Source organism: Butyrivibrio sp. AC2005 (assembly GCF_000424145.1).
In the GTDB taxonomy this organism is placed as follows: Bacteria; Bacillota; Clostridia; order Lachnospirales; family Lachnospiraceae; genus Butyrivibrio.
In genome coordinates this window covers 1-115,343 of sequence record NZ_AUJI01000010.1, presented here as the reverse complement: position 1 = coordinate 115,343, position 115,343 = coordinate 1, and the positions used below count along the sequence as shown (strand labels likewise).

The following is a 115,343-nucleotide window of genomic DNA, read 5'->3' as shown; positions in this document are numbered from 1 at the left end:
ACAATTGATTATCCATGTAAAAATACTTCCTTTTTTTCTAAAACTAAAAAATTGTGCAGAGGCTATCTTACAACATAGATGTTTGTGTTTCAATAGGAATTAATAACCAATTTTGTAATACCATTTTACTAAAGAAATCATGCAATCTTTTACAAAGATATCCAATTATTTTTTAATTTATAGTATAATCTATTAGAATTATTCATTGAAAAGAGGTAAGAAATGAAATTAGATGATAAAACCATACTTGTAACAGGAGGAACTGGTTCATTCGGACATTGCTTCACAGAGTATCTTCTTGAGAATTACAATCCCAAGAAGATTATCGTGTATTCTCGTGATGAGTATAAGCAGTACACTATGGCTAATGAGAAGGTGTACAGAGAGCATGCTGATCAGATGAGATTTTTCATCGGCGATGTCAGAGATGGTGCCCGTATGGAGCGAGCAATGGAGGGCGTTGATTACGTTATTCATGCTGCAGCGCTTAAGCAGGTCCCTGCATGTGAGTACAACCCGGATGAAGCGATAAAGACCAATGTTAATGGTGCGCAGAATGTTATCAATGCTGCACTTAACACCGGGGTAAAGCGCGTGGTTGCACTTAGTACCGATAAGGCTGTTAACCCCGTTAACCTTTACGGTGCTACTAAGATGGTTTCAGATAAACTTTTCATAGCAGCTAATGCATATGCAGGTAACAAGGACATCAATTTCTCAATTGTCAGATATGGTAATGTTGCCGGAAGCCGCGGATCAATCATTCCGCTGTTTAAGCATCTGATTGAGAAGGGTGAGAAGGAGCTTCCAATCACAGATTACAGAATGACACGTTTCTGGATTAGTCTTCCCGAAGGAGTTGAGCTTGTTCTCAAGGCTCTTAATGAGGCAAAGGGCGGTGAGACTTTCATTAGCAAAATCCCTTCCTTCAAGGTTACAGATCTTGCAGAGGCTATGTGTCCCGGTATTTCAACAAGCGAAATCGGAATTCGTCCCGGTGAAAAGCTTGATGAAATTATGGTAACAGTTGAGGATGCACCATTTACCTATGAATTTGACAAGCACTTTATTGTATATCCTCAGGTTACGTTTAATGACAGACAGACACCGGATCCTACAGGTAAGAAGGTTCCGGATGGCTTCTCATACAGCTCAGGCAACAATACAGAGTGGATGAGCGTAGAGGATATCAGAGCAAGACTTCACGAAGCTGTAGATCATTGATATTAGAGGGCTATAAATGAATAATGATAAAAACGGAATCCCTGCAATTTGCGGGGGTTCGCCCGTTAGGGACAAAAAATTATACTATTCACACCAGGATATAAATGAGAAGGACATTGCAGCGGTTGTAGATGTTTTAAAAAGTGACTATCTTACAACAGGACCCGCAATAACCGAGATGGAGAGAAGACTCTGCGAGATAACCGGAGCTAAGTATGCTGTTGCGATAAGCAACGATACCGCAGCGCTTCATATTGCATGCATGGCAGCAGGTGTTGGTGAGGGCGATGAAGTAATAACCACACCGATAACTTTTGCAGCAAGTGCAAATTGCGCCTTTTACTGTGGCGGAAGACCGGTCTTTGCAGACATTGATCCGGAAACCTATCAGATAGATCCTGCGGATATTGAAAAGAAGATAACAGACAAGACCAAGGTGGTTATTCCTGTTGATTACACAGGACAGACAGGCGCTCTTGATGAGATAAGAGCTATCTGTGATAAGCACGGTCTCACAATGATAGAGGATGCAGCTCATTCTATCGGAACAAAGTATAAAGGTGAGCATGTTGGAACAATTGCAGACATGACAACCTTCAGTTTTCATGCCGTTAAGACGATTACAGGCGGTGAAGGCGGAGCTATCGTTACCAATGATGAGGAGTTTTACAAAAAGCTTGTTCTTCTCCGCACTCATGGAATTACAAGAGAGACATCTCTTATGGAGCATGAGAGTGAAGGCCCCTGGTATTATGAACAGCTTTGCCTTGCACCAAACTACAGACTTACAGACATGCAGGCAGCGCTTATTTGCAGTCAGCTTGACAGACTGCCTGATTTTATAGCCAGAAGAAAAGCTATAAGAGCTAAGTATGATGAGGCATTTTCACAGATGCCCGAGATTTTTGTTCAGAAAGAGGACAAGAATTCCGACTCCTGCAGGCATCTGTATATATTGAGAATCGTTCCTGAGAAGCTTAAGATCGGACGTAGGGAATTCTTTGATGCACTTGGCGCTGAGAACATCATCTGCAATGTACATTATATTCCTACATATTATTTCCCTTATTATGAAAAGCAGGGCTATAAGAAGGGGATTTGTCCAAATGCAGAGAAGCTTTATGATGAGATGATCACAATTCCGCTTTATTCAGGCATGACGGATGAAGATGCCGCGGATGTGATATGCGCAGTAAGAAAGATTGTGGAGTACTATAAAAAATGAGCGCAATTGCAATAATAACTGCACGCGGTGGAAGTAAAAGGATACCGCGCAAAAATATAAAAATATTTAACGGAAAACCGATTATAAATTATTCGATCGAAGCGGCTCTGAAATCAGGAATCTTTGAAGAAGTTATGGTTTCAACTGATGATGAGGAGATTGCAGAGATTTCCAGGGCAGCAGGAGCCTGTGTACCTTTTTTCAGATCTGCTGAGACCTCTACAGATACAGCCACTACAGCGGATGTCCTTTTGGAGGTTCTGGACAGGTATGCGGAGATGGGCAGGTCATTTGAATACGGATGCTGTATCTATCCAACGGCTCCTTTTGTTACTGCAAGAAAACTGCAGGAAGCAATGGATGAACTGGTGAAGTCCGGTGCAGAGTCCATAGTTCCCATGCAGGAGTTTTCGTATCCTCCTCAGAGAGGCCTTTTTATAGACGATAAGGGGCTTGTTAAGATGCTCCATCCTGAATATGCAACAACTCGTAGCCAGGATCTCCAGAAACAGTACCATGAGTGCGGTCAGTTTTATATTTTCAGAAATGATGCATTCAGAATACAAAAGGATACCACGATGGAGAAGTCTATCCCCTATATAATCGATCCTGTTGAATCTCAGGATATAGATAATGAGAGTGACTGGCTTCTTGCGGAACTGAAGTACAAATTCCTTACAGAGCAGGGAATTCTGAGATAGATAAACAAAGCTTCTTTAAGTAGAGGCAGAAATACTAAAGCCTTCCCCCTTTGGGGGCGCACATCGTCCAGTGGACGATGGTTTTGCGCGGACCGAAGCGGAGCGAAGACAGGTGGCGCGTAGCGCCGGATGAGGTCTTAATGAAATTAAAAGAATGTCTACAAAACAACAGAGCATACATGATCGCCGAGATGAGTGCAAACCATGGCGGCTCTCTTGAGAATGCTCTAAAAATAGTTGAAGCAGCTGCAAAGGCAGGCGCAGACTGTCTAAAGACCCAGACCTATACAGCTGATACCATTACCATCGATTGCGATGCCGAGGCCTTTAAGATTCATGGAGGCCTTTGGGATGGCTATAATCTTCATGATCTTTATAAGGAGGCATATACTCCCTGGGAGTGGATGGCACCGATTAAGGAAAAGTGTGAGGAGTGCGGAATAGACTTTCTGTCTACTCCTTTTGATACTACTTCTGTTGATTACCTTGAGAACATAGGTGAGGAATTCTATAAGATCGCATCCTTTGAACTTGTGGACATTCCCCTTATAAAATATATTGCAAAGACGGGAAAGCCGATTATTATGTCTACCGGAATGGGCTCTGAGGAGGAAATCCGGGAGGCTATAGAAGCCATAAGGTCCGAAGGAAATAACGATATTATAATTCTGAAGTGCTGTAGCGTATATCCTACAGTTTCTTCCGATCTCAATCTGAGGACAATCCCTGACATGCAGAAAAAGTTCGGAGTTCCCGTAGGGCTTTCTGATCATTCAATGGGAGGTACGGCAGCTATTGCAGCAGCTACACTTGGTGCTGTTGTTATTGAAAAGCATTTTTGCCTTAGCAGGGATATTCCTTCTGCTGATTCTGCCTTTTCTATGGAACCAGGAGAATTTGCGGACATGGTTAAGGGAGTTCATGATGCTGAGCTTGCTCTTGGAAAGGTGTTTTATGGACCTACAGAGGCGGAGGCAGGAGAATATACCAATCGCAGATCCCTTTTTGTAGTCGAGGACATGGCAGAGGGTGAAGCTTTTACTGAGAAAAATGTTCGAAGCATCCGTTCATACAACATTCAGGGAATGAAGCCCAAGCATTATGAAGAGGTGCTTGGAAGAAAAGCAAAACAGAAGCTGACACGTGGAACACCGCTGGATTGGAGTAATATTGAATAAAATTGCAATTCGTGTGGATGCAAATGAAATAGTGGCGACGGGACATATTATGCGCTGCAGGACCATAGCAGGTAGCCTGCAGCAAATGGGATGTTCTGTCGTTTTTGTGTCTGCAGACAATAATATAGAGCCATATATTCAGGATGAGTTTGAGAACTATGTACTTGAAACAAACTGGCGGAAAATGGATGAGGAAATAATTGCTCTTCTGGATTTTTTACATGAAGAAGGGATAACAAGAATCCTTGTGGACAGCTATTACGCTACGCCAGAGTATATACGAATGCTTGAAACCAACGGAATACGGACTATGTATGTGGATGATATGCAAAAGGAAGTGTTTCCTGCAAGTGCAATACTTAATTACAGTCCGGGGGCTCCGGGACTTGATTATGAGGACTTTTACGGCGAGCTGTCTCCTATGTTTCTGCTTGGTACTAAATATATACCCATAAGGGAACAGTTTGTTCAAAAGAGCAGACAGACAGAGGGCACGGGCTTTATCATTTCTGCGGAGAGATTTGGCACGGATGGAGAGCTTATAAAAAATATAGATATAGTGGCTAATGAAAATGCTGAAGCGTTTGAAGGTGTGCACAGGACCTTTGGATACAAAACAAATGAGCTTAATAATATTTTCCTTACCACAGGTGGCGCGGATAGCATGGGACTTTCCGAAATTATTTCAGCTGCCATAATAAGAGATCCGGAACTGCATTTTAAAGAGGATAAGAATAAAAAGATTCATTTGCTTGCAGGCAGATTTTACAGAGTTACAGAAAAAATGCAGCAATTCATTGAGGATGGATATGTTATTCTTCATCAGAATGTATCTAATGTAGCAGATATTATGAGTAGCTGCGACGTAGCGATTACACCTGCGGGGACTACACTTTACGAATTATGTTCCGTAGGTGTGCTGTCTATAAGCTTTGTGTTTGCGGAAAACCAGGAACCTGATGCATTATACTTTGCCAGGGAAGGATATGTCCCCTATGCAGGAGATTTCAGGGATGATGTAAATGAAGCCATGACAGCAATACTCGCATATGTGGAAGAAGTTATGACAATGGATACGACCGAGAGACTGGAAATATCCGGTAAATTAAAAAAGCTGATTGACGGTCAGGGAGCTGACAGAATAGCGGAAGCTTTAACGGAGATGTAAAGACTGATGAAAAAGATTTTCATACTTGGTGCCAGTGCACTTCAGGTGCCTGCAATAAAAAAAGCAAAAGAAAAAGGGCTCTATGTGTATGCTCTTGATTATGATCCGGAAGCAGTCGGAATAAAGGATGCTGATGAGTTTTTGTGCATAAGTACCATTGATAAAGAGGCAGTACTTGAGGCTGCAAAAAAATATCAGCCTGACTATATCATTACTTCAACAAGTGATATGCCTGTAAGATGCGTGGCATGGGTTAATGAGCAGCTTGGAAGAAGAAATGATATATCATATGAAAATGCCATATGCGCTACGGACAAGGCAGCCATGCGAAGAAGAATGAAGGTATGCGGGGTACCTATTCCTGAATTCCATGTGGTATCAAGTGAAGATGAGTTTCTTAGTGCCATGAAAGCCCTTGGAAGAAGATTTGTGTGCAAGCCTGCGGATAATGCAGCCAGCAGAGGTGTTGTTCTTGTGGATACTGATGAGCTTGAAAAAGGTCATGACAGTAGCGAAAAAGAGATAACCAAGGAGCTGTTGGGCATCTATTCATACACAAAGGGCTATTCAAGAAGCGGAGAGGTTCTTCTGGAAGAGTTTATGGAAGGGCCGGAAGTCAGTGTTGAGTCATTTACGACTCAGGGGGAAACTCACATTATTACCATAACCGATAAGATGGTTACTGAGATTCCGTTTTTTGTTGAGACAGGGCATACAGAACCTTCAAGGCTCTCTGCGGAGGTACAGGAGGATATAAGAAGAGTTGCTGAGGCTGCCATTAAAGCGGTAGGAATAGAAAACGGGCCTTCGCATACTGAGATTAAGGTTACCGGGGATGGGGCTAAACTGGTTGAGATAGCTGCACGTCTTGGAGGGGATTTCATAACTTCAAAGCTTGTTCCTCTTTCGACAGGAGTTGATATGATTGACTGCTGCATTTCTTCCACCCTTGGAGAGAAAGTAAGGTGGCAAAGTACCAAAAATGAAGGCTCGGCAATAAGATTTTTATATTCCGCTGAGGCAGATGGAGAGTTTAAGTCGAAGGGGATAATAGAAGCGGTTGCAGGAGTGGAAGATGCTCTGAAAATGCCCGGAGTTACTGAAGTATGCCTGTATAAGGCTGCCGGAGATGAAGTAGGAAGCCTTAAAAACAGTGGTGACAGGTGGGGACATGTCATTGCAACGGGTGAAAATGCGGAAGAAGCGGCAAAAAATGCCGAAAATGCCGCAGTTAATATCAGATTTATGATAAAATAATATAATTAAAGTAGTATGAAAAAAGTTTCGATGGGGGTAACTAAATATGGCTGAACAAGGTAAAGTTACTAACGGTCCTGTTCAGGAAGAAGAAGGAAATGCAATGATAAAGGTTGCTACCTTTATTGTTGACAGAAGAAACCTCTTTTTCCTGTTGTTTGGCATTGCAATGATTTTCTGTGTGATAGCAATGGGGATGGTAAATGTTGAGAACTCGCTGCCTGCCTATTTGCCTGATTCTTTTGAGACCAGTCTCGGTCTTGATCTCATGAAAAAAGAATATACGACATATGGATCTGCCAAAATCATGGTCTCAAATATCGTATATGAGGATGCGAAAGATCTTTCAGACAAAATCGCAGAGCGCGATGATGTCTCAATGGTTACTTTTGATGAGACACCAGATCATTACAATAATTTTTCAGCTCTCTATGATGTCACCTTCAAGTATGAAGATACTGACCAGAGATCACTGGACGGTCTTGCTGATATTGAGGAGTCACTTTCTGATTATGACATATTTGTAAGTACTTCCATGGGTAATGCAGCAGCAGATACTATTGAAAAGGAGATGCAGGTAGTAAGTGCACTGGTTGTTGTCATAGTTCTTGCAGTACTGTTTTTTACATCCCAAACCTATGCGGAGATACCTGTATTGCTGCTTACATTTGGTGCAGCAGCATTGATGTCCGGCGGTACCAATTTCATTCTTGGAACAATATCCTTCGTATCTGATTCGGTTACAATAGTTTTGCAGCTGGCTCTTTCAATAGACTATGCTGTTATTTTCTGTAACCGTTATAAGGAAGAGCATGAAAAGCTTCCTATCAGAGAAGCTGACATTATTTCTCTTAGTAAAGCAATTCCTGAAATTTCTTCAAGCTCCCTTACTACAATAGGTGGCCTGGTTGCCATGATGTTCATGCAGTTTGGAATAGGTGTAGACATGGCTATATGTCTGATTAAGGCTATTTTACTCAGCCTGGTTGCCGTATTCTTCTTAATGCCGGGGCTTCTTATGATATTTGGTCCCTGGATGGATAAAACAAAGCATAAGAGCTTTGTTCCGAAGATACCATTTGTCGGAAAGCTGGATTATCATACACGATTCCTGGTTCCGCCCATCTTTATTGTGGTAATTATCATAGCATTCCTTATACAGAATAAATGCCCCTTCGTATATGGATATAGTGAAATAGAAACTCCCATAAAAAATGATACTCAGATAGCAAATGAAATGATAAGCGAAACCTTCGGAGATTCCAATTTTGTTGCAGTAAATATTCCTGCAGGGAATTACGAGAAGGAAAAGAAACTGATACAGGATTACCTTGCATGCCCGGAAGTTAAATCAGCACAGGGACTTGCGAACATTGAGGCGATGGATGATTACTGCCTTGCTGATAAGCTGACAGCGAGAGAGATTTCAGAGCTGTTAGAACTGGACTACGAGAAGGCAGAGCTTCTGTACATGGCCTATGCGGTTAATGACAAGAACTATGCGAAGCTTGTAAATGGTATTTCAACCTACAGAGTACCTCTTATAGATATGATCATGTTTGCTCATGATGAAGTTGAGGAAGGTTATGTGACTCTTGAGGATAGCATGAAGGAAAAACTCGACGATGCCTATGAGCAGATGAACATAGCAAAAAAACAGCTGCAGGGAGAAAATTACAGCAGAATCCTTGTTTATTTAAATCTCCCTGAGGAGGGTGAAGAAACCTTTAATTTCCTGGATCAGATGCACACCATGGCAAATAAGTACTATGAGGGACAGATTTTTGTTATTGGTGAAGCTACATCCCAGTATGACCTTCAGAAGACCTTCTCAAGAGATAATACAGTTGTTACCATAATTTCGATTCTGGCGGTATTGGTAGTTCTGCTGTTTACCTTTAAATCAGCAGGTATGCCGGTGCTCCTTATCCTGGTAATTGAGGGTGCTATCTGGATTAACTTTGCATTTCCGACCATACAGAATGACAATATCTTTTTCATGACATATCTGATAGTAAGTTCTATTCAGATGGGTGCAAATATCGACTATGCCATAGTTATATCCGGAAGATTCATGGAGCTTAAGGATAAGATGTCTCATAAGGACGCTATTATAGAGACTATGAACTTTGCGTTTCCTACAATTATCACTTCCGGATCAATGCTTGCGATGGCAGGTATATCCATCGGTATGCTGACTTCTGACGGAGCGATTTGCGGTATCGGACAGTGCCTGGGACGAGGAACAATAATTTCCATTTTCCTTGTTATGTTTGTTCTTCCTCAGATTCTTCTGATCGGAGCTAAGATAATAGATAAGACTTCATTTGAGGTTTCGGTTCCGCTTGTCATAGAGCGTGATATGGGACTTATGAGAATAGACGGAACTATTCAGGGACAGATTAACGGAACAATTATCGGTGAAGTACATGCTGTTGTAAGAGGTGACGTAAGAGCCTTTATCCAGAGCGGAAATATCGAAAGACTTGATGCGACACGAATATCGGGAGATGATTTGGATAAGCTTTTAGGTTTAAAAAAGAATGAGGAGGTGGAGTCATGAAAATGAAGACACTTAATATCATTCTGAAAAAAGTGACAGTATCTTTAATGGCAGCTTCACTTATGGCCGGCAGCTTTAGTTTAAATGCCCTTGCTGTTAATGAACTTGAGAATGAACTTATAGAAAACGTAGAAAATAAGATAAAGACAGACACCATTACGGAAATGACAGAAAAGAGCGAGCGGGAGAGCAGTGAAAGGCTCGCGGAAGCCAGCGATGGCGAGAATGAAGAAAATAAAGAAGTCACCTCGGGTGATGCCGGGGAAGCGGAAGTTGAAGAAGTAGTTGAGATAGTATATGAAAATCTGGATATTAATTCCGTTGAGGATTTTATCGAGTTCTCAAAAGAATGCAAGAAAGATGCCTGGTCTACAAATAAGATAGTAACGCTTAAAACAGATCTGGATCTCTCTAATACAGGTTTTGATATGATCCCCTATTTTGATGGTATTTTCAAGGGAGAGAACCATGAGATAAAGGGATACGGAAATTCGGAAGACAGTTATATTACAGGATTGTTCCGCTATATAGGTACAAATGGAATAGTTCAGGACCTCAGGGTAACCGGTGAGATTCGTATGACGGATGAACTGAAGTATACCGGCGGACTTTGCGGAATGAACCTTGGAATCATCAAGAACTGTACCTACTCAGGAGTTATCGAAGGTAATAATACTGTTGGTGCAATAGCAGCCATAAATGAGAATACAGGCCTCATAAATGGTTGTATTAATAATGCGCACGTTTCCGGATATTTCTTCACCGGAGGCATAGTCGGAAAAAACTATGGCGTAGTATCCGGAGCCACAAATAATGGCAGTATAAACGATAATGCGGAATGGGTTGTCAAGGAAGATGAAAAAGGTGAAAGCATTATTCAGACAATAGCATCAACTGTAGAAGGTGATGACCAGACAATCCGTTCAGGTACTGATACCGGTGGAATAGCGGGATATTCCAAGGGAAGTATTGTCCGCTGCACAAATAAGGGTAACATCGGTTACGAGCACGTTGGATATAATGTCGGAGGCATTGCCGGAAGACAGATGGGAATAATATCTTACAGCACGAATTCCGGTATGATCAATGGTCGTAAGGATATAGGCGGAATCGTTGGACAGATGGAACCCTATCTTGAACCTGAAGATTTGCAGACACTGCCTGAAGCAGCAGATAAGCTTCATGATCTGGTTGAAAAGACTCTTACGGATATGGATGGAAGTGTTGATACGATTTCATCGGATGTGACGAGTCTTACCGGATATGCCAATGGGGTAGTGGATGATGGAAGGGCACTGACAGGAGAGCTGACCACATCCATAAATGAAAATATCAGAGTGGCAAATGCTGCGCTGGAACGTTTTGAATATGTTATGCAAAATATTCCGGGCGTCATAGATCACCTTGAAGGCGCATCAGATAAGATGTACTATTTCAACAATTCACTGGCAAGAGCAATAGAAGCCATAAATGTTGATGATGATCTGTCCATAGAAGACAGGGACAAGATAGAGAGCAGTGAGAGTCAGATCTATGATAAGCTTGCTGACGCGAATGAAAAGACTCAGAGAATACAAAATATTACAGCTGCCATAAACGATCTCATGTATGAAAAGGATGAGAACGGTGACTACAAATTCGATGAGAACGGAAACAGAATTCTCAGAGTTCTGACTGATGATGAACAGGCGCTGCTCAATTCATATCTTGCAGAACTCCAGCAGATGGCTGCTGAGTCCGGTGGCAATGTATATACCATGTTCGGTGATGCGTCAACAATCCTTGAGACATACAAACCATATGCGGAATCCGGGGCAGATGAAACTATAGGTGAGACAGAGAATGCCATTGCAGCACTTCAGGGTGCCGAAGGGGAACTTAAGGAAGCTGCACAGGGGACCAGAAGTATTCTTGATTATCTGAACTCACAGGAAAAATTAAGACTTACAGGTCTTGGAAGTGATTGGGATGCAAGTCTTGATTCGCTGCATGCAAATCTGAAGGGAATATCAGGCTCAATTGAAAGCATTAATCAGGATGGAAAGAGCAGTTCGCATACATTGAATTCCAACCTTGCTGCTGTGAATGATCAGGTAAACGAAATATATCATATTATTTCCGACAGACTTGACATTATATATAACGATGATTCAGCTGTTTTTACAGATGTTTCGGATGAAGATATAGAGAATGCAAGAACGGGAAGAGTAGACAGTTCCAAAAATGTCGGAACAGTAAAGGGTGATATTAATATTGGCGGAATAGCTGGTTCAATGGCTATAGACGAGGAAGACCCTGAAGAGAATGCTGCAGGTAATCTGAACATAGGAAGAGGCAGTAAATATACTCTTAAGAACATAGTATGCGAATGCAGAAATGAGTCGACCGTCGAGTCAAAGAAAGACGGAGCAGGATTGATTGTCGGATATATGGCTCAGGGAATAGTAACGTCAAGTGAAGGCTATGGTCTTGCAAAGAGTACGGAAGGAAATTATACAGGAGGAATAGCCGGACAGTCCCTTTCAATTATCAGAGATTGTGATACGCTTTGCCTTCTTAACGGTAACAAATATGTCGGAGGAATAGCAGGTTACGGAACGACGATAACCGGCTGTAATGCGATGGTTACCTGGGATAACGATCCTAAAGAGAGATTTGGCTCAATTGCGGGAATAGTCAATACCGATGCTGAGACTAAAAGGGCAAAGATAGATAATATAAAAAATAATTATTTCGTCGAGAGTAAAATCGGTGGAATCGACGATATAAGTTTTTCAGAAAGAGCAGAACCCATAACCTATCAGCTGTTACTCTCTCATGGGGATGTTCCGAACGATTTCAGGCACCTCAAGGTTGTGTTTGAGGTAGAGGATGAAAAGCTTGGAGAGCAGGAGCTTGCATATGGTGAAAGCCTTCAGAAGCTGAACTTCCCTGAGGGAGAAGAAAGGGAAGGATATTACATTAAGTGGCCTGATGTTAAGGATATGGTAATGGAAGGAAGCTATATTCTCATAGGTGAATATGTAGCCACCAATAAGGCGATTGAGAGCGAGGCGGTGTATGGGGACACAGGAAAACATATTGCCATTCTCGGAGGAAGCTACGGTGGTGATGCATATATAGAGGCAGAGATTGTGGATGAGCCTTCCTATGTGATTCAGAGCCCGACAGTCGAAAAGGGATCAGTGGTTTATAAGATTAAAGTGGACGAAGGATCCTATTCCCAGAATGCAGACCGAAAGATAAGACTTTATTGTCCCTATGAGGAAGCCACTGTAAAAATCTACAGGGATGAAAAATGGGAAGATATTCCGTTTAAGACTGTAGGCAGTTACATGGAAATTGAGCTTGAGGGTGAGGAAGCGATATTTGCAATTGTAGAAACAAGACCGCTTGTAAGAAGAATTCTCTATCTTGTTGGCGTTATATTGCTTATAGGTGTGCTGATACTGATCATAAATGCAGCAATAAAGAAGCATGCCCAGAGGAAAGGCGGCAACGGGGAACCTGTAAAAGAGGAATCTGCAAAAGAGGAATCCGTAAAAGAGGAATCTGCAAAAGAGGAATCCGTAAAAGAGGAACCGGAAAAAGAGGAACCGGAAAAAGAGGAGCAGGAACCAGACGAAGAAAAAGCTCCGGAAAAAGATAGTTCTGAGGAAGCTCCAAAGGCTGATGAGAAGCCAACAAAGAGTTCCGGAAGGGGCAAAAAGAAACGCCACAGAAGGCATTAAGACGACAGATTATAGGGAGAAAAGATGAGAAAGAATAGAATAGTAAGAATAATATGCGCTTTGGCAGCCATCTTTTTTGTGATAATACTTATTCCTTCAGGTGAAGTGTCTGCAGCTGCGTCTGTAATTACTCAGACAAAGTATGCAACTGACAGTGTCACGGTTAACTGGACCAAGGTCAGGGGAGCCACAGAGTATTATCTTGGAATAGGAGAGAGTAAGGAAGCTTCGGAAAAGGATGCAGAGGCACATACACTGACATTTGATTCTGATACAATCCATTACACCTATACAGGACTTAAGGCCGGAATGAATTATTATGTTACCCTGAGGTACAGATATGTGGAAACTGATGGTGTAAAGGAAGCAAAAGCAAATACTTCCATTGTTAAAACCATACCGGATAAAGTAAAAGGGGTCACTCAGGCAAGATGGTATATTCATACCAAAAAGGTTTATATAACCTGGGAAGCCCAGACAGCGGGCTTTTACAGATATGTTTTCATGAATAAGTCCGGTAAAAGGATTAGAGCCGGTGATGCATTCACAAATTCCTTAAAGAAAAATGTGGATAATGAGAAATGCTATTCCTTCAAGGTAAAATCTGTTGCAGTTATTAATGGAAAAACCTATGAAAGTGCCTGGTCAGACCGTATTTATCTTTTTGCCCAGCCCATGATAAGGTCATATAATTATGGGAATGATTTCGACTTACATATTGAGGGAGGAAAGCTGAAGCTTAGCTGGGACAAAACAAAATATGCAAACGGCGGATATAATATTTACGTGTCCAAGAGTCGTGATAAGGGTTATGTTAAGGTTGCCAGAGCTGGAAAAAACAAAGATACCGCAACTGTAAGTAAATTTAAGGGAAGTTCATATAAAAAGAACGGAACCTACTATGTATATGTAGAAGGTGTAAGGAAATCCGGCGGCAGAAGAGGGGGCACAGGTATAGGTTATGTGTGGCAATATAAAAAAGGAAATGTGAGACAGACCTATTATCACGGGCAGTATTCATAATGGGCTCTGATTGGCACACATTGCATATGCCCATAAAAAGTTATAAAATCATGTTTCGGTATGATAAAGGCAAAAGTTTTTTTATAAAGAGGTTGGCAGGATTATGTACGAAATCGGAAGCGAATTTAATTTTCTAAAAACATCTAAAAGGCAGAATCTGGTAGCTTCGTTATCAGAAATAGCCCAGAATAATGACAGATATGCGGAGTTTTTAAGATGCGGCAGAGATGCCATAGGATTTATAGCAGATGATATTATAGCGAAAAACGATGATGAGATTCGTGTTCTGATGCCGGCTCTTGCCTGTGATTCCATGGTGAGACCTTTTGAAGTAAGAGGGCTTGGTATTAGCTATTATGCCCTTGGGGAAAATCTATCTGTAGATGAAAACGACCTTATAGGAAAAATAAGTGAAATTACAGGGGATGATAATGAAGAAAAAGTAACTCCCATAATACTGCTTATGAACTTTTTTGGTTGTACAAGGATATCAGAGGTAACTAAAAAAATAAAGGATACTTGCAGAAAGGCGATTATTATCGAAGATGTCACACATATTCTGATGGATCCCGATAAATACCTTGTTCAGGATATACTTGCTGATTATCATGTCGGAAGTATTCGCAAATGGCTTGGAGTGCCGGATGGAGCTGTTGCTATAAGCAGCACGGAATTTGTGATGGGAGCGCTCACTGGAGAGACAGACTTCACAGCGCTTAGAACAGAGGCACTTATTGAAAAGACGGAATACCTCGATAATGGCGATCAGGAACTTAAGGCTCATTTCAGAAAACTGTTGTCTGATGCGGAGGATTCCCTTAGCGACGGTCTTGATCCTTATCATATGTCAGATGTAAGCGCGGAGTACTTAAGTGATCTGGATACAGGTTATATCAGGACAAGAAGAAGTGCTAATTACAGGAATCTGTATAAAATGCTTAAGGAAGCTCCTCTTTGCGATAAGGCATACAGGCTTCTTCCGGAGATTCCTGAAAGCGATAACGGATATGAAAGTACACCTTTTATGCTCCCGATAGTGCTTGATGTTGATTTCTTGCGAAGAAGTGCAATTACTGATGATGGAAAGGCCATCACCCGTGATGATTTTGAAAAACGCCTTGCACAGAGGGGCGTTTATGCCCCTGTTTTATGGCCTATATCTGATGAAGCGGGAAAAGTCAGTGAAAACGCCAGACATTTTTCGGAAAATATGCTGGCTTTCTGGATAGACCAGAGATATAACCGTTTTGATATGGAGCAGGTTGCTGAAATTTTAAATGATGAGCTCAGCAGATTATAAAGATTTTTATATAAACAAGAAAGTTAGGTAAATGCGACTTAGTGTAATTGTGCCTGTCTACAATATGGCAGCAGACGATAAATTGAAGCATTGTCTGGACTCACTGGTAAGCCAGACTCTTCCCGATGGGGAGATTGAGATTATTGCTGTTGACGATTGCTCAACGGATAACTCATTTGAGATAATGCAGAACTATGAGAAGAACTATCCCGGAAGATTTGTTGCGGTTCATAGTCCGGTTAATCATCATCAGGGCGGAGCAAAGAACCTTGGCCTTGGAAGAGCGAAGGGTGAATGGCTTGGGTTTATTGATGCAGATGACTGGATTGTCCCGGACTATTATGAGAGGCTGCTTAAAAAGGCAGATGAAACCGGAGCAGATATGGTTGGCTGTGACTATAGCCTGGTTGATCATTATACCTTTGAACCCGGTCAGGTAGTACACAATAATACTCCGGAGCAGACAGGAGTTATGAACGAGGAAAAATACAGAAAGTTGCTTTTGGATACCGGGAGCCTTGTTGTTAAGATTTATAAAAGATATATTGTGCTTGGTGAAAAGGAACAGAGCTTTGATATTTTTCCTGAAGATATTTTTTACGAGGATAATGCGGTAAGCAATACCTGGATGCTTCGGGTAAAGCATTTTGAATATATTGAAGAACCGCTGTATTTCTATTACCAGCATGATGCTTCCACTGTTCATACAGTGTCAAAAAAGAATCTTGAGGACAGAATGGTAGCAGGAAGGCAGATCCTTGCAGAAGCTTTGGAAAACGGCTATCTTGACACATATAAACCTGAAATAGAGTTTATGTATACGGTTCTGTTTTACGTAAATACGCTGTTTTCAGCTATGCCTAAGGAACAGCACATCGAGGATTGCTATAGCTTTACAAGAAAAATGGGACAGGAGATGAAGAAAGCATTTCCTGATTTTCAGAGTAATCCCTATTATATAGACAGAATTCATCCTGAAGAAAAGAAGCTGATAGGAATGCAGATGAAATCTCATCTGCTGTTTTATATTTACTACAGATTGCTTTGGTTTTACAGAGGATTAAGGAGATAATTTGCACGAAAGAATATATGTATGCCACACTTTTTACCATGTTTATGTGGCATGCCTTAAGGAATTTCATATATTGCATCAGACGAATGTGGGAGCACAGTCGGCAGGTAAAGGAAGTGACAAAGCCGGAAGAGCCACACTGGTGTTGTCCAAAATGAGTAATAAGTTTGGGACCATGGTGGACAGAGCCAGGGAATGTGGATTGTTTGAAGAGGTTATCGAATATGATGAAAAGGTTGATACTTTCTTCCCTGAGCTTAAGCCATTAAGAACAAACACCGGAAGCCTTCCTAAGAACATGCTGAACAGGATAAAGTTCTGCAAAAGGTTTGCACAGCTTCAGGAGCAGTATGTTCCGGTTGATTTTACAAAATATAAGGACATATATGTTTTCTGTGATTCCGACCCGATTGGTTATTACCTGAATTATAAAAAGATAAGATACCATGCCCTTGAGGATGGCCTTAACTGTATAAAATACGGTGATCAGGCGCGCTATGATAATAATGGCCATTTCAGATTCAAAGCGTGGCTTGCGTCAACAAGCCTTATTTTTATTCAGAACGGCTGGGGCAGATATTGCATAGATATGGAGGTTAATGATATCTCTATTTTGGACTATCCATGCCCTAAATATATAGAGGTTCCCCGTGCACCTCTCGTGGAGGAGCTTACCCAGTCAGATAAAGATCTTATGCTTAAGCTTTTTGTCGAGAACATGGACGAATTAAAGCAGCAGCTTGAAGAGGGGAAGGATAAACCAAGAGTCCTTATTTTGTCAGAGCCCCTCTGCGATCTTGAGACCAGAGAACGTCTCTTCAGAGATCTGGTTACGGAATATGGAAAAGTGGATGGCAAGGATGCTATTGTCATGATAAAACAGCATCCACGCGACTATCTTGACTATAATACGCTGTTTCCGGATGTTATTTTATTAGCAGGCACTTTCCCGATGGAAATGCTAAACTTTATTGATGGACTGAAATTTGATAAACTTGTATCTGTTTATACAGTAGTGGATTCAATAAAATTCGTCGACGAAAAAATCTTCCTCGGCGATGACTTCATGGACAAATACGAAGCCCCCGAAATCCATAGATTAAACGAACAAATCATTGATGACTAAATTGGGAGAAACATGAAAAAGATTTATCAGAAAATGATGGTGCTGCTGGATGGGCGCCAAAAGAAGCAGATGGTGCTTATTGTTTTTATGATGCTGCTGGGAGGTATGCTTGAAACTCTCGGAATAGCTATGCTTTTACCCGCGATGACAACAGTCATCGATCCGGATGCAGTATCGAAAAGCGAAAAACTTTCTGCAGTATATAATTTATTAGGTTGTAATACCAATACGCAGTTCGCGATAATAATTTTCGTGGCTCTTATAGCGGTTTTTATAATTAAGAATATCGTTCTGTTTTTTATAAATGTAGTGCAGCTAAGATTTGTTTATACCAATCAGTTCGCTACTTCCAGACGTATGATGATCAATTTCATGCAAAGACCCTATGAGTATTATCTCAATGCGGACACCTCAGTTATTCAGAGAAATATCACTTCTGATGTAAACAATATGTACGGACTTATTTTAAGCTGCCTGCAGCTGATTTCAGAGATGATAGTTTTTGCATGTCTTGTTGTGATGCTTTTGTTTATAGATGCTAAGATGACTATCTCTATAGCGGTTCTGCTCGGTTCAGTACTTCTTATAATAAAGTTTATTATCAAGCCTATAATGGTTAAAGCAGGACAGGATAATCAGGATTACTACAGCGGACTTTTCAAATGGATTGAAGAGTCGGTTATGGGTATAAAAGAGATCAAGATAGCTAATAAGGAAAACTATTTTATTAACGGCTATGCCGATTGCGGCGCAGGTTATGTTCACGCAGTGCAAAAATATAATTTATATAACTCAACACCAAGGCTCCTTATTGAGACTATAAGTGTAGCAGGAATGGTTGGTTATATGCTGGTTGTACTTATGCAGGGACAGGCAGTAAAGGATATGGTGGCTTTGGTCGGAGTCATGGGAGCAGCGGCTACAAGACTTATTCCAAGCGCAAACAGAATAAATAACTACCTTACTTCAATAGCATATTTTGAGCCGTTTTTCATGAATGTAAGCGATAATCTTCAGCAGGAGATTAACGATGGTTCGGTTTCCTACAAGGCAGAGGATTACAGGTATGTGAAGGAAGTGGAAAAGCTTCCTGTTCACAAAACAATAGAATTAAAGGATATAACATATCGCTATCCCAATTCTGAAGCATATGTATTAAAAAATGCAGACATGACAATTCCTGTTGGAAAATCCATAGGTATTGTTGGAACTTCAGGGGCAGGAAAAACAACAATAGTAGATATCATGCTGGGACTTCTGAAAATTGAGACCGGAAGCATTCTGGCAGATGGTGTGGAAATAAGAGAGCACTATCCGGAATGGCTTAAGAATATAGGATACATTCCGCAGACAATTTTCATGCTTGACTCTACTATCAGAAAGAATGTCGCATTCGGTGTTCCGGATGAAAATATTGATGACAAAAAGGTATGGGCAGCTCTTAAGGAAGCCCAACTTGATGAATACGTAAAATCTCTTCCTGACGGGCTTGATACCACAATAGGAGAAAGAGGTATCAGATTATCAGGTGGTCAGAGACAGCGTATCGGCATAGCGAGAGCTCTTTTTGAGGATCCTGAAGTACTTGTACTGGACGAAGCTACAAGTGCTCTTGATAATGATACAGAAGCAGCAATCATGGATTCTATTAACAGACTTCATGGAAAGAAAACACTTATAATAATTGCACATAGACTTCAGACTATAGAGAAATGCGACATGGTATACAGAGTTAATGGACAGAAGGTAACTCTGCAGAGGTGATTCCAGAGAAGATATTACCCAAAAGCATTACAATGTCAATAAGTAGAATAAGAAATTACAATGTTGATAAGCAGAGTGAGAGAATACAATAAAACCGCCTTCCCTTTGGTGGCGCACATCGTCCAGTGGACGATGGCTTTGCGCGGACCGGAGCGGAGACAGGTGTCAGCGAAGCTGACGGATGAGGGGAGTAGGCATGATAACACTTTGGACCATCAGGGATAAAGTTTTCAGACTGAAAAAATATCAGGAGCCAATGGAAAAATGGCTCTTTCCGATAATTTTGCTTTTTTATCCTCTTATAGGAGTAACACAGGGAGTAGACATAACAGATACCACCTATAGTCTTGGGAATTACCAGTACGGTGATGTCCTTGATCCAATGTGGATGATAGCAACGTACATTCCCAACATTCTTGGAAGGCTCTTTATGGCTCTTCCCGGTGGAAATACCATGCTGGGAATGAATATTTATTGTTCCTTTGTAATAAGTGCGACAGCACTTGTTGCATATTATCTTCTTCAGAGATGGATGCCCGGATGGATGACCTTCATTGGCGAGCTTATAGCCATAAATCTGTGCTGGTGTCCCAGAGTAATTCTTTATAACTATCTTACATATTTCTGTTTCACTACAGGAACCCTTCTTTTGATGCATGCTATGACAGACTATGTGATCACCAGGTGGAAGTTTATTCTGGCCGGTGTCTGCCTTGGTTTGTCAGTGATGGTAAGATTTCCCAATATTATGGAAGCTTCGATGATACTGATATTGTGGTATTACGAAATGATCCATAAGCGTGAAATGAAAGAAATCCTCAGAAAAACAGGACTGTGTGTGCTTGGATATGCAATAGGTTTCAGTATTCCGTTTATTGCAATATGTGTAAAGTACGGGATAACAGCGTATCACGATATGATTACATCCTTGTCTGAGATGTCCAAGGGGGCATCGGACTATTCCGCCTTTGGTATGGTGGGAGCGATATTACGGGCATGGTATACAAGCTTTGCACACATGGTAATCATGGTGCCCTGCATGATAGTTGGTGTTATCATGATGCTCCTAAAGCCCGGAAAATTCTACTGGGCTAAGAGAATTTTGTATATAGCCGGAATTTTAGTACTTTTATATTACTATTATACTGATGAAGTGTTCACAAGAAGCTATCACTATTATGATTCGGTGTTTGAACCGGCAATGATGTTCCTTATATGGGGCGTGTGCTTTTTTGCCTTTGGAATTACCAGGAAAATACACGGCCAGGCATCTGAGAGGAGCCTGTGTCTGGCATCGTTTATTATCATAATTATTACGCCACTTGGAAGTAATAATTATACCTATCCGCTTATAAACAATCTGTTTATTGTGGCACCGTTTATTATGTGGATGTTCAGAAGGATGAGGCAGGCAGCAGGACCAAGTGAGCTTAATTTTGGCTGGAAGGCTGCTTATATGGCAATTTTGTTGCTTGTTCTTATTCAGGGATCACTTTTCCATTTGAAGTACAGCTTTGTTGATGGAACAGATGGAACGAAGAGATCTTCTCTGGTGGGAACCAAGGATCTTCCGAAGGCTGCCGGTATGCATACCACTGAATACAATGCTGAGAGTCTTTCTGAACTGCATGAAGCTATTGTGGAAAATGACCTTTCTGATAAAAAGCTTCTCCAGTTTGGGAAAGCTCCCGGGCTTTCATATTTACTCGATATGGAACCTGCTATTTTTACAACCTGGCCTGACCTTGATTCTAATACAACAGAGAAATTTACAGGTGCCCTTGCGGCATTTAAAGATGGTAAAACAGAGGATTTACCGGTTGTAATCATCAACCCCGATTTTGAGGGAGAGGTGCTTGCAGAGGATAAATATGACCTTTTATTGGACTTCCTCGAGACTTGGAAGTATAATAATGTCTTTGATAACGGTCGCTTTGAAGTGTATATGGCCGAATGACAGTTTTTATAGGAAGAGGAAGTTATGAATAATTTAATGCAACAGATAATGAAGTTTGGACTTGTAGGAGTATTCTGCTTTTTTGTAGATTACTTTATCTACCTTGGAGCGAATGTTCTTTTTGAAAATGTCGGCATCGCAGCCGCTTTTCCCAAGTACTATCTCATATCTGCGCTGATAGGTTTCACGGTTTCGGTAGTAGTTAACTATATTTTGAGCTTTAAGTTTGTATTTGTCCGTCGTGACGATATGAGCAGAAAAAAGGAATTTGTTATCTTCCTTATTCTCAGTATCATAGGAATGGGAGTTAACGAGCTTTGCCTCTTTGTAGGAATCGATCTTATCTACATGCATTGGGCATGGCTTAAGGGCATTATGAGCGAAGGCTTTGCTAAGAATATATTCTTTAAATTCGGTGCTACCGGTGTAGTTATGGTATACAATTTTATTACTCGTAAAATTTTCTTGGAGCAGAAGGACTAAATCATATGAGAATAAATTTTAATGTGCCTCCCTATACGGGAAAGGAAATGGAATACATCAGGGAATGTGTGGAAAACCAGAAGATCTGTGGTGACGGTGAGTATACCAAGAAGGATAACGAATGGTTCGAGGAAAAGACAGGGGTAAGTAAGTGCCTTCTTACAACATCCTGTACACACGCCACAGAGATGTCTGCAATACTTGCCGGGATTAAGGAAGGCGATGAGGTTATAATGCCTTCTTATACCTTCGTGTCCACTGCCAACGCCTTCGTGCTTCGTGGTGCTAAGGTGGTGTTTGTAGACATCCGTCCGGATACCATGAATATTGATGAAAAGCTTATAGAGGATGCTATAACATCAAAGACAAGAGCCATTGTTCCTGTTCATTACGCCGGAGTTGGCTGTGAGATGGACACAATTATGGATATTGCCAGGCGTCATAATCTTTTTGTAATAGAGGATGCTGCACAGGGTGTGATGAGTACCTACAAGGGAAAGGCTCTAGGAGCGATCGGAGATTTTGGTAATTACAGCTTCCATGAGACCAAGAACTACAGCATGGGAGAGGGCGGAGCTCTTCTTTTAAGGGATGAGACCTTCGTAAACGATGCAATAATTATTCGTGAGAAGGGAACAAACAGAACCCTGTATCAGCTTGGAAAGGTTGATAAGTATACCTGGCTTCAGCCCGGTTCTTCCTATCTTCCCAGTGATATGAATGCTGCTTATCTTTATGCGCAGCTTCAGATGGCTGATGAGATTAATGATGCAAGGATGAATCATTATAACAGGTATATGGATGCATTTAAGGACATGGAGGAAGCAGGAATAATAGAACTTCCCTATGTTCCGGAGGAATGCGTGCATAATGCTCATATGTTTTATATTAAGTGTAAGGACTTTGAGGAGAGAGAGGGACTTATCAGGCATCTTAAGGCTAATGATATTCTTCCTGCTTCTCACTATGTACCGCTTCACACTTCAACAGCAGGACTTAAGTACAGCAGATTCCATGGTGAGGATAAATATACGACAAAGGAAAGCCTAAGACTCTTAAGACTTCCTATGTACTATAGCCTTACGGATGAGGATCTTGATGAAGTTGTTATGCGGGTTAAGGAGTACTATAAAGCGGTATAAAAGTATTTGAAACATAGAATAGAAAAGTTGTCTGACATGGAAAATAAAAGAAAATCCCTATCATACAATTCTATAATTACAGGTCTCATGACTGCTGCATATGCGGCAATCATGGGACTTTTATACACTTATTACTATGATCTTAATGATGATGTGCTTATGAAGGATATTCTGGCAGGGGTGTTTACGGGAAGTCCTGAGGCACATAACATTCAGATGCTTTATCCTATAAGCTTCCTGATAAGCCGGGTATACAGCATATTTAGAAATGTGGATTGCTACGGAGTTTATTTACTCCTTTGTCAGTATATCAGTCTTTTTGTCATAGTGAGATTTACAGCCGGAACTATTGCGGATACAGTTTTGGCAAGGCTTAAGGATAAGCCCTTTGTGGGAAAGGAAGTTCTTGTAAGTGTTGTTGCAGCGCTATTTGTTTTTGTAGTATTTACTGCTTTTTTGCCGGGACATCTTCTGATAGTACAGTACACCTTTGCGGTAGGTATGATGTGCTCTGCGGCAGCAGTACTTCTCTTTGAAAAGAAAGATATGGCTGCAGCGTTATTGATTATTGTTGCATTTCTTACCCGATCAGAGATGACACTTTTGATGCTGCCGTTTATATTTTTGGTGCTTTTCTACAGACTAATGGATGAGAGGAACATAAAGAAGGATTTATCGATAGCCGTGGTTATTCTTGCAGGACTTCTTATCTCAGAGGGGATTAATTCTGCAGGGTATTCATCTCCTGAGTGGAAAGAATTCACATCTTTTTTTGACAGCAGAACAGATATTTATGATTTTTATCAGATTCCGGATTATGAGGATAATAAGGATTTTTACGATAGTATAGATCTTAAAAGAAGTGAATATGAGCTTCTTGTAAATTATAATTTTGGTATAGATGAGGCGATAGATGCAGAAAAAATGGCAAAAATCGCAGCGTATTCAAAAAGTATATGGGAAGGGGAAGGTCTGATAAAGGGTATAACAAAGACTTTTCCGCTGTATTTATACAGGCTGAGGCAGGCAGGATCACCTCAAAGCTTTGAATATCCTATGACAGATGCACCCTGGAATTTTTTTGTGATGCTGATGTATTTGATAACTCTGGTCATCATGCTTTTAAGCTATCGTAGTGAGGAAAATATCGGACGACGCATATGGCTTTCAGTATGGAAGCTTCTTATTCTTTTTGCCGGAAGAACACTTTTGTGGATGTATATAATGGTGCGTGGACGAGACCCGATAAGAATTACGCATTCTCTTTACTTTATAGAAATAACGGTTCTGGTGCTTTTGGCAGGAGAGAGACTGCTTTTTCTTATTAAGGAGGCAAAGAGTGAGCAAGAAGACGATTACATCCAGATGCCGGTCCATATGTTTGCAGGATTTTGCCTGATATTGGTTTTTACCATATGTGCGATCTATGTTCCGGCTCAGCTTAAGCTTCTAAGGACTGAATGTGATGGAAGAGCGCAGTACAATAAGGCATACGAAGAACTGGATAAATATTTAAAGGAAAATAGTGATAAGCTGTTTTTGATCGATGTATATACTTCGGTTTCATATGAAGACAATGGCTATACATATTCACAGAAAATGCTGACAGGAGTGGATAACAGTCTGTCAAACCTCGTCATGATGGGGGGATGGGCTTCCAAGAGTCCTGCTGAAAGGGATAAGCTTAACAATCTCGGCTATCCGGAAGGAATGGAAGAGACAGTACTTTCTGATACGGCTTATATTGTGGCCGACAAGGACACCGATATGGAGTGGCTGAAAAATTACTATAAAGAAAAAGATATGGATGTTGAGATAAGGCATGCAGATGATGTGGCAGGAGAGTTTATTATCTGGAAGGTTACAGAATCTGCATCATAACCGGAAGAGGCATACATGAAAGAAATAACAGGGAAAAAGGTGATTCTAAGGGATATCACTTATGACGACACACCGCTTGTGGTTAAGTGGCGGAACAACCCAAGAGTAAGGAATAATTTTATATATCGTGAGATTTTCACAGAGGAAATTCATAACGGCTGGATGAAGAATAAGGTTGAGACCGGGGAAGTCTGTCAGCTGATCATTATGGAAAAAATATCATCCGATGAAGCTCCCGGCAAAAGGGATAATTACGGAAGGCCGGTTGGCAGCGTATATCTTCGTGATATAGATATGCAGAAAAAAACAGCCGAGTATGGTATTTTTATAGGTGAAGATGATGCCATAGGACACGGCTACGGAAATGAAGCTGCCGAGCTCATGTGTGACTTTGCAAAAAAAGAGCTGGGACTTAAAAAGCTTATTCTTCGCGTATTTACTGCGAATGAAGCGGCAAGAAAAAGCTATGAGCATGCCGGATTTGTAAAAACAGAGGAGCTGCCGGAAGTTGAATGCTCAGACGGGAATAAGGGCGACATGATCCTTATGGAGAAGATACTACAATAAATGTGGAGATTTATGTTATTATAACCCTATGCGAAATAAATTAGTTAGTTTTGTGATTCCGTGCTATCGCTCGGAAAAGACAATTGAAAATGTAATAAACGAGATTGAAGGCGCTATGGACATGCTTGTCCTTTATAGCTATGAGATTATCCTTGTCAATGATTCATCACCGGACAATACCTGGGACAAGATCTGTCAGCTTGTAAAGGAGCATGACGAGATACGAGGGTACAATCTTGCTAAGAATTTTGGGCAGCACGCAGCAATAATGGCGGGGCTTAATGCGTCAAAGGGAGATATAGTGGTATGTCTTGACGATGATGGACAGACTCCCGCAGATGAAGTTGGTAAACTTCTCTATCAGATAGAGAAGGGAGCAGATGTTGTCTATGCAAGATATGCTCAGAAAAAGCACAACCTTTTCAGGAATTTCGGAACAGCCATGAATGAATGGATGGCACATGTGATGCTTGGTAAGCCAAAGGAGCTACACGTGTCCAGTTATTTTGCTGTGAGAAGATTTGTAGTGGATGAGATGATAAAGTACAAGAGCTCATATCCTTATGTTATAGGGCTTGTTCTCAGGACTACTAAAAATATAGTCAATGTTGATGTTACACACAGAGCAAGGGAAATCGGTACAAGCGGTTATACCTTCTCAAAGCTTATGGCGCTTTGGATAAACGGATTTACTGCCTTCAGCATTAAGCCGCTTCGTATCGGAACTCTGGCAGGCGGTATTTTTGCTTGTATCGGATTTTTATACGGGATTTATACTGTGATAAAAAAGATGATGTATCCCGATCTTCCGACAGTTGGTTTTTCTGCGCTTATGTCGGCCATAACCTTTATGGACGGAATGCTTATGCTTATGGTAGGCATGGCGGGAGAGTACATCGGAAGAATCTATATTTCACAGAATAATAATCCGCAGTATGTTATCCGTGATGAGGTTAAACATGAGGAATCAGAAGAGTAAGGATAAGACCTGGCTGATGCCGGTCTTATTTGGTGTATGCATGTCCCTCTCCCTTGTATGGGGCTATCAGCTGGAAAGCTCGGATCATATCGATATAGGAGATATGAAGATGCTGGTAGTATTTATTGCTCTTTCTGCTTTGATTGCCGCATTGGTTCGATACAGCTGGGTGAAGCTCTTAAGGGGGAGCAAAAAAGAAAGCCGGAGGATAACGGCAATCTCTGTAAATAGAGAAAAGACTCTTAAAAAGGGTTACACCGGAAATGAGTTTTTTAAAGTATGGATGCTTATAGCTGCTCTTAATTTTGTGGTTTTACTGGGAGTGTATCCGGGGTTCTTTGTATATGATGCGCAGACGGAGGTTATTGAGGTTCTGACGAGGAGCTTTAACACTCATCATCCGCTGCTGCATGTACTTTTGCTCGGAGGAAGCGTTGCATTCTTTCATAAGTTTACGGGAAGCTATAATGCAGGAATATTTTTTTATATATTCATGCAGATGCTGGTGATGACCTGGATATTTACATATCTTATAAGCTTCCTGAAAAAACATGGGGCAGGAAAAAAGTTTAGGGGTTTTTCAGCATTATTTTTCGGAATATTCCCTACTATTGTTATGTATACGTTATGTTCCTGCAAGGACGGATTTTTCTCGGCCTTTCTTGTTCTGTCGGTTATTCTCATGATGGAGTGGGAGGAAAGCGAAGGCAGAGGTCAAAAAAGAAGAAAAGCATGTCAGATAATAATAAGCGCAGTTCTCATGATGCTTTTTAGGCATAACGGGTTTTATGCATACATCGTTTTTGCAGTAATAGTCCTTATTGCTGAGAGGGCACTTAAGGATAAGGATAAGTATCACAGAGCCACTTTTCTTGTTGCGCCGATTGTTATTTATTTTTGTATTAATCTTGTAATAGGACATGTACTTTCTGCCGAGACCGGTGAACATCAGGAAATGCTCACGGTGCCTATCCAGCAGCTTGCAAGAGTGTATTACTATGATAAGGACAGTTTTACGGAAGAAGAAAAGGAAGTACTGCACAGCTACTTAAGTGAAGAGGCGCTGTCGCATTACACTCCGAGAATATCGGATATACTTAAGATGTATTTCGACAATGCGGCTTATGAAAAGGATAAAAAATCGTTTTGGACACTTTGGCTTCATAAGGGAGTACAAAATCCCATGAGCTATCTCAATGGATGGTTTTTGACTTCCTACGGATACTGGTATCCCGGTGCGGTTATTAATGTTTATCAGGGTAATACGGTATTTACCTTTACGTATACTGACAGCTCATATTTTGGTTATGAGGTGGAGCTTCCGGGAGAGAGAAAAAGCCTTATTCCTTTTATAGATGCTTTTTACAGAAAGCTGTCTATAGAGAAGTTTCAGCAGAATATACCGGTGCTATCACTATTGTTTTCACCGGCGGCATATTTCTGGATGTTTATTTATCTGATAATTACAGCAGGTGTTATTAGAAGAGAACGTGGGATGTATCCCTGGTTATTACTGATGTTGGTGTGGCTTACGGTTTTACTTGGACCGACATACCTTGTCAGATATACGATATATTTGTGGTATAGTATTCCGGTTTTGGTGTATACTGTTTTACTGCATAACTCTTGTGCAGTGGAGGATTTATGAGAAGAAAAGTTGTTTACAGAAGTGTGGCCATAAGAGCAGTGATTCTTATTTTTGCAGCTCTTTTTATACTCTCTGTTTTTCCCTTTAGAATCTGGCAGAGAACAATTACTGAAAAGGGAGGCGGAGAAATTGTCCAGACCTCTGAGAGGGTGAATGACTATCATGATGTGGTTCAGAAATTCATCGCCCAGTATGACAGACTTGAATCTGTGGATATATATGTCGAGGAGATAGAACTCGGCAATTATATGAGCATGGTTTTTTATAATGAAAATATGGAAGAAGTCTATCAGAGAGTTGTTTACCTGAGAGATTCCAAGCTCCCTGGCTATGTTCATGTAAGAGTAGGTCTTAACCTTAATGTTGGTGAGACCTACACAATGATCTTAAACGGTGCTTTTTCTACTTTTTATATGGCATATGAGCATGCGGGAGAGGACACATCCCCCTACTTTGTATCATTTGCTTATCACGATACAACAATTGAGGGAGTTCAGCTTGCTGCAAACTATAATTACAGACAGCCGCTGACAAAGTCGGTGTCTCTTCTTATTATTGCGGGGATCATTGCAATAGCGGCAATTCTTATTGTTCTTGAGAAATTTTTATTCAGAAATAAGAAGGATGAGCTTGTTACGGTTCATCGTGTTGTCAGAGTTGTGTGCAATCCGATAGCAGCGGTTTCCATGGTTGTGCTTATGGTACTGATCTATCCGATAAAATATTTTGACAGCAGACCGATAGAAAATGCTTTTCTTGAGCTTGGCGTTCTTATAACATACATTCTTGTTTTCTATGCTATCAATCATGAGAATGACGCCACCCTGGATGAGAAGCTCTGGCATAATGTGAAAAGCTTTGCTCAGATGGGAGTTATTGCGGCTGCCATCTGGTTTTGCTGTGAATATATGAATGCGCTTTTTACAATATATCAGACTCTTGCAGAGCGAAAGGAAATGATATGTCTTCTGCTCTTTTTATGCCTGGCACTTCCGTTTGAAAGAGTAAGAAAACTTTGGAATGCAATTTATGCAGTAATTTCTATAGTCGCAGGATTATGGTACAGAAATGCTCACCTTATGCCTGATACTGAGAAGGAATACGATCTGCATAATGCCGCTATGACGTATGGTGTTATAATAGTTGTTCTTGCGGGCTTTTTAATTTTGAACCTTAGTGCTGAAATATATGGAAGAATAAAAGAAGAGGGACTTCGAAAGCTTTCTGAAAAGGCAGAACTGAAAATCAGCTTCTTTGGTATTCTTTTCATGGTATTTTTTGTAGTACTTGTTGTTTTCAGAAATACCAGGTGGTGGGGAGTTGCCATAGCAGCTTTTGTATTGGGACTTATGCTTTGCTACAGGCTTTATGGTTTTAAGGCGTATCCGGAGCTTATAATAGGTGGACTTCTCCTGAACTTTGTTGTGTCAATGGTCTACTGCTGGATGTACAGAAGCTTTGCGGCATTTAATACCGGAAGATACGCTTTTGTATTTCATACAGTAACCATAACGGCTGAATATATGACGGTGATGGAGTGCGCAGCTGCGGTGCTTCTATTGTATAAGATATATACTACAAGAGAGCTTACATCCTTTAAGGCGCGTTTTAAATATCTCTGGAAAGAGTTTATTCTGTTTGGTTTTGTGTCAGCATATATGATATTCACCATATCAAGAACGTCATACTTTGCGTGTGTTGTTATGATCGTTTGTATGCTTGCGCTTATGTCTACGGATTGTGAAAAAGGTAAGCTCAGATATCTGGGGATACAGATTGGAACGATGGTTCTTTCCGTATTGCTGTGCTTCCCTTCAGCCTTTGCACTTCAGAGAATGTTCCCTGCTATAGTGGCACATCCTAAGAAGTTTTTGGTAGAGACCGGGAATTTCGGACTTTACGGTGGTGGTCAGCCGGACAATCATCTGTATATGAATATAGAGAGATTTGTAGATCTTTTTGCTGAGAAAATCCTGAATATCGACATCATGGATTATAATTATCCCGAGGATGATAAGAACTTCAACAGTGAAGGCTATTCCATGGTCGGAGAAAACGGTGTTGCCCTTACTGAGGATCAGTCCAGATGGATGGTTTACTCACTTCCTGAAATTGTGGCTTCAAAGCAGACATCTCCTGAAACCAGGGAATATCTGATGGAGACAGGGGGAGAAGAACTGTTTGCCAGAATGAGAGCTGAGGAGGAGGCTGCAGCAGCTATACAGGCTGAGGAAGCTGCTAACGAAGGCACAGAGGAAAATGCGGACAGCCAGGATGAAGAAGCTGCCGGTGAGCAGGATGAGACTGCCGGTGAGCAGGATGAAACAGCCGAAGATCAGAATAATCAGGCTTCTGAGGATGGAATAGAGGAATTTTCCAATGGAAGAATAACCATATTTAAATCATATCTTCAGCAGATGAATCTGTTTGGACATGATGAGATGGGTGCGGTTCTTCCTTCCGGAGAGATTGCGGTACATGCGCACAATACATATCTGCAGGTTATGTACGACAATGGAATTCTAAGCGGAATAGTATTTCTGCTTGTTATGGCATGCGCGTTTTTTGCAGGGGCAGTATATTATATCAGACACAGAAATGACGTCCCCGGAGCAATATTGCCCTTTGCCATGACGGTAGGATTTGGCGTGGCTGCGCTGTCTGAGTGGGTATTCCAGTTTAGCAATCCTATGGCCATTGCACTTATGTTTTCTCTTATACCCATAACATTTAAAGAAAAAGCTAATTTATGATAAAATAAGAAGATATGAAATCAGAGAAGAAACCTTTTAATTTTGCAAAATTTTATAGAAGAGCCGGACTTATCGTCTATGATGTGCTAAGTATCATAATTGCCAGTTATTTGGCACTTTTAATGAGATATGAGTTCAACATTGATCTTGTACCGTATGAATTTATGGATCCGGTAACGGATTTTTTGGTATTCAATGTAATTATCTCACTGGCATATTTTTATCTTTTCAGGCTCTATAACAGTTTGTGGGCATATGCAGGTGAGACGGAGCTTCAGAATCTTGTTATTGCCTGTGTTGCATCAGGTGTCACCAATGCATTTGGCCTTCAGTTTTTTAAGGTTGGCAGGCAGCCTGTTCCGCAGAGTTATTACTTTTTATATACCTTTATACTTATCACTCTGATTTTTGTAAGCAGATTCAGCTACAGATTTATAAGGAGCGTTAAGCATAAGACTGAGAACCGTAAGAATACTACTTCCGTAATGGTGATCGGTGCAGGAGAATCCGGTAACATTATTATTAAGGAAATTGTTAACAGTAATTTTTCCACTATGGTTATCAGATGTATCATTGATGATGACAGAAGCAAGTGGGGACATTACATTCAGGGAATCAGAGTAGTAGGCGGACGCGATAAGATCTTAGAGTGCGCTGATCTTTATGATATCGATGAGATTATCGTAGCAATTCCATCTCTTTCCAGAAGAGAGATGAAAAAACTCCTTGATCTTTGTAAGGAGACTAACTGTAAGCTCCGTTCACTACCCGGAGTTTATCAGCTTGTTAATGGCGAAGTTAATGTCAGTAAGCTACGTGAGGTTGAGGTTGAAGACCTTCTTGGAAGAGACCCTATTGCAGTAGATCTCAATCAGATTGCAGATTATGTGAGCGGGAAAACTGTTCTTGTAACAGGCGGTGGCGGATCCATTGGTTCCGAGCTTTCAAGACAGATTGCAAATCACAAGCCAAAGAAGCTCATAATAGTGGACATTTATGAGAATAATGCATATGACATCCAGCAGGAGCTTAAGAGAAATCATCCTGAACTGGATTTAGAGGTACTTATAGCATCAGTAAGAAATACTAACAGAATAAACAGAATCTTTGAGACATACAGACCGGAGATTGTTTATCATGCAGCTGCACATAAGCACGTACCGCTTATGGAGGATAGTCCGAATGAAGCTATTAAAAACAATGTATTCGGAACCTTTAAGACAGCAATGGCAGCAGCTATGAATGGTTGCCAGAAGTTTGTTATGATTTCTACGGATAAGGCAGTTAATCCCACAAATATTATGGGAGCAAGTAAGCGTATCTGTGAGATGATCGTCCAGACCTTTAATAAGCATTACGATACAGAGTTTGTTGCTGTCAGATTCGGTAATGTACTTGGTTCAAACGGATCGGTTATTCCGCTTTTTAAAAAGCAGATTGCAGCCGGTGGACCTGTAACAGTTACAGACCCTAATATTATCAGATACTTCATGACAATACCCGAGGCGGTCAGCCTTGTCATGCAGGCAGGCGCATATGCGAAGGGCGGAGAGATTTTTGTTCTTGATATGGGTGAGCCTGTGAGAATCCTTGATCTTGCCGAGAACCTGATTAAGCTTTCAGGTTATAAGGTTGGAGAGGATATCAAGATTGAATTTACAGGTCTTCGTCCCGGTGAGAAGCTCTATGAAGAGATGCTCATGGATGAGGAAGGTCTGCAGGATACAGCTAACAGAATGATTCATATCGGTAAGCCTATTGATATGGATGATATGAAGTTTTTCTCACAGCTGGAGGAGCTCAATGGTGCTTCCAAGGCTGAGCATGCTGATGAGATCAGAGAGATAGTTCAGAAGATAGTTACAACCTATCACCCTGAGGATAATGCGGATTCGCATTCACTTGAGCATCAGAAAGCTCTTGAGCGTGCGGCAGAACTCATAAATGAGACGGAGTAAGGTATTTATTTGTAAAGCGAAAGAATAGATAAAGTTTTTATTGTTTGTAAAGCGAAAGAATAGATAAAGTTTTTATTGTTTGTAAGGCGAAAGAAAACTATATTAAAGCCTTCTCCCTTTGGGAGAAGGTGGCGCGAAGCGCCGGATGAGGGTTCTATGGACGAAAGATTTAACGGTATAAAAAAATTCGACAAAAGAGTATGGCTTTCATCTCCCACAATGCACGGAGACGAACTCAAATGGGTCACAGATGCCATTGAAACCAACTGGGTTTCTACTGTTGGCGAAAATATAAATGAATCTGAAAAGCTTGTTCAGGAAAAAATCGGAAGAAAGTATGCGGTGGGGCTTAGCTCAGGAACAGCAGCTCTCCATCTTGCTATACGACTTGCAGGTGAAAAGCTTTATGGTCCGCAGGATGTAAATGTCGGAACACTTACAGGGAAAAAAGTATTCTGTTCAGACATGACTTTCGATGCCACGGTGAATCCTGTTGCATACGAGGGCGGTGAAGCTGTATTTATCGATACGGAGACTGACAGCTGGAACATGAGCCCGGAGGCTTTGGAGAAGGCCTTTGAATTATATCCTGAAGTAAGACTTATAGTTGTGGCTTATCTTTACGGTACACCCGGAAAGATTGATGAAATCAGAAAGATAGCTGATAAGCACGGTGCACTTATAGTTGAAGATGCTGCGGAATCCTTTGGAGCATCGTATAAAGGAATACAGACAGGAAAATTTGGCGATTACAGTGTAATTTCTTTTAATGGAAATAAGATAGTAACAGGAAGTTCAGGCGGAATGTTCCTTACAGATTCCGAGGAGGACTGCCACAAGGTTAGAAAGCTGAGTACACAGGCAAGAGAGAATGCAGCCTGGTATCAGCACGAGGAACTCGGCTATAACTACCGCATGTCAAATATAGTTGCCGGTGTTGTACGAGGTCAGCTCCCTTACCTTGAGGAACATATTGCAAGCAAGAAGAGGATTTATCAAAGGTATAAGGATGGCTTAAAGGATCTTCCTGTTTCCATGAATCCGATTCCGGATGATACCGAGCCTAATTACTGGCTCAGCTGTATGATTATAGATAAGGATGCTATGTGTCCTCAGGTCAGATCTGAAAAAGAGGTTTTGTATAAGTCAGAGCCAGGAAAGAGCTGTCCTACAGAGATTCTTGAAGCTATTGCAAGTTTTAATGCGGAGGGAAGACCAATATGGAAACCGATGCATATGCAGCCCATGTACAGGAACAATATTTTTGTTACCACTGAAGGAATTCTTCGCGGAAGAAGTAATGCCTATATAGATGAAGGAGTTGCTTTAGATATAGGTTCGGATATTTTTGAGAGGGGACTGTGTCTTCCCTCTGACAACAAGATGACTGAAGAAGAGCAGGATGTAATAATTGATATAATCCACAGATGCTTTAAGTAAGAAGTGAGGGGAATTTTGATATGAGCCTGTCACGCTCACACAAGAGAAAAAGAATATTATTGATAGTTGATGCAGTTTCTCTGTCGCTTGCGTATATTCTTATGATCACTCTCCGTTTTAACTGGCATTTTAAGAAAGAGTGGATGGTTCCTCTCTATTCCATGATTTTTGTTATGGAAATTCTTTTTGCTACACTTGTAAATGTCTACAGAGGAAGAAGACTTGATTATAAGCCGATAGAGGATATGGATCCGATTGAGACCTTCACGGAGGTTTTCAAGAATCAGGTTATGCTTTTTGTTTTCCTTCTGATTGTTCTTATGATCTCGAAGGACACCTACTTTGTTTCCAGACTGGCCATGGCATATCTGGTCATATTTAATTTTGTTTTCGTATTCTCATTCAGGCTGATATACAGAGGCATTCTTAAAAAAAACGGGAACCCTGATATTCACAGAAGAAAGCTTGCAGCGCTGGTATATTCCAAGGATGTGGATCATGTAAGGGCAAATCTGGAAAAAGGTCTTGGCATAGAATTTGAACTTGAAGATGTTTTTACACTTGATGATGCATATTCTATAGAAGATACGAGAAATGCTGATGACTATGAGGCTGTTATTAATAGAGAACAGCTGGTTGAAAAAGTTAAGGATGCAGGGTGCAGTGATGCCTTTGTATGTATTTCCGACAAGCTGGATATAACAAACTACGTAAGAACAGATATAGTAAGAAGACTGGCAAATGAGGGTATTAATACCTATTACGGATTATCTCTTGACGGGCTGTGGGTGACAAATCACCTTATCAGGGATATGGGGTATTTCCAGACCTCATACTTTTCGGCTATGTCAAAGAGGTGCAATGTTCTGGGAGTTAACTTTGCTGTATCCAATGTTGATAATGCGGTTTTATATGTCAGAAGTCATATTAAGGAACTCTTTGGGAAATATATATGCTTTTGTAATGTGCATACGACAGTTGAAGCCAGTGATCATCCCGATTACATGAAAATACAGAACGGCTCGGCGCTTACATTCCCTGATGGTCAGCCTATAGTCAATAGAATTCAGAAGGCAGGTTTTGTTAAGGCAGAGAGAATTGCCGGTCCCGATTTTATGGAGGCTATGTTTTCTTCAACTATGGATTCCAAGCTGTCACACTTTTTCTACGGATCATCTGAGGAGACGATAGCACTTCTAAAGGAAAAACTGCCTAAGAGATTTCCGGGAATGGATATAAGAGGTTTCTATTCACCACCATATAGAGAACTCACACCCGAAGAGGATGAAGAGGTTGTTGAGATGCTTAACGGCTCAGGTGCGGATCTTATCTGGATAGGACTTGGAGCTCCGAAGCAGGAAAAATGGATGGCAGCTCATGAGGGCCAGGTTCATGGACTTATGCTTGGAGTTGGTGCAGGATTTAATTTTTATGCAGGGAATATAAAAAGGGCACCGATGTGGGTAAGAAAAATCGGTATGGAATGGCTGTACAGACTTTTTCAGGATCCCAAGCGTCTTCTCAAGAGATACTTAGTGTCAAATGCGAAGTTTCTTTGGAGAACTTTCGTACTAAGAAAATGATTAAAGTGAAGTGTTTTAGCGTTTCCGCTCACATGCTTTAAATCAACAAAGTGTCCGCGTGTGAAAGACAAAAGTGCGTCTGTGCTTGACTTATTTTAACATTTTGATATAATTTAATCTTGCTGATATGTTTATTAGTCAATAGACCCGACTTGCGAATGAAATATCAGTATAGAAATAAGAATATCAATAATGTATACTTACATTTAGAACAACGGCGTTCCGACTTGCAGAGTGTAAGGTTGGAACGCTTTTTTTCTAAATGTTTTGCCTGCCGGACAGACATTTTGCCTGTTTGGCTTAGAAATAGGATTTTGGGGTAATGAGTATTTTACATAATCCATACAAAGGAGATTATGATCACGCTCCTGAGATGGATAAAAAAGGGAGGTTTCGGGATAGATTCTTCTATAAAGGGGATATCTATGTGCTTCCTTATGATGAAAATGAAAAAAAGAAGACATATCTGCCATGTGTGTTATATGGTATAGGGATGTTTGCTGCTCTCGTAGTTCAGGGCATGGTTAATCAGACATCGTCAAGAACCTTGTGGGTTGTATTACCATATATAATAGAATTTCTTCCGGTGATATTCTTCCTTTTAGGAGTGCTTGAGTACGCTTTATCAACTCCGCGAATGACAAGGCAGCAGTATGATAAGGGTATCGGGCGCATGCATTTTTGCGGAATTGCAGTTATTGTTCTTGCGATAATAAGTATGATCAGCGAGGTGGTTTATCTTATTATAAGGCGTGGGCAGTACGATATTAAGCTCGAGCTGTTTTATCTGCTGTTGCATTTACCGGTAGTGATTGTAGCGTTATTATTTGCAAAATATTACAATAAGAACTTTTCCGGTATATCTGTTGAATCAGGTAAGTAGGTTTATAACTACTATATATAATATTACGAGGGTGACAACCACCAAGGTGGATGCACATATATAAATTGGGGGAAAAACCCAGAATGGAGGGCAATATGAAAAAGTTAGGCAAATTTCTGGCATTAGGACTTGCCGGAACAATGGTTGTCAGTGCAGTTGGCTGCGGCGGCGAAGCAAGCACAACAACCGAATCTGCAGATACAGCTGAGTCTACTGCAGATGCTTCTACTGAGGAGAGCAGTGATAGCGATGCTACAGCTGCTGAATCTACTGAAGAGGGCGAGACAGCTACAGAGAGCATAGGAAGCGGAGCACCGCTCGTAATTGGAGAGTCTGAATTCTCTGAGAAGTTCAGTCCTTTCTTTGCAAATTCAGTATATGACAATAACGTATCTCAGATGACATCACTTCCTCTTCTTACTGTTGATCGTTTAGGAGAGATGATTCTGAATGGTATCGACGGAGAAACAAAGGAATATAATGGTAACAGCTATGAGTACAAGGGACCTGCAAATTGCGTAATTACTGAAAATGAAGATGGAACAGTAGATTATGCATTTGAACTTCGTGATGATATCACCTTCTCAGATGGTGAGCCTCTTACTATTGATGATGTAATTTTCTCTATGTATGTTGTTGCTGATCCTTCTTATGATGGAGCTGCTACATTCAGTGCACTTCCTATTACAGGTATGGAAGACTACAGAAAAGGTTCTGATACACTCTTCAACCTTCTTGTTAAGGCTGGTGAGGACAACACAGACTTCACATACTTCACAGAAGATCAGCAGAAGAAGTTCTGGGAAACAGATTTCCCTGCAGCTAAGGAACAGTTCATCAATGATATCGCAGATTACTGCACAGCAAACGGTGCTGTATCTGATGATGAAGATATTGCCAAGGATCCTATTGCCAATGCAATGGCAAACTGGGGCTATGGTACAGTAGAAGGCGGCGTTCTTACAGCTCCTTCAGGTGCTACATTCGATGTTAAGGGTGGCACAGCTCCTACAGTTGATGATTTCTGGAATGAGATCATGGCTGCTTACGATAACGATGTTATGACAGCTACTGACAAGGAGAAGGCTGGCGACGGAATCCTTGATATGCTTTCAGATGAGTACAAGAATGCAATTGAGACAGGTGATTCTGCTCCTTCTATCACAGGTATCGAGAAGACAGGCGACTATTCAATGGTTGTACATATGGATAAGCTTGACGCAACAGCTATCTATAGCCTTCCTGTAGAAATCTGTCCTCTTCACTACTATGGTGACAAGGCTCTTTATGATTATGACAACAATAGCTTCGGATTCACAAAGGGTGATCTTTCAGCTGTACGTTCAAAGACAACTCAGCCTCTTGGTGCAGGCCCTTATGTATTTAACAAATACGAGAATAAGATTGTTTACTTCACAGCTAACGAGAACTACTATCTTGGCGCTCCCAAGATTAAGGAAGTTCAGATGAAGGTTACTCAGCAGTCTGATGCTGAGCCTGCTATTGTTCAGGGTACACTTGATGTAGCAGAGCCCTCAGCAAATAAGTCAACACTTGAGCAGATCGCTGGTGACAACTCAAACGGCGAGCTTACAGGTGACAAGATTTCTACTTCACTTGTAGATAATAATGGTTATGGATACATCGGAATGAACTCTCAGAATGTTAAGGTTGGTTCAGATGCCGGAAGCGAAGAGTCTAAGGCACTTCGTAAGGCTATTGCAACTGTTCTTGCTGTTCATCGTGATGTTGTGGTTGATTCTTACTATGGCGATGCTGCTAATGTTATCAACTATCCTATTTCTAACACATCTTGGGCAGCTCCTCAGGCTTCAGATCCTGATTATAAGGTAGCTTTCTCAACAGATGTTGATGGAAATCCTATTTATACAGATGGTATGAGCGAGGATGAGAAGTATGAGGCAGCTCTTCAGGCTTCTCTCGGCTTCTTCGAGAAGGCTGGATACACAGTAGCTGATGGCAAGCTTACAGCAGCTCCCGAGGGTGCTAAGCTTTCATATGAGGCTATGATTCCTGCTGATGGTAAGGGTGATCACCCTTCATTCGGTATCCTTACAGCAGCTAAGGAAGACCTTGCAAAGATTGGCTTTGATCTTATCATCAATGACCTTTCAGATTCTTCAGTTCTTTGGTCTGCAACAGAAGGCGGCACAGCTGAGATCTGGTGCGCAGCTTGGGGCGGATCAATGGATCCTGATATGTATCAGATCTATCACTCAGAAGGTGGTTCTGCATACATGTACAAGATTAACCAGCCTGAACTTGACGAACTTGTAGTTGAGGGTCGTTCAACAACAGATCAGACAGTTCGTAAGGCTATTTACAAGGAAGCTCTTGATTATGTAGTAGATTATGCAGTAGAAATCCCGATTTATCAGAGACAGAACTGCTCAATTTACTCATCAGAGCGTGTTGATGTTGAGAATTCAGATATGCTTCATGACGAGACAACATACTACAACTTCTTTGCAACAACAAGTGCTCATAACGGAATTGAGAGACTTATGACTAAGTAATTCGTATTTAACAATATAAGTACGTATGGCTTTGTCCGTGGGGGCTTTTTAGCTTCCACGGACATGTTATGTACTTTTATACTTTTTTACTTTACAGCTTTAAATTGATATAAGGTTGCATTTTGAGCAAAATGCTATAAAATAATAGGGTTCGAAAAAAATATTTCGCAAAGCGAAATTTTATATAGATTACATTGTTCCCCGAGTAATATATAGAATTATTCAGGTAGAAGATATTTTTATTTAGAAGGAGTATAGACAACAATGAAGAAATTCATACTTAAGCGTCTGCTCATATCAGTAGTATTATTGTTTTTCGTATCTATGATCATTTATACGATCATGAGATGTATGCCTACATCATACGTTGAACAACAGGCTATGGCTTTATCAACAAAGCCGGGTGCAAAGAGCTACTCTGAGTGGGTTGAACAGTTAAATGCTCAGTACGGTCTGGACACGGGGGTAATCCAGGGCTACTTTAAATGGGCATCAAAGGCAATAAGACTTGATTTTGGCGATTCATGGTATTGGAATCAGCCTGTTTTACAGAAGTTTGGCAGTGTAATATGGTATTCATTTGCACTTGGCCTTGTTACATTTATTTTGGAAATAATAATCGCTATACCTGCAGGTGTATCTGCAGCAAGAAGACAGTATTCCGCAACAGATTATACTGTAACGGTAATCGCGCTTATCGGTATTTCACTTCCGAGCTTCTTCTTTGCGACAATTTTGAAGTATGTTCTTTCGGTAAAACTGGGTTGGCTTGATCTTTATGGTATTGTAGGAAGATTCCATGAGAGTTATTCATCAACAGGAAAAATCCTTGATATGGCTCGTCACATGATCATGCCTGTTATCACACTTACTGTTGTAAGTGTAGGTTCACTTATGCGTTATACAAGAACCAACATGCTTGAGGTTTTAAATGCAGATTATATCAGAACAGCAAGAGCTAAGGGTCTTTCTGAGGACAGAGTAGTAAACTACCATGCATTTAGAAATACACTTATTCCGATTGTTACACTTCTTGGCGGATCCCTTCCGGGACTTTTCTCCGGTGCTATGATTACGGAGACTTTGTTCCAGATTCCCGGTATCGGATATACATCATATCAGTGTGTAGTACAGGGAGACATTCCTTTTGTAATGTTCTATATGGTATTTATGGCAGTCCTGATTCTTTTGGGTAACCTTATTGCTGATATTCTTTATGCAGTAGTAGACCCCAGAGTCAGAGTAAACTAAGGAAAGGAGGCGGATGTAATGTCAGAAGAAAAGAAAAACGAAGTAAAAAAAGAAGAAATGCATCTTGATGATGCCAACAGAGTCCGTGTCCTCTCTCCGGGAATGATGGTCCTTAAGAGATTCCTTAGAAACAGACTTGCTATTGTTGGTATGGTAATTATTATCGCTATGTTCCTGTTCGCTTTTGTAGGCGGTGCACTTTATCCCTATTCAGAGAGTAAGGTGTTCTATAAGACTGAGCAGGCGCTGAAGGATTTTGCGGGAGCTACTGTAATCGACCAGTTCCAGTTCCAGACAGCTGACGGAGTAACTCTTCCTTCAGATATCAATTCAAAAGCACTTATAGCAGTTTCAAAAAAGAAATATGTTTTCCAGACTCGTGATGGTCAGATGATCGGTATGTCACCTGCAGCTGAGGATTCAGATATATTTCTTATTTACTCTCTTGAACCTGCACAGGTTTTCCTTAAGGGTAATAAGGAGTTCGATGCTGCTGTAGAGGCAGGCAGAGCTGATTTTGAGCAGGACGGAAAGGTTTATATGTTTGACGGCGAGGATTTCAAGGCTGATGTATATGAAGCTACAGAACTCGCAGTTGCAAGTAAGAGATCCTTTACAGGATATAGCAAGGATACAAAATTCTCATATGAGTTTTACAAAAATGCACTTATAGCAGTTGCTACAGGTGTAACATCCTTTGATGCTGATGGCACAAACTACACTGTAAATGAAGAAGGCCTTGTTGAAGCAAATGGAGAGGGCTATGCTGTTGTTTCCAATATGAACTTCAATGCGATTGATCCCGGAACCTTCCTTGATCCCGCATATAAGGCTGCTGCCCTTGAAGCCTTCGAGGCACAGGGCAATTCAGGCTCCTTTGAATATGCAGATGCAGAAGGTAATAGTGTTGAGTACAGATTTGAGAAGAAGACCGGACAGTACACTATAAAGAAGTTCCAGGAAACAAGACTTATTGATATTTATGCAGCTCCTTCAAAGGCTCATCCTGTAGGAACTGATGCAAACGGAATGGACCTTCTTGCACGTCTTATGTACGGTGGTAGAATTTCACTTCTTATCGGATTTGTAGTTGTATTTATCGAAGTATTTATTGGTATGGTAATCGGTGGTGTTGCCGGATTCTTTGGCGGATGGGTAGATAACCTTCTCATGAGACTTGTTGATGTAGTTTACTGTATACCTGCCATGCCTCTTTACCTTATCCTTGGTTCTATCATGGACTACTATCAGGCAAGCCCCAGAGCACGTATCTACCTGCTCTGTGTAGTAATGGCTGTTATCGGATGGGTAGGAATTGCACGTATCGTAAGAGGACAGATACTCTCACTTCGTGAGCAGGAGTTCATGGTAGCTGCTGAGGCTCTTGGTATCAGTACATACCGTAGAATCTTTAAGCACCTTATACCTAATGTAATTCCTCAGCTTATCGTATTTGCAAGTATGGGTCTTGGTGAGGTTATCCTTTCAGAGGCTTCACTTTCATTCCTTGGTCTTGGTATCAAGTACCCTGCTGCTTCATGGGGAAGTATCATCAATGCGGTTAATGACTCATATGTAATGACAAATTACCTCTTTGTATGGCTTCCTGCAGGAACATTTATCCTTCTTACAGTTCTTGCATTTAACTTTATTGGTGACGGTCTTCGTGATGCGTTCGATCCAAAGATGAAGAGGTGATTATAATGGCAAAGAATTCAAATTACATCTCGGCTAAAGAGTCTAGAAGGATTTCACGCGAGAACCGTAAGATTACATCCGAGATTGAGAAAAAGAGAAATAGAAAGCATATTCCCGAGAGCGAATATGTTACACAGATGAAAAATCCTGATAACTGTGTTGAGTTTGACAATGTTCACACATATTTCTTCACTGATATCGGAACTGTTAAGGCTGTTGACGGTGTTTCCTTTGAGGTACCTCAGGGTAAGACAGTAGGTATAGTCGGTGAGTCAGGCTGTGGTAAGTCAGTTACAAGTCTTTCACTTATGCAGCTGGTTCAGAGACCTTCAGGACAGACTGTTGAAGGCGAGATTCGTTTCAATGATGGCGAGAGAACAATTAATGTAGTAAATGCACCTGCATCTGCTATGCAGAAGCTTCGTGGTAACAAGATGTCAATGATCTTCCAGGAGCCCATGACATCCCTTAACCCGGTATTCAGAATCGGTGCGCAGGTTGATGAGGTAATTGCACTTCACAACCCTGATATGACACCTGAGCAGGTTAAGGCAAGAACAATAGAGATGCTCCAGATGGTTGGTATTGCTAATAAAGAGGGTGTTTACCAGATGTATCCTCATGAGCTCTCAGGTGGTATGCGTCAGCGTATCATGATCGCTATGGCGCTTGCCTGCGATCCTAAGCTTATTATTGCGGATGAGCCTACAACAGCACTTGATGTTACAATCCAGGCGCAGATTCTTGATCTTCTCAGAAATCTTAAGGACAAGATAAATTCATCAATCATGCTTATCACTCACGACCTTGGTGTTGTAGCAGAGATGGCAGATTATGTTGTAGTTATGTACGCAGGCCGTGTTATTGAAAAGGGTACAGCAAGAGAGATATTTAAAGATCCCAGACATCCTTACACAATCGGTCTTATGAAGTCTAAGCCCGTTGTTGGTAAGCATGTGGATAAGCTTTACAATATTCCCGGAAACGTACCTAATCCGATTGATATGCCTGATTACTGCTACTTTAAGGATCGTTGTGAGATGTGCGTAGAGAAATGTTCCGGAAAGTATCCCGGAGTTTACAGGATTTCTCCTACTCATGAAGTAAGCTGTTACAGATGCGAGGATTTCGCAAACAATGCAAAGACTGAAGAAGGAGGTGCAAAGTAATGAGCGATAATATACTTGAAGTAAAGCACCTCAAGAAATATTTCCCTATTAAGGGTGGTTTCTTCGGTGGTGTTACAGGAAATGTAAAGGCCGTTGATGATGTATCATTTTCTATCCCTCGTGGAACAACAATGGGTCTTGTTGGTGAGTCAGGTTGTGGTAAGTCCACAACAGGAAGAACAATCTTAAGACTTCTTGAAAAGACAGAGGGTGATATCCTTTTCAATGGTGAAGATATCAGTAAATATGATAAGAAGAAGCTTCGTGAGCTTCGTACGAAGATGCAGATCATTTTCCAGGATCCGTACTCTTCACTTTCTCCTCGTCTTCCTATCGGAGAAATTATCGGAGAGGCTGTTCGTGAACACGGCCTTGTTCCCAAGGAGGAGTTTGACGACTATGTTACAGAAGTAATGAAGGAATGCGGACTTCAGCCTTATCATAAGGATCGTTATCCTCATGAGTTCTCAGGTGGACAGAGACAGCGTATCTGTATTGCAAGAGCACTTGCTGTTAAGCCTGAATTCGTAGTATGTGATGAGCCTGTATCAGCACTTGACGTTTCAATTCAGGCACAGATCATCAACCTGCTTAAGGACCTCCAGGAGAAGAATAACCTTACATATCTGTTTATCTCTCACGACCTTTCAGTTGTTGAGCATATATCCGATGCTGTAGGTGTTATGTACCTTGGAAATCTTGTTGAGACAGGTAAGACAGAGGACATTTTTGCTGAGCCTCTTCATCCTTACACAAAGGCACTCTTTAGTGCTATTCCTATGCCTGATCCGGATATCAAGAAGGAGAGAGTTCTTCTTGAGGGTGATATTCCTTCACCTGCTAATCCGCCTAAGGGATGTAAGTTCCACACAAGATGCCCTCATTGCATGGGAATCTGTAAGGAGCAGGATCCTCAGCCTAAGGATATGGGAAATGGCCATGTAGTAAGGTGCCATCTCTACAATGATAAGTAAAAAACATGCATTTATAGATGAGAATGTAAAATAGATATAAAGAAATTCTGAAAAATCAGGGAGAAGCAATTCTCTCTGATTTTTTTATGTATAATTGTAATGTAAGAGTATGCGTTAGGAGTCAGTATATGATCACTTTATTGAGTCTCGGAATCATCTCAGTCGGTATTCTGGCTATAAGAGCAAGAAGTATAAGCCGTACTGTAGGAACGATTTGGATTGATCTTCAGGTTGATGTGACAATTGCATACATTCTTCTTATCTGGGTGCTGGATTTATATGGCAAATATATCGGGTTTACCAGCGATATTAAATATGTCGCAAGTGAAACTATGTTTGTCATTACTCTTAATACTTATCTTTTGTGTGCGCTGAAAATAACTGTAGGACTGGTAAGGTACAGAGAAAAAAGGCCACTGTTATCACTATTACCATATGGCTTAGAGCTGATATATCTGCTGGTATTAAACCCCATAAATCATATTGCATATTTTGAAGATGTCAGAGGAATAATTACTATTGAGAGAATAGTATTTATCATTATATGCACATTCCTTAGTGGTATATATGTTATAGTATCTATTTATCTGGCATGGAGACATATAAGACGTCTTGGCAAGGTTGCGGCTTCTGTTATTACAGGTATGGTTATCCTTGTGTATGCGATGCTGATAATGAACAACAGTATAACTGACTTTATGTATATGGGAGCAGCATTTGCAGCGTGTGTTACCTTTAACCTGGTAATGCTGTATCTTGTCGATAATCCGACAGATCCCAAGACAGGAATTTATAATCAAAAGGCATTTTTCAGAGCAGTGGAAGAGGACCTTATTTTGAATCCGAAAATGGAATATCAACTATGCCTTTTGGATATAAGAGACTTCCAGGATGTAAATGAGAGATTTGGATTTGAGCGGGGAGATGATATCCTGAGGCGTATAGCGGCAGCTATGAGAAAGCAGTTTTCATGGGAGGTTGAGCTTGCCTACCTTGGAGAGGATAACTTTGTGGGACTATTTCCACAAGGCTCATATTGGATGCTTCAGGGCATTCTTTCTCTGGATGAGATGTATCCTGGTGAGGATATGGATTATAATCTCTCACTGTATTCCGGTGTATACCCCATAACGGATAGAACTATGAATCCACAGCTTATGATAGACAGGGCGAGATTTGCAATGGATAAAATCCGCTATGAATATAATAAGCATGAGCATGTATTTGATGAAAAACAGAATCGTGACTTTGAGATGCAGGCATACATGCAGCATAACTGTGAGAGAGCAATACATGAGCATGATTTTGTACCATATTTCCAGCCTATTTATGATGCTGAGACTAAAAAAGTATGTAGCGCAGAAGCTCTTGTCAGATGGAAGGATAAACAATACGGCCTTATAAGTCCGGGCGATTTTATACCTTTATTTGAGCGTAACGGCTTCATTAACAAGCTTGATACATATATGTGGGAAGAAGTATGCAAACAGATTTCTGAATGGAGAAAAGAGGGCATATTGGTGCCGCCCATATCCGTAAATATATCCAGGAGAGATCTTCAGATAGAAAATCTTTATGAAGTGATTTTGGATATGATAAAGAAGTACCATCTTTCGCCGAATGACATTAAGCTGGAGATTACAGAGAGCGCTTTCGTAGCGGAAAACCAGCGATTCTTTAATACAGTGGATCTTCTTAAAGAGGTTGGATTCAGAATCCTGATGGATGATTTTGGAAGCGGCTATTCAAGCTTTAATACCTTTAAAAATGCGCATGTAGATATACTGAAGGCGGATATGAAGTTTATGGATGGTATAGTTTCTTCTGAAAAAGGAAAGATAGTAATCAATACCATCGTTGAAATGACAAAAAAACTTGATATGCCTATAGTTGTTGAAGGCGTTGAAACTGAAGAACAGTATGAATACCTGCGGTCTATAGGATGCGAGATGATACAGGGATATTATTTCTCAAAACCTGTACCTGCTGAAAAATTTAAGGAACTTATTCTATAATAAAAAGCCTTCCCCATAATGAGGAAGGCTTTACTGATTATATTACTGAATAACGAGCTGATCCCATGTATCTGCGGGAACAAGAGCGATATATGTCTTACCGTTGTTTATCTCGAGCTCATTTGCCTGTGAATCAAAGAACTGAGTCTTTACAAGTTCACCTGTCTTTGTCCATACGATATCTGTTGCCTTACCGTTTGTGCAGTAGTAACCGGGCTGGTTGATATCAATACAGTTGTAGATGAGGTAACCGTGATCATCAAGCTGAGTGAAGGTACATTTCTGAAGAATTACGTTCTTAAAGGAAAGAACAGCACCGTCTTCTCCATCCTTGTGAGGATTACCATAATCATAATACTCGTATTCTTTTGTGGATTCATTATATACAAGCTTTGAGCTGTTGTGCTCGAAAGGAATGATATCGATTGTATTAGCGTCTAAGCACTTAGCGTAGCCCTTGTCCTCAAGATTGATCTCGTTGCCCCAGGGTGTGAAGTTAAAGTGTGACTCCTGAATACCGTCAGGTGCAAATTCGTTATAAGTTGTTGAGAAGCTGCTTCCGGAGAAGTTGTTCTCAAGGTCGCCTGCAAGGATGTACTCTGTGTACTCTCTCTTCTTACCGTTGTCTACACGGGAGAAGGTTCCTGAGAAGTGGTTTGTTCCCCATTCCTTAGCAAGGTAGGGGTCGATGTGAACCTTAGGGCCACCATCGTGACAAAGTACTGCGTTCCACTCAGCTGCAAGAATAATGTTTGTAGGACGTGTACTACGGATGGAACCAAGCTGTTTTAAAGAACCCCAATCCTTCATAAGACACATAAGACGGGTAATTCTTCCGTTCTGAGTACTGTTCATCATCTCATATACAACATCACATTCTGAAATACCGAAGTGAGGAAGAGCGATAGATTCATTATCTACCATTGCGGCGATAGGACGCTGATCCTTGATTGACTCACTGATGGGCTCACCGGTGAGCTCACTTCTGTACATACCTTCAGGAATCTCTGCTGATACAATTTCGGGCTCAGCTTCAGCGGGCTCTTCTGTTGTCTCCTCTGCTACAGGTTCTTCCTCAGCAGTATCTCCTTCGATTGACTCCCAGGAAAGACCCTCAGAAGAATCCTCTGCAGGCTTCTCCTTGCCACAGCCAACAGCAGTAGTAAGCATCATTGTTACAAGCGCAATGCTTACAATACGTTTATTAAATTTCATAATATAATTCCTCCTTAAAATGTGTTTGGGTGACACATCTTTCTTATTTTAACAGAAAAGACATAAAGGAAAAAGCCTGTTTTTAAAATTTATAAAAACAGGCTTAATAACATTTAATAATTATGAAAAATCTCTTCGCTTACGGTCTGCGGCCTCTATTAACATTCGCAGTTCATCCTCGTCTCTCGGAGTGCCGTGAGAATAGCCGCTGGTATAATGAATAGGTTTATTTAGTTCAGGGACACTAAGGGTTGCCATATTTCTTTCCCAAATGGAAAGGCGCTGAAGGGCATCACTTAATTCAATATCCTGAAGAATGATAAGGAAGGAATCCGAACCATATCGGTAGGAATGGCTCTCTGTGAGATGCGTTTTTATGCAGCTTCCAACCTGTCCGAGAATGGCATCGCCGGTACTTTGGCCGTATTCTTCATTTATCTTCTTGAATTCGTCCAGATCAAGCATAACTACGATGATGTGATGATTCTGATAGGAGGTGAAATCATCTCTCAGCGCATATCGGTTTTTCATGTCGGTTATATTGTCATGTACAGGCACATTCTGCAGCATATCGTTCATGGTTTCTATACGGTGGATACGTTCAAGCTCAGTGGCCTGCATCTTATATTTGTTAAAAGAACCTACCAGAGTGAGAAGCGCAAAAATAAAATAATTTAACAGGCTTATCTTCTGTGCACCATCATAGGAATGCAAAACCAAATAAAATATTAAATAAGAACCCCAAATCAGGATTAAACCGGTTACAGGTGGCAACAGAATAAAATTAACAAGACAGAAAATAATAGCAAAGAAAATAAACATCTGTTGACCATGTGAATATTCATAGAATGAAGAAACCATTCCAAAAACCATGAACATCAAAAAGTAGGCAACATAGATATTTTTATAAGTACTAAAGGGATGCTTTAAATCCTTAAGCGCGTAATGGCTTGTTAATAGTGCCAAAGCACTGACAACTATTGAATAGATAGCACTGGGAACTATAAAGGGTTCATAAAGCATTGCCTTGTTAAAAAGGAAATAGTATACAAGAACCAGAAATTCAACGGTTGTAAAAGCCAGCGCTATATCGTGAGTAGATTTGAGATTCTTGCGATATAAGCCCTCTTTAATAGAAGGATGTATATATGGATTCATATAATTTTTGAATCTTGTCCAATTCTCAGAAAAAGTTGCCATTCGTCCTTACCTTCGCTAATATAATGATGCGGGCATATTTTTAAGCCAAAGAAAATTATACCATGAATATGCAGTCTACTGTATAAAAATAAACATGAGACGGGAGATTTTGTAATGCTTTATGAATTATTGATTGGAAGATTTACACAGTTTCAATTATCGGCTATCAGTATGATAGCAGCTTTTATAATCACGTTTTTAACTCTGAATATGAGGTTTTCATTTCTTCCTCAGGATCAGGGCAGGGCATTTGCGATTAATGGAGCACTGTCCAAGGGTAAGCTCAGAGGAGTAGGGCTGGTATTTGTGATAGACTTTATACTACTTTCAGTACTCTTTCTGCCTTTATCTGTGGAATTTCTTATATATTTGGGTCTGACCTTCCTTATAATGCTCAGCGGATACATGGATGATGCTTCGGAAAAGCCATGGAATGAGTATAAAAAAGGTCTGATAGATTTTGTGATATCTGTGGCTACAATGGTCACGTTTTTATCTCAAAATGATACTAAAGTTAATTTTCTGGCCTTTGAGTTTTCTATCCCATACCCGGTATATTTTGTGCTGGGAGTAATTCTTATATGGATTGCTATCAATGTTACAAACTGCTCGGACGGAGTGGATGGCCTTTGTGCCTCACTGGTGATAGTTACGGTTATGTCCTTTAAGATAATGTTTTCCGAGAATCTTGGAAGCATGGGGACAGCAGCACAGATTTTGTGTGCAGTGCTTTTGGCATATCTGTACTTTAACTGCTCGCCCAGCTCCATGCTTATGGGGGATGCGGGATCAAGAGCTTTGGGATTTTTTATAGCTCTTCTTGCAATGAAATCATCACATCCGTTCGCATATCTGATGCTCTCATTGGTTCTGATAATTGACGGAGGTCTGGGACTTCTTAAGATATCGCTTATAAGATTTTTAAAGCTTCATGTTATGTCCAATTTAAGGACGCCTATTCATGATCATATGAGGAAAAACCTGGAATGGTCAGATACTCAGGTGGTTATAAGATTTATAATAATTCAGGTCGTGATATCGGTATTGTTTGCGGCGCTATAATTGTATTGCTGAACAATATTTACCTGTTGCAACTAAAAAAATAACTTGAATGAAAAGCCCCATACACTATATGCCCGATTTAAATCGATTATGCTTTTAGCAACGAGATTGAAATCGGGCATATAGTGTATGGGGCTTTGGATTATAAGTTTATTGATATACTTTATTTTTCAGGCGCTCTTCAAACTCATCAAGCGTAAGAGGCTTGTCATAATAGAATCCCTGAACGATGTCACAACCGACTTTTTGCAGAAATTCAATCTGATCCTCTCTTTCGACACCTTCCGTAATTACCTCAATGTCGAGTTCCTTCGCCATATGGATTATATTTTTCAGAACTATTTCATCACGCTTGGTAAGTGTGTCATTGTCTATAAATGACTTGTCAATTTTGATAGTGGAGACAGGTAAATCTCTTAATATTCCAAGTGATGAATATCCTGTACCAAAATCATCTATTGAACTTGCAATATTCATTCCGTTCAACTTATTAAGAAAGTCGGAGATAAGTCCTTTTTCTTTCTGGGTGGCTGTTTCCGTAACCTCTATCTGAATATATTTAAGATCAATGTCATACTTCTTTGTAATTTCCAGGATTTGATCAGCAAGCTGTTCTTCAGCAAGATCGCTCCTTGAGAAGTTCACGGAAACCGGTACGGGCTCGATGCCTTTATCAATCCAATGGCGGATAGTACGACATACTTCCTCCATAACATAAATATCAAGACCGATGGAATAGCTGTTTTTTTCCAAAACGGGAACAAACTCAGCAGGATAGACATATTCTCCCTTACACAGCCAGCGGGAGAGTGCTTCTGCCCCTACAAGAGTGTGGGTTTTGGTATCAACTTTGGGCTGATAATAAACTTTAAATTCATTATTTAAAAGGCCGTCTTCAAAACGGTCTTCAATTTGCTTTTCACGATAGACCTTGGTGCTCATTTCCTTTGTGACGAACAGGAAGGGCTCGCCTGATAAAGATCTGGCAACGCTGCAGGCTATGGAACTTCGACCTATTATCTGTCCAGGAGCCTTTAAGGAATCATCAATGTCATATACACCAGCTATGGCACTTATGAAAACAGGAAGCTGTTCTCCGTCACGAATACCGTAAACCTCTGTTTTTTCAAGGAGCTTAAGGAAGTCTCCTGTGCGTTCCTTGCGAATGAGAGCAACGAAATTATCGCCTCCAAGGTGGCCTATAAGCTCGTCTTTCCTGCAGAATTCAAGCAGGACTCGGGCATATCTTCGGATAATATTATCGGTTTCTTCACTGCCAAAGCGCCTGTTTATCAGACCGAATCCTTTAAGGTTAAAATAATAGGAATTATAGTTTTTTATCTCGCCGGCAACCATTTTTCTTGTGGCAAATGCTATAAAACCACCGGAATTGGGAAGACCTGTAAGATATTGGGTAAGTGAACTTTTCTGAACAAGCTCTACGAGTCTGTAGCGGCCCATGTGAATCAGAAAAACTCTGACAGCAGACTGAAGGAGTTGTCTTTCTTCTTCGCTCCAGTTCGTTTCGATAGGAGCGTAAACATGAGCGGAAATTGTGCCGTTTTCAAAGGTGCGCTGCGATTCTTCAAGCCATACTATCTCTGTGGCTGAATCGGAATCCATCTCGCCTGAATAAACAGTCATATGCCTGGCTTCGCCGGTGGGCATCTGCTTGGTTTCGGGAATATTCATATCAAATACAACCTGAGAAATGTTTAGAGATGGCCCAATAATAGAAAAGGCTTGCCCTGCAGCTTCAAGGGTGTTTTCTGACTCTGAAATAATCTGAATGAATTTGTCTAAAAGTTTAGATTTACTCATGTATGCTCACTTTTTTGCAGGGTTAAGTGCGACCATTTCTATTGTCCTACAAAACTAAAATTAAAACAAGCAATTATTTTGATGTTTTAAGTAAGCTTTAATTATCCGTCATTTTATACAATTTAGCGAAAAACAATTCAGCAAAAGGTGCTATTATACAAAATTATAAAAAATTGATAAACTATTAATAATCACAGTTTATGAAAATTTAACATTGGTAGTAACCAAAATCTCATGGGGGGAGAGTTATGGGTATAACTATCAGGCAGTACACGTCGGTCGTAGTGACGATCAGTGAGCGAGAATCCGAAGCGGTCAAACTTGCGGTATCGAATCTTATCCGCGATTTCAAAAGAGTGCTTCAAATAAATACAGAAGTTTATGATCCCGATTCCCAGCAGATACTGGTGGGTACAGTTGGTGTGTGTGAAGACTTCGAGGAAGAGGATCTTGTCGGTCTTTTCAGTTCTCATGGCAGAAGGCGAAAGGAAGCCTACGTTATAAGAGACAGAAGAGGCAGGCTTGTTATAGCCGGATCTGACAGGAGAGGAACCGTTTTTGGAATTTATGAGTTTTGCAGAACGGTTTTAGGGGTTTCGCCATGGTATTTTATGGCGGACGTACCTATTCATCCTAAAACAGAAATTTCTTTGCCGGACGATTATCATGTTTCGGATCACCCTAGTATAGAATACAGAGGAATTTTTATAAATGATGAGGAAGAGCTTGATCATTGGGCTCAGCGTTATCTTGGCGAGACGACAATAGGTATCAAGACCTATGAGAAGATTTTTGAGCTCATGCTAAGGCTTAAGATGAATTATATTTGGCCCGCAATGCATGTTAATGCTTTTAATTCCAACCCCGAAAATGCAAGGCTTGCAGACAGGATGGGGATCGTAATAGGAACCTCTCACTGCGATATGCTTATGCGAAGTAATAATAAGGAATGGAGACCCTGGCTTGAGAAAAAGGGATATGGCGGGGTTCCTTATGACTTTACTGCTTCTGAGAAGAGTCGTGATGCGATTATTGAATATTGGCAGGAAGCTGTTGAGCAGAACAAGGATTATGAGGTTACCTATACCCTTGGCATGCGCGGAATTAATGATACTGAACTTGAGCCGGTTGGCCTTGCGGGACTACGCGGTGATGAACTTAGAAATGCAAAGATAGAGCTTTTGGAGGATGTAATACAGGCTCAGGAGCAGATACTTGAAAATACACTCGAGAACGTACCGATGAAGATTTTTGTACCTTATAAGGAAGTGCTCGAGTTATATGACAACGGATTGAATATTCCGGATGATTTTACTCTGATTTGGGTGAATGATAATTACGGACATGTAAGACGTTATCCTAATGAAAATGAGAAGAGACGTAAGGGTGGGAATGGTCTTTACTACCACAATTCATACTGGGCACCTCCGGGAGCTTCGTATCTTTTCCTGTGTTCAATTCCGCTCTCCCAGACCAGAAACGAGCTTAAGAAAGCATACGAAGAGGGTATCCGCAAACTGTGGGTGACTAATTTTGGTGCGATAAAACCGCTGGAACAGCAGATGACATACTACGCTCAGCTTGCCTGGGATATTGGAAAAACAGAGACTATTTGTGCAGACGAAGTCGAGTTTCTTGCTAAATGGATAGATGAGACCTTTAGCGGACATCATGGAAAGAAGCTCGCACCTATGCTCGTGGAATTCGACCAGCTTACAAATGTCAGGAAGGTTGAGCAGATGGATGTGGATACCTTTTCACAGACAGCGTATACCGACGAAGCTGTCAGCAGAATCCATCGCTATGAGTATATGTTTAAGACAGGTAACCGGATTTACCATTCGCTTCCTGACAATGAGAAAGACTCATTTTTCCAGCTTATTCTTATGAAAATACACGCAGCTTACTATACCTATGCAATGTATTACTATGCAGACAGGAGTAATCTGTGTATAAAACAGGGCAAAACACACAGTGCGGCTGACTATACAACAAGGTCGCTTGCATTTGATCATGCAAGAAGAAGTATGCTGTACTATTACAATCATGTGATGGCCGACGGCAAGTGGGACGGCGTTATGACACCTGAGGATTTTCCACCCACAAGAACGGCGATGCACCCTGCGTGTAAACCGCCCATTGATAAATCAGAGGATCATCTGATTGTTACCTGTCAGAATGAGGAAAACGCTCTGACTTTTGTTAAGCCTGTGGAAAAATGGTTTGAGATAGCAAATGCCGGTGAAAATGAGATTGTCGTAACAGTAGATCTGCCCTCCTGGCTTAGAGTTACCGATGACAGTATGGCTCATTTGGAGGGACATGGGGACATCAGGATAAACGGAGAGGAAAGACTTCTCCTTGAGGTTGATTGGAACCAGGTTTCCGACATGATAGAGCAGATGACCAAAAAGGGTGAAGTTAAATCGGACGACAATGTTGTTTCGATAAAGGATTCCATCCATGTCATGGCGCTAATGACCGGTGAAAGTCATGTTATTCCCGTTGAGGCAAAGCTTTTCAGAGGAATAACCCTGCTTGGACAGGGGAATATTGTATTTCCTCCGCATATGGAAGATGACGGAATGCTCAGAATAGAGGCTGATATGGTCAGGGATCTTTCCGGTGCGTGGGTAAGAATTCCTAATCTGGGAAGACAGAGGGGATCCCTTGTTGAAGCAAGAACAGAGGGGGCAACCCTGACATATGAAGTTACGGTTACCAGTGAAGGCGCGTTTCTGTTAGAGCTTCACAGATTCCCTTCATTAAATTCCGTAGGAAGAATCAGGATTGGTGTGTCTGTTGATGAGAACCCTGTGGAGGTTGTGGAATCAGAGGCCAATGATGAATACAAGGGCGAGTGGAAAAATAATGTAAGGAACAATGTAGACAAGCTGTATCTCAGGCTCCCAAATATTAAGCCCGGTTCACACAGAATTATATTCCATGCCATGGATAAGTATTTCTCTTTTTCAAGATTTGTTATTTATACAAGAGAACGTCAGGAAAACAATCTTGGAATCAGAGGTGGAGATTTAAGGCTTCCGCTTCCTTTTGATGCAGCAGGCTTCTGTTGGGACTTTTATGGAAAAGAAGCATACGAGCTTCCGCCAAGACCTGTGTATTATGCGTTTAGGAAACAGAAAGGCAATTGTTTTGAGATTGGTGAGCATATGGAGTTTCTGCCGCATTATGGCTCACCGGTTCCTGCAAGAGAAATAGTTGCAAAGGGTGAACATACTGCGATTGAAAAGGACGGAAGAATTCTTATAGAAGCTGCGTCTGCCCTGAACCAGTCGAAAGCAGCTTTTGCAGAGGGTGAAGGATGGGATTATTGTAATGCACCTTCACATGGTGAGACGGGACTGGCAATGTATATCAGGGATGAAAATGCACTGAGAAATTATAGGGAGACAAGCTGGGGCGGAGCCAGTGCTATCAAGAAAGCGCCATCCCTTCATTACAGCATAGAAACAAGGGGAGGAACCTACAGAATCTGGGGAAAAATTCTCATGTGGGATGCTGACAAAGCCCATTTCACAATTGGGGTAGATGATAAGATATATTCAGAACAGGATTTATACGGTGGCCAGTCTATCTGGAGATTCTCTGCAGAGAATATATGGAGATGGGTGCCGCTTCTGGATGTTAAACTAAGAGGTGGAAGGCATACCCTCAGATACTTCTCATTATCTGCAGGAATAAGGGTTGAGCAGTTCTACCTGACTGCAACTGATGAGCTTCCTCCTGCAATGGTGTGAATTCCTTTTTAGTGAAGCTGACGGATAAGGGGTTACAGAATACTAAGGAACGCAAGCGTGCATCCCTGCCCCCAGGGATAATGACCATATACCTGTCTGTGCACAGCAATATCTTCACAGCTGCTTAATGACTGACCTACAGAGCCGTTTTCGGTGTTTTCGAGGAGAAATTCCCCGGCACCCTGAACGGCTTTTTGTACCTGTTCCGATAAATCGGCAGCATGTGAATGGAACATACCTCTCTTTAACCAATTAGCCATTGAATAGGCAATCATAGCAGTAGCAGAGGTGTCAGCCTCTCCTTCAGTAGCCGGAAGAAGCCATGAAAAGCCGCCGTCAGGTCTTTGGTATTCCAAAGTGACCTTGATAAGGCTGTAGAATTGAGACATCAGTTTATCCATAGTGCTTTTTAGAATTGAATCTTCAATAGGGTTACTTTTGTGATTTTCTTCCCTATAAATGTTTGACAGGATTTCAGAATATCCCATCATAAGCCAGCCGACTGCGCGTCCCCATCCGATGATACCTGCTTTTTTATCCTGGGACAGAGAAAATGCATGGTAAGGAAGCCCTGACTTTTTGTCAAAGCCATCTGCATGAAAGGCTAACAGCTGTTTTGCGGCAAGGGCAATGGCATTTCTTTTATGAAAAACCGTGCCGTACCTGGCAAGGAACATGGCGGATTGTCCTGCGCCGTCTGCGTAGATAAGATCATTGCCCTTGGAAGGATTATAGATAATACTTTCCTCGGAATTTTTGGGCGCCTGAGCAAGAAAATTAGCAATCATGGCAGCTCCGTGATGATAGCGCTTATCGCCTGTGGATTCATATAATTTGATCAAAGCCATTCCGGCAACGGAATCATCGACAAAGCCAGCCTGCTCGCCATTTTTAATCCATTTATCCAGATACTCACAAAGGATATTTTTCATCTCGTCCCTGAACTCCTGTGAAATGAGCTCAGATGCGGTGTCAGAGGGAGACAGAGATGCTTCGGATAAGCCAAGCATCAGCATTCCTGCAGGCCAGAACAGGGGATCCCTGTTAGTAGTTGCTCTTTTTAATGCTTTCCTGGCAACGTCTTTTAATGCATCTTTTGCAGTATAGTTATTTATGGTAAGGAGATCGTTTTCGGTGACCTTTATGATCTGTTCCATGATTTCTTTATTCATGCTCTTCCCAACTTTCTTAATACTATGCCCTTAAGATATGAATACTCTTCTGTGTTGTGGAATATAATCCAGAAGATTCCATTGAAAATAACGGTAACGATTATGATCATAATTCCGAAGGAGATAATTGTAACATCCTTCATGATGAATGTTCCGATAAAATAAAGCAGTCCAATGATTGCGACTTCCGTGATTATGTATTTGAGGCTGTCAATGAAATATGATGCAGCGCTTCGGTCAAAGCAGACTTTATAAATAATAATCGGCTTTGTGATATTTGCTATGAGCCCTGATACAACGGTTCCGATATATATACCTGCCAGGCCGATTTTTTGAACCAGAACTATGGATATAACAAGATTTACAACTCCCTGTATGATGGCCAGGTATTTGTCCTGCTCAAAAACTCCTGCCGCGGTTTTGAAGTTTGAAAGAACAATTCTGTCGCCTTTAAAGTAATAATCCGTCAAAAACAGGTAGACCGCAAAGGTGCTCAGCATCCATTCCGGACCGTATTTTTTTACAATCCACAGATAAATGAGTGGCTGCAACAGAATAAAGAATCCGCAAGCTGAAAAACCGTAAACCCATGATGCAAAAAAACGATAAATCTTAAAGGATTTAAATTGTTTTTCCTTAGACTCTGTAGCTATAAGGTTACCAAAACCGGAGATGACGGAGTTGAAAATAATATTAACAAAATTGGCGATGGTTCCGGTGACCATAGTATAGTTATCAACATGACCGGCAGCTTTAACCTCTATAAACGAGGAAATTATAAGCGTATCAGTCTGAAGTCTTGCAACATCTCCGACCTTGTGCATGACAAGCGCCCGGGTTTTCTTCCAAACCTCATCATGCTCATCCTTTGTAAGGGGAGTTATATTTTTGTCTGTAAGATAAGGATATAACTTGTTCAGATAACTGTTTACAAAAATCTTCTGTATCAGCTGAACAGCCGCATCTGTCAATAAGTACAGATAGAAATTCGGGATAATCAGAAGTATTAATATCTGGAAAAATACAGTTACTATTTTTGTGATTGTATTTATGTTGGTCTGTATATAGTTTTTCTGCTCTGCATTTACAAGACTGTATTTGTAAGAAACGAAATAAGTGCTAACAGTATTAAACAAAAAGATGAGATAATAGAATCTGAGGTCGCTTGGAGCAACATCTCCGGAATTTTTTGCCAGGTATTTAAGGAACGGAACCAGAGACAGGCCTATTACAGCAACGACAATGGCGATAGTATGGTATGCCTTTCGATACATCTGCATATAGGATTTGACTTTTTCCGTATCGCCCTTAGCAACCGGGGCATATAAACTGAAATTAAGAGCAGTACCTATTCCCAGTTCTGCCATTGACAGAAGTGATAGGATATTGCTATAGAGTGCATTGACGCCAAGGAGAGTCTCTGCAAGTCGATGAATAAAGATTGTGCGCAGAATGAAGGACATCAGCGCGGTGCATAGTTGCCCTACGTATCCAAATGTTATATTTTTGGCAGCGAGCTTTGTTCTGCCCATAAATTGACCTCCGGGACTTTTTTAACTATCATGTTATTATATCATTTTAAGGAGAATTTTTAGCAATGAAAGAAAAAAATGTAAAACTTAATGGTAAAACCGTCCTTATTACAGGCGCTGCCGGATTTATCGGTTCGCATCTTGCAGTAAGACTTCTTGATTCATTTGAAGATATAAAGGTAGTCGGATATGACAATGTAAACGATTATTACGATGTAAGACTAAAGGAAGAGAGACTGGAAAATCTTTCTAAATATGAAAACTTTATATTTGTTAAGGGAGATATTGCTGACAAGGCAGCAGTGGATGCTGTTTTTGCACAGTATAAGCCTGCGGTTGTTGTAAATCTTGCGGCTCAGGCAGGTGTCCGTTATTCAATTGAGAATCCCGGCGCCTATATAGAGGCAAATGTAATCGGATTTTACAACATTCTTGAGGCATGCAGACATTCAGATCCCAAGGTAGAGCATCTCGTATATGCATCCAGCTCAAGTGTTTACGGCGGAAACACAAAGCTTCCTTTTTCAACAAAGGATCAGGTAGATCATCCGCTTTCACTTTATGCTGCCACTAAGAAATCAAACGAGCTTTTTGCTTATTCCTACAGTAACCTCTATGGTATGGCTACAACAGGTCTTAGATTCTTCACGGTTTATGGACCTATGGGACGTCCGGACATGGCATTGTTCCTCTTTGCAGATAAGCTTCTTAAGGGTGATACCATTCAGATCTTCAATTATGGTAACTGCAGAAGAGATTTTACTTATGTAGATGATATCGTTACCGGAGTTGTTAATGTTATGCAGAGTACACCCGATGAGGATGAGAAGGGTAACAGATATAAGGTTTATAACATTGGTAATCACAATCCTGAGAACCTCATGGATTTCGTTGATATTCTTCAGAAGGAGCTCGTTGCTCACGGGTGTCTTCCGGAAGATTTCGATTTCGAGGCACATAGGGAACTGCTTCCCATGCAGCCCGGTGATGTAGAGGCAACTTTTGCGGATGTTGATGATCTTATGAATGATTTCGACTTCAAGCCGGATATGCCTCTTAAGGAAGGTATACACCGCTTTGTTGACTGGTATGCAGGATACGTTAAACGGAGAGATAACATTTAAAAGGCTGATATTTTGAAGATTGAGAATACTATAATAAAGCCTTCCCCTAGGGGGAAGGTGTCAGCGAAGCTGACAGATGAGGGGACCATGGATAAAATAATGCAGAGCCGCATGGATCGCGGATTCTTTAAGCATCAGGACGAATACGAAGCAAAGGCGCTCGAGGTGCTCCGCTCAGGCTGGTATATTCTTGGTAAAGAGGTGGAGAGCTTTGAGAAGGAATTTGCTGCTTATGTAGGCACGAATTATAGTGTAGGACTAGCCAGCGGTCTTGATGCCCTCTGGCTTGCTTTCAGGGTTCTTGGAATCGGCAAGGGTGATGAAGTCATAGTTCAGGGAAATACATACATAGCCAGTGTTATGGGAATAACCATCAATGACGCTACACCTGTTTTTGTAGAACCTGATGAATATTATCAGATAGACGTGGATAAGATAGAGGAGAAAATAACAGATAAAACCAAGGCTATATTGGTAGTTCACCTCTACGGACAGTCTGCGAGAATGGACAAGGTTCAGGAACTCTGCAGAAAATATGATCTGAAGCTTGTGGAAGATTGTGCTCAGTCTCATGGAGCCTGCTTTGACGGAAAAATGACAGGAAGCTTTGGAGATATAGGATGCTTCTCTTTTTACCCGTCAAAGAATATGGGGGCGTTTGGAGATGCAGGGGCAATAACAACAGATGACCCCGAGCTTGCGCGTCTTATGAAAATATATCGTAATTATGGTAGTGAGAAGCGCTATCATAATATGGTCGTGGGTGCTAACTCAAGACTTGATGAAATGCAGGCAGGACTTTTAAGAGTCCGCCTGAAATATTTAAATGAGATAAATAACGAAAGATATCAAATTGCCGGGAAATATGCTAAGGGCATAACCAATCCGCTCATTATCAAACCGCAGATTTGCGCCGGTGCTACCAGTGTATGGCATCAGTATGTGGTCAGGATAAAGGAACGCAGGGATGAATTTATGAACTATCTTGCAGAGAAAAACATAACAACCATAATTCATTATCCTATTCCACCGCATCTTTCTGAGGCATATAATTATCTTGGATTTAGTGAGGGGGCATTCCCTATCACGGAGAGTTATGCGAAAGAGGTAATTTCACTACCAATTTATTCAGGAATGACTGATGAAGAGCAATCGTATGTTATTGATTGCATCAATTCATTTAAATAATCTTATTCGGAGCAGAGCATGAAAAGGAATATCAGGCTAAAAGCACTAAGAATAATTCTGTTTCTTGTTAATGTAGCAGCTGTTCTTCCCATACTTATCGTGGCTTTTTATAATGTGCCGTCTGCAGATGATTTCAGTATGGCCTTTGAAGTTCATGAAGCTTACTCTTCGGGAGGCTTTTTGCCAGCACTGATCAAAGCTGTATATATGGGAATTTGGTATTACTTTAACTGGACCGGGGTATATTTTAGCAATACACTTACTGCGCTTGCACCGAGTGTGTTTGACGAACATTTATATTTCCTTGGAACATGGAGTGTCCTGTCCATGTTCGCTCTGGGATTGTGGTACTTTTTAAAGCAGCTTCTGACGGGCATTCTGAGAGTGGAAAAACATCTTGCGGGATGCATAACAAGCATTATGTTTTTTATGCTGGTTCAGTGTATGCCTGTGGGAGCTTCCAGGGTAGAGGGCTTTTTCTGGTATAGTGGGGCAATTAACTATCTTTTCATGTTTGGTTTTGCCCTTTTGTGGCTTGGTATTATACTCAAGCTTGCAGGCGCCGAAATTGTTAAAGGTTACATGGTGCCTGTGTTGTCTGTGATGGGATTTCTTCTGGGTGGAGCAAATTATATGACCTCCCTCAGTCTTGGAATAATATCGGTTTGTATTTTAATAGTATCAATAATATCAGGTGTTTCTGAAAATGCTCCTCTTGAAAAACAGATCGAGTATAGAAAACATGTGATAGTAACAATTGCCGAGAGATTTACCGGGCTTAGAAGAGTGTATATTCCTGCTATATGTCAGCTTGTAGGTCTTTTGCTTTCGGTAATTGCCCCCGGCAATCGTGTAAGATCGGCTTCTTCTGTATTTAATCCGATAAAGGCAGTGCTGATGGCGATTTATTACACTATGGATGCCATGCTTGGCAAATGGCTGACATGGCCTGTAATTATTCTTCTGGTATTTTTAATTCCTTTTTTATGGAAGGCAACAGGACGCATTAAGAGATTTTACGGATTTGAGCATCCGGTGATTTTTACGGCATTCTGTTTTTTGCTGACGGCAGCGTCCATAACACCTCCGATTTATGCCACAGGCAATATTGAAGCAGGAAGAATACAGGCTTTATTTTTTATGCAGGGGATGCTTCTTTTGGTTCTGATCATAGGCTATATGTGTGGGTGGATCAGATATGTGATTAAGCCCGCTAAACTTATTGACGGAGATGCTCTTGCAAAGAGAAAACCGAAGGACCTTTTGGAGGACGCTTTTCTCGGTCAGCACGCAACCAGGGTTGTGTTTGCTGTTTCCGCAGCATTTATAGCCGGGTCGCTTCTTGCGGTTAAGCCTGATCCTGATTTGTATACTGCTACCACTGCTATGGTGGATGTTATTAGCGGAGAAGCATCACGCTACAGAAACGAGTTTGATTCAAGGCTTGAAGTGCTTAAGGATGATGGGGTAGAAGATGTTGTACTGACTCCTTACTCCGTTCAACCTCACCTTCTGTTCTTTTCGGATATTACCAGGGATGAAAAGGATTGGCTGAACCAGGCTATGGCTGAATACTATCACAAGAACAGGGTGGTTATTAAAGACTAATATCTAAAGGTGGAAACTTTCTTGGGAACAGATAAGATGAATAATAAAAAACACTACAGCGATGACGGAGTAACTAAGCTTGACAGGGTAATTATCGATTTTGTTAACTCAAATCTGGATAAGCTTGCTCTGGCCATCATAGTAATTATTGCAGTTCTGGTGCGGATATTCATGATTCCTGAGACTGATCTGTCACCTGACTATAACAGCTATTATCTTCCCTGGACTCTCGCCTATAGGGAATATGGCTTCTTTGGCGGTTTATCAAAGGATATAGGTGACTATTATGTTCCCTATAATGTGATGTATGCCATCTGTTCTCTTTTTCCCTGTGAGCCATACATTCCTATAGCATTATTCTCTATGGTGGCGGAATTTGTAAGTGCGGTATTTATAAAAAAGGTTCTTTTGATAATCCTTAACGAGAGGGGAACCCAGGAAAAAAAGGCAAAGCTCACAGCTTCCTTTGCTGCGGCACTCACTCTTCTTTTGCCCTTTGTCATATGGAATGGCTCTCTCTGGAAGCAGTGTGATGCTATTTACGTTGTTTTTCTTGTGATTTCCTTATATTACCTTCTTAAGGATAATTACAGATTGGCATTTGTTTTTCTTTCGATATCCTTTAGCTTTAAGCTCCAGGCAATATTCTTTGTTCCGCTGTTCCTGGTACTTTATTTTGCCAAAAAGAAATACAGCATCCTGGAGTTCTTCTGGGTACCTGTTATTTTCCTGATAATGGGGCTTCCATGTGTACTGTGTCACAGAGGGTTAAAGGCGACATATCTTGCATATTTTCTTCAGACACAGGAGGTTTCTACCGAAGGATATGGAATGGTATCCTTTTATCCGAATTTTTATAATTTTGGATTGGATAATTATGATGAACTGCTCACAAAACCTGCAGTGCTGATAGCTGCCGCTGTTTTGGGGGTGTTCGCTGTATATGTTCTTTATCACAGGAATTTCCTTGAGAAGAAAGAGAATGTTCTTTACTTTGGGTTGTTTTTGGCATGGACCTGCTGTATGTTCCTTCCGGGAATGCATGAGCGATATGATTATGCCATAGTACTTCTTATGACAGCATTGTGCCTGGCTGTGTGCAGAGATAAGCTGTGGGTTTGTGCGATTATGAATGTTAATTCCATGCTTGTATATATAGCTGTTCTCTTTAAGGAGGCAGTAGTGCCTATTACAGTACTGTCCGCGATTCAGATTGTGACATATTTTATAGTCGCACTGGATCTTGTGAGAAGAATTGGAGGAAAACGTGCATAAAATATACAACGCACTGGTATCTGTCCTTTTCTGGATAATAATTTCATTTTTATTGTTTATATGCATTTACAATACCTGTCTTGTTGATGTATACGAAGTGACACATTTTTATAAAGGCAATGTACTATCCAATGTAGTGTCTATAGCGATTACGGTCTTTGTCTTGTGGCGCATAAGAAAAGTAACGGCAATAAGTCATTTTGTGAAGAGGGTAGATTCGGAAGACAGCTTTAGAAAAAAACTTAAGATAGTCATACTGGTGGCTATAGGCTTGATTGGAGTAATGTTTGCACTTGGGTCTGCTGCTGTAGTTGCTTCGGATCAGGTTATGGTTCAGGATGCAGCCCGCAAAATCAGCACGGGTGATTTTTCTGATCTTAAACCGGGAGGCTATCTCTTTACATATCCTAATCAATTGGGACTGGTGTGGATTTCGGTTTTATTTGGGAAAATCTTCGGCTTTGGAAACTATACTGCATTCAGAGTAATGAATGTGTTATGTCTCTGTCTTTTCTACAAGAGAATTTCAGATATAGTAGGGATTATAAGTCGAAAAAGTAAGCGCAGTGAGATATCTGTGCTGATTCTGGGCATTTTGTTTCTCCCACTTTTTCTTTACTGCTCATTTATATATGGAACTATCCCGGGGCTTGCACTCTCTACAGGTGCTGTCTACCATGCACTTGTATTTATTGATAATAAACATGCAAAAAATGCTGTGCTTGCAGCTGTGCTGATAACCCTTTCAATGCTCTTTAAGAGTAATTATCTGATTGTTTTTATAGCGATATTCATTCATTCGCTGATCAGCATTATATGTCATAAAAATAAAGTATTGATGATGCTCCCTGTGCTGTTGATCCTGGGATATCTTCTGCAATCATTCATTCCGACTGCTCTTACAGGATACTGTACAGGAATGGAAGCACCAAAAGGAGCAAGTTCATTGTCATGGATAGCCATGGGCTTACAGGAGGGTGGACTTGCCGAGGGCTGGTACAACGGTTATAACAAGGAAACACTTGAAGAGAGTGGATATGACTCTGATATTCAGGGTGAACTGGCTAAAGAAAACATTAAAGAACGCATTGCATATTTTAAGGACAATAAATTTGACTGCTTTAAATTTTTCTCCAAAAAACTAGCGTCTGAGTGGGATGATCCCACCTTCGAGGGATATTGGATAAACAGAGAAGCTGCTAACGGTGCAGCTCATTCAGGGTTTGCTGCATATCTTTTAAGTGATGGAGCTTACAGGATTGGACTCGCATTTCTTGATCATTTGCAGGCAATAATACTCTTTGGGTCATACGCCTATGTTATATTAAAAAAAGACAAGGGAAGAGAAATTGTCCTTTTCCTTGCCTTTATCGGGGGATTTGTATTTCATACCTTCTGGGAAGCAAAGCCGCAGTATACACTGACTTATTTTGTTCTGCTTCTTCCGCTGTGTGCCATGGGCTTTGAAGAACTACTGGATTATGCAGATTCTATCCATGCTGCAAATATCAACAGGAGACCGGGGATGACGGAAGCTGTTCGTGTGATTTTACTGTTTGTTCTTCCTCTTGTTATTTTGACTTTGATATATGGAGGCTCAGTAGGGGAAAGTCTCATAGAAGAATCAATTCCCTGCCTTTATAACTATAAAATTACCAAATGACTTTATCACGTATGCTTCGGGATTATATCCCGGAGCATTATTTAGTATATCAAGCTGCGTTTTATGAAGAATAAAGATACTCCCATCATCTAAATACGTAACAGCATTTTCATTCATGTCATCTGGAAGTCCAAACCTAAAATGTGTAAAGGAATCGGCAATGCGGAATTCTGCGTTTGGATCCTTATAATGAACCGTCTGAAGAAAAGCTTTGGGCGATGTTTTGGTGTAGTAGAGCGCTACCATAAATGGTGCTGATACGTGTTCATAAGTAGAGTAAATCGTAGATTGCTCTGAAACACACTTGTCAGCGTAGGCGCAGGCCTGACCATATCCGGGCATGTAGGCCTCTGCGCTCAGATCATTAAAGTCATTAAAATATGATCTGCAAAAAAGGAGTGTAGCAACAATTAACAGCAAGGGTGTTACTGATTTTGCCAATATTGCGGCATAATGCTTTATGGATGATGGAGCTTCCTTTTCAACAGTAACAAATTCACCTACAACAAATATAAAACCCCTTGCCAGATAATAAATGACGGGGATGAAAATAAGCACCATTCTTGTGATGTCTTCCTCCACAAAAAGACCGAATAATAAGGCCGGGAGGAAAAGAGAATGCATAACAAGGTCGATCAGTTCTCCTCTCTTTGCACGAATAACACTGATAACTATTCCCAGCAAGGTCATGGGGAAGGTAAATGCATAGAAGGGCGGAAATCCGGGGATATAATTCAATATCTGTTCCGATGAGTCTCCATAGGTCAGATTTTTAATAATCGTAAATAGGTTTTTTCCTATCGCAAGGAGTATCCCGGAACCTGAAGCAAACACAGATCGTTTGGCAGTGAACTTCGTAATTGTGAAAAACGGAGTGATCACTTCGGGAAGATCAAGGAAATTTATGACATAAAAAACAAAGAGTGGTGCCGTGAAGATTGCGAAAACCAGCACACCACAAAACACCTGAAAGGCGGTCATTCTTTTGCTTTTTGTAAAAATGAAACACATCAAAATAAGGTGAACCGGTATTACAAACGTAGCTGCACCGTAGCTGTATAAGCAAAGTGCATATAAAAAAGCTGACAGAGCATACAAAAAGGTTGCTTTTGAGTCCGCAGCGCGAAGTGACTCTCTTTTTTTTCTGTCCCTGGATTTAAAAAGGGTACCGATATTGTCAAAAGCAGTAGATTCCTTTTGCTTTGTTGATGCAATTACAAATACAAGCATGGCAAGAAGAACCCAAAACGGAGTAGTATTGCTGTCAAGACTCCATCTGGATAGCATTATATGCCATGGACAAAAACTGACTATGCAGAGGCTTACCAGGGGAAGCCACAAAAACTCACCTGTAACATATTGTATTGATATTGCACTGTCGCTTACCAATATAGATTCATGGCTGAGAGTTTTAATTACAAAAAAAGTAACAACAAGTGTAAGAACTCCGAGAAAAGCAGGCAGAGCCCGCAGGGTTAGAACATTACTTCCGAAAAGGAAGGTGGTAACAGCATTAAGATAGATCATGAGGGGGCTTCCGCCACCGGAGCCATAGGTTATGGGATAGATAGGATACCTGTTTCCGTCGCGGTCCATGCCAAATTCTGAAAGAATATATGCTTCATATCCGATAGAAGCCTCGTCCTGATGAAGACCCTCCGGAATTTTTGTCAATTTATATAAACGAAGAGCAGTACCTATCAGAATAACTGCTAAAGGTATAACAACAGTATAAATTTTGTTATAGGTGATGCCTGAAAGATTAATCTTTGAAAAGGAAGTCCTGTCCCTTTTGCTATAGAGAAAAAGCGATATGGTGATTATGCCTAAATAGCATATAAGAAATACCGGATTAGTAGTCTCCATAACCGTCTCCTGATAAACAAGCATTTATAGGTTTAGTCCTTTAATTATAGGAAACAGAGCGCAGGCAGTCAAACGCTAAGTTGAAAAAATAATTACCTATGATATAATAAGCGCTGTTGTAGTTGTTTTTTCGGAGGATATGAAATGCCAATTAAAGTTAACAGTTTTATGGGTAAATTCGGATGGTTTGCAAGAAAGCATTTTCCTATGCTTGCTAGCGAAGCATACCTTAAACTTCAGTTTGCTACAAGACATAAGCAGCAACAGGATTATATAGATTACTTTATGAATGCTAAGGAAGTACCGATGCCGAATGTGGTAAACATCGAGACTATCAACAGATGTAACTCCACCTGTGCATTCTGTACTGCTAACGTTCACGCGGAGAAGAGACCGCTTTGCAAGATTGATGACGATCTCTATAAGAGCATTATTGATCAGCTTGCAGACTGGGGATACAAGGGACACCTTACTCTGTATGGAAATAATGAGCCCTGGCTTGATACTAAAATTGTTGAGCGCCATAAATATGCAAGAGAGAAGCTCCCGGATAGCTTTATTTTCATGAGCACCAACGGACTTATATTAAATATTGATAAGGTTAAGCAGATTCAGCCCTATATTGATCAGCTGATTATCAATAATTACAGCATGGAATTCAAGCTTCACAAGAATATTCAGGAGCTCTATGAGTATGTGAAGGCTAACCCGGATGAGTTCAAGGATCTTGATATTGAGATACAGATGAGATATCTTCAGGAGGTTCTTACAAACAGAGCGGGTTCTGCACCGAATAAGCAGGCTACTGAGAAGGTTATTAAGGAGACCTGTCTCCTTCCCTTTACTGATATGTGGATCATGCCTAATGGAAAGCTTGGCTTATGCTGCTGTGACAACTTTGAGGTTACAAATTATGCAGACCTTGCTACTACAAGTCTTAAGGATGGTTGGGCATCAGAGGAATTTATGGCAGTCAGAAGGAAGATTGCCCAGGGAAGACAGAATGAGCCATTCTGTAAGCACTGCGACTTTATTGATGCCGGTTTCCGTATGACAATTGTAAAGGCTATTCTTGAAGGAAGGGATCCCAATAAGCTCGGCGGACATGAGAGAATGGGATTGTTTAAGAAAGAGGACTGATAAACGATCGGAGGGACTGTGAAAGAAGTAGCAGGAAGAATCGCATCGAGGTGGCATTACCTCTTTATTGGCTTATTTATAGTAGCTGCTTTTTTAATGTACATGATTGTAGGCGAGAGGAGCTACATCGCAATACCTGATAATCTGGACCTTTTTGTGGCCCAGTATAAAATGATGAAAAATACAGGGACATTCTGGGCACATGCCGTGGATGTCCCGTTTCTTAATGGGATAAGCAGGGATAACCTTCCGGGTGAATTCTACTTATACAGCATACTCTATATGATACTTCCTACATACGTGGCGTATGTTGCAGGGTACATATTAAAAATTATAATAGCACTGATTTCCTGCCTCCTTCTCTGTAAGGATTTTCTTCCTGAGGAAAATCCCGGAGATATTGCATGGATTTGTGCTTTTGCTTATGGAATTCTCAATTTGTTTCCGGCTTTTGGAATATGTTTTGCTTCAATTCCGCTGGTGATTTATTTGCTGAGAAAAATATACAGGCTTGGATTTACTAAAACTGTAATTAAGTATTATGTCCTGCTGTTTTTTTATCCTGTGCTGTCATATTTTTCATATTTCGGCATGTTTATTCTCGGATATCTGGTGCTGGCTATTATATGGAGACTGATTGCAGACAGAAAGCTCTCAATGCCTCTTTGTCTTGCGCTTATAATCCTTGCGGCAGGATTTGTGCTTTTGGAGTACAGATTGTTTGGAGCGATGCTCTTTTCGGATGAGATAACAATCAGAAGCACCATGAAGGATGCATCGATGAGCGTTTCGGAGATTCTTGCCGAGAGCTTTGATGTATTTAAGAATGGTATGATGCATGCTGATGATGCACACACATACTTTGTATTCCCTATCTGTGTTATATATTTTGTATTTCTGAACGTCAGATATATTATCCGAAAAGATTTAAAAGGGATGTTTCATGACGTCTATAACCTGTTTGCAGTACTGCTTGTTTTTAACAGTATTGTTTATGGAATATACTACAGCGAAGGTATGAGAAATTTTGTGGCCTTCGTTCTTCCGCCTCTTACAGGGTGGCAGTTTAACAGAACTATATTTTTCAGCCCGTTTTTATGGTATGCTTCACTGTTTATCATATGCATCAGAATGGCTCGTAAGGAAAATGTCATATTAAGACTTTGTTCAAGGATAATTCCTGTAGTAGCTGTATTTGTGATACTTATCGGATCGAAGCATTATAACGACCTTTATGATACTGCCTATGGAACGCTGTACAGAATCCGCACAGGACACGAGGTAGACAGGCTTAGCTACTCAGAGTTTTATTCTTCAGAGCTATTTGATACAATAAAGAACGATATTGGCTACAACGAATCTGACTGGTCAGTTGCCTACGGAATGCATCCTGCAGTGCTGGAATACAATGGAATAGCTACCCTTGATGGCTACCTTGGATTTTATTCACAGGAATATAAGGAGCAGTTCAGAAAAGTAATAGCTCCCGCTCTTGAGAGAAAAGAAAATACCAGGATATACTTTGATGACTGGGGTGCAAGATGTTATCTGTATTCCGGAACAGATGACTCTATAGTTATGGCCACAAGAAGCATGACCGGAGTAACTGACAGGGACATTTATATAGATTCCGATGCACTTAAGGATTTGGGATGTAAATATATTTTTTCCAGAATAGATATCAGTAATGCCGAAGAGAAGAATCTGATTCTGAAGGGCGTTTACGAAGCAGAAGGATCACCATATACGATTTATGTGTATGGATTTGAATAATTAAGGATGAGAGGTTTATATGGACAAGATAGCAGTACTTATTCCCTGCTATAATGAAGAGCAGACAATAGAAAAAGTAATAAAGGATTCTAGGAATGCTCTTCCTGATGCTGTAATTTATGTATATGACAACAATTCTTCAGACCGCACGGCTGAGATTGCCGAGGCTAATGGCGCAGTTGTCCGCCATGAATATGTTCAGGGAAAAGGAAACGTTATTAGAAGAATGTTTCGTGAGATAGATGCTGAATGTTATGTTATGGTTGACGGAGATGACACCTATCCAATGGATTCGGCACCGGGGATGTGTGAGCTTGTACTTGAGAAAAATGCCGATATGGTAGTCGGAGACAGATTATCATCGACATATTTTACTGAAAACAAGCGTCCTTTTCACAATTTTGGAAACAGCCTCGTTAGAGGGAGTATAAATCATTTGTTTGACTGTGACATCAGGGATGTAATGACCGGATTCAGGGCTTTTAGCTATGAATTTGCCAAGACCTTTCCCGTTCTGTCCACAGGATTTGAGATTGAGACAGAAATGACCATCCATGCGGTGAATAACCACATGCAGATTGAGAATTACATCATAGAATTCCGTGACAGACCTGCCGGATCTGAGTCCAAGCTTAATACTTATTCGGACGGCATGAGGGTCCTTATGACAATTGCAAGGCTTTACAGGGATTATAAGCCAATGGGATTTTTCCTTATTGTATCTATTGTCCTTGCGGTTATTTCGATAGCATTCTTTGTGCCGATTTTTGCTGCATATCTTGAGACGGGGCTTGTGGATAGATTCCCGACACTTATTGTGTGCGGATTTGTAATGATGGCATCGCTTCTGTCGATGTTTGCAGGGATGATACTTCATAACCTTACTATAAATCACAGAAGAGAATTTGAAATGCGCCTGATAAGCCTTAACACTGAAAAGAAGAGGTTGCTTAAGGAGAGTAAATAAGCGCAGTAGAGAGGAGATTATTATGAAAAGAAAGATAGCTATGGCACTCGCTGTGTTTACACTGGTGACTACAGCCTGGGGATGCGGGGATCCATCTAAATTAACAACTAAGAATCCGGATAATGCCATTCAGACGGAGAATCAGGACAGTAATGCCGATAATAGCAGCTCTGAGACAGCATCTACAGAGCAGGTGACCGAAGAGGTAACGGAAGGACAGGCAGCTGAAGGACAGACAGAAGAGGTACAGGCAGAAGATGCTCAGACTTCAGGTGGTCAGACCGGAGAAAATCAGGCTTCGGAAAACGCAGAGCCTGCAAATGGAGATGTGGCTAACGCGGGCAGTGCAGAGGGCGTATCAGTTACAACTGAGGAGATAGTTGAACCTGAGCTTCCTCAGGAGGAAGTACAGCAGTCGGTTGAGACCACTGAGGTGGAGGAAGTCAAGGAAGAAAAAGATAAGTATTACGATATAGTTTTTATCGGAGACAGTCAGTTTGATAATGCAAGAGGAACAGGATCCGAAATCCCTGCATATACATGCGCACTTCTTGGCAAAAAGGTTAAGTTTTACAATCTTGCTATCGGTGGAACAGCAGCCTCACTTGGAAGAGAGATGTCCACAGATCTGGAGAACTTTGATGATTCAAGCTTTATAGGAATTTGTTATGCCCTTGCAGGTAAGATAAAAACGGAATTTCTTGATCAGTATCCTGCAGGAGCTGAGCTTAAAAAAGTAAAGCCTGCAAATGTAGATCTTTACATTATTGAATATGGCGCGAATGATTATCTAAATGGAAAGGATCTGTACAATTCAGCAGCCGGTCTTGATCCGCATACATATAACGGCGCTTTGTCTGCCGGAATTGGCGAGCTTAAGAATATAAGCCCCAATGCACAATTTATTCTTTGCGGACCTTCATACTGCTATTGGTACAATGGTGAAGGCGTCTTTATAGGTGACAGTTACACAGTAAGTAAGGGTATAGGACCCCTTTCGGAATATGCAAATACGTGCAGTAATCTTGCAAATTCAATGGGAATACCTTACTTTGATTCAATGTATGCATCACAGTTTGACTTAAAGAATGAAACAGCTCAGGATTATCTTTCAGACGGATTGCACTATACTGAGAAGGGAAGACAGATTTATGCAGCTGTTCTCGCTCACACAATTCAGAAGCTGAGAGGGAAAGATGACAGTGAGATGCCATACCTCGAAATCAACAGTTTTGATTACTGGGAATATAAAAAGAGCCTGAAAAAGAAATAATTACAGCAAGTGCCGGAGAGGTCTCCGGCACTTCTTTTTTTGTAGTGTTTTTGATATACTGTTATTTAATTATGCGGTTTTATTTCTGCAATTTATAATGATTATGAGGTCGAATGATGCAACTCGTTTCGTTTCAATTTTTAATCTTTCTGCCGGTAATGGCACTTATCTATTTTCTGGTTCCCGCTAAGCTTCGATATATTTGGCTTTTTTTGATCAGCTGGGGCTTTTATCTTTCTCTTGATTTAAGGGGCTTTCCAATACTTTTGTTTACGTCTCTTTCTGTATACATAGGCGCAAGAGTCATGGAAAAGCTTGAAGGTGCAAAGAGGAAGACAGTACTGGGTATTGTGGTTATCTCAAATCTTATTATTCTGGCACTTTCAAAATACAGCGGACTGACTTTCCTCTCGGCAGTAGGAATGTCCTTCTTCATGTTTATGGCTATTGGATATATGGTTGATGTTTACAGGGGAGATTTGTACGCTGAGAAGAATTTCCTTGTTCTTTCACTTTTTATTTCATTTTTTCCGCAGATTACATCAGGCCCTATTGAGCGTGCCGGACATATGTTAAGACAGTTCAGGGACCCTCATAATTTCTCATACGACAGGATGAGAGATGGCCTTCTTCAGATGATGTGGGGATATTTCATGAAAATGGTAATAGCCGACAGATGTGCGATAATAGTCGGAACTATCTATGATAATCCGGTGAAATATGCAGGTACTGCCACGCTTATAGCTTCGATTCTTTATACCTTTGAGATATATTGTGATTTTGGCGGATACAGTAATATAGCGATCGGATGCGCAAAGGTACTTGGCTTTGATCTTATGAAGAACTTCGATGCCCCGTATCTTTCAGCCAATGTTCAGGAATTCTGGAGAAGATGGCATATTTCTCTGTCTTCCTGGTTTAAGGATTATGTTTATATCCCGCTTGGTGGAAACAGAAAAGGAAAGGTCAGAAAATATATCAATATCCTTATTGTTTTCATTCTTAGCGGTATATGGCATGGTGCAAATTATACCTTTGCCGTATGGGGACTTCTGCATGGAATCTATCAGGTGGCAGGGCATATGCTTACCCCTGTAAGAGAGAAGCTCTGCGAAATATTTAAAGTAAAAAAGATCAGCTTTTCCCACAGACTTCTAAAGATAATTATTACCTTCATGATTGTAAATATCGCATGGATTTTCTTCAGAGTCCAGGATATCAAGGCTGCTGTGTATATGGTTCTTCATATCTTTCAGCCTGCACCCTGGTTTATATCCAAGGGAACGATTTATGAACTTGGCCTTGACAGACCTAATGTACTTCTTCTGTTTGCAGCCATAGGTGTTCTTATAGGCGTTGATATTGCAAACAAATATGGTATCTGCATTTCAGAGAAGATAAAAACACAGGGTATATGGCTAAGATGGCTTATTTATATCGCGGCTGTGGTTCTTATAGTTACATGTGGAATCTGGGGGCCCGGATATGATGCGGCAGGATTTATTTATCAGAACTTTTAAGGAATGATGTCATGAAAAGAAAACTGATTCTTATATTAAAAACATTTCTGTTTCTTATATTGCTTGGTGGTGTGCTTGTGGCAGTGATGCTTGTTACGGAGCGTAAAACAAGTTACATGAAAAATAAGGATTTCTTTGAAGAGGCTAAGAAGGATCATCTGGATGTACTTTTCATAGGATCATCACATGTTATAAACGGTATAAATCCGCTGGATCTCTATGAGGAATACGGGATAACATCCTACAATCTGGGTGGACACGGAAGCCTTCTTAAAGAGAGCTACTGGCAGCTTATAAGGGCACTTGATTACTGTAAGCCTGATTATGTTGTGGTTGACTGCTTCATGATGGACAGAAATTATGAGTACATAGATGAGATGTATGAGGAGACTCCCGAAGAATTCAGACAGGCTGCTATAAGCCAGCTTCATTTGAATATGGATGCGTATCCGTTAAGCAAGCTTAAGATGGCAGCAGTTAAGGATCTTGTACACGATCCGGATATACAAAAGCAGTATCTGTTTGATTTCATCGTGTATCACAACAGATGGAGTGAATTGGAACAAAAGGACTTCCAAAAGCTTGTCGGAACATCGGAATACAATATGCTCATGGGTGCAGAGATGAAGCATGAGCTTGAGGAGGACATAACCTATAGCTATGAATATGACAATGAGGCAAGACTTCCCGAGCACACTGTTTGTGAAGAATATCTTATGAAAATAATTGATGAGTGTCAGAGAGATGGCATTGGAATAGTTCTTACATTCCTTCCCTTTGAGGGTGAGCCTCAGGATTTTCAGTCTGCCAACTCTGCTGCGGATATTGCGGCTAATTATGGTGTGCCTTATATAAATATGCTCCAGATGGGAGATGTTATTGATCCCAGGGTCGATCTTAGTGATCCAGGTCATCTGTCTACAACAGGTGCCAGAAAGGTTACGAATTATCTTGGAGAATGGCTTACACAGAATGCGGATCTTCCGGATCACAGAGGAGATGCTGAATATTCCAAGTGGGATGAGCTCTGTGCGGATTATAACAAGGAGCTTAGGGATAAATCTGTAAGCTACAGACAATTATCAACACAGTTAAATTTGTTATCTCTTGGAAAAACCAGTTCAATCCTATATCTTACAGAGGATTCACCTGCTCTTCAGGATCCGTGGTTCAGGCATATAGTATCCAATTTGTCCGGGACAGACAGGATAGAAGAGGCTGCCATGAACCATCAGCAGTATTTCCTGCTTGTGGACAGGGCTTCAGGTAATATATATGAGGCTGTGGACTATGAGGAGGTAGAGAATATGTCTACTTCCATGGGAGAAATGACATATGTTCCTATTGAGAAAAGATTTCGTTTGTTGTATCTTACATCAGATGAAGAGAACAATTTCTTATATGATGATGATCATTTGAGTGATGATATTCAGCTTATAACTTATGATAATGACAGCGGGGAGATACTTTCTCACATATACTGTGAGTCTTCTCACAATTATGAGATTGATGAGTGATACATTTGGTTCGGAAAGAGAGGTTTTTAATGAATAAAATTTGTATCGTAGGAATAGCCGGCGGATCTGCATCGGGTAAGACCACCATTGTAAACAGAATAAGAGAACAGTTTGGCGATGATATCGTGGTAATAAGCCATGACTCTTATTACAAGGCACATAATGATCTTTCCTATGACGAGAGATCAAGGCTTAATTATGATCACCCGTCATCCTTTGATACGGAGCTTCTTATTCGAGATGTTATGAAGCTTAAGAATGGTGAAGAGGTAGATATACCTGTTTATGATTATGCTATTCACAACAGATCCGAGCAGACAGTACATGTTGTCCCTAAACCCGTAATACTTCTTGAAGGAATCCTTATTCTTGAAAACAAACAGCTCAGGGATCTTATGGATGTGAAAGTATTTGTTGATACTGATGCGGACGAGAGACTTATGCGTCGAATCAGAAGAGACACTATAGAGCGTGCCAGAAGCGTGTCTTCTGTCCTTACACAGTATTCTGATACCGTTAAGCCCATGCATGAGCAGTTCGTGGAGCCCAGTAAAAAGTATGCGGATCTGATTATTCCAAGAGGTGGAGAAAACCTTACAGGTATAAATATCTTTACAGAACACCTGAAGGCAATGTTACGTGAGGAGGTCAACTGAGTATGGTGGTATTGTCCGCTTTTGCTCTGATATTATGGCTTTTTATAGTTCCGATGGGGATGGGGCTTTTGATTCAGAAAATATTGCCCAATACCAAAAAGACTATCGGTATTAATTTTTTATGTGGTTACCTATTGTCATTTGCGGTATTTGAGGTCATTGCAATCTGGTGCATGATAAAGATTCCCTATGGCGCTTTTCATAAGTGCACGGTTGCCTTCGCAAGCATAGAGGGAATTCTTGCAATAGCAGGTTATGCTTCGAAAATCTGGGAGATTCAAAAAGAATATGACAGGAACAGGAATTTGTTTTATCTGGTTTTTCCCGGGGATGAGCGATCAAAACCTGAAGCAATGATAAGTCCCAGAACTGATGTAAGGGTAATGAAATTTCAGTATACAAGAGAAAGCCTTGTGTATTGGGGTATATTTGGTGCGATAGTGTTGTTTCAGCTGGTTATGGCAGTGGTTAAAGCCCCTTTTGACGGAGATGATTCATACTATGTTGTGGAATCGCTTCTGGCACAGCAGGCTGATGTAATGAACACAATACATCCGTACACAGGAAGCTCCACAGCTCTGGATATCAGACATGCCATGGCGGTATTTCCTCTGTGGATAGCTTTTATAGCAAAGATGTGTGGTATACATGCAACGATAGTATCCCATACCATTATGCCGCTTCTGCTTATTCCTATGGCTTATCTTATATATCTTGAGATGGGACGTATTCTTCTCGGAGTAAGACAGGACATGATTCCTGTGTATATGATATTTATTTCCTTACTGGCGATGTTTGGGAATACGTCAATATACACCCCTGAGACCTTTCTTATGATGAGGACCTGGCAGGGAAAAGCGATGGTTGCAAACTTTGTCATTCCGTTTGTTATCTGGCTGTTTTTGTGGATGTTTGATGACTGCAGAAAACCCGGATTTTTGTGGAATGAAGAGACAGCGGGCGGACTTAGAATAGTCAGAAACAGCACCTGGGTTATGTTGTTTTTCCTTAATATGGCGGCAGGAATAATGAGTTCCATGGGGATTATATTTGGAACTGCTCTGGCAGGGCTTCTTTCATTTTTGCTCCTTATTTACACCAGAGATTTCAGGATTATTCCTAAAGCTTTAATATCAGTGATTCCGACGGGGATATATCTGTTTATTTATGTTTCGTTATAAGTCATGAAACAGGGAGTGTTGTATGTACGGAATTTTTATGGAGTGCTGGGTTATATTTAAACTGTATGGCGGTAATGGATATCTTCTGGCGCTATTTGTTGCATCACTAATTTATTTGCTGATTGCGGAAAAGGATAATAGGAAAAGGCTTGTTATAGCTGTAGCGCCTTTTATGGTTATTGTGGGATTTTTTATTCCGTACACCAGAATTGCGTATGTAGCAGTGCTGAGTGATGGCGGGGATACATATTATCGTATAATGTGGCTTATTCCTATGGGGGCATGCATAGCATATACGGGATGTAAGCTTTTTATGAATCATAAGCGAATTGGTCTTATTGTGGTCAGTGTACTGATCATGCTTTGCGGGAGCATAGTATATAAGAATCAGTACATGTACAAGGCAGAGAATGCTTATCATATTCCACAGGTGGTTGTGGATGTATGTGACGTTATAAGCCCCGGTGAAGATGAACCAAGGGTAAGAGCCGTATTCCCTTCTGAGCTTCTTCAGTTTGTCAGGCAGTATGATACCAATATACTCATGCCTTATGGCAGAGAGATGGTTGTTCCGCAGTGGGATTATTACAATGCTGTGCATGAAGTTTTTGAGAAGCCTGAGGTGATAAATGCCGAGAAGCTTCTTGAAGCCACAAGACTGACTCAGTGCAGATATATTGTTCTGAATGAGAGCAGAAAAATAGATGTAGCCCTCGATGAAATGGGGCTTACGCTTGTTGATAATGTCGGTGGATATAACATTTACGAGGATCCGGAATACGCTCAGTGAGCGCTAAGGGTGGCAGGTAAATATGACATTTAATTCATATTCTTTTATTTTTATATTTTTGCCGGTTTTTTTGTCCGGAGTTTGGTTGATTCAGTGTTTTTATCCTGATAATGGTTTTAAGGATAAGCTGATGAAAATGTGGCTGATAGCAATGTCAGCCTTTTTTTTCGTTGGATACGGGAGATTCAGCATACTGGTTTTTAGCGGAAGTATTCTGTGGAATGGACTTTTTTCGTATGTCATCTCTGTTACTCATAAGAAACAGAATAATTCCAAAGAGTATACAAGAGATAAATATTTAAAAGCGGCTGCGATTGCCGGAAATGTAGTATTTCTATGCTTTTTTAAGTATTTTGGAAGCGGTGCCATGCCAATTGCCATAAGCTTCTACACCTTTTCACAGATTATGTATGTGGCAGAACTGGGTCATGGAGAGTCGTTTGAACTGCTGGACTATCTTAGCTATATAACATTCTTTCCCAAAATTCTTCAGGGACCCATTGCGGATCATAAGAGTATAAAGGAAGGGCTTGAAAAACTCTCTCAGACAAGGGTTAACGTCAATGACCTTACTGCCGGTATTATGCTGTTTACACTTGGGCTTTTTAAAAAGGTTATCCTGGCAGAGGTACTTGGCAAGGCAGTAGACTTTGGGTATCAGGGGCTTCAGGGACTTACCGGAATGGATGCCATAATTCTTGCGGTGTCATATTCTTTCCAGCTTTATTTTGATTTTAGCGGTTACTGTGATATGGCTGAGGGAGTTTGCAGAATGCTTGGAATGGAGCTTACAAGAAACTTTGATGCTCCATACAAAGCAGGGAATATTGCTGAATTCTGGGACAGATGGCATATTTCACTTACGAAGTTTTTTACAAAATATATCTATATTCCTCTTGGCGGCAGCAGAAAAGGCGTTATGAGGACGTATGTAAATATTCTGATTGTGTTCTTTATCAGCGGATTGTGGCATGGAACGGGAGTGAATTTTATTATCTGGGGAATGATGCATGGAATCCTGATGGTAATAACAAGGCTTTATGGCAGGAATGTTAAGCCCGGAAAAAGAAATGGAATAAAGGTACTTCTGACCTTTATATATGTAACTGCCGCGTGGGTGTTCTTTAGGGCTCCGGGACCTTCTGAAGCGTTTACTGTCCTTTCAAAGATTGTAAACCCTGATGCCTATAGCGGTCTTCGTATTTCCATAAAGTTCGCGGAGTGCTATATGGTTGATGAAATATGGTATATTTTCAAGGTTACTCCGATCCCTAACTGGAATAAGAGCAGTTATATCTGCATGTGGCTTATTCTTTTGGCCTCTGCGCTTTTGATATTTGTGGGTAAAACAGCGAAGACTATTGCCGGGGAGCATTATGGAATAATAGTTTCCGAGGGTGACAGAGACGGCCTAAGGAGATGGGCGCTGACACTTTTTTATGGAATTATATTTGTGTGGTGTGTGCTTAGTCTTGGAGGAGTAAGTACATTTCTGTATGTTAACTTTTGAACAGTATTATTAGGTGAAGCTTTTATGAGTCTGAAAAATAAGGGCGGGAAAAATTTCATATTTCGTTTTTGGGTTGTGGTAGCTGTTTTTTTGATGCTGGTGTCCGCACTTGTGATATATGTGGATCCGTTTTTTCATTACCATGCACCGCTTCAGGGATTTCCTTACATAGTAGATAATCAGTTGTCGCAAAATCCCGGAATGGCAACGAGGATGGATTACGACAGCTGCATAATCGGGTCATCCATGACAGTCAATTTTCATACAGATGATTTCAGGGAACTGATGGGGCTGAATACCTTAAAGCTCTCATACAGTGGAGCTTATCCGAGGGATGACTACAATATTTTGAGCATAGTGTTTGATAAAAATACTCCGGCAAGGCAAAAAACACCGGTTAAAGCTGTCTTTTTGGGACTTGATATACCGACTCTGACAGCAGAGCCTGACGAGATAAAGTATGAGCTTCCGATGTATCTTTATGATAAGAATCCGATAAACGATGTTAAGTATCTGTGGAACAAGGACGTTTTGCTGGAATACATTTTAAAACCCATAATTCAGAAGAAAGCTACGAATCTGTCAGAGGTTTATGCCAGCTGGTGGACAGAGGATTATTATAATATCTCATATGTAATGCACGGCTATGAAGCACCTGAGCCTGTGGAGGAGGAGATGGATGCAGATCTCCTTATAGAGAAAACCAATGAGAACCTCCATGTAAATATCCTGCCCTTTATAATTGATAATCCGGATACGGAGTTTTATATTTTCTTTCCGCCGTACAGCATTCTCTACTGGAATAATGTCCTTACTGAGAATCATCTTGAAGCGACCATGAATCAATACAAATTTGCGGCAAGCGAGCTTTTGCAGTATGATAATGTGCATCTGTTCTATTTTCAGAACATGGAAGAGGTAGTAACAGATTTAAATAATTATGCGGATTATACACACTATAATCCGAGAATAAACAGATACATGACTGAGTGCTTTGCAAACGGAACGCATGAAGTATGTAGTGTGGAGGAGTTTGAAAAAGAGCTTGAGAAAATGAGACGCATTATTGCGGAGTTTGATTTTGAGGAGCTTTTTTCAAAAGAGTATTAAAGCGAGGTTTTTATGGCGGATTACAGACAGGATAAAAGAAGGAAAAGAAGAAAAAGGAAAAATGATGAAGGCGGAATACCGGGATGGGTACATCTGCTGGTTCTTGGGCTGATAGTGGCACTGGTCGCCTTTGGGGTATTTAGGCTTCTTAAGTGGAATAAGGGAAAAGACCTGGAGCAGGTAGAGCTTGATGCGTCAGAGTATGAGGTTGAAATTGAGGATCAGATTTTCCTGCTTCCTGCAGAGAAAAAGGAAGGTCATGAAGATGATGGTAAGGAAACAATCCTTGTTCTTGGTAATGATTCTATAACATACGATATGTCAGATGATGGAATATGTGCTCAGATAGCAAAGGCTACAGGAGCTGAGGTTATAAATGCAGGATTTGGCGGAAGCACGATGGCTTTGGGGAATCCTGAAGGACAGGAAGATCCCATGGACAGACTTAGCTTTTACAACACAATTAAGGCTATAACAAATGGTAACTGTCAGGAACTCGTGGACGCTGGTTATGCACTTAATGATCAGACAATACAGCAGCATGCACAGTCTTTGATTGATCTGGATATGAGTACTGTTGATACACTTGTTGTTTACTATGACGCGACGGATTACATCAAGCTTCGTCCCGGAATGAATCCCGGCAACAAGCAGGATCCGATGACTTACATGGGAGCTTTGGATTCAGGCATTCAGATGATTCAGGAGAAATATCCTTTTATCAGAATAGTCTGCATGTCATTTACATTTTGCTATGCTTATGACCAGGATGGCGTGCTTAAGAATGGAGACATGGTTGACTTTGGAAACGGAAGATTAACCACCTATCGCCAGCATATGATTGATATATGCGGAGAGACCGGTGTGTCTTTCATTGATAATTATTATGGAACAATAGATGAGGGCAATAGCTCTGAGTATCTGCTTGATAATATTCATACCAACAAGGGTGCCAATAAGCACATAGCAGAGCATTTTGCACAGGCTATATATAGTAAGTGAGAGTTGAACATGAAAAAAATATCACTGGGGAGTATATTGTTTCTTCAGGGAGCGGTACTGATATATTCTTTAACAACTGTTATCAGTAAGCTGGTATCGAATTACAAATTTTTATCTGTGGAATTTTTGCTGCTGTATTTTTTGGATTTTGCAGTGCTCGGTATTTATGCAATATTATGGCAGCAGCTTTTAAAGCGTTTTGAGCTATCGATTGCCTATGCCAACAAGGCGATGACGCTTTTGTGGTCGCTTTTGTGGAGTGTGATGCTTTTTCATGAAAAGGTAACAGCTCCAAAAGTAGCAGGCGTTTTACTGGTAATAATCGGAACGATTATCCTGAACAGGCCATCAGGAGAACCGGATAGCAGTGAAGATATGAAGGGAGGCAGACAATGATTCCTTTTATAATACTGGCACTGTTTGGTCAGCTCCTGGCATCTGTTTCGCAGATTCTTCTTAAGAAGAGCTCCGGAAAAGAATATCCCGGATTTATCAGGCAGTATCTTAACGTCCTTGTAATAGGGGGCTATGGGCTTCTCGTTATTTCCATGCTGGTCGCAATTATCTGCTATGGTCACATGCCTTATATGTATGTGGTGATAATTGAGCCTGTAGGATATATACTGGTTATGTTTCTTAGCAGATTTATTTTTAAGGAAAAAATCACTAAATCCAAGATTGTTGGGATGTTGCTGATATTAAGTGGAATACTGATTTTTTACCTGATATAACAGCATGATTTAAATAATTTGCATTATTTTATTTAAACAGTTAGAATACATTAGAGATTTTTACAACTTTTTTTGTTATCGGAGGTTATATGAGAACTTATCTTGTAACAGGCGGTGCCGGTTTTATCGGTTCCAATTATATTCACTACATGTTTAAAAAGTATGACAACGAAATCCGCATTATCAATGTGGATGCTCTTACCTATGCTGGTAACCTTGAGAACCTCAAGGATGTAGAGGGAAGAGATAATTATACATTTGTTAAGGCTAATATTTGCGACAGAGATGCCATTAACAAGATTTTTGAAGAGAATGATATCGACCGTGTTGTACATTTTGCTGCAGAGAGCCATGTAGACAGATCTATAGTTAATCCTGAGATTTTCGTTGAGACTAACGTTCTTGGTACAGCTACAATGTTGAACGCTGCTAAGAAGGCATGGGAGCTTTCCGATGGTTCGTTTAAGGAAGGAAAGAAGTTCCTTCATGTAAGTACAGATGAGGTATACGGTTCACTTCCTGAGGATCCTAACGCTTATTTCTATGAGACAACTCCTTACGATCCCCACAGCCCGTATTCAGCAAGTAAGGCAAGTTCAGATATGCTTGTTAAGGCTTATATGGATACATATAAGTTCCCTGCAAACATTACTAACTGCTCCAATAACTACGGACCGTTCCAGTTCCCTGAGAAGCTTATTCCTCTTATGATCCACAATGCACTTGAGGGTAAAGCGCTTCCCGTTTACGGAGATGGTAAGAACGTCCGCGACTGGCTCTATGTTGAAGATCATGCCAAGGCAATCGACATGGTACAGGAAAAGGGTAAGCTTTTCGAGACTTATAACATCGGCGGACACAATGAGAAGCAGAACATTGATATTGTTCAGACTATCATTGATGTACTCAGAGAATCTCTTGACGATTCAGATCCCAGAAAGGAAAAGCTCACATATGACCTTATAACATATGTAGAGGATAGAAAGGGACATGATCGCCGCTATGCAATCGCTCCTGATAAGATTAAGGCTGAGATTGGCTGGGAGCCTGAGACAATGTTCAAGGAAGGCATCAGAAAGACAATTAAGTGGTTCTTTGCACATGAGGACTGGATGGAGCATGTGACAAGCGGAGACTACCAGAAATATTACGATGACATGTATAGCAGCAAGCTTTAAGCTGTGAATGATTAAAGAAGCATTGCAATATAACAGGAGAGCTTTGGTAAGGCATTTTACCGGGCTCTCTATTGTTGCGTTATAGAGCCCTCATCCGTCAGCGTAGCTGACGGATGAGGGGGGGAGAAAACATGAGCAAAATATCAATAGTTGTACCGGTTTACTACAATTCAGACACTCTCGAAATGCTCTACGAGGATATGAAACAAAAAATCCTCGGGAAGCTTGGAGACTATGAGATTGTCTTTGTCGACGATGGATCCGGGGATAATTCCTGGGAAATTATGAACAAGATTGCCGAAAAGGACAAGAATGTAGTTTGCACAAGGCTATCAAGAAATTTCGGCGAACATGCTGCAATCCTTGCGGGTCTTTCAGTGTGTACGGGAGACTGTGCTGTTACCAAACAGGCAGACCTTCAGGAGGATTCCACACTTATACTGGATTTATACGAGAAGTGGAAGGAAGGTAATAAGGTTGTCCTGGCAATAAGAGCTGAGCGTGATGAAGGAGCTGTAAAGAAGTTCTTTGCCGGGATGTATTATTGGATCGTAAGAAAAACCATTAACAAGGATATGCCGCAGGGGGGATGTGACTGCTATCTTCTGGACAGACAGGCAATAAAGGTTATTCAGCTGATGGATGAGAAAAATTCATCACTGACATTGCAGGTTATGTGGATTGGATTTAAATCAGCTAAAGTCTATTTCCATAGAAAAGACAGAACTGTAGGAAAATCCAGATGGACGTTTGCAAAAAAATACAAGCTTGTTGTGGATTCAATGATGAGCTTTTCATATTTTCCCATAAGGGCTATCAGTACTATAGGAGCACTTGTTGCCCTGGCATCCTTTGTGGGAATCATAGGCTCTATTGTTGAAAAGCTTACGGTGGGTACTCCCATTGCCGGATATGCATCACTTATGTGCGTCATACTTCTGGCAACCGGTCTTATCATGGTGACACTTGGTATTCTTGGGGAATATCTGTGGCGTGTATTGGATGCTGCGAGAACGCGGCCACCGTTCATTATAGATGAAGTTCGTAAAAACGAACAGGAATAAATATAAAAACAAATGATAGACTATGACTTTTTATGTTATAGTATAAGGTGGTGTAGGTTATCTGCACCTGTAACAGCTTTATAAGTTATTGATTATTTTGGAGGCAAATCCATGAAGGGAATTATACTTGCCGGAGGTTCCGGAACCAGACTTTATCCGCTTACAAGAGCGATATCCAAGCAGATCATGCCTGTCTATGACAAGCCTATGATTTATTATCCGCTTTCCACACTTATGCTTGCGGGTATAAGAGAGGTACTTATTATTTCAACACCCAGAGATCTTCCTATTTTTGAGGATCTTTTTGGAACAGGTGAACAGCTTGGAATGTCATTTTCATATGCCATTCAGGAGGAGCCCAGAGGACTTGCCGATGCATTTATTATCGGTGCTGATTTTATCGGAAGTGACAGCGTGGCGCTGGTACTTGGAGATAATATTTTCTATGGACAGAGCTTCAGTAAGCTTCTTAAGGAGGTTGCTGCAAGGGATAAGGGCGCAACTATTTTCGGTTATTATGTTCGCGATCCCAGAGAGTACGGCGTTGTTGAGTTTGATGAGAATGGCAAGGCAATCTCAATCGAGGAGAAGCCGGAGCATCCCAAGAGTAATTACGCTGTTCCCGGATTATATTTCTATGACAATGATGTAATTGACATAGCTAAAAATGTTAAGCCTTCAGCCAGAGGCGAGATAGAGATTACAAGTGTAAATAATGAGTATCTTCGCAGAGGAGAACTGCATGTAGAGACTATGGGACGAGGCTTTGCATGGCTTGATACAGGTAATCATGATTCACTTCTTGATGCTGCTGACTTTGTTTGCGCATTCCAGAAGAGACAGGGACTTTATGTTTCATGTATTGAGGAGATCGCTTATAAGAGAGGATTTATCGATAAGGATCAGCTCTTGAAGCTTGCTGAGCCTCTTATGAAGACCGATTACGGCAAATATCTTGTTGAGGTAGCAAATGGACTCTAAGACATTCAGATTGTCTATATTGGCTATAATTACCACTATGGTACTAATCGGAGTGGTAGTTTATGCTGCAAACAGAGATAGGATTAATTCCTTGCTTGGCAGTAAAAAAGCATCTGAAACCGAAGCTTCCGTTACCGAAGAAGAGGAAAGCGGGACGGAATTTGGGGAGCAGATTGGTGATAATCTTAAGGGATTTCTTACTGCCAATGATTTTTTTGATAAGAGTGAACAGGGACCATCTGTAGTAGTTGTGGTGGATAACATACCCGTGCCCGCTAATGCGGAAAATGCTGATGATATGCAGTTTCCTGTTGGGAATGAAGTATCTGCAGGAAATGCAAGACTTGTGCCTGATGAGCACGGAGAATTACATGAGACTCCTATAGAATCGGACATAAATGAAAATTAATTTTGGAGGAATATAGATAAAATGGGTCAGTTAAATGTTGAAACATGCGAAATTGAAGGACTTAAGGTAATTACCCCTCAGGTTTTCGGAGATGAGAGAGGTTATTTCATGGAGACCTACTCAAGGAGAGACTTTGAGAAGATTGGTATAGACATGGAATTCGTACAGGACAATCAGTCAGCTTCCAAGAAGGGAGTGCTCAGAGGACTTCACTTCCAGAAAAATTTCCCTCAGGATAAGCTTGTTCGTGCTATTAAGGGCGAGGTCTTTGACGTTGCTGTGGATCTTCGTGAGGGTTCAGCTACTTTTGGTAAGTGGTTTGGAGTTGTTCTTTCAGCCGAGAACAAGAAGCAGTTCTTTATTCCTAAGGGATTTGCTCACGGATTCCTTGTTCTTTCAGACTATGCTGAATTTGCATACAAATGTACAGATTTCTATCATCCGGATGATGAGGGAGGAATTCTCTTTAAGGATCCCGAGATAGGTGTTGAATGGCCTTATGAGAATGAGGCAGATCTTACTTTATCAGATAAGGATACCAAGTGGGGAACACTTTCTGATTATAAAAAGGACCGCGGAGTTAAATAAATGGCGAGGGAAAAGACAGATAAGCTGCCTTTTATAAGTGAGCTGCCCAAGCCGGTTGGCCTGGGAATATTCTATGCAATGGCACTTATACTTATGCTGATAATTGTTTTACATACCAATGTGCTTGCTGATCAGCATACTGAAATGTTAAAGAAAATATGTGCATGCATACTGATTGTCATGTCCATGGTACTGGTTACGGTCTGGTATGACAAGCTTATGGTTTTACCGGTTGAGCTTTACAATTCCAGGAAGCTCATCCGGAGACTGGCGGTTAATGATTTTAAAAAACGATATGCCGGCTCGTATATGGGCGTTGTGTGGGCACTGGTTCAACCGGTGGTCACTGTTTTGATGTATTGGTTTGTGTTTGACAGGATATTCCAGCAAAAGTCACAGCTTGTGGCCGGCGGAATAGATGTACCCTATGTGCTGTTCCTTACTACGGGACTTGTACCCTGGTTCTTCTTTAACGAAGCCCTTATGAACGGAACAACATCTCTTTTGGAGTACAACTATCTTGTTAAAAAGGTTTTGTTTAAAATAAGTATTTTGCCTTTGATCAAGGTTATTGCAGCACTTTTTATCCATGTATTTTTTGCAGGGGTCATGATTGCTGTTTCATGTATGTATGGTTTTTACCCCACAATTTACACGATACAGATTTTTTATTACGCAATCTGTGAATTTATACTGGTTCTTTCAATATGCTATACAACCTGTGCTGTAGTGGTGTTTTTCAGAGATCTTACACAGATTCTGGCTATAGTACTTCAGGTTGGTCAGTGGGCGACTCCCATATTGTGGGATATAAATATGCTTCCTGATAATCTTAAATGGATAATAAAGCTTAATCCGATGACTTATATCGTAAATGGCTATCGCAATGCGATATATGGTAATGAGTGGTTCTTTGAACATTTTTATTCAAGCACATATTTTTGGATAGTAGTTGTGACTCTGTTCTTCATTGGATCACTAATATTTAAGCGTTCCAAAACACATTTTGCAGATGTACTCTGATATAATCTGCCGGGAAAGTTTGGTTTATGGATAAAGACATAGCAATTCAGGTTTCGGACCTGACTAAAATGTATAAACTTTATAATAAGAATTCCGACAGGTTGAAGGATGCACTTGGACTTCTTAGAACTGGTTCATACACGGAACATCTTGCATTGAACCATGTTAATCTCACAGTAAAAAAAGGTGAGACAATAGGTATTATCGGAACAAACGGATCCGGTAAATCTACAATTCTTAAGATAATTACAGGAGTGTTGTCTCCCACTTCAGGAACAGTTGAGGTAGATGGCCATATTTCTGCTCTTCTTGAGCTGGGTGCAGGCTTCAATTTGGAGTACAATGGAATCGACAATATATTCCTTAATGGAATGATGATTGGCTTTTCTGAGGAAGAGATAAAAGCCAGGATGGATTCCATTCTGGAATTTGCAGATATAGGAGATTATGTATATCAGCCGGTTAAGACTTATTCAAGTGGTATGTTTGTCCGACTGGCTTTTGCTGTAGCTATAAATATTGATCCTGAGATTCTGATAGTTGATGAAGCACTTTCAGTAGGCGATGTTTTTTTCCAGGCAAAGTGCTATCACAAGTTTGAGGAGTTCAAAAAGCAGGGAAAGACAATTCTTTTTGTATCTCATGATCTTTCAACAATAAGCAGATATTGTGACAGAGCCGTGCTTTTGAATCAGGGCGTGATACTTGGAGAGGGAACTCCCAAGAAGATGATTGATATTTATAAGCAGGTTCTGGTAGGACAGTATCCTCTTCCGGAGAATGACTTCAAATCACTTCTTGAAGATGAAGAGCTAAGAGAAGCTGCGGGCAGAAAGGCTGACGGCAAAAAAAGTGATGCCACAGATTCTAAAACGGAAGATAAGAAGGCTGGTTCTTCAGTAGAGAATCCGGAACTTCTTGAATATGGCAATAATGCTGCTAATATAACTGAGTTTTATGCTACTGACTCAAAGGGACTCAGAACCAATTCGGTTATAAAAGGAACAGAATTCACTATTCATATGAGAGTAAAGTTCCTTAAGGATATAAATGCTCCGATTTTTGCTTATACAATAAAGAACATTATGGGCATTGAGATTACGGGAACCAACTCAATGGTAGAAAAAGCGTTTCTGGAACCGGTTAAGGCTGGAGAGGAAAAGGTAATAACCTTTAAGCAGAGAATGCTTCTGCAGGGAGGAGAGTACCTTGTTTCCTTCGGAGTAACGGGATTTGAACAGGATGATTTTGTTGTTTATCACAGGCTCTATGATGCACTTAACATTACAGTTGTTTCTGATAAAAACACCGTTGGGTATGTCGATATGGAATCAACGGTATGCGTAACTGATGCTAAAAGGGATTAAGACATGCAGGAAGAAGTATTTATTGGCAATGTAAAACTGAATTTCAAGCACTATGCAGGACTCGATCTTTACAGTGATGGACCGGTTGAAAAAGAAATCTTTGACATCGTTAGAAAGCATAAGAAGGAAGAGTATCCTGAGATAATAGAGAAAAAGGCAAGCTGGCCGATTCTGTATCATCTTTCTGAGCTTAGAAGTAATATTGTCGAGTGGATTCCCATGAAGGGGAAGGAGAAGGTTCTTGAGGTAGGCGCCGGATGCGGAGCTATCACGGGAATGCTTTCAGAGAAGGCAGGTGAGGTAATCGCATGCGATCTTTCAAGACGCAGAAGCGAGATCAATGCTACAAGAAACTCCGAGTGTGACAATGTTACAATTCATGTTGGTAATTTCAGGGATATTGAGCCTGATCTTCCGACTGATTTTGATTTTATATTCCTGATTGGGGTATTTGAATACGGACAAGGATACATCGGTACCGAAAATCCATATGAAAACTTCCTGACAATGCTTAAAAAGCATCTTAAAAAGGATGGAAGAATTGTTATTGCCATTGAAAACAGAATCGGACTTAAATATTTTGCAGGAGCAGCTGAGGACCATCTCGGTGGATATTTTGACGGAATAGAGGGATACTCAAAGGACTCTGTTGCCAGAACATTTACAAGAAGTGGTCTTATCAGAATTTTCAAAAAGTGCGGTATGAATGATTATCATTTTTACTACCCGTATCCCGATTATAAGCTGATGACATCGCTTCATTCCGATAAATATCTTCCTGCATACGGTGAACTGCAGGATAATGTTCGTAATTTCGATAGAGACAGATTGCTTCTGTTTAACGAGAAGAGAGCATATGAGTGCCTTATAAATGATGGAATGTATGCGGATTTTGCAAATTCCTTTGAGGTTATCTTAGGACCAGGATTTGATACGGTTTATTGCAAGTATTCAAATGACCGTGCCGATGAGTTTAAGATCAGAACAGATATTACAGTAGATAAGCTTGGCAGAAAGCTTATAAAAAAATATCCTCTTACTGAGGCTGCCGAGGAGCATATCTTTGGTATGCAGGATGCTTATTATGCTCTCCGCGAGAGATACAGAGGCGGAGATCTTGAAGTAAACGATTGCCAGCTTGATGAGAAGAACAGATGCGCTATGTTTTCATATGTAAACGGCATCCCGCTTACAGCATTGTTTGATGCGTGCCTTGAATCCGATGATATGGATTCATTCAATGCTCTTTTCAGAGAGTATATGAGGAGAATGGGATATCGTCCTGATTATCCGGTAACGGATTACGACCTTATCTTTTCCAATATTCTGGTTAACGGACCGATATGGACAATCATTGATTATGAGTGGACCTACGGTAAATGCATCCCTCCGAAGGAGATAGCATTCAGGGCTCTTTATAGTTATATGCTCGAGGACAGGAGCAGAGATAAGCTTGATGTCAAAGCTCTTTATGAACAGATAGAGCTTACAGAGGAAGATATTAAGGGACTTCTGAGTGAAGAATCAGACTTCCAGAAATATGTGACCGGTAGAAGAAAGTCATCTGTCGAGCTGTGGAAGATGATAGGAAGAACAGCAATAGTTCCGAAAGAGCTGGCCGGATCATCAGAGACAGCAAGAAGTGCCGAAGAGATACAGGTATATGTTGATGAGGGTGAAGGATACAGTGAAGACGATTCGATTTTCCCTGATGAGACATATGATGATCACAATACAGTAACTATCAGTATAGAGTGTAATGACGGTGTTCAGAATATTCGTATTGATCCTGCTTTTGCCAGCTGTATAGTTACAATTAAACAGGTAGTCTGGAATGATGTATCCGTAGAAGAGGGAGGATCTTATATTTCAATCCATCCCAACGGATCATGGATTTCAGAAGACAGTATAGTATTTGGAACAGATGATCCCAATATTGAATTTGGTTTTTCTGATGACAGAATAGAGAAAAAGCGCGAAAATCATCTTAAGGTAACGATGATGACAACGCTCATTCCGAAAGAAACAGCTACCACAATTGAGGACTCGCTCAGAGTGGTAGAGGAAGAAACTACGGAGGAGAAGGGAGAGTTCCTTCGCAAGATAAAGAGGAAACTGCTTCCTAAGTAAGGGCAGTGAAAAATGTTAAAAGAAGTCGCTAAGAATATTCTTATTAACAACAGAAAAAGGGGCTATCAGAATAAGGTAAAAGAATGTAAGAATGCCTATAATATCTGGGAGCACAGACAGGAAAAGCACCCCATTTTAGTGTCAGGTGGGGCTGCTTCCGAAGTCACGGGGAGACTTCAGCTTTTTACGGAGGTTGTATCTTACACTCAGGTGTGGAGAGAGGCCGATCCTGCTGCAACTGCTGAGAGGATCCTGATTTTTGTGAGCCCAAAAGGGAGACTTGCAGGTCATGCGGTAGAAAATATCAGAAGATATTTTGAGGCGCATCCCGAGATTAATGTTGTCTATGGTGATGAGGATGAAATGGTAGGCAGGGGGAAATATGGAAAGCCATATTTTAAACCTGACTGGTCACCGGATACTTATCTGAATGCTTTTTATATTGGCAGTGTGTTTGCATGCAGAGCAAATACATATGAGGCTGCAACTGCAGAATATGATAATGCGATTAAGATGCTTGGTGGAACTACAGGGGTAAAAAAGAATTCACCTGAAGCAGTGGGCAGAGAAGCCAGCATGCTTTCTGCTGATGTTCTGTTTTGCATGCTTGCAATTGAAGAGAGAGCTTTTGCTAAAAGAACAGATACGGACTTTCCTATAGGACATATAGGAGAGATTCTTTTCCATAGGGAGCCCGAGACAGATGTTTTTTACGGAAGAGGTTTTCATAATTCGCGGCATATGCTTATGAAGCCCGCTACTGTGAGTATCATTATTCCTACAAAGGATCATCCGGATATTCTTTTTCAGTGTCTTAAATCCATAGTAAATACTACGCATGAAAAGAACATAAGGTATGAGATTGTAGTCGTAGATAACGGCAGCAGTGCGTACAATCGTGTCCGCTATGGTTCATATATAAATCAGATAGATAAAACCGGTGGATTGACTAATATCACATATCTGTATAAGGTTGAGGCATTTAATTTTTCTCATATGTGCAACCGCGGAGCTGTACGATCAGGTGGGGAATATCTGCTTTTCCTTAATGATGATATTGAGGCAACGCAGGACGGATGGCTTCGGGAGATGCTTTCTCAGGCACAGCTGAGACATGTGGGAGTTGTAGGAGCAAAGCTTCTTTATCCGGATACTGATCTTATTCAGCATTGCGGAATAACTAATGTGAGGCTTGGCCCCGTGCATAAGCTTCAGAAAATGCATGATCAGAAATCACATTATTTTGGCTATAACAGAGGTATTCACAATCTGATTGGTGCAACAGGTGCATGCCTTATGCTCAGCCGTGAGAAATTTAATGAGGTTGGAGGCTTTCCGGAAGAATTGCCGGTTGCTTTTAATGACGTTGATTTATGCTACAGTGTTTATCAAAAGGGATACTATAATGTCTGCTGTAATCATATAAGCCTATATCATCACGAGTCCTTAAGCAGAGGTCTTGACACTCTGGATTTAAAGAAGATGGAGAGGCTTGCAGGCGAGTATGAAGTGCTTATGAAGCGGCATCCGGGATTTTACAATAAGGATCCGTTTTACAGTAAGTATCTTACTGATGATGAGACTATCAGTGCTATAATACCTTGCGAAGACTTCACTCCTGTTTTGGATATTCCTTATCATACTGTCAAGGTTCATGAGGATGGCTTTGCAGATGCAAGAGAAGACGCATGTCTTAGAATTGGTGTTGAGTATGCAGGAACCATGGAGAACTGGATGTATGGAATCCGTGACGGTGAAGTTCTTGATGGCTATTTTGTTAAAGGCTACAGCTTTGTTATAGGTTCTGATAATGCTTTCTTTGAGAGAAGGCTGGTTTTGAGACAGGTTGAAAGGTCTGATGAGGGAGCAAGACCTGCATCTTCTGTGGTTTACAGTATGCCTGTTTATACCTGGTACAGACCTGATATAAAGCTAAGACTACAGGATCAGATAGATGTAGATCTTACAGGATACAAAGTAAGAATCGCTTCGGGAAAGCTATCACCCGGTTACTACCAGGTTGGTATGGCCGCGCTTGATCAGACCGGAACACTTAAACTGATTAACTGGGTACCAAATTTACTTAAGGTGAAATGATTTAATGACTGATAATACTGAATTTGATTTTAAAACAGCATATGAAAAGGAGAAGCTTAAAAGTGCAGATTTGGCACAGAGAATAGCTGATCTTGAGGATAAGAATCAGGAGCTTGAATTTAAGCTTAACCGTATAAAGAATAACCCTATATGGAAGGCGAGCACACCTGCAAGAAATGCGATGCATTTTGTGATACGCCAGAAGGATCGCGTGAAAAATGCCGGTTCTGTAAGAGGAGTAATTGCCAAGCTTAAATATAAGCAGATTGAAAGGAAGGCTAAGGTTCATTACGGTACTGAGAGTTTTCCTACAGAAGAGACCATTGTGGCAGAGAGAAATGAGAATTTTGAAAAAATGCCACTTATCAGTATACTTGTACCACTTTACAATACTCCTGAGAATTTTCTGAGGGATATGATTGAGTCTGTTCTGAACCAGACCTATACAAACTGGCAGCTTTGTCTTGCTGATGGATCAGATGCAGAGCATGCCTATGTGGAAACGATTGTTAATGAATATAAAAAGGATAATCGTGCAAAGCTTGGTAAGTCAGAAGGGGCAGGTGTCCTCTATCACAGACTTGAAAAGAATACCGGAATATCCGGAAATACAAATGAATGTCTCAAATTGGCTTCGGGAGAGTATATCGGACTTCTTGACCATGATGATATTCTTCACCCTGAGGTACTCTACTACTATGTAAAGGCAATAAATGAGGAAAATGCAGATTATCTGTACTGCGATGAGGCGACTTTTTCGGGTAAGAGCATTGATCATATGATAACAATGCACTTCAAGCCTGATTACGCGCCGGATAATTTAAGAGCTAATAACTATATCTGTCATTTCAGTGTTTTCAAGCGTTCACTCCTTGATGGTACAGAGCTTTTCAGATCGAAATTTGATGGCAGCCAGGACCATGATATGATCCTCAGACTGACTGATAATGCTGAGAAGATTGTTCATATACCCAGACTTTTGTATTACTGGAGATCGCATGCAGGAAGCGTAGCATCAGATATAAGTGCCAAGAGCTACGCGATAGATGCTGCCAGAGGTGCAGTCGCCGATCACCTTAGAAGACATGGATATGAACATTTCAAGATAACAAGTACCAGAGCATTTGAGACGATTTTCAAGATAGCTTATGAGGTTCAGGGTATTCCCAGGATTTCAATAATAATACCCACCTGTGAACATCTTGAGGACTTGAAGAGATGTCTTACTTCCATTTATGAAAAGTCCACATATGATAATTATGAGATTATCATTGTTGAAAATGGCAGTAGTTCAAAGGAAATCAGAGCATATTACGATGAACTCAGAAACGGAGCCATGAGCTCTGTTCTCAAAATAGTTGACTACTATGAGGATAAGAGTAACCTGAACGCCGATGGTTCTAAGCCATCCTTTAACTATTCAGCTGTTGTGAATTATGGAGTTAAGCAGTCTACGGGAGACTACATACTTCTTCTTAACAACGATACACAGGTTATAACTGTCAACTGGATGGAAGAACTACTTATGTATGCTCAGAGAAGTGATGTGGGAGCAGTTGGAGGAAAACTATATTTCCCTAATCGAAAGATACAGCATGCCGGGATAGTTTTAAGACTTGGTGCACACAGAACAGCCGGACATTGCCATTACGGACAGGAGGGAATGAACCTCGGATATATGGGCAGACTATGCTATGCTCAGAATGTTTCTGCTGTTACCGGAGCGTGCCTTATGGTATCAAGAGCTAAGTATGACGAAGTGGGCGGTTTTGATGAGGGCTTTAAGGTATCTCTCAATGACGTTGATTTTTGTCTGAAATTGCGTGATAAAGGTTATCTTAACATATTCACACCTTTTGCTGAGATGTACCATTATGAATCCGCGTCCAGAGGACTGGACCTTGAAGGGGAAAATGCCAGACGCTATGATGAAGAGTCAGAACACTTCCGCAACAAATGGAAGACTGTTCTTGATAAGGGAGATCCCTACTATAATCCCAACTTCTCATTAGACAGAAGTGATTTTTCGCTTAATGTTGAAGGTTATAGCAGTTTGCGCAATGCTTGAGTATTTCTTTGGCAATGTATGACTTGATTTTTGCTAAAAGTAATGATTTACTTAATATAATTGAGGTTAAACCTCACTTATAAGGAGGAAGATGATGAGTGACGCAATGAAACAGCTTGAATATTGGTTAAATGATCCTTATTTCGATGAGGATACAAAGAAAGAGCTGACAGCTATTCGAAATAACGAGGATGAGGTTCAGGATAGATTCTATCAGGAACTCGAATTCGGTACAGGTGGACTGCGCGGAGTTATTGGGGCAGGAACCAACAGAATGAACAAGTACGTTGTTCGTAAGGCAACACAGGGACTTGCAAATTATATTAAGAAGAACGGTGGAGCAGATGGCGCTAAGAGAGGCGTTGCTATTTCTTATGATTGCCGAAGATTTTCACCGGAGTTTGCTGATGAGACAGCAAGATGCCTTGCTGCTAACGGAATCAAGGCATATGTTTTTGATGAACTCAGACCTACTCCTGAGCTTTCATTTGCATTAAGAAAGCTTGGATGTATTGCCGGTGTTATGATTACAGCAAGTCACAACCCGCCGGAATATAACGGATACAAGGCATATTGGGAGGATGGCGCTCAGGTTACACCTCCTCACGATACAGGTATTATCGCTGAGGTTAAGGCTATCACAGATTATAATGATGTTAAGACAATGTCTAAGGACGATGCCATGAAGGCAGGCCTTTATGAGATTATCGGAAAAGACATCGATGACGCATACATGGTAGAGCTTAAGAAGCAGATCATCCATCTTGATGCTATCAAGGAGATGGCTGAGAAGCTTACAGTAGTTTATACTCCTTTCCATGGCACAGGTCTTGTTCCTGTAAAGAGAGTACTTGCAGAGCTCGGATTTAAGAATGTATATATTGTTCCTGAGCAGGAGCTTCCGGATCCGGAATTTACTACACTTGATTATCCTAACCCTGAAGATCCCAAAGCTTTCAAACTTGCACTTGAGCTTGCTAAGGAGAAGGATGCGGATATCGTTCTTGCTACAGATCCTGATGCTGACCGTCTTGGCGTATATGCTAAGGATACTAAGACCGGAGAGTACATTCCTTTCACAGGAAATATGTCAGGAATGCTCATTGGTGAGTACATTCTTCGTGAGAGAAAGGCTACAGGCACTATGCCTGAGAGACCAGCTTTTGTAACAACAATTGTTACTACTAACATGGCAAGAAGAGTTGCTGAGAAGTATGGTCTTCACTATATTGAAGTTCTTACCGGATTTAAGTATATCGGTGAGCAGATCAGACTTTTTGAGGAAAACAATCAGGAGTACAATTACGTATTCGGTCTTGAGGAGAGCTATGGATGCCTTGCAGGTACACACGCTCGTGATAAGGATGCTATCGTAGCTGTTATGATGCTCTGCGAAGTTGCTGCGTTCTGCAAGAAGAATAATATGACTCTCTGGGATGCTATGGTTGATATGTATGAGGACTATGGCTATTATAAGGAAGGCCAGTATTCTATTACCATGAAGGGTATGGAGGGTGCAAAGGAAATTGCTGCACTTATGGATAAGCTCAGAAATGATCCGCCTAAGACATTCGGAGCCTGGACAGTTGAAGAGTTCCGCGATTATAAGACTGGCGAGACTGTTAACCCTCAGACAGGCGAGAAGGGTAAGACAGGACTTCCTGAATCCAATGTTCTTTACTTTGCTCTGGACAATGATTCATGGTGCTGCGCACGTCCTTCAGGAACAGAGCCTAAGATTAAGTTCTATATGGGTGTAAAGGGTACAAGCCTTGAGGATGCTGCTAAGAAGCAGGATGAACTTACTGCTGCTGTTAAAGCACTTATAGAATAACAACAAGAATCCTTTTAGCAGGGCTGTCAGTTTGCCTGACAGCCCTATTATTATAAATATGATTAATAGTATTAAGAAGACAATTTCATACGCCAGGAGAAATGGCATAGGTAATACAGCAGTTGCTGTTATGGAGAGGCTGAGGGACCAGAGAAGTGATAACTATATTTATGAGCCTCCGACAGAAGAAGAGCTGGAGAAGCAGAGAAAATGGTATCGCTCTTTATTGAACAATGCGGATAAATCAAAAATGCTTCCTCTGATCAGTATCCTTGTGCCCTGCTATAATACGGACAGAGAATTTCTAAAGATGATGATTGAATCTGTTCAAAATCAGACCTATGGAAAATGGGAGCTGATTTTGGCTGAGGCTCCGCTTGTTTCAAAGGGAAGACCGCTGTATCCTCTGACGGATATCATAAACGGTTATTCTGCTATTGACGGAAGAATAAGACATATCAAGCTTAAGACAAATGCGGGGATTTCCAATAACACTAATGCTGCGCTTGATGCTTCCCGTGGCGACTATATGGCACTTCTCGATCATGATGATGTCCTTACGCCAAACGCTCTTTGCGAGGTGGCGATTGCTGCTATAAAGAATTATCCCAGACTGATTTATTCGGATGAGGATAAATGCAATGCTGAAGGGGACAAATTCTTCGAGTACCATAGAAAGAAGAAATTTAATCCGGATCTGTTTTTGTCAAATAACTATATATGTCATTTTACAACTATAAGATCAGATGTTATTCATACCTGCAGATTCAGAAGTGAATATGACGGTGCACAGGATTACGATCTGTTTTTGAGAGCAGTCGGTAGAATAATGTGGAGTACTGATTATCAAAAACAGATAATTCATATTCCAAAAGTTCTGTATCACTGGAGAAGTCATGACAGTTCCACTTCTGCGAATCCCAGAAGCAAGATGTATGCGTATGATGCCGGAAAACGTGCTGTGGAGGATTTTCTTAAAGTGAACGGCATTAAGGCATCTGTAAGTCATTTAAAGCATGTGGGATTTTACCGTGTTGATTATGTTGACAATATCTTTTCTGCCAGAAAAGATATCGGTGTAGTAGGTGGAAAAATAGTAGATAAGAATGGTACCATGCTCGGCGGTAATTACCGTGCGGATGGAAAAATCAGATTTGACGGACTTCCGAAGGGGTTCAGTGGTGGTCTTCAGCATCTGGCTGCTCTTGAGCAGGATACGGATGCGGTTGATATAAGATGTATGAAAATAAGGTCTGAACTGACAGATCTTTATAAGGAAATATTTGGAGTATCGTATAAGGATACGACAGAAGGAAAGAGCTTTAAAGCTGAAGCTATAGGAACTGATTCAGAAATAAGAGAGAAGAGCATACGGTTTGGACAGGCTGTCAGACAACTGGGATATAAAGTTATGTGGGATCCCAGGTATGAGACAATTGTCTGACCTCGAGGGCTACTTATTTGAATAATAAAGTAACAATAATTATCCCTAATTATAACGGGGCAAAATTTCTTGATGATTGCTTAAAGAGCCTTAAAAAACAGAGTATAAGCTCTGAGGTTATAATTATTGATAATGGATCAACAGATAATGGAATAGAGACTCTTCGTAATAATCTGGGTAAACATGCAGAACGTTACCCCAAGACGGTTATTCATGAGCTTTCCGAAAATACCGGTTTTGCAAATGCGGTAAATGTTGGGATAAGACTTGCCAAAACCGAGTATGTCATACTTTTAAATAATGATACTGTTTCCGATGAAAGGATGACAGAGAATTTACTTAAGGCAATAGATGGTAAGAGTAAGGTCTTCTCTGTCGGAGCTAAGATGTTGCAAATGAAGGAACCACATAATATTGATGATTGTGGTGATTTATACTGCGCTCTGGGATGGGCTTTTTCTCCGGGAAGAGATAAAAGTAATAAGAATTATGACAGGAAAATGAAAATAACATCTGCCTGCGCCGGTGCTGCCATATATAGAAAAGATATTCTTGTTCAGATAGGCGGCTTCGATGAAGCACATTTTTGCTATTTGGAAGATGTGGATGTCGGATACAGGGCAAGAATATATGGTTATCAGAATTATTATGAGCCAACCGCAGTTGTATATCATGCCGGCAGCGGGACAAGCGGATCGAGATATAATGTTTTTAAGGAAGAACTGACGGCAGGTAATAACCTTTATTTAATATATAAAAATATGCCGTTTCTGCAAATATTATTAAATCTCCCTTTTGTCATCCCGGGGATTTTGATTAAGCAAATATACTTTATAAAAAAGGGACTTGGCATTGCATATTTCAATGGGCTTGTCGGTGGGGTTAAGAAGATTATAAAAAACAGTGACAGGAAAGTTGAATTTAAGAAAAGACATATGAAAAATTATGTCATTCTTGAGCTTGAACTACTTGTCAACTGCGTTCGCAGGCTTGTTGGATAAAATAAAATGTTATAGAATGAAATAGATATGATTAAGGATAATCAGAAAAATCTGAACATGCTACACGTCGCTGGGGACGGCATAATTGTGGCCTGTTCCTATATGCTGGCTTTTTATCTGAAATTCGAATCGCCGTTTTCAGGGCCGGAGGGAGGCTACCTTTCCATGAGGACATATTTTACTGCCCTCTATTTTTTGGTGCCTGCATATATGGTTCTATACAATATGGTAAACCTCTATACTCCCAGACGCGCCACGAGGATGAGATACGAACTGTATAATATCCTTCGGGCTAATGTCATTGGAATTATAGGCTTTTACGTTGCTCTGTACATGATTAAGCAGGTCGACTTCTCGCGTACGATGATAGCGATGTTTGCAGTTATCAATGTGATTCTGATGAGTCTGTCCAGGGTTTTACTTAGAAGATTCCTGAGATATATAAGAAGAAAGGGCTACAACTTAAAGCATATCCTTCTTATTGGATATTCCAGAAGTGCAGAAGGATATATCAGCAGGATAAATAACAATCCTCAGTGGGGATATGTTGTAAGCGGTATTCTTGACGATGCGGTTCCCCTGGGGACAACTTATCACGGAGTAAAGGTAATTTCCAAGATAGACAAATTACCGGAGCTTCTTGAAAGTAATGAATATGATGAGATTACCATAACTCTGCCCCTGGATAGATATGACAGGCTTGAAGAGCTTGTGGATGACTGTGAGAAGTCAGGAGTTCATACCAAGTTTATCCCTGACTACACCAGCCTTTTCCCGAGTAATCCATATACGGAAGATATTTTGGGTCTTTCTGTTGTCAATATAAGATATGTACCATTGACAAATGGTTTTAATGTTCTTGTAAAACGTATAGTGGATATTATTGGTGCAATAATTGCCATTATTATTTTTTCACCGGCAATGCTCGCTGCCGCGATAGCGGTTAAGGTATCAAGCCCCGGACCTGTTATATTCAAGCAGGAGAGAGTGGGACTTCATGGTCAGAGCTTTATGATGTACAAGTTTAGAACCATGAAGCTTCAGTCAGAAAAGTCTGAGAAAAAGGGGTGGACAACAAAGGATGACCCCAGAGTTACAAATGTTGGTAAGTTCTTGAGATCACACAGCATTGATGAGCTTCCGCAGCTGTTTAATGTATTGATTGGGAATATGTCGCTTGTGGGACCAAGACCTGAGAGACCTCAGTTTGTTGAGAAATTCAGGCAGGAAATACCGCGATATATGGTTAAACATCAGGTCAGACCCGGTCTTACCGGATGGGCTCAGATAAATGGCTATAGAGGTGACACTTCCATAAGAAAGCGAATCGAATACGATATTTATTATATTGAAAACTGGTCAATGGAATTTGATTTCAGAATATTGATCGGGACTATTTTCCACGGGTTTATCAACAAGAACGCGTATTAATGACTTTTGCTTGTATAATTATTATTTTTGTGGCAAAATAGGGCAGTGAAGACTAAAAATCAAAGGAGATTTATGATATGTCGAATCGCAGGAGTGGAAACTCAGGCAGAAGAGGCAGGAAGAAGAACACAAAGAGAGCACTTATAATATTTGGTGTTGAGATTGTAGTTCTCCTTATACTTCTTTTTATAGTATGGACTTTATTTGGAAGAATTAAGGTTGATAAGGTTGGCAAGGTCAATCTTGATGAGAAGAAGATTGCCGAAAGTGTTAATACAGGCGTTGAAGAGAATGAGCAGATGACGGGGTATACCAATATTGCACTCTTTGGTGTTGATTCCCGTGAAGGCGAGCTTGATAAGAATACCAGAAGTGATACCATAATGATTTGCTCAATCAATAATGCTAATGGTGATATTAAACTGGTTTCAGTTTATCGTGATACATACCTTAATCTTAGTAATGATACATATACGAAGTGTAATGCCGCTTACAAGGCAGGTGGTCCCCAGCAGGCTATTTCTATGCTCAATATGAATCTGGATATGGATATTACTGATTTTGTAACTATCGGCTTTGGCGGACTCACAGATGTTGTCGATGAGATCGGTGGAGTTGATATAAATATTGAGGAGAATGAGATTACTCATCTTAACAATTATCAGTCTACGATGGCAGAAGAGCTGAACATGAAGTATACTCCTGTAACACAGACAGGAATGCAGACTCTTAACGGACTTCAGGCGACTGCATATTGCCGAATCAGATATACGGCTGGTGATGACTTCAAGAGAGCTCAGAGACAGAGAACAGTTCTTATGGCTATTCTTGAAAAAGCAAAGACTAAGAATATTTCAGAGCTTGAAGATGTTGCAAGTAAAATATTTGGTGAGACATATACATCACTTGGACTGGAAGATATAGTTAAGCTCTTGGGAAATATTACCAATTATAATGTAGTAGCCAACGATGGTTTCCCTGTAGCAGATATGAGAGCTACCGGAACAGTCGGAAAGAAGGGAAGCTGCGTAATACCTGTTGATCTTGCTTCTAATGTTAAATGGCTTCATGAATTTCTGTTTGAGGATACAGATTATCAGGTATCATCCAGTGTTGAAAAATATAGTCAGAAGATTGCTGCTGATACGGATGCGTATATTGACAGGTAATTAGTTTTGACGCTTGGCCCCGGTATCAGCCGGGGCTTTCATTTTCTAATAAACTAAAGGATAAATATGTATACAGTAGACGTTATAATACCGACATATAAACCGGGGTCAGAGCTCTCAATGCTCATAGATGAGCTTGAGAAGCAGGCATTTCGACCTGAAAAGATAATAATAGTTAATACCGAGAAACGATATCTTGTTGAAAAGAAGGATGCGATGGATGCTATTAATAAGTATGATAACATCATTGTTCATCATATCACCAAGAAGGAGTTTGACCATGGTGAGACAAGAAATCTAGGGGTTAGTTTGTCAAAGGCGGATTTTTTCCTGATGATTACAGAGGATGCTGTTCCCAGGGATAATCAGCTTATATCCAATCTTGTTCAGGCTTTGGAGGATAAACAGGTTGCTGCAGCTTATGCCAGACAATATCCTAAGTCTGATTGTAATCTGGCAGAACGCTACTCCAGGAAATTTAATTATCCTACTGACCCTATGAGGAAGACAATTAAGGATCTCCCCAGGCTCGGAATCAAGACCTTTTTCTGCTCAAATGTCTGTGCCATGTACAGAAGAGATGTATTTGATAAGATGGGTGGATTTTTGCATAAGGCTATATTCAACGAGGATATGGTTTATGCAGGTAATGCCATGTATAAAGGATATGCCATCTGCTATGTCCCTGATGCGGGAGTAATACATTCACACAATTATTCATGTGCGCAGCAGTTTCACAGGAATTTTGATCTTGGGGTATCTCAGACGGATCATCCGGAGATTTTTTCCGGAATTAAATCGGAATCTGAGGGAAAGAAAATGGTTAAAGACACCATTAGTCATTTTAGACATATTGGAAAGGCATATCTTATTCCGCACTATATTGTTATGTGCGGTTTCAGGTTTTTGGGGTACAGAATGGGACGAAGGTACAAGCGCCTTCCTAAAGGGCTTGTAAAGGCCTGTTCATTAAATAAGGCATATTGGGAACATTAAACAATTTTTGGGGGGAATCATTATGGAGTCCAGATTTCAGGATGGTGATATTAAGAGCTGGGAAGAGGTAAGTCTTTTATATAATTCTGCGCTGAAGCAGATGAATACCAAGATAGAGATACTTAATGACGAGTTTCAGGAAGTACACAGATATAATCCTATAGAGCATATAAAATCAAGGATAAAGACACCGGAGAGTATTGTTAAAAAATTAAGAAGGCATGGTTACGAGTCAACGCTGGTAAACATGATGAAGTATATAAACGATATAGCCGGAATCAGGATTATCTGCTCATTTACATCGGATATATACAGAATTGCCGACATGATCAGCAATCAGAAGGATATAAAGGTTTTAAATATTAAGGATTATATTATGAATCCAAAGACCAGTGGATATCGCAGCTATCATATGATAGTGGCGGTTCCTGTTTACCTGTCGGATCATACAGCTGAGGTTAAGGTTGAAGTCCAGATACGTACAGTAGCGATGGATTTCTGGGCCAGCCTTGAGCACAAAATACAGTATAAATTCGAGACTAAAGCGCCTGCCAATATCAAAGCGCAGCTTTTTGAGTGTGCAAGGATGGTGGCGGAACTGGATGACAGAATGCTGTCATTAAACGAGGAAATACAGGCTATAACGCCGCAGGAGGACTGAAAAGTCTCAAAAACAGCCCATTAATGAGGAGTGCCCAGGCACCTCTCGGCACCCGGGCTATTATGAAAAAATTTATCTATCTTTCGGAGCTACTGTTAGAGCTTCGTAATGAACCTTGTTTCCTTTGGTTCTGTCTAATTATAACAATGAATTGTGAATAAAATATTAACAAAGTTTAAACTAGAGGTTAATATAAACAAAATACAAACAGAAGATAATGTTTTATTGTGCGAAATGCATAAATGATGTAAGCTAAGTTTGGCTGCGAAATGAAAAAACACTAACAATAGATAAGCTCTTTGATGGGAGGAACTATGGAAAACTTAATGGGTAACCTTTCAGGAAAAATCAGTGCACAGGAAATGATTAAGGCTAATACAGCTGCTGAAGCTGCTCATAGAGAGCAGATGGAAAAACAGAACAGACAGTATGAAGAAGAGATAAATGTTCTTCGTCAAAATGCCAAAATCATGGAAGGCAGACTTAATGATATTGAGGATGTTCTAAAGACTTTGAAAACTGAGAAAGCTGAGTCTGAGATAAGTGCCCAGGAGTTGGATAAGGCTATAAAGGAGCTTAAGGAGAATTTAAGCGACAGACTTAATCAGAGTGATGAAACCACGCATGATGTCGGAGTACGCATATACAGGAATGTACAGGCATCTGTTGCAGATGAACAAAAAAAGCAACTCAGCGAGATAAAAGAAGATCTTAATAAGCAGATGGAAGCCATAAGGAGTGAGTTTACGGTGCTTGTAAGGCAGCTTGATTCCATGCAGAGGGCTAACAGAGCTAAGAATCGTGGGATAATGCCGCTGACAGTATTGATACTATTGGTGTCAGCAGCTAATTTGATACTGATGATTTTGAAAATAATAGGTTTGGTTTAATAATGAGATTTTTGGTTCATAAGAAGGCAAGGACTGGTTTTATTAAAGGTACTGTGCTTGCCATTGCTATCTGGATAATTTTGATATTACCTGTGTTTTCGCCCATAAAAAACACTGGGGATAATATATTTATTGTTTCTCTGAATGGAGTAGAAGTAGGAACGCTTGGCTCAAAACAGGCGGCAGAGAAATGTTTGCGGGATGCAAGGCGGAAGCTTGCTGATGGAAGTGAAGAACTGGTGCTTGCAAAAGCGGACCTTACCCTGGAGGGAAGGGAAGTATTGTTCGGACAGGTTGATTCAAAGAAATCTGTAAGGCAAAAAATGCTCGAAGTTTTAAAAAATAATATTTCTTCCACACTTGAGAGATCATATACCGTAAAGATTAAGAAGTATTCGGTTAACTTATCAAGTAAGGACGATGTCTTCAAGCTGCTTGATGAGGCACTTAACAGATATGATACAGAGCATAAGTATAAGGTTGATCTGGTAACGGACCCCACCAGAGAGGTTAATGTTCTGACTTCAGAGGTTTTATCTGTGGAAGAGGCTGTAAAGGACGAGGAAGTAAAGCTTCCTGAAGCAGGTATCGACCTTGCTATTTCGGACGTTTTCAAAGAAATCAAGCCTCTGATGGAAGAGAAAGACTTTGATGATTATGAACTTGGCCTGTTATCAATAGATTTTGGTGATAAGGTAGAGGTTGTTGAAAGTTATCTGCCTTCTTCCGAGATTACAGATATAGCTACTGCTATAGATGAAGTAACGAAGGACCAGGAAACAAACCAGATTTATGAGATTAAGTCCGGGGATACGCTGGGAACAATAGCTGAAGATTTCGGCATTCCGCTTGATCAGCTTATAGCTATGAATGAGACTATAGAAAGTGAAAATTCCACAATAAGGGCCGGGGATGAAATTATAGTAACGGTTCCCGAGCCTGAGCTTTCTGTGGTATATACTTCACAGCAGTACTATGAGGAAGACTATGAAGCTGATGTCATATACAAAGATAATGATTCATGGTATACGACAAGGCAGGAAGTCGTGCAGGAACCTTCTGCGGGACACAGAAAGGTTGTAGCAAAGGTTTCCTATATTAACGATAGTGAGACGGGTCGCGACATTCAGAAGGAAGAGGTGACTTACGAAGCGGTTCCCAAAATTGTTGAGAGAGGCACCATGGTTCCTCCAACATATATTAAGCCGATTTCAGGAGGAAGACAGTCATCAGGCTTTGGAAGAAGAAATGCTCCTACGAAGGGTGCCAGCACATTCCACAAGGGAATTGACTGGGCTACTCCTGTAGGTACTGCAGTTATGGCTTCAAATGCAGGTGTTGTTACAAGAGCCGGTTGGGGCAGAGGCTATGGATATGTTGTATATATCAGCCATTCTGATGGAAGAGAGACCAGGTATGGACATCTGTCCAAAATTTTGGTTAAACCGGGACAATCCGTATCCCAGGGGCAGAAGATTGCCCTTAGTGGTAATACCGGAGTTAGTACAGGTGCGCATCTGCACTTCGAAATACTGATAAACGGATCGCAGGTAAATCCGCTTAATTACTTGAATTGATTGTGCGCCATTTTACAAATGTACTAATTTGTGGTATAACATAAGCCGTTAATGATTTATGGGGAGTAAAGTTTATCGACTAGGTAATTCACAAAGGCGTGAATAAATAGGAAATTATGAAAAAATATGTAATTAAAGGTGGTATACCACTTGTAGGAGAGGTCGAAATCGGTGGTGCGAAGAATGCTGCTCTTGCTATTCTGGCAGCAGCTTCAATGACGGATGAGACTGTATATATTGATAATATGCCCGATGAAGCAGACACTAATGTAATGCTTCAGGCAATGGAGAGCATTGGGGTTCTGATCAAGAGAACAGGCCGCCATTCTGTTACAATTAATGCATCACAGGTAAGCTCTTACAGAATAGAGAACGAATTTATTAAAAAGATCAGAGCATCATATTATATGCTTGGTGCTTTCCTTGGAAAATATAAGAATGCGCAGGTTGTTTTACCCGGCGGCTGCAATATAGGACTCAGACCTATTGACCAGCATATTAAGGGATTTACCGCGCTTGGAGCAAGTGTGGTTATCGAGCATGGGATGATCAACGCACATGCCGATAAGCTTGTTGCAAGCCATATATATCTCGATATAGCCAGCGTAGGTGCAACTATCAATATTATGATGGCTGCATCTATGGCAGAAGGTAAGACAATTATTGAGAATGCAGCTAAGGAACCGCATGTTGTTGACCTTGCCAACTTCCTAAACAGTATGGGTGCCGATATAAAGGGTGCCGGTACTGACATAATAAGAATCAGAGGTGTGGAGAAGCTTCACGGAACAGAATACACTATTATCCCTGATCAGATAGAAGCAGGAACATTTATGATGGCTGCTGCAGCTACCAAGGGTGATGTTACAATTAAGAATGTTATACCTAAGCATTTGGAATCCATAAGTGCCAAGCTTATTGAGATGGGATGTCAGGTTCTTGAGTCAGATGATGCAGTACGTGTTGTTGCAACTAAGCGTACTAAGAGTGTTCATGTTAAGACTCTTCCGTATCCCGGATATCCTACAGATATGCAGCCGCAGATTACTGTTGTTCTTGGTCTTGCAAGCGGAATCAGTCTTGTTACGGAATCTCTTTTTGAGAATCGTTTCAAGTATGTGGATGAGCTGACCAGAATGGGTGCTAATATTAAGGTTGAGGGAAGTACAGCCATTATTGAGGGTGTAGATCAGTATACCGGCGCAGATGTTGCCGCACCGGATCTTCGTGCCGGAGCAGCTCTTGTTATAGCAGGACTTACTGCAGAGGGCTTCACAACTGTTGAGGATATCAGATACATAGAGAGAGGTTATGAGGATTTCGATGAGAAACTTCGTGAGCTCGGTGCTCAGATTCAGAAGGTAGACACTGATAAGGAACTTCAGAAGTTCAAACTTAGATTTGCATAAATAAAACGCCGCATTTGCGGCGTTTTTTACTACCAAAAAATATTACAGGAGCTCTTCAATAAACAGATTCGTGTACTGTGAGAGGTCCAGATAATCGTTATCAATTTTTATTGTCGGCTTGGACAGATGATTACGATTTATAAAAATTATTTCACCTTCACGACCGTCATTAAGTCTGACTCGGTTAAGAAGATATGTGTTAACAATATTCTGTAAGAAGGTCATTATGGCATTTGTATCGTATTTTCGTAATCCCTCTGATTCAAACATCTCAATTGCAATAAAAGGACATAAGGGATCCCTGTATACACGCGCAGAGGTCATTGCATCATAAACATCTGCAATGGATACACATTTTGCAAAGAAATCTATCTGGGGCCCTTTTAAGTGGGCGGGATAACCTGTCCCGTCACAGCGCTCGTGATGCATAAGAGCAGCATTTTTTACATGGTCACTGAGATTTAAATCCGTAAGTATCATAAATCCCTGTGCAGGGTGAGTCTGAACAACGGAATATTCATCAGAGCTCAGACCGGATGGCTTGGTGATTATTTCGTTGGGAATGAGCAATTTACCAATGTCATGAAGCAGTCCGGCTTCGGTAAGTATTAAAATATCATCTTCACTCATCTTCAGCCATTGTCCTAGAATATTGCATATCATAGCGACGCTTATGCAATGAACATAAGTTGCATCGTCATAAGATCTCAGGCTATGGAGCATATCAAACAAATTGGAAGAACTGTTACTCTTGTGAACCAGAGTGTAAATTGGTGAGATGATGGAATCAATGTCAAAATGTTCTTTGTTATTTATAAGATCTCCTATTCCTGCCTTGAATTTAGATGCGCAGTCCTCGAAGTCCTGTTTAAATTCGATGAATTCCTGTGTCTGACGAAGTCTTGCAGCATAAGAACGGCTGTTGTCCTGAGGGGAAATCATCTCTTCCGGAGGGTCTTCTACAAGCACATTCAGGACAGAATAAAAAGATAGCTTGGTAATTGCCTGATTATCCAGTACACATCCTTTGGGCAATATGAGCTGATTGTTATCATGAGCATATACATTGTCCGACAAGATCATGCCGGGAACCAGTTTTTTAGTAATTAACCTTTTCATAAAGAAGGCGCCTCATTGACAGTTTTCGGTTAACAAAGATACAAATTAATCTTATGGTTCACCAGGTTAAAAGTCAATAAAGGCGCCATTTTGATGCTATAAAAAAAGGATAAACAAATTATTAAAGCTTATAAAGTTAAGCTTCAGATTCAGCTTCTGCTTTTCTGCGTGATACAATAGTTGCGTTTTTGATAATGGGACTGAGCTGTTTGTAAACAATTATTGTTATGAAACTTATTACTCCACCCTTTAGGAGATTGATGGGAGCAACAGCAAAAAGAACAAAGGTAAACATGTTATTGATTGCCGGATTGATCGTTGTACCCATTGCGATGAGAGCATCAAGTGGCATACCAAAAAACTTTGCAAAGGCAGGCAGGAGATAGAAAGCATTGAGTGAACTGCCAACAATTGTGATTACCATTGTTGCTGTAAGGCATGATATGAATGCCATCTGACGATTCTTCTTAAAGATATAAATGATTGAAGCGGGAAGAACATAACTGCATCCTACGATGAAGTTTGCAAGTTCTCCGATAAATGCAGTGGATGTACCGTTAAGGACAAGGTTAAGAAGAATTTTCATAAACTCAATCATAACACCTGTCATAGGGCCAAATGCAAAACCGCCGATTACGGCCGGTAAATCCGAAAGATCAAGCTTGTAGAAACTGGGTGCAAAGGGCATCGGTATTTCAAAAAGCATAAGTACTGCAGAAATTGCTGAGAAAATTCCGATTATTACAATCTTTCTCGTGTTCATACCCGGATTATTCTCACCTGTTTTTTTCTGGACATAGCTTTCTGCAACTTTTGCTATTAAAAACATAGCAGCGATGAGCAGAACAAAAACTGCTACCATAATGGTGTTTTCCGCAATGGAAGTTAATAAGTTGTTTTTCATGGTGTTTTCCTCCTGATTTTATCGGGGAGGATAATGACTAGACTACGCGTGCTCTTCCTTGAAATAAAAAAACGAACCAACATAGAAGCTGATTCGGGTAATAGAAATAAAACGCATCTTCTATCATCCAGACTATACTGTCGGTTTTGGAATCTCACCAAATCGGCCGCCGAAGCGGTTCGCGGACTTCTGATTACAGTCACCGCCGGTAGGGAATTGCACCCTGCCCCGAAGATTATTTTTTACAAGTCCCATTATATAACAGATATTAGCTCCGTCAATACCTTTTCCGGACTGACTTGCTTTTTTTTAAACGCTGGAATATTCTGATTATATGAGTACAATATTAGAAACTAATTCCTCGGAGGAAACCTTCGAATTTGGAAAAAGAATAGGAGAAAGTGCTGCGCCCGGATCGGTATATACCCTGATAGGTGATCTTGGTGTGGGGAAAACCGTCCTGACACAGGGAGTGGCAGCCGGACTAGGAATAGAAGGTCCGGTTAACAGCCCAACCTTCACCATACTACAGGTATATGATGAAGGCAGAATACCGTTTTACCATTTTGATGTATACAGAATCGGCGACGTAAGTGAAATGGATGAAATCGGATATGAAGACTATTTTTACGGGCAGGGTCTGTGCTTTATTGAATGGGCTAATTTAATTGAAGAAATACTTCCCGAAAAATACACTGAAATATGTATAGAGAAAGATCTGAAGAAAGGAACAGACTATCGCCGTATTACGTTAAGGACGATAGATAACAGATAATATGAAAATACTTGCACTAGATACATCCGGGCTTGTATGCAGTGTCGCCGTTATGGAGGACGACAGGCTTCTATCCGAATTTTCAATACAACATAAGATCACACATTCAGAGCTCCTTCTCCCTATGATGGAGGAGATTAAAAAGAGAATAGCGCTGGATCTTAATACCATAGACGCGGTTGCAGTATCAGCGGGCCCGGGGTCATTTACTGGTCTTCGTATTGGGTGTGCTACCGCTAAGGGGTTATGCCTTGCTATGAATAAGCCACTTGTTGCGGTACCGACTTTGGACGCGATGGCATATCAGTTCTATTCCAATGAAAATGTGATCTGTCCTATGATGGATGCAAGACGAAGCCAGGTATATACCGGTATTTATACTTTTGTTCCGGAAAAAGAAAACGAAAAGCACTTTGAAACCTATTTTTCAATGAAAACCATTAAACCGCAGGCTGCCATGGCTGTGGAAGACATAGCAGAAGAGCTTAATGCTATAGGAAAAACAGTTGTGCTTTTGGGGGATGGCATACCAGTATACAGAGATAAGCTTGAGAAACTGCTGAAAGTTAATTATATAGTTGCGCCTGCACATATGAACAGGCAGAGAGCATCAGCACTTGCCTGCCTTGCACAGATATATATGCGTGATGGCAAAATTGTGGATGCAGATACCTTTTCACCGGAATATTTGAGGGCTTCACAGGCAGAACGTGAGGCTGCAGAGAAGAAAAACGTAAGCGATTCACAAAATTCCGCTGATAAGAAAATGGAACGAAATGGTAAAAAAGGAAGAGACTCCATATACATCAGAGATCTGAAAGCTGAGGATATTACTGCAGCAGCAGAACTCGAAGGAGCCTGCCTTGGGAATGAAGCGTGGACTGAGAAACAGCTCCTTGAAGCCAGTGTACTTGATGATACAGTATATCTTGTTGCGGAAAAGAGTGGAAATGTTGTAGGATTATGCGGTGTTCGCAATATTTCAGGCGAAGGCGAGATTACAAATGTATCAGTAGCTGCAGACTGCAGAGGCAAAGGAATAGCATTCGACATGCTCGAAAAACTTATCTTAAGAGGTAAAGCAATCGGATGTAATGACTTTACTCTTGAGGTTCGTGCTGAAAATATACCTGCCAGAGGACTTTATGAGAAACTGGGATTTGTTAACGAGGGTACACGTCCCGGTTTTTATGATAATCCCAAGGAAGATGCAATAATTTATTGGAAGAGAAATAATACGAATGATTGATGTATGTCTACTTGGAACGGGTGGCATGATGCCACTTCCGAACAGATATCTTACCGCACTTATGGTGCGATATAATGGAAAAAGTATTCTGATAGATTGCGGTGAGGGAACTCAGATAGCAATGAAGAAAAAGGGATGGAGCCCTAAGCCCATAGATATGATTTGTTTTACACACTATCATGCGGATCACATCTCAGGACTTCCGGGAATGCTTTTAACAATGGGAAATGCAGAGAGAACAGAGCCACTTTTGATGGTTGGTCCCAAGGGCCTTGAGAGAGTTGTAAAAGCTTTGAGAACCATTGCACCGGAACTCCCTTTTCCTATTGAATTTCACGAGATAACAGGCGACGAGGATGAGATTACTCTGCCCGGAATGCCGGAATTTAGGATTAAAGCATTTAAAGTAAATCACAACATTACCTGTTATGGTTATACCATGCAGCTTGACAGAACAGGAAAATTTAATGTTGATGCAGCCAGAGCAAATGGAATAGAGCAGAAATACTGGAATCCGCTGCAGAAGGGCGAAATAATTCATACAGAGGATGGAAAAACCTATACCCCCGATATGGTACTTGGAGAAGCCAGAAAAGGAATTCATCTGACTTATGTTACTGATTCGAGACCTACAGAAGGAATTGTCAGAAATGCTGAAGCTTCTGATCTATTCATATGCGAAGGTATGTACGGTGAGCCTGAGAAACTTCAGAAGGCTAAAGAGAACAGGCATATGACAATATATGAAGCTGCAGAAATGGCGAAGAAAGCAGGAGTAAAGGAGATGTGGCTTACACATTACAGTCCTTCTCTTGTAAATCCTAAGGAGTATCTGCCAAAGGCTAAAGAAATATTTGGAAATACAATTGCTGCAAAGGATGGCAGAGCTGTAACGCTAAGGTTTGAGGAAGATTCATAATCTGTTGTACTTTTCATGAGGAGGGACAATGAGCGAGTCTACTAAAAGCGGTATTATAAGATCTATTGTACTGATGGTTTTTGCTGCAATTGTAATTCTTGGTGTATTTATGCTCTTTACAAGAAGAGGGAGTAATACTAATACCACAACTGAAGAAGAAACGCTTACAGAGGTTCAGAAGATAACAACTATTGATTTGAAGAAGACCTATCCTCAAACTCCTCCGACGGTTGTGGATCTTTATGCACGTACTATGAAGGTATTGTATAAAGAAAGCTATACAGACGAAGAGTTCGCTAAAATGGCTGACGTAATGTCAGGAATTTTTGACTCGGAATTTTTGGCTGTACAGCAGAACTGGCCTTCAGGATTAAAGAGTGAGGTTGAGCAGAAAAGGAAAGATGATTTCTCCATACCCAAATATGAGGTTTTAACCTCTGACTTGCAGGAGAAGAGAGACAACGGTGAAGAAATTGCCAATGTTGTTGCTAAAATTCATTTAAGACATGGAACCCATACAACACCTTATAATTATCTGTTTGTTCTGCGCAAAGATTCTGAGGGACTTTGGAAAATAATGGGTTGGACAATATCAGAGGAAACAAGCACGGGAAATTAAACTATGGATAATAATTCTGAAAAAATAGAGCGCCGTACTGAAGAGGACGGCGTAATCTTTATGTCAATTAAAAATGAGGATGAGACAGTTAATGCTTCTTCAGACAAGGATATAACGATTCTTGCTATAGAAAGCAGCTGCGATGAGACAGCAGCTGCTGTTGTAAGGAACGGAAGAGAGGTTTTATCTAACGTCATTTCATCGCAGATTGCGCTCCATACTATATATGGAGGAGTTGTTCCGGAAATTGCTTCGAGAAAACACGTTGAGAAGATAAACGGATGTGTCAGGGCTGCTCTTTCCGAGGCTGGTCTTACCCTGGAAGATATAGATGTGATAGCGGTAACCTACGGACCCGGGCTGGTAGGAGCACTTTTGGTAGGTGTTTCTGAGGCTAAGGCTTTGAGTTTTGTCACCGGAAAACCGTTGGTTGGGGTGCATCATATCGAAGGACATATTTGTGCCAACTACATTGAGGATAAAAATCTTAAACCGCCTTTCATGTGTCTTGTGGCATCCGGGGGACATTCACATCTTGTCTATGTTAAGGATTACGGAGAGTATGACATTATAGGGCAGACACGTGATGACGCAGCCGGAGAAGCCTTTGATAAAGTGGCAAGAGCTATAGGTCTTGGATATCCGGGCGGTCCGAAGGTAGATGCCGCAGCAAGGCAGGGAAATCCTGACGCGATAAATTTCCCTAGGGCCAAGACAACAGAGAAGTCCTATGACTTTAGTTTTAGTGGCCTTAAATCAGCTGTACTGAATTATTTGAACCAGGCTGAGATGAAGGGTGAAGAAGTAAATAAAAATGATGTTGCAGCTTCTTTCCAAAAGGCAGTAGTGGATGTACTGACAGAGCATACTATGGAGGCAGCAGCAGAATATGGATGCGATAAAATTGCCATAGCAGGCGGAGTGGCTTCAAATACGGCATTAAGAGAAAGACTGGAGCATGAATGCAAGAACCGCGGTTATTCATTTTACAGGCCATCTCCTGTGCTTTGTACAGATAATGCAGCCATGATTGGCTCTGCGGGCTACTATGAATATTTGAAAGGTGTCCGTAGCGGAATGGATCTTAATGCAGTTCCCAATTTACCACTAGGTAACAGAGAGAGAAGATATCACGGAAGAGTATGATATGAAGACTACAGCGATAGTATTGGCAGCCGGAAGCGGCAGCAGGATGAAAAGCAGTGTAAAAAAACAGTATATGGAAATAAAGGGTAAGCCGCTTATTCTTTATGCGATAGAAGCCTTTGAGAACAGCTTTATCGATGAAATTGTAATAGTTCTTCCTGCTGAAGATATTGAGGATGTGTCCCACAATATTATTGCTCCCGGACAATTTGGGAAGATAAAAGCGATTGTACCTGGGGGGAATACGAGATACCATAGTGTGAGACTTGGATTGGAGGCGGCTTCTGCTGATACGGAAGCTGTTTTTATTCACGATGGAGCAAGACCGTTTGTGGATGATGAGATGCTTGCAAGAGCTTTGGATGCAGTAGAAGAATTCGGGGCATGTGTTGTGGGAATGCCTGTAAAGGACACAATTAAAATAGCAGATGAGGATGGATTTGCAAAAGTTACTCCGGACAGAAATAAAACATGGCTTATTCAGACACCTCAGGTATTTTTATATCCTGAGATACTAAACTTATATGAAGAACTTGCCGATAAAGAACATGAGTTGCTTGCACAGAACATAAACATAACAGATGACGCTATGGTGATGGAGACACTTGGGACCCGAAAAGTAAAGCTGGTAGAGGGCTCTTATAACAACATTAAGATCACTACTCCTGAGGATATTTCTCAGGCGGAATCGATACTTGAAAAGAAATTTAAAAAAATATGAAAATTGATATTGACATTATATATGCATATGGATATAATAAATTTCGCTGCTGAGGTAAGCGCCTCACGCAGAACAAATTAGTAAAATATGGAGCGATATCGAAGCGGTCATAACGAGGCGGTCTTGAAAACCGTTTGGCGGCAACGCCACGAGGGTTCGAATCCCTCTCGCTCCGCTCAAAATTGAAGAGTGAAGAGATAAGTCAACACTTTTGCAGAAGTACTCAAGAGGTTGAAGAGACACCCCTGGAAAGGGTGCAGGTCGTTAACAGCGGCGCGAGGGTTCAAATCCCTCCTTCTGCGTTCCTCATCAGTAATATTGATGAGATGCACATTGACAATGAAATAGTAATGCAACCCTGAAAATTCCAAAAAGAATATTCAGAGAACAAAACCTAACAAGGTAAAACGGACAGAACAAAAGCCAAGCTTAAGTTCTGGTCAGACGAACGATATTAAGTCATTTGACTTGATATAAACATTTAAACGTGAGAGTTCGATCCTGGCTCAGGATGAACGCTGGCGGCGTGCCTAACACATGCAAGTCGAACGGAGATTTAACGCTGATGAGGCTTCGGCGGAATCTTGTTAAATCTTAGTGGCGGACGGGTGAGTAACGCGTGGGCAACCTGCCTCGTACTGGGGGATAACAGTTGGAAACGACTGTT

At 40.8% G+C, this 115,343-nt stretch carries 87 protein-coding genes, 2 tRNA genes, 1 rRNA gene and 1 riboswitch (1 of these 91 running past the window's edge); of the genes, 81 read left to right on the top strand and 9 right to left on the bottom strand.

The features are described 5' to 3' along the window. Window positions 1-16: the 5' end (the start) of a hypothetical protein gene (locus G602_RS0102010; protein WP_026657412.1), read on the bottom strand. Its footprint begins 662 nt before the window's first position; the window shows 16 of its 678 coding nt (coding positions 1-16); its start codon is at window positions 14-16; its stop codon lies off the left edge, out of view. 206 nt (window positions 17-222) lie between these two features. Between G602_RS0102010 and pseB the strand changes: the two genes are divergently transcribed. From pseB to G602_RS0101855, 31 genes are all read left to right on the top strand, one after another. Beyond that, window positions 223-1,224, top strand: a complete 1,002-nt coding sequence (gene pseB, locus G602_RS0102005) for a UDP-N-acetylglucosamine 4,6-dehydratase (inverting) (RefSeq protein WP_026657411.1) — start codon at window positions 223-225, stop codon at window positions 1,222-1,224. 16 nt (window positions 1,225-1,240) lie between these two features. Next, the gene (pseC, locus tag G602_RS0102000) at window positions 1,241-2,449 is read left to right on the top strand and encodes a UDP-4-amino-4,6-dideoxy-N-acetyl-beta-L-altrosamine transaminase (protein WP_026657410.1); all 1,209 of its coding nucleotides are present in this window, start codon (window positions 1,241-1,243) and stop codon (window positions 2,447-2,449) included. Beyond that, window positions 2,446-3,150, top strand: a complete 705-nt coding sequence (pseF, locus tag G602_RS0101995; protein ID WP_026657409.1) for a pseudaminic acid cytidylyltransferase — start codon at window positions 2,446-2,448, stop codon at window positions 3,148-3,150. The genes pseC and pseF overlap by 4 nt, the downstream gene beginning before the upstream one ends. 140 nt (window positions 3,151-3,290) lie before the next feature. Beyond that, window positions 3,291-4,328 carry a pseudaminic acid synthase gene (pseI, locus tag G602_RS0101990; protein ID WP_026657408.1) on the top strand — a complete coding sequence of 346 codons (1,038 nt, stop codon included), beginning with the start codon at window positions 3,291-3,293 and terminating at the stop codon, window positions 4,326-4,328. Beyond that, entirely contained in the window at window positions 4,321-5,496 is a 1,176-nt protein-coding gene (locus tag G602_RS0101985; RefSeq protein WP_026657407.1) for a PseG/SpsG family protein, read from the top strand. The genes pseI and G602_RS0101985 overlap by 8 nt, the downstream gene beginning before the upstream one ends. Before the next feature lie 6 nt (window positions 5,497-5,502). Next, window positions 5,503-6,753: an ATP-grasp domain-containing protein gene (locus G602_RS0101980; RefSeq protein WP_026657405.1), complete on the top strand. Its 1,251-nt coding sequence runs from the start codon at window positions 5,503-5,505 to the stop codon at window positions 6,751-6,753. A 46-nt stretch (window positions 6,754-6,799) separates the two neighbouring features. Beyond that, window positions 6,800-9,316 (top strand): MMPL family transporter, encoded by a 2,517-nt coding sequence (locus tag G602_RS0101975; RefSeq protein WP_026657404.1) that lies wholly within the window; start codon window positions 6,800-6,802, stop codon window positions 9,314-9,316. Then, a complete protein-coding gene (locus G602_RS31290) occupies window positions 9,313-13,047 on the top strand; it encodes a hypothetical protein (RefSeq protein ID WP_026657403.1) in 3,735 nt (1,244 codons plus the stop codon). The genes G602_RS0101975 and G602_RS31290 overlap by 4 nt, the downstream gene beginning before the upstream one ends. 24 nt (window positions 13,048-13,071) lie before the next feature. Beyond that, a complete protein-coding gene (locus G602_RS0101965; RefSeq protein WP_026657402.1) occupies window positions 13,072-14,070 on the top strand; it encodes a fibronectin type III domain-containing protein in 999 nt (332 codons plus the stop codon). A gap of 103 nt (window positions 14,071-14,173) precedes the next feature. Next, a complete protein-coding gene (locus G602_RS0101960; RefSeq protein ID WP_026657401.1) occupies window positions 14,174-15,370 on the top strand; it encodes a hypothetical protein in 1,197 nt (398 codons plus the stop codon). A gap of 31 nt (window positions 15,371-15,401) precedes the next feature. After that, window positions 15,402-16,442, top strand: coding sequence for a glycosyltransferase family 2 protein (locus G602_RS0101955; protein WP_026657400.1), 1,041 nt, complete (start codon window positions 15,402-15,404; stop codon window positions 16,440-16,442). A gap of 1 nt (window position 16,443) precedes the next feature. Next, complete coding sequence (locus G602_RS0101950; RefSeq protein ID WP_026657398.1) at window positions 16,444-17,568, top strand: glycosyltransferase family 52; 1,125 nt, start codon at window positions 16,444-16,446, stop codon at window positions 17,566-17,568. Window positions 17,569-17,580: 12 nt separating this feature from the next. Then, window positions 17,581-19,332 (top strand): ABC transporter ATP-binding protein, encoded by a 1,752-nt coding sequence (locus G602_RS0101945; RefSeq protein WP_026657397.1) that lies wholly within the window; start codon window positions 17,581-17,583, stop codon window positions 19,330-19,332. Between the two features lie 196 nt (window positions 19,333-19,528). Next, complete coding sequence (locus tag G602_RS0101940) at window positions 19,529-21,289, top strand: hypothetical protein (protein ID WP_026657396.1); 1,761 nt, start codon at window positions 19,529-19,531, stop codon at window positions 21,287-21,289. Between the two features lie 24 nt (window positions 21,290-21,313). After that, a complete protein-coding gene (locus G602_RS0101935) occupies window positions 21,314-21,772 on the top strand; it encodes a GtrA family protein (protein WP_026657395.1) in 459 nt (152 codons plus the stop codon). 5 nt (window positions 21,773-21,777) lie between these two features. Continuing rightward, complete coding sequence (gene rffA / locus G602_RS0101930; RefSeq protein ID WP_026657394.1) at window positions 21,778-22,914, top strand: dTDP-4-amino-4,6-dideoxygalactose transaminase; 1,137 nt, start codon at window positions 21,778-21,780, stop codon at window positions 22,912-22,914. 36 nt (window positions 22,915-22,950) lie between these two features. Continuing rightward, entirely contained in the window at window positions 22,951-24,795 is a 1,845-nt protein-coding gene (locus tag G602_RS0101925) for a hypothetical protein (RefSeq protein ID WP_026657393.1), read from the top strand. A 15-nt stretch (window positions 24,796-24,810) separates the two neighbouring features. Next, window positions 24,811-25,362 carry a GNAT family N-acetyltransferase gene (locus tag G602_RS24810; RefSeq protein WP_044930833.1) on the top strand — a complete coding sequence of 184 codons (552 nt, stop codon included), beginning with the start codon at window positions 24,811-24,813 and terminating at the stop codon, window positions 25,360-25,362. 28 nt (window positions 25,363-25,390) lie between these two features. Further along, a complete protein-coding gene (locus G602_RS0101915; protein WP_026657392.1) occupies window positions 25,391-26,341 on the top strand; it encodes a glycosyltransferase family 2 protein in 951 nt (316 codons plus the stop codon). Further along, the gene (locus tag G602_RS0101910) at window positions 26,322-27,989 is read left to right on the top strand and encodes a DUF6020 family protein (protein WP_026657390.1); all 1,668 of its coding nucleotides are present in this window, start codon (window positions 26,322-26,324) and stop codon (window positions 27,987-27,989) included. Before G602_RS0101915 ends, G602_RS0101910 begins: the two co-directional genes overlap by 20 nt. Further along, window positions 27,986-30,742 (top strand): O-antigen ligase family protein, encoded by a 2,757-nt coding sequence (locus G602_RS0101905; RefSeq protein WP_026657389.1) that lies wholly within the window; start codon window positions 27,986-27,988, stop codon window positions 30,740-30,742. Before G602_RS0101910 ends, G602_RS0101905 begins: the two co-directional genes overlap by 4 nt. Window positions 30,743-30,756: 14 nt before the next feature. Continuing rightward, window positions 30,757-32,700 carry a polysaccharide biosynthesis protein gene (locus G602_RS0101900; protein WP_026657388.1) on the top strand — a complete coding sequence of 648 codons (1,944 nt, stop codon included), beginning with the start codon at window positions 30,757-30,759 and terminating at the stop codon, window positions 32,698-32,700. A gap of 156 nt (window positions 32,701-32,856) precedes the next feature. Beyond that, window positions 32,857-34,140, top strand: a complete 1,284-nt coding sequence (locus G602_RS0101895; protein ID WP_196808567.1) for a DegT/DnrJ/EryC1/StrS family aminotransferase — start codon at window positions 32,857-32,859, stop codon at window positions 34,138-34,140. A gap of 20 nt (window positions 34,141-34,160) precedes the next feature. Further along, entirely contained in the window at window positions 34,161-35,723 is a 1,563-nt protein-coding gene (locus G602_RS31285) for a WecB/TagA/CpsF family glycosyltransferase (protein ID WP_242835474.1), read from the top strand. A 322-nt stretch (window positions 35,724-36,045) separates the two neighbouring features. Then, window positions 36,046-36,606: a hypothetical protein gene (locus G602_RS0101885; RefSeq protein ID WP_044930832.1), complete on the top strand. Its 561-nt coding sequence runs from the start codon at window positions 36,046-36,048 to the stop codon at window positions 36,604-36,606. 95 nt (window positions 36,607-36,701) lie between these two features. Further along, window positions 36,702-39,143, top strand: coding sequence for an ABC transporter substrate-binding protein (locus tag G602_RS0101880; protein ID WP_044930831.1), 2,442 nt, complete (start codon window positions 36,702-36,704; stop codon window positions 39,141-39,143). Window positions 39,144-39,407: 264 nt separating this feature from the next. Next, window positions 39,408-40,394: an ABC transporter permease gene (locus G602_RS0101875; protein ID WP_026657382.1), complete on the top strand. Its 987-nt coding sequence runs from the start codon at window positions 39,408-39,410 to the stop codon at window positions 40,392-40,394. 18 nt (window positions 40,395-40,412) lie between these two features. Continuing rightward, window positions 40,413-42,092 (top strand): ABC transporter permease, encoded by a 1,680-nt coding sequence (locus G602_RS29650; RefSeq protein WP_026657381.1) that lies wholly within the window; start codon window positions 40,413-40,415, stop codon window positions 42,090-42,092. A 5-nt stretch (window positions 42,093-42,097) separates the two neighbouring features. Beyond that, window positions 42,098-43,261 (top strand): ABC transporter ATP-binding protein, encoded by a 1,164-nt coding sequence (locus G602_RS0101865; RefSeq protein ID WP_026657380.1) that lies wholly within the window; start codon window positions 42,098-42,100, stop codon window positions 43,259-43,261. Continuing rightward, entirely contained in the window at window positions 43,261-44,235 is a 975-nt protein-coding gene (locus tag G602_RS0101860; protein WP_026657379.1) for an ABC transporter ATP-binding protein, read from the top strand. Before G602_RS0101865 ends, G602_RS0101860 begins: the two co-directional genes overlap by 1 nt. Before the next feature lie 128 nt (window positions 44,236-44,363). Then, a complete protein-coding gene (locus tag G602_RS0101855) occupies window positions 44,364-46,250 on the top strand; it encodes a putative bifunctional diguanylate cyclase/phosphodiesterase (RefSeq protein WP_026657378.1) in 1,887 nt (628 codons plus the stop codon). A 42-nt stretch (window positions 46,251-46,292) separates the two neighbouring features. Here the strand turns inward: G602_RS0101855 and G602_RS0101850 are convergent, their stop codons facing one another. Beyond that, window positions 46,293-47,465: a DUF3048 domain-containing protein gene (locus G602_RS0101850; RefSeq protein ID WP_044930830.1), complete on the bottom strand. Its 1,173-nt coding sequence runs from the start codon at window positions 47,463-47,465 to the stop codon at window positions 46,293-46,295. Window positions 47,466-47,585: 120 nt separating this feature from the next. After that, a complete protein-coding gene (locus G602_RS0101845; protein ID WP_026657375.1) occupies window positions 47,586-48,665 on the bottom strand; it encodes a GGDEF domain-containing protein in 1,080 nt (359 codons plus the stop codon). Window positions 48,666-48,779: 114 nt separating this feature from the next. Here G602_RS0101845 and G602_RS0101840 point away from each other — a divergent pair, with 114 nt between their 5' ends. Next, window positions 48,780-49,727, top strand: a complete 948-nt coding sequence (locus G602_RS0101840; RefSeq protein WP_044930829.1) for a phospho-N-acetylmuramoyl-pentapeptide-transferase — start codon at window positions 48,780-48,782, stop codon at window positions 49,725-49,727. Between the two features lie 150 nt (window positions 49,728-49,877). On the opposite strand, the gene G602_RS0101835 is transcribed toward G602_RS0101840, so the two are convergent. After that, window positions 49,878-51,548, bottom strand: a complete 1,671-nt coding sequence (locus G602_RS0101835) for a putative bifunctional diguanylate cyclase/phosphodiesterase (RefSeq protein WP_026657373.1) — start codon at window positions 51,546-51,548, stop codon at window positions 49,878-49,880. A gap of 248 nt (window positions 51,549-51,796) precedes the next feature. Between G602_RS0101835 and G602_RS24805 the strand changes: the two genes are divergently transcribed. Then, entirely contained in the window at window positions 51,797-55,309 is a 3,513-nt protein-coding gene (locus tag G602_RS24805) for a glycosyl hydrolase 115 family protein (RefSeq protein ID WP_049945000.1), read from the top strand. 32 nt (window positions 55,310-55,341) lie between these two features. Here the strand turns inward: G602_RS24805 and G602_RS0101825 are convergent, their stop codons facing one another. Both G602_RS0101825 and G602_RS0101820 read right to left on the bottom strand, forming a co-directional pair. Continuing rightward, window positions 55,342-56,481 (bottom strand): glycoside hydrolase family 88 protein, encoded by a 1,140-nt coding sequence (locus G602_RS0101825; RefSeq protein WP_026657372.1) that lies wholly within the window; start codon window positions 56,479-56,481, stop codon window positions 55,342-55,344. After that, complete coding sequence (locus G602_RS0101820; RefSeq protein WP_026657371.1) at window positions 56,478-58,013, bottom strand: lipopolysaccharide biosynthesis protein; 1,536 nt, start codon at window positions 58,011-58,013, stop codon at window positions 56,478-56,480. Before G602_RS0101820 ends, G602_RS0101825 begins: the two co-directional genes overlap by 4 nt. Window positions 58,014-58,078: 65 nt before the next feature. On the opposite strand from G602_RS0101820, the gene G602_RS0101815 reads away from it, so the two are divergent. The 5 genes from G602_RS0101815 (at window position 58,079) to G602_RS0101795 (ending at window position 64,871) form a co-directional block, all read left to right on the top strand. Next, window positions 58,079-59,137 (top strand): NAD-dependent epimerase/dehydratase family protein, encoded by a 1,059-nt coding sequence (locus G602_RS0101815; RefSeq protein WP_026657369.1) that lies wholly within the window; start codon window positions 58,079-58,081, stop codon window positions 59,135-59,137. A gap of 87 nt (window positions 59,138-59,224) precedes the next feature. Then, window positions 59,225-60,325: a DegT/DnrJ/EryC1/StrS family aminotransferase gene (locus G602_RS0101810; protein WP_026657368.1), complete on the top strand. Its 1,101-nt coding sequence runs from the start codon at window positions 59,225-59,227 to the stop codon at window positions 60,323-60,325. A gap of 18 nt (window positions 60,326-60,343) precedes the next feature. Beyond that, window positions 60,344-61,933: a DUF6056 family protein gene (locus tag G602_RS0101805; RefSeq protein ID WP_026657367.1), complete on the top strand. Its 1,590-nt coding sequence runs from the start codon at window positions 60,344-60,346 to the stop codon at window positions 61,931-61,933. 21 nt (window positions 61,934-61,954) lie between these two features. After that, window positions 61,955-63,208, top strand: a complete 1,254-nt coding sequence (locus G602_RS0101800; protein WP_026657366.1) for a hypothetical protein — start codon at window positions 61,955-61,957, stop codon at window positions 63,206-63,208. After that, window positions 63,201-64,871: a hypothetical protein gene (locus tag G602_RS0101795; RefSeq protein WP_026657365.1), complete on the top strand. Its 1,671-nt coding sequence runs from the start codon at window positions 63,201-63,203 to the stop codon at window positions 64,869-64,871. The genes G602_RS0101800 and G602_RS0101795 overlap by 8 nt, the downstream gene beginning before the upstream one ends. Here G602_RS0101795 and G602_RS0101790 read toward each other — a convergent pair. Beyond that, entirely contained in the window at window positions 64,833-66,737 is a 1,905-nt protein-coding gene (locus G602_RS0101790) for a hypothetical protein (RefSeq protein ID WP_026657363.1), read from the bottom strand. The genes G602_RS0101795 and G602_RS0101790 overlap by 39 nt on opposite strands. Window positions 66,738-66,881: 144 nt before the next feature. On the opposite strand from G602_RS0101790, the gene G602_RS0101785 reads away from it, so the two are divergent. The 34 genes from G602_RS0101785 (at window position 66,882) to G602_RS0101615 (ending at window position 107,224) form a co-directional block, all read left to right on the top strand. After that, window positions 66,882-67,877, top strand: coding sequence for a radical SAM/SPASM domain-containing protein (locus G602_RS0101785; RefSeq protein WP_026657362.1), 996 nt, complete (start codon window positions 66,882-66,884; stop codon window positions 67,875-67,877). 18 nt (window positions 67,878-67,895) lie between these two features. After that, on the top strand, window positions 67,896-69,650 hold the full coding sequence (locus tag G602_RS0101780) for a DUF6044 family protein (protein ID WP_026657361.1): 1,755 nt from the start codon (window positions 67,896-67,898) through the stop codon (window positions 69,648-69,650). Between the two features lie 19 nt (window positions 69,651-69,669). Beyond that, window positions 69,670-70,617 carry a glycosyltransferase family 2 protein gene (locus G602_RS0101775; protein ID WP_026657360.1) on the top strand — a complete coding sequence of 316 codons (948 nt, stop codon included), beginning with the start codon at window positions 69,670-69,672 and terminating at the stop codon, window positions 70,615-70,617. Between the two features lie 22 nt (window positions 70,618-70,639). Next, on the top strand, window positions 70,640-71,890 hold the full coding sequence (locus tag G602_RS0101770; RefSeq protein WP_026657358.1) for an SGNH/GDSL hydrolase family protein: 1,251 nt from the start codon (window positions 70,640-70,642) through the stop codon (window positions 71,888-71,890). 113 nt (window positions 71,891-72,003) lie between these two features. Further along, window positions 72,004-73,410: an MBOAT family O-acyltransferase gene (locus G602_RS0101765; protein ID WP_081675797.1), complete on the top strand. Its 1,407-nt coding sequence runs from the start codon at window positions 72,004-72,006 to the stop codon at window positions 73,408-73,410. 11 nt (window positions 73,411-73,421) lie between these two features. Further along, window positions 73,422-74,927, top strand: a complete 1,506-nt coding sequence (locus G602_RS0101760) for a hypothetical protein (protein ID WP_026657356.1) — start codon at window positions 73,422-73,424, stop codon at window positions 74,925-74,927. Between the two features lie 29 nt (window positions 74,928-74,956). Next, window positions 74,957-75,583 carry a uridine kinase gene (gene udk / locus G602_RS0101755; RefSeq protein ID WP_026657355.1) on the top strand — a complete coding sequence of 209 codons (627 nt, stop codon included), beginning with the start codon at window positions 74,957-74,959 and terminating at the stop codon, window positions 75,581-75,583. A 2-nt stretch (window positions 75,584-75,585) separates the two neighbouring features. Further along, window positions 75,586-76,764, top strand: a complete 1,179-nt coding sequence (locus G602_RS0101750) for a DUF6077 domain-containing protein (protein ID WP_026657354.1) — start codon at window positions 75,586-75,588, stop codon at window positions 76,762-76,764. A 22-nt stretch (window positions 76,765-76,786) separates the two neighbouring features. Further along, window positions 76,787-77,554: a hypothetical protein gene (locus G602_RS0101745; RefSeq protein WP_026657353.1), complete on the top strand. Its 768-nt coding sequence runs from the start codon at window positions 76,787-76,789 to the stop codon at window positions 77,552-77,554. Window positions 77,555-77,639: 85 nt separating this feature from the next. Beyond that, window positions 77,640-79,064: an MBOAT family O-acyltransferase gene (locus tag G602_RS0101740; RefSeq protein ID WP_196808566.1), complete on the top strand. Its 1,425-nt coding sequence runs from the start codon at window positions 77,640-77,642 to the stop codon at window positions 79,062-79,064. A gap of 24 nt (window positions 79,065-79,088) precedes the next feature. Next, the gene (locus tag G602_RS0101735; protein WP_026657350.1) at window positions 79,089-80,174 is read left to right on the top strand and encodes a hypothetical protein; all 1,086 of its coding nucleotides are present in this window, start codon (window positions 79,089-79,091) and stop codon (window positions 80,172-80,174) included. A gap of 12 nt (window positions 80,175-80,186) precedes the next feature. Then, entirely contained in the window at window positions 80,187-81,176 is a 990-nt protein-coding gene (locus G602_RS0101730; RefSeq protein WP_026657349.1) for an SGNH/GDSL hydrolase family protein, read from the top strand. A gap of 9 nt (window positions 81,177-81,185) precedes the next feature. Then, complete coding sequence (locus G602_RS0101725; protein ID WP_044930828.1) at window positions 81,186-81,572, top strand: EamA family transporter; 387 nt, start codon at window positions 81,186-81,188, stop codon at window positions 81,570-81,572. Continuing rightward, complete coding sequence (locus G602_RS0101720) at window positions 81,569-81,907, top strand: multidrug ABC transporter (RefSeq protein ID WP_026657347.1); 339 nt, start codon at window positions 81,569-81,571, stop codon at window positions 81,905-81,907. Before G602_RS0101725 ends, G602_RS0101720 begins: the two co-directional genes overlap by 4 nt. 89 nt (window positions 81,908-81,996) lie before the next feature. After that, complete coding sequence (rfbB, locus tag G602_RS0101715; RefSeq protein ID WP_026657346.1) at window positions 81,997-83,085, top strand: dTDP-glucose 4,6-dehydratase; 1,089 nt, start codon at window positions 81,997-81,999, stop codon at window positions 83,083-83,085. A gap of 131 nt (window positions 83,086-83,216) precedes the next feature. After that, window positions 83,217-84,149 carry a glycosyltransferase family 2 protein gene (locus G602_RS0101710; protein ID WP_026657344.1) on the top strand — a complete coding sequence of 311 codons (933 nt, stop codon included), beginning with the start codon at window positions 83,217-83,219 and terminating at the stop codon, window positions 84,147-84,149. Window positions 84,150-84,260: 111 nt separating this feature from the next. Beyond that, window positions 84,261-85,130, top strand: a complete 870-nt coding sequence (rfbA, locus tag G602_RS0101705; RefSeq protein WP_026657343.1) for a glucose-1-phosphate thymidylyltransferase RfbA — start codon at window positions 84,261-84,263, stop codon at window positions 85,128-85,130. Further along, on the top strand, window positions 85,120-85,539 hold the full coding sequence (locus G602_RS0101700; RefSeq protein ID WP_026657342.1) for a hypothetical protein: 420 nt from the start codon (window positions 85,120-85,122) through the stop codon (window positions 85,537-85,539). The genes rfbA and G602_RS0101700 overlap by 11 nt, the downstream gene beginning before the upstream one ends. A gap of 21 nt (window positions 85,540-85,560) precedes the next feature. Further along, entirely contained in the window at window positions 85,561-86,127 is a 567-nt protein-coding gene (rfbC, locus tag G602_RS0101695) for a dTDP-4-dehydrorhamnose 3,5-epimerase (protein ID WP_026657341.1), read from the top strand. Further along, on the top strand, window positions 86,128-87,150 hold the full coding sequence (locus G602_RS0101690; RefSeq protein WP_044930827.1) for an ABC transporter permease: 1,023 nt from the start codon (window positions 86,128-86,130) through the stop codon (window positions 87,148-87,150). It begins immediately after the preceding gene. A gap of 26 nt (window positions 87,151-87,176) precedes the next feature. Beyond that, window positions 87,177-88,517, top strand: a complete 1,341-nt coding sequence (locus G602_RS0101685; protein ID WP_026657339.1) for an ABC transporter ATP-binding protein — start codon at window positions 87,177-87,179, stop codon at window positions 88,515-88,517. Between the two features lie 3 nt (window positions 88,518-88,520). Next, window positions 88,521-90,647: a class I SAM-dependent methyltransferase gene (locus G602_RS29645; protein WP_081675796.1), complete on the top strand. Its 2,127-nt coding sequence runs from the start codon at window positions 88,521-88,523 to the stop codon at window positions 90,645-90,647. A 12-nt stretch (window positions 90,648-90,659) separates the two neighbouring features. Continuing rightward, a complete protein-coding gene (locus G602_RS0101675; protein ID WP_026657338.1) occupies window positions 90,660-92,744 on the top strand; it encodes a glycosyltransferase family 2 protein in 2,085 nt (694 codons plus the stop codon). A gap of 4 nt (window positions 92,745-92,748) precedes the next feature. Then, window positions 92,749-94,812 (top strand): glycosyltransferase family 2 protein, encoded by a 2,064-nt coding sequence (locus G602_RS0101670; protein WP_026657336.1) that lies wholly within the window; start codon window positions 92,749-92,751, stop codon window positions 94,810-94,812. 94 nt (window positions 94,813-94,906) lie between these two features. After that, entirely contained in the window at window positions 94,907-96,646 is a 1,740-nt protein-coding gene (locus G602_RS0101665) for a phospho-sugar mutase (protein WP_026657335.1), read from the top strand. Between the two features lie 31 nt (window positions 96,647-96,677). Further along, window positions 96,678-98,090 carry a glycosyltransferase gene (locus G602_RS24795; protein WP_049944999.1) on the top strand — a complete coding sequence of 471 codons (1,413 nt, stop codon included), beginning with the start codon at window positions 96,678-96,680 and terminating at the stop codon, window positions 98,088-98,090. 17 nt (window positions 98,091-98,107) lie between these two features. Next, window positions 98,108-99,091 carry a glycosyltransferase family 2 protein gene (locus tag G602_RS0101655; RefSeq protein ID WP_049944998.1) on the top strand — a complete coding sequence of 328 codons (984 nt, stop codon included), beginning with the start codon at window positions 98,108-98,110 and terminating at the stop codon, window positions 99,089-99,091. A 27-nt stretch (window positions 99,092-99,118) separates the two neighbouring features. Then, complete coding sequence (locus tag G602_RS0101650) at window positions 99,119-100,522, top strand: undecaprenyl-phosphate glucose phosphotransferase (RefSeq protein ID WP_026657333.1); 1,404 nt, start codon at window positions 99,119-99,121, stop codon at window positions 100,520-100,522. A 77-nt stretch (window positions 100,523-100,599) separates the two neighbouring features. Beyond that, complete coding sequence (locus G602_RS24790; RefSeq protein ID WP_044930826.1) at window positions 100,600-101,691, top strand: LCP family protein; 1,092 nt, start codon at window positions 100,600-100,602, stop codon at window positions 101,689-101,691. Window positions 101,692-101,757: 66 nt separating this feature from the next. Next, a complete protein-coding gene (locus tag G602_RS0101640) occupies window positions 101,758-102,687 on the top strand; it encodes a glycosyltransferase family 2 protein (RefSeq protein ID WP_026657332.1) in 930 nt (309 codons plus the stop codon). A gap of 22 nt (window positions 102,688-102,709) precedes the next feature. Beyond that, window positions 102,710-103,348, top strand: coding sequence for a GTP pyrophosphokinase (locus tag G602_RS0101635; protein WP_026657330.1), 639 nt, complete (start codon window positions 102,710-102,712; stop codon window positions 103,346-103,348). Between the two features lie 314 nt (window positions 103,349-103,662). After that, the gene (locus G602_RS0101625; RefSeq protein ID WP_026657329.1) at window positions 103,663-104,238 is read left to right on the top strand and encodes a hypothetical protein; all 576 of its coding nucleotides are present in this window, start codon (window positions 103,663-103,665) and stop codon (window positions 104,236-104,238) included. A gap of 11 nt (window positions 104,239-104,249) precedes the next feature. Further along, on the top strand, window positions 104,250-105,815 hold the full coding sequence (locus G602_RS0101620) for a M23 family metallopeptidase (protein ID WP_330368973.1): 1,566 nt from the start codon (window positions 104,250-104,252) through the stop codon (window positions 105,813-105,815). A 116-nt stretch (window positions 105,816-105,931) separates the two neighbouring features. Further along, entirely contained in the window at window positions 105,932-107,224 is a 1,293-nt protein-coding gene (locus G602_RS0101615; protein ID WP_026657326.1) for a UDP-N-acetylglucosamine 1-carboxyvinyltransferase, read from the top strand. Between the two features lie 42 nt (window positions 107,225-107,266). Here G602_RS0101615 and G602_RS0101610 read toward each other — a convergent pair whose 3' ends face one another. Both G602_RS0101610 and G602_RS0101605 read right to left on the bottom strand, forming a co-directional pair. Next, entirely contained in the window at window positions 107,267-108,343 is a 1,077-nt protein-coding gene (locus G602_RS0101610; RefSeq protein ID WP_026657325.1) for an HD-GYP domain-containing protein, read from the bottom strand. A gap of 136 nt (window positions 108,344-108,479) precedes the next feature. Beyond that, entirely contained in the window at window positions 108,480-109,247 is a 768-nt protein-coding gene (locus G602_RS0101605; RefSeq protein WP_026657323.1) for an ECF transporter S component, read from the bottom strand. Window positions 109,248-109,358: 111 nt separating this feature from the next. Beyond that, a riboswitch (FMN riboswitch) is annotated at window positions 109,359-109,487 on the bottom strand. A 94-nt stretch (window positions 109,488-109,581) separates the two neighbouring features. Here G602_RS0101605 and tsaE point away from each other — a divergent pair. The 9 genes from tsaE to G602_RS0101555 form a co-directional block, all read left to right on the top strand. Next, window positions 109,582-110,022: a tRNA (adenosine(37)-N6)-threonylcarbamoyltransferase complex ATPase subunit type 1 TsaE gene (tsaE, locus tag G602_RS0101595; protein ID WP_026657320.1), complete on the top strand. Its 441-nt coding sequence runs from the start codon at window positions 109,582-109,584 to the stop codon at window positions 110,020-110,022. A gap of 1 nt (window position 110,023) precedes the next feature. Beyond that, on the top strand, window positions 110,024-111,271 hold the full coding sequence (tsaB, locus tag G602_RS29640; protein ID WP_026657319.1) for a tRNA (adenosine(37)-N6)-threonylcarbamoyltransferase complex dimerization subunit type 1 TsaB: 1,248 nt from the start codon (window positions 110,024-110,026) through the stop codon (window positions 111,269-111,271). Next, window positions 111,264-112,190, top strand: coding sequence for a ribonuclease Z (locus tag G602_RS0101585; protein WP_026657317.1), 927 nt, complete (start codon window positions 111,264-111,266; stop codon window positions 112,188-112,190). The genes tsaB and G602_RS0101585 overlap by 8 nt, the downstream gene beginning before the upstream one ends. Window positions 112,191-112,218: 28 nt before the next feature. Further along, window positions 112,219-112,809, top strand: a complete 591-nt coding sequence (locus tag G602_RS0101580) for a DUF6715 family protein (protein ID WP_026657316.1) — start codon at window positions 112,219-112,221, stop codon at window positions 112,807-112,809. 60 nt (window positions 112,810-112,869) lie between these two features. Further along, entirely contained in the window at window positions 112,870-113,955 is a 1,086-nt protein-coding gene (gene tsaD / locus G602_RS0101575; protein ID WP_044930845.1) for a tRNA (adenosine(37)-N6)-threonylcarbamoyltransferase complex transferase subunit TsaD, read from the top strand. A 1-nt stretch (window position 113,956) separates the two neighbouring features. Further along, window positions 113,957-114,676: a 2-C-methyl-D-erythritol 4-phosphate cytidylyltransferase gene (gene ispD / locus G602_RS0101570; protein WP_026657313.1), complete on the top strand. Its 720-nt coding sequence runs from the start codon at window positions 113,957-113,959 to the stop codon at window positions 114,674-114,676. Window positions 114,677-114,765: 89 nt separating this feature from the next. Further along, window positions 114,766-114,851, top strand: a tRNA-Ser gene (locus G602_RS0101565). 38 nt (window positions 114,852-114,889) lie between these two features. Next, window positions 114,890-114,978, top strand: a tRNA-Ser gene (locus tag G602_RS0101560). Between the two features lie 181 nt (window positions 114,979-115,159). Continuing rightward, window positions 115,160-115,343: ribosomal RNA gene (locus tag G602_RS0101555) — 16S ribosomal RNA — on the top strand; the annotation flags it as partial.

What these genes read in the sequence shown, in the direction of transcription:
- pseB (WP_026657411.1), top strand. Translation starts at nt 223, where the DNA reads ATGAAATTAGATGATAAAACCATACTTGTAACAGGAGGAACTGGTTCA.
- pseC (WP_026657410.1), top strand. Translation starts at nt 1,241, where the DNA reads ATGAATAATGATAAAAACGGAATCCCTGCAATTTGCGGGGGTTCGCCC.
- pseF (WP_026657409.1), top strand. Translation starts at nt 2,446, where the DNA reads ATGAGCGCAATTGCAATAATAACTGCACGCGGTGGAAGTAAAAGGATA.
- pseI (WP_026657408.1), top strand. Translation starts at nt 3,291, where the DNA reads ATGAAATTAAAAGAATGTCTACAAAACAACAGAGCATACATGATCGCC.
- G602_RS0101980 (WP_026657405.1), top strand. Translation starts at nt 5,503, where the DNA reads ATGAAAAAGATTTTCATACTTGGTGCCAGTGCACTTCAGGTGCCTGCA.
- G602_RS0101975 (WP_026657404.1), top strand. Translation starts at nt 6,800, where the DNA reads ATGGCTGAACAAGGTAAAGTTACTAACGGTCCTGTTCAGGAAGAAGAA.
- G602_RS31290 (WP_026657403.1), top strand. Translation starts at nt 9,313, where the DNA reads ATGAAAATGAAGACACTTAATATCATTCTGAAAAAAGTGACAGTATCT.
- G602_RS0101965 (WP_026657402.1), top strand. Translation starts at nt 13,072, where the DNA reads ATGAGAAAGAATAGAATAGTAAGAATAATATGCGCTTTGGCAGCCATC.
- G602_RS0101960 (WP_026657401.1), top strand. Translation starts at nt 14,174, where the DNA reads ATGTACGAAATCGGAAGCGAATTTAATTTTCTAAAAACATCTAAAAGG.
- G602_RS0101955 (WP_026657400.1), top strand. Translation starts at nt 15,402, where the DNA reads ATGCGACTTAGTGTAATTGTGCCTGTCTACAATATGGCAGCAGACGAT.
- G602_RS0101945 (WP_026657397.1), top strand. Translation starts at nt 17,581, where the DNA reads ATGAAAAAGATTTATCAGAAAATGATGGTGCTGCTGGATGGGCGCCAA.
- G602_RS0101940 (WP_026657396.1), top strand. Translation starts at nt 19,529, where the DNA reads ATGATAACACTTTGGACCATCAGGGATAAAGTTTTCAGACTGAAAAAA.
- G602_RS0101935 (WP_026657395.1), top strand. Translation starts at nt 21,314, where the DNA reads ATGAATAATTTAATGCAACAGATAATGAAGTTTGGACTTGTAGGAGTA.
- rffA (WP_026657394.1), top strand. Translation starts at nt 21,778, where the DNA reads ATGAGAATAAATTTTAATGTGCCTCCCTATACGGGAAAGGAAATGGAA.
- G602_RS0101925 (WP_026657393.1), top strand. Translation starts at nt 22,951, where the DNA reads ATGGAAAATAAAAGAAAATCCCTATCATACAATTCTATAATTACAGGT.
- G602_RS24810 (WP_044930833.1), top strand. Translation starts at nt 24,811, where the DNA reads ATGAAAGAAATAACAGGGAAAAAGGTGATTCTAAGGGATATCACTTAT.
- G602_RS0101915 (WP_026657392.1), top strand. Translation starts at nt 25,391, where the DNA reads ATGCGAAATAAATTAGTTAGTTTTGTGATTCCGTGCTATCGCTCGGAA.
- G602_RS0101910 (WP_026657390.1), top strand. Translation starts at nt 26,322, where the DNA reads ATGAGGAATCAGAAGAGTAAGGATAAGACCTGGCTGATGCCGGTCTTA.
- G602_RS0101905 (WP_026657389.1), top strand. Translation starts at nt 27,986, where the DNA reads ATGAGAAGAAAAGTTGTTTACAGAAGTGTGGCCATAAGAGCAGTGATT.
- G602_RS0101900 (WP_026657388.1), top strand. Translation starts at nt 30,757, where the DNA reads ATGAAATCAGAGAAGAAACCTTTTAATTTTGCAAAATTTTATAGAAGA.
- G602_RS0101895 (WP_196808567.1), top strand. Translation starts at nt 32,857, where the DNA reads ATGGACGAAAGATTTAACGGTATAAAAAAATTCGACAAAAGAGTATGG.
- G602_RS31285 (WP_242835474.1), top strand. Translation starts at nt 34,161, where the DNA reads ATGAGCCTGTCACGCTCACACAAGAGAAAAAGAATATTATTGATAGTT.
- G602_RS0101885 (WP_044930832.1), top strand. Translation starts at nt 36,046, where the DNA reads ATGAGTATTTTACATAATCCATACAAAGGAGATTATGATCACGCTCCT.
- G602_RS0101880 (WP_044930831.1), top strand. Translation starts at nt 36,702, where the DNA reads ATGAAAAAGTTAGGCAAATTTCTGGCATTAGGACTTGCCGGAACAATG.
- G602_RS0101875 (WP_026657382.1), top strand. Translation starts at nt 39,408, where the DNA reads ATGAAGAAATTCATACTTAAGCGTCTGCTCATATCAGTAGTATTATTG.
- G602_RS29650 (WP_026657381.1), top strand. Translation starts at nt 40,413, where the DNA reads ATGTCAGAAGAAAAGAAAAACGAAGTAAAAAAAGAAGAAATGCATCTT.
- G602_RS0101865 (WP_026657380.1), top strand. Translation starts at nt 42,098, where the DNA reads ATGGCAAAGAATTCAAATTACATCTCGGCTAAAGAGTCTAGAAGGATT.
- G602_RS0101860 (WP_026657379.1), top strand. Translation starts at nt 43,261, where the DNA reads ATGAGCGATAATATACTTGAAGTAAAGCACCTCAAGAAATATTTCCCT.
- G602_RS0101855 (WP_026657378.1), top strand. Translation starts at nt 44,364, where the DNA reads ATGATCACTTTATTGAGTCTCGGAATCATCTCAGTCGGTATTCTGGCT.
- G602_RS0101850 (WP_044930830.1), bottom strand. Translation starts at nt 47,465, where the DNA reads ATGAAATTTAATAAACGTATTGTAAGCATTGCGCTTGTAACAATGATG.
- G602_RS0101845 (WP_026657375.1), bottom strand. Translation starts at nt 48,665, where the DNA reads ATGGCAACTTTTTCTGAGAATTGGACAAGATTCAAAAATTATATGAAT.
- G602_RS0101840 (WP_044930829.1), top strand. Translation starts at nt 48,780, where the DNA reads ATGCTTTATGAATTATTGATTGGAAGATTTACACAGTTTCAATTATCG.
- G602_RS0101835 (WP_026657373.1), bottom strand. Translation starts at nt 51,548, where the DNA reads ATGAGTAAATCTAAACTTTTAGACAAATTCATTCAGATTATTTCAGAG.
- G602_RS24805 (WP_049945000.1), top strand. Translation starts at nt 51,797, where the DNA reads ATGGGTATAACTATCAGGCAGTACACGTCGGTCGTAGTGACGATCAGT.
- G602_RS0101825 (WP_026657372.1), bottom strand. Translation starts at nt 56,481, where the DNA reads ATGAATAAAGAAATCATGGAACAGATCATAAAGGTCACCGAAAACGAT.
- G602_RS0101820 (WP_026657371.1), bottom strand. Translation starts at nt 58,013, where the DNA reads ATGGGCAGAACAAAGCTCGCTGCCAAAAATATAACATTTGGATACGTA.
- G602_RS0101815 (WP_026657369.1), top strand. Translation starts at nt 58,079, where the DNA reads ATGAAAGAAAAAAATGTAAAACTTAATGGTAAAACCGTCCTTATTACA.
- G602_RS0101810 (WP_026657368.1), top strand. Translation starts at nt 59,225, where the DNA reads ATGGATAAAATAATGCAGAGCCGCATGGATCGCGGATTCTTTAAGCAT.
- G602_RS0101805 (WP_026657367.1), top strand. Translation starts at nt 60,344, where the DNA reads ATGAAAAGGAATATCAGGCTAAAAGCACTAAGAATAATTCTGTTTCTT.
- G602_RS0101790 (WP_026657363.1), bottom strand. Translation starts at nt 66,737, where the DNA reads ATGGAGACTACTAATCCGGTATTTCTTATATGCTATTTAGGCATAATC.
- G602_RS0101785 (WP_026657362.1), top strand. Translation starts at nt 66,882, where the DNA reads ATGCCAATTAAAGTTAACAGTTTTATGGGTAAATTCGGATGGTTTGCA.
- G602_RS0101775 (WP_026657360.1), top strand. Translation starts at nt 69,670, where the DNA reads ATGGACAAGATAGCAGTACTTATTCCCTGCTATAATGAAGAGCAGACA.
- G602_RS0101770 (WP_026657358.1), top strand. Translation starts at nt 70,640, where the DNA reads ATGAAAAGAAAGATAGCTATGGCACTCGCTGTGTTTACACTGGTGACT.
- G602_RS0101765 (WP_081675797.1), top strand. Translation starts at nt 72,004, where the DNA reads ATGATGCAACTCGTTTCGTTTCAATTTTTAATCTTTCTGCCGGTAATG.
- G602_RS0101760 (WP_026657356.1), top strand. Translation starts at nt 73,422, where the DNA reads ATGAAAAGAAAACTGATTCTTATATTAAAAACATTTCTGTTTCTTATA.
- udk (WP_026657355.1), top strand. Translation starts at nt 74,957, where the DNA reads ATGAATAAAATTTGTATCGTAGGAATAGCCGGCGGATCTGCATCGGGT.
- G602_RS0101750 (WP_026657354.1), top strand. Translation starts at nt 75,586, where the DNA reads ATGGTGGTATTGTCCGCTTTTGCTCTGATATTATGGCTTTTTATAGTT.
- G602_RS0101745 (WP_026657353.1), top strand. Translation starts at nt 76,787, where the DNA reads ATGTACGGAATTTTTATGGAGTGCTGGGTTATATTTAAACTGTATGGC.
- G602_RS0101735 (WP_026657350.1), top strand. Translation starts at nt 79,089, where the DNA reads ATGAGTCTGAAAAATAAGGGCGGGAAAAATTTCATATTTCGTTTTTGG.
- G602_RS0101730 (WP_026657349.1), top strand. Translation starts at nt 80,187, where the DNA reads ATGGCGGATTACAGACAGGATAAAAGAAGGAAAAGAAGAAAAAGGAAA.
- G602_RS0101725 (WP_044930828.1), top strand. Translation starts at nt 81,186, where the DNA reads ATGAAAAAAATATCACTGGGGAGTATATTGTTTCTTCAGGGAGCGGTA.
- G602_RS0101720 (WP_026657347.1), top strand. Translation starts at nt 81,569, where the DNA reads ATGATTCCTTTTATAATACTGGCACTGTTTGGTCAGCTCCTGGCATCT.
- rfbB (WP_026657346.1), top strand. Translation starts at nt 81,997, where the DNA reads ATGAGAACTTATCTTGTAACAGGCGGTGCCGGTTTTATCGGTTCCAAT.
- G602_RS0101710 (WP_026657344.1), top strand. Translation starts at nt 83,217, where the DNA reads ATGAGCAAAATATCAATAGTTGTACCGGTTTACTACAATTCAGACACT.
- rfbA (WP_026657343.1), top strand. Translation starts at nt 84,261, where the DNA reads ATGAAGGGAATTATACTTGCCGGAGGTTCCGGAACCAGACTTTATCCG.
- G602_RS0101700 (WP_026657342.1), top strand. Translation starts at nt 85,120, where the DNA reads ATGGACTCTAAGACATTCAGATTGTCTATATTGGCTATAATTACCACT.
- rfbC (WP_026657341.1), top strand. Translation starts at nt 85,561, where the DNA reads ATGGGTCAGTTAAATGTTGAAACATGCGAAATTGAAGGACTTAAGGTA.
- G602_RS0101690 (WP_044930827.1), top strand. Translation starts at nt 86,128, where the DNA reads ATGGCGAGGGAAAAGACAGATAAGCTGCCTTTTATAAGTGAGCTGCCC.
- G602_RS0101685 (WP_026657339.1), top strand. Translation starts at nt 87,177, where the DNA reads ATGGATAAAGACATAGCAATTCAGGTTTCGGACCTGACTAAAATGTAT.
- G602_RS29645 (WP_081675796.1), top strand. Translation starts at nt 88,521, where the DNA reads ATGCAGGAAGAAGTATTTATTGGCAATGTAAAACTGAATTTCAAGCAC.
- G602_RS0101675 (WP_026657338.1), top strand. Translation starts at nt 90,660, where the DNA reads ATGTTAAAAGAAGTCGCTAAGAATATTCTTATTAACAACAGAAAAAGG.
- G602_RS0101670 (WP_026657336.1), top strand. Translation starts at nt 92,749, where the DNA reads ATGACTGATAATACTGAATTTGATTTTAAAACAGCATATGAAAAGGAG.
- G602_RS0101665 (WP_026657335.1), top strand. Translation starts at nt 94,907, where the DNA reads ATGAGTGACGCAATGAAACAGCTTGAATATTGGTTAAATGATCCTTAT.
- G602_RS0101650 (WP_026657333.1), top strand. Translation starts at nt 99,119, where the DNA reads ATGATTAAGGATAATCAGAAAAATCTGAACATGCTACACGTCGCTGGG.
- G602_RS24790 (WP_044930826.1), top strand. Translation starts at nt 100,600, where the DNA reads ATGTCGAATCGCAGGAGTGGAAACTCAGGCAGAAGAGGCAGGAAGAAG.
- G602_RS0101640 (WP_026657332.1), top strand. Translation starts at nt 101,758, where the DNA reads ATGTATACAGTAGACGTTATAATACCGACATATAAACCGGGGTCAGAG.
- G602_RS0101635 (WP_026657330.1), top strand. Translation starts at nt 102,710, where the DNA reads ATGGAGTCCAGATTTCAGGATGGTGATATTAAGAGCTGGGAAGAGGTA.
- G602_RS0101625 (WP_026657329.1), top strand. Translation starts at nt 103,663, where the DNA reads ATGGAAAACTTAATGGGTAACCTTTCAGGAAAAATCAGTGCACAGGAA.
- G602_RS0101615 (WP_026657326.1), top strand. Translation starts at nt 105,932, where the DNA reads ATGAAAAAATATGTAATTAAAGGTGGTATACCACTTGTAGGAGAGGTC.
- G602_RS0101610 (WP_026657325.1), bottom strand. Translation starts at nt 108,343, where the DNA reads ATGAAAAGGTTAATTACTAAAAAACTGGTTCCCGGCATGATCTTGTCG.
- G602_RS0101605 (WP_026657323.1), bottom strand. Translation starts at nt 109,247, where the DNA reads ATGAAAAACAACTTATTAACTTCCATTGCGGAAAACACCATTATGGTA.
- tsaE (WP_026657320.1), top strand. Translation starts at nt 109,582, where the DNA reads ATGAGTACAATATTAGAAACTAATTCCTCGGAGGAAACCTTCGAATTT.
- tsaB (WP_026657319.1), top strand. Translation starts at nt 110,024, where the DNA reads ATGAAAATACTTGCACTAGATACATCCGGGCTTGTATGCAGTGTCGCC.
- G602_RS0101585 (WP_026657317.1), top strand. Translation starts at nt 111,264, where the DNA reads ATGATTGATGTATGTCTACTTGGAACGGGTGGCATGATGCCACTTCCG.
- G602_RS0101580 (WP_026657316.1), top strand. Translation starts at nt 112,219, where the DNA reads ATGAGCGAGTCTACTAAAAGCGGTATTATAAGATCTATTGTACTGATG.
- tsaD (WP_044930845.1), top strand. Translation starts at nt 112,870, where the DNA reads ATGTCAATTAAAAATGAGGATGAGACAGTTAATGCTTCTTCAGACAAG.
- ispD (WP_026657313.1), top strand. Translation starts at nt 113,957, where the DNA reads ATGAAGACTACAGCGATAGTATTGGCAGCCGGAAGCGGCAGCAGGATG.